Genomic DNA, 114425 nt, shown 5'->3' with positions numbered 1-114425 from the left:
CGGGCGCAGCGTGGTGGTGGCGGTCGGCTCGTCGAGCGGCTCGACCACCCGCCAGCCGGCGGTGCCCTCCAGCACCTCGCGGGCGCCCCGGCCGAGCTCGGCCAGCCGCGCCCGCACCCGTTCCGGCCCGGCGGCCAGGTGCTCCCCGACGGCCAGGACCAGCCCGGCCCGGCCGGCCACGTGCGCCTCACCGGACTCCAGGGCACGCAGCGGCGGGAGGTCGCCCGGCGCGGGCAGCACCGGCGTCAGCTCGGCCGCGACCGCGGGCCGCACGCACAGCAGGCCCACCCCGCGCGGCCCGGCCAGCCACTTGCGCGAGGTGGCGTAGACGACGTCGGCACCCAGGTCGGTGTCGACGTGGCCGAGTGACTGCGCGGCGTCGATGACCAACGGCACCCCGGCCGCCCGGCACAGCGCGGCGACCTCCGCGGCAGGCTGGAGGACGCCGCGGTGGCTGGGGACGTGGGTGAGGTGGACCAGGTGCGGCGGGCCGGTGGCCAGCAGCCGGGCCACGCCGTCGAGATCGGCCCGGCCGAGGTCGTCGACCGGCAGCTGCTCCACCGTCAGCCCCGCGGCGCGCAGCTGGGCGGCGTTGGGCGCGTACTCCCCGGGCAGGCAGGCCACCCGGGTCCCGGCCGGGAGCCGCCATGCGGCGAGGAGGGCGAGCAGCGCGGCCTGCGCGGACTCGACGAAGACCACGTCGGCGGCGGCCATGCCGACCAGGCCGCCGATCACCGAGCGGCCCTGCTGGAGCAGGTCCTCGGCGGTGGCCTCGGCCACGTACCCGCCCAGCTCGGCCTCGTGCCGGGCGTGGTGGGCGACGGCCTCGAGCACGCGGTGGCTCTGCCGGCTGCAGGCGGCGCTGTCCAGGTGCCGGCCCGCCGGGCGGGGCCGGGCCGTGCGCCAGGCGGCGCCGAGGTCCTCGTGGACGAGAGCGGGTCCGGGCGTGGGCACGTCCCCACGCTAGGTGAGACGCCCGACCGTCCCCCCTCCATGGGGTGACGGCACTCAGGTCGTACGCCCGAGACCTCGATGGAGAGGGTGCGAGGTCCGCGTCCGGTGGGCCCGGAGGAGGACCCGTGTTCCGCATCGTGACGTCCTGGCGCGCGCTGGTGGCGGTGCTGGTCGTCGCCGTGGCGGGACTGACCTCGCTGGCGCAGAACCTCGAGCGCCAGCAGGAGGAGCGCGCCCTGCACCAGGCGGTGGTGGACGCCGAGCTCGTCAACCAGCTGCTGGTCGCCGTGGAGCTCCCGGAGGAGGGCGTCGAGGTCGACGAGCTCAGTCCGGAGACGATCGGTCGCATCGACCACGGGGTGGCGCACCTGGTGTCCCAGGGCACCCTCGTGGGGCTGCAGCTGTGGACACCGGACGGCCGGCTCCTCTACTCCGACGTCGCCGACGCCGACCCGTTGACCGACGAGGAGCTCGCCCACCTCGGGGAGGTGCTCGACGGCCGCCCGCAGGTTGAGTTCGAGATCGACGACGGGCGCGCCGTCCCCACCGCGACGGTCCTCACCGAGCCGACGACACGGGACCGCGGGTCCAGCGGGCTGGTCACCGAGGTGCTGCTGCCCGAGGACGGTGTGACCGCCGAGGTGCAGGCCGCGTCACACCGGCTCTACGCCGGCTCCGCGGCGCTGCTCGTGCTGATGGCCGTGCTCGCCGTCACCGCCCGCAGGCGGATCCTGCGTCGCGAGCACGACGCGCTGCACGACCCGCTCACCGGGCTCGGCAACCGGGCGATGCTGGCGCAGGAGGCCCGGACGCTGGAGACGGCACGCCGTGCCCGGTCGACCCCGGGGGATCCCGTCACCGCGCTGCTGCTCATCGACCTCGACGGCTTCAAGGACGTCAACGACACCCTCGGCCACGCGGTCGGTGACCAGCTGCTCGTCCAGGTGGCGGGCGCCCTGCGCGGTGCGGTCCGGTCGGCCGACGTCGTCACCCGGCTGGGCGGCGACGAGTTCGCCCTCCTCCTGCGGGACCTGCCGTCGGTGACCGCAGCAGTGCAGGTGGCCGGCTCCGTCGCGGCGGCGCTCACCCGCCCGTTCGCCGTCGACCGGGTCACCCTCGAGGTGGGCGGCAGCATCGGCGTCGCCGTCGCCCCCGACCACGGCACCGACCTCGCCGCCCTGCTGCGCCGCGCCGACGTCGCGATGTACCAGGCCAAGCGGGACGGCGGCGGCGTCCGGCTCTACGACCCCGCGGACGACCCGCACGACGAGGGCCAGCTGGACCTGCTCTCCCAGCTCCGCACCGCCATCGACACCGGTCAGCTGCGGCTGCACTTCCAGCCCAAGGTGGCGCTGCGGGCCGGGCGCACGGTCGGTTTCGAGGCGCTGGTGCGGTGGGCGCACCCGGAGCGCGGGCTGCTGGCCCCCGCCGCCTTCCTCCCGCTCGCGGCGCGCACCGCCCTGATGCGCCCGCTGACCGACTGGGTGCTGCGGGAGGCCATCGGCCAGTGCGCCGTCTGGCGGGCGCAGGGCTGGGAGGTCGACGTGGCGGTGAACGTCGCCCCGGCCACCCTGCTGGAGGCCGACCTGGCCTCCCGGGTCACCACCATGCTCGCCGAAGGCGGGCTCCCCGGGCACGCGCTGGAGCTGGAGATCACCGAGACCGCGGTGATGGTCGACCCGGAGCGGGCCGCGGAGACGCTCCGCCGGCTGCAGGCGATCGGGATCGGTGTCTCGATCGACGACTTCGGTGCCGGCTACACCTCGCTGTCCTACCTCAGGTCCCTGCCGGTGCGGAGCCTCAAGATCGACCGCGGCTTCGTCACCCACCTGCTGGACGACGAGCGGGACCAGGCGGTCACCCGCTCGGTGGTCCAGCTGGGGCACGACCTCGGGCTCACCGTCGTGGCCGAGGGCGTGGAGACCGCCGGGGTGCGGCAGCGGCTGCTCGAACTCGGCTGCGACGAGGCCCAGGGATACCTGGTGGCCCGACCCATGGAGGCCGCGGCGGTGCTGGACTGGCTGGCGACCTCGGCCGCCGAACGCGGGGCTCAGCTCTCCAGCGTGCCGCGGGCGACCGACACCCCGGAGTGCCCGGGGTCGCCGTCCAGCGGCTCGACGGAGACGTCGACGACCGGGTACTCGCCGAGGTCCAGCCCGTCGGGCAGCGTCAGCGCGACCTCGCCCCCGCCCCGCACGACACCGAGGGACACGAGGCTCTCGACCTCCTCGTCGAGCAGCCAGACCTCGTAGAAGCCGGACCCGGGGTCGGCGGCGCTGAGGTCCACCTCCAGCACGAGGCTGCCGTCGCCCCGCTCCAGGACGCGGGCCTCCCCGGTGGCGCCGCTGCCGGCGAGCGGGTCCAGCGCGGCCGCGGCCACCGCCAGGCCCCCGTCGTCGTCCCCGGTGCCCAGGGCGACCGCGCCGGCGCCGATGCCCACGCCCACGACCAGGGACGCCGCGGCGGCGAGCAGCAGCCGCGAGCGGCGGGTGCGCAGCGGCACGACGGGCGCCGGTGCGGCAGCCGGTGATGGCGGCGGCGGCGCGGCGGCCGGCGGTGGGGAGCCGGCGGCGGGAGCGGCCGAGGCGGCGACCACCTCGGGCCGCGGCGCGGTGGTGACCCCGGTGGCGGCCGCGATCGCCGCCCAGACCTGCGGCGGCGGCGGGACGGCGGCCCGCGGCGCGGCCAGCTCGGGGACGGCGAGCGCGTCGACCCCGCGGCGCAGCCCGGCCAGCTCCTCGCGGCACTCCGGGCAGGCGTCGAGGTGCGCGGAGTCGGACGCGGGCAGCGGCTCGTGCAGCGCCGCCAGCGCCAGCTGCTCAGGCGTGCAGTGCCGCACCGTCCACCTCCAAGCGTGTCCTCAGGCGTTCGAGCGTCCGCCGGATGTGGGATTTCACCGTGCCGAGCGGCAGCCCGGTCCGGTCGGCGATCTGGGTGTGCGTCAGGTCCTCGAAGAAGGCCAGCTCGATGATCCCCCGTTGCGGCTGGCCGAGCTGCTCCAGCTCGCCGAGCAGCAGCACGCGGTCGGCGACCGCGCTGTCGACCTGCGGGCCGGTGGACGCCGGCGCCGAGCGGGCCTCGGTGATCGCGGCCTCGGCGGCCCGGCGCTGGCGGTCCCGGCGGGCCCAGGTGTCGGCGATCTTGTGCCGGCAGACGCCGACCAGCCAGGCCGGCAGCGGCCCCTGCTCGGGGCGGTACCCGGCCCGGCCGGTCCAGGCGGAGACGAAGACCTGCTGGGTGACGTCCTCGGCGTCGGGCCCGGGCCCGAAGGCGCGCACCGCCATGCCGTGGACCTGCCCGGCGTAGCGCTCGTAGGCCCAGGCCAGCGCCTGCTCGTCACCGGCGGCGAACCGGCGGCCGACCTCGGCGTCGTCCGGCTCGGGATCGGTGTCCCGCAGCGGTACGACGTCGGAGCTCACGGAGCCGACCCTAACCCGGTCACCACGGCGTCGGCCTCGGTGCAGGGCCCCGCCGTGAGCCTCGATCGGCCCTCCTGCCGGGCCCCGCCGCGAGCTTGCGAGTGGTGGGGGGCAGGGGGGTCCTTCAAGGGGTGCAGCGAGGTCCTTGATCACGGCAGTGGCTCGGCGACGACGACGACGTTGGACTCGTAGCCGCCGTACTCGGGGAGGAACTCCCCGCCGCAGGTGACCAGCACCAGGCGGGGCGGCCCCTCGCGGGCGAAGAGCCGGTCCAGTGGCAGGGCCTGCTTGTCGATCTGCTCGCGGGACACCACGCGCCAGCGGGTCGCGGTGCCTGCGGCGTCCGTGACCACGACCTCCGCGCCCGCCTCGGCGGCGCGCAGCGGCGCGAGCTCGCCCAGGCCCTGGTCGCGGTCGTCGACGTGGCCGGCGAGCACCGCGGAGCCGTCGTCCCCCGGTACCGGCCCGAACCGGTACCAGCCGACCCGGTCGACGTCGTCCGGGATGGCCATCTGACCGTCGTCCCGCACGCCGACGGGCTCGACGGGCGCCTCGACGCCCAGCGCGGGCACGGCCAGCCGCACCGGCTCCGGCCGCCGGGGGACGACGGTGGGCGCGGCGTCCCGGGTCGTGACCGTGGGTGCGGCGGCGGGCGGGGGCGACGGGGCGGGCTCGGCGAGCACCTGCCCGAGCGGCGCGCCCGCCGCCGCCGGCTCCCGGGTCAGCTGCCAGCCGGCCGGCACGCCGACCGCGACAGCCACACCCAGGACCGCGACGGCGACGGCGGGACGCACGCTCAGGCCCTGGTGCCGGCGAGCCGACGGGCGGCGAGACCCGCGGCGACCAGACCGGCCACCGACAGGGCAGCCACCGGCAGCGGCAGGCCGCCGTCGTCCACGAGGCCGGCCGAGCCGCCGGGGACGCCGGACGGCGTGGAGTGCGACCCGGAGATCGCCTGGACGGCGAGCTCGTAGCCGGCGGCCTCCGACCCCCACGCGTAGACGACGGTCGTCGTCCCCTCGGCCAGGGTCAGGTCGGCCGGGCCGATCGCGACGGTGTCGGTGCCGGCCAGCACGACGTCGGCGCTCACGGTGCCGGCGGGCACGGTGAGCGACTCCTCGTTGGGGTTGGTCAGGCCCGGCACGACCACCTGCCCGCCGGCGCGGACGTCGACGGCCGGTGCGGCGGCGGTGTGCCGGACGGTCACCCGGGCCTGGCCGGCGGGGACGGCGGAGGTGTCGTTGACGAACGGCGTGAGCGCCGGCTCGCCCGCCTCGGTGAGGTGTGCGACGACCGTGGCGTTGGCCCCCGCGGGCACGTCCACGCCGTCGGCGGACAGCAGCGGGGTGCCCGAGCCGTCGGCGGCGTCGGCCGGGAAGACGGCCAGGTCGTAGCTGCCACCTGGCAGCTCCAGCGGGTCGGTGAGGGTGCCCGGCTGGAAGTCGTCGATCAGCCGCTCACCGTTGGCGTACACGTCGACCGGGGTGTCCGGGACGGCGTGCAGCACCGAGACGGTCGCGGTGTGGCCGTCCGCCAGCGCCGGGGAGGCGCTGAGGACGACGAGGGTGCCGGTGGCGCCGGCGGCGAGGGCGAAGGCGGTGCGGGAGCGGGTCATCGGGGCGGGCCTTCCGTCGTTGGTGAGGTGCCTGAACACCCCTCCTTCCGCGGACCCCGCCGTCCCGGATGCAGCGCCTCGCGCCGGACCAGCGGTCCTCCCCCTCCAGCGCTCGTGCTCTGCCCACGGTGGTGGGCAGAGCACGAGCGTCCGCAGGGGTGACCGGGCCCGCGGGGCTCCTAGGCCGGGACCGAGAGCGAGACGCCGAAGTCGCCGTCGGGGTCGGTCCACCAGCAGGTCGTCCGCAGGCCCGCGGCGGCCAGCTCGGCCTCGACCCGCTCGCGGCGGAACTTGGCCGACACCTCGGTCCGCATCTCCTCGCCGGCGGCGAACCGGACGTCGAGGTCGAGGGCGGGCACCCGCACCACCTGGTCGGCCGTGGAGCGCAGCCGCATCTCGATCCACTCCCGCTCGGCGTCCCAGACCGCGACGTGCTCGAACGCGTCGGGGTCGAAGTCCGCGCCGAGCTCCCGGTCGAGCACCCGCAGCACGTTGCGGTTGAACTCCGCGGTCACCCCGGCGGCGTCGTCGTAGGCGCGCACCAGCCGGGCCGGGTCCTTGACCAGGTCGGTGCCCAGCAGGAAGGAGTCGCCGGGCCGCAGGGTGGCGGCCAGCTCGCGCAGGAACGCCGCCCGGTCGTCGGGCTCCAGGTTGCCGATCGTCGAGCCGAGGAAGACCACCAGCCGCCGTCCGGACCGGGGGAGCTCGCCCAGGTGCCGGGTGAAGTCGCCGACGACGGCGTCCACCGCCACGCCCGGGTACTCGGCGGTGATCGCCGCCCCGGCCGCCTGCAGCACGGTCGGGTCGACGTCGCAGGGCACGAACCGGCGCAGCGTGCCGGCGTCGCGCAGCGCGTCCAGCAGCAGGCGGGTCTTCTCCGACGTCCCGCTGCCCAGCTCGACCAGGACGTCGGCACCCGAGGCGGCGGCGACGTCACCGGCGTGGGCGGCCAGCACGGCCCGCTCGGCGCGGGTCGGGTAGTACTCGGGCAGCCGGGTGATCTCGTCGAACAGCTCGCTGCCCCGCTCGTCGTAGAACCACCGCGGCGGCAGCGTCTTCGGCGTCGCGGTCAGGCCGGCGCGGGCGTCGTCGCGCAGCGCGTCCGCGGCGTCCTCGGGGGCGAGGTGGTTGGTGAGCGAGATCGACACGGGGCTCCAGAGTCGTCAGAGGTGGGATCAGGACAGGGAGGTGGTGGTCAGGCCGTCGGGGGTGACCTCGACCAGGGACCGGTCGGGGACGTCGGTCCAGCGCGGGTCGTCGTCCCACGGCTCGCTGGCCAGGGCGGTGCCCTCGGCGGTGACCAGGGCGGACAGCGTGTCGCCCCAGGTGGTGGCCAGCACCCGGGTGCCGTCGGCGGCCAGCAGGTTGAGCCGCGCGCCGGGGTCCGCGGCGGCCACCTCGCGCACCGTCGTCCCCAGGGCGTCGAGGCCGCGGTCGAACACCAGCGCGGCCAGCAGCGCGCTGTCGACGGTGGACTCCGCGTTCCGCGCGGGCGGCAGCGCCGCGCGGTCCACCCGGCCGTTGTGCGACAGCAGCCACCGGCCGTCGGTGAACGGCGCGGCGGCGCTCTCCTCCAGCGGCATGCCGACGGTGGCCGAGCGGACGGCGGCCACCACGCAGCCCGACGACAGCACGGGCGCCACCGAGGCGAACGACGGGTCGCCCCACAGCGGCCGGGCCGACCGCCAGCGGGCCGGCTGCGCCCGGCCGGGCGGGAAGAAACCGACCCCCCAGCCGTCGGCGTTGACCGTGCCGTACCGCTGGCGGCGCGGCGCGTAGGACTGCACCAGCAGCGAGGACGGCAGGTCGAGGACCAGCTCGGCCAGCGTCCGCGGCCGGCCCAGCCAGGCGAGGTGGCGGCACATCAGGCGTCCCAGGCCAGCCGGAAGCCGCTGAAGACCTGCCGGCGGATCGGGTGGTCCCAGTTGCGGAAGCCCGGCCGCAGGATCGACGCGCCGACCGCCCACGAGCCGCCGCGCAGCACCTTGTAGTCGCCGCCGAAGAACGGTGCGGAGTAGTCCGCGTAGAGCATCGGCCGGAAGCCGGGCCACGGGGTGAAGTCGGACGAGGTCCACTCCCACACGTCGCCCATCAGCTGCTCGACGCCGTAGGCCGAGGCCCCCGCCGGGTAGGCGCCCACCGGGGCGGGGCGCAGCGCGTCGCCGCCTAGGTTGGCCAGCGCGGACGTCGGCTCGGCCGGGCCCCACGGGAAGCGGCGGCGCCGGCGCAGGGCCGGGTCCCAGACCGCGGCCTTCTCCCACTCGACCTCGGTGGGCAGCCGCGCGCCGGCCGCCACGGTCCCCGTGCCGCCGGCCCACGCCGCGTACGCCTCGGCCTCGAAGTACGTGACGTGCTGGACCGGCTCGTCGGCCGGGAGCGTCTCCACGACGCCGAACCGGGTGCGGGTGCCGTCGGTGCCCCAGAACTGCGGCCGCGAGAGCCCCGCCTCGACCCGGTGCGCCCAGCCCCGCCCGGACCACCAGCGCCGGTCGTCGTACCCGCCGTCGGCGACGAACGCGGCGTACTCGGCGTTGGTCACCGGCACCCGCCCGATCCGGAAGGTCGGGACGTCGACGGCGTGCGCGGGCCGCTCGTTGTCCAGCGAGAACGGCTCGTCGGCGGCGTCCACGCCCAGGACGAACTCCCCGCCCGGCACGAGCACCGACGTGCCGGCCACCCCGGGTCGCCCGGGCGGCAGCGGCGTCCCGGCGCCGAGCAGCGGCGGGCCGGTGCGCAGGTTGAGCGCCTGCAGCATCGTCTCGTCGTGCTGCTGCTCGTGGCTGACGACCATCGCGAAGTCGAACGGGTCGCCGTCGTCGTCCCGGCCCAGGCGCGCCAGCCGGTCGAGCACCCGGCCGCGCACCTCGCCGCAGAAGCCGCGCGCCTCCACCGGGGGCAGCAGCGGCAGCCGGGCGCGCACCGCGCGCGGCTGGGTGAACGCGTCGTAGAGCGCCTCGACCTCGGCCGGCAGCAGCCCTTCGCGGCGGGCGTCGCCGCGGCGCAGCAGCCACAGGTCCTCCTGCTGGCCGATGTGCGCGAGGTCCCACACCAGCGGGCTGAGCAGGGGGGTGTGCTGGCGCAGCAGCTCGGGCTCGTCGTGGTCGGTCAGCAGCAGCGTGCGCTGGCGGGCGCCCGCCAGGTCGCGGGCGAGCTGTTCGGTCAGGTCGGTCATCGCAGGTCTCCCGTGGCTGAGAGGAGGGCGGTGGTGGCGCCGGCGGTACGGGCGGTGTCGAGCAGGTCGTCGCCCGGGCAGCGGCCCCGGTCGACGAGGTCGGCGAGCGCCTCCACCTCCGCCCGCAGGGCCGGGGGGACGGCGGGGACGGCGGCGGCGAGGCAGGCGCGGGCGGCGGCGTGCAGCGCGGGGTCGGCCAGGCCGTGCCGGGCGGCGCGGTCCCAGGCGCCGGCGACCGGCTCGGTGGCCGCGGCGGCGGAGCCGGCGGCGACCGGGTCGTCGAGCAGCGTGGCGGTCACCGCGGCCAGCGCCGGCCACCACGGCTCGGGTGCGGCGTCGAGGTAGCGGATCTCCAGGTAGCCGCGCGGGCGCACCGGCGGGAACAGCGTGGTCAGGTGGTAGTCCAGGTCGGCGGTCGTGGGGCGCCGGCCGCCGAGCGGGGCGTCACCGGTGACCCAGTCGGCGAACCGGACCCGCTCGCGCACCGGCACCGCACCGCCGCCGTCGCCGTCACGCACCAGCATCACCGGCGCGGTCAGCGCGTACCCGGCCCACTCGCCGGCCGGGTCGGCGCCGCCCAGCAGCGGCCCGCAGCGGGCCTGGTCGAGGTCGCCCCACACCCGCTGCCGCTGCGAGACCCAGCCGGTCGGCCGGCCGCCGGCGAGCGGTGAGCAGGCCGCGACGGCGACCAGCGTCGGCCCGAGCCGGTGGGCCAGTGACACCCGCTCGCTCCAGCGACCGCGCGGCCCGGCGTCCAGGTTGACCTGCAGCGCCGCGGTGCCGGTCATCATCGCCGTCCCGGCCTCGGCGCAGCCGACGGCGGCGAAGTGCTGCTCCATCGCGGCGTAGCGGGGGGCCGGGCAGACCCGGCGCGGGGCGCGCAGCGGGTCGGCGCCCACCGGCGCCACGGCCAGCCGGTCGGCGGCCAGCGCCGCGGCGAGCACGTCGCGGTCGGCCCGCAGCGCCGCCACCGCGGCGGCGGCGTCCGGGCACGGCGGGGCCGACAGCTCCACCTGGCCACCGGGCTCGAGGGTGACGCGGCTGCCGCCGGGCATCACGGGCAGCCCGTCGACCACGGCGGTGACGCGCGCCCAGGGGACCCGGTGCGCCGGCGCGTCCAGGTCGACCAGGTGCGCCTCGAGCTCCAGGCCGACCGCGCCCACCGGGCCGTCACGCAGCGCCGCGCCGGCGACGTGCGCCACGGCGGCATCCAGGTCGAGGACGGCCGTGCGCTCCTCGGTCACCGGGGCCACGAGCCCCACCCCCCTCCAGGTCCGGACCGGTCGACGTCGACCGCGGGTCGGTGCGGGGGCGGCCCGTCGTGCGGCCGTCCTCGGGCCCCATCCTGCACGTGACCACCGACAGACGCACAACCCGGCGGCGTCCCACCGGTGTTCGGGCCAGGATCGGTCCGTGGATGCCGACCGGGACCGGGACACCGAGGGGCGGGCGCGCAACGCCCGCCCGCGCGACGCGCTGGGCCGGCCGCTGCCGCGCGGGGCCGTGGGGGAGGAGCGCGCCCCCGAGGGCCTGGTCCGGGCGCCGGAGACGGCGCTGGCCGAGGCCCAGCGGCTGCTGGACGCCGGCCGTCCCTTCCACGCCCACGAGGTGCTCGAGGACGCGTGGAAGTCCGCGCCGGGGGCCGAGCGGCAGCTGTGGCGGGGGCTGGCGCAGCTCGCCGTCGGGCTGACCCACGTCGCGCGCGGCAACGACCGGGGCGCGGCGAGCCTGCTGGAGCGCGGCGCGGCCAACGTCGGGCCGTACGCCGGCGCCCCGCCGCACGGCGTCGACGTCGCCGGGCTGGTCGCCTGGGCGCGCGGCCTGGCCGCGGCACCGCCCGGGGACCGCGACGCCGCGGCCCTCGTGCCGCGCTTGACCCTCGACCCGGTCGAGGGCCCACGATCGGCGCCGTGACGGGGGACCTGCGGATCGGCGAGCTGGCCCGCGTGAGCGGCCCGGCGGTGAGCGCGCTGCGCTTCTACGACACCGCCGGCCGGCGGGGCGCTCGCCGACCCGGCCGGGCCCTGGCGGGTGCTGGTCGCCGGCGAGGCGGCGGTGCTGGCCGTCGTCCTCGTGCTGGCGACCGTGACGGACCGGTCCGGTCCGACGCCGGCCGTGCTGGTCACGGCGGCGCAGCTGGCCCGCGCCCTGTCGACCCAGCAGCTCGCCACCCGGTCACGGACCCTCCGCGGAGCTCGCCCGGCACCTTCCCGGCCGGGGTGAGCCGGAGCACACTGCCGTCGTGGGTGCTGCGCCGGAGGCGACGGCTCGACCAGCGGCGGCAGCCCGGGCATCGTGTACCCGACACCGACCTGCAGACGACGGCCGTGCGGGCCGGGTGAGGAGGAGCTCGTGAGGAGCTTCGAGGCGGCGGCGCGGATCGACGCGGGCCCGGCGCAGGTGTGGGAGCTGCTGGTCGACGTCGGCAGCTGGCGGGACTGGGACTCCGGCGTCGACCGGGTGGAGGGCCGGGTCGCGCTGGGGGAGCAGCTGACGCTCTACGCCACGATGATCCGCACCCGCCCCTTCCGGGTGACGGTCACCGAGATCCGGCCGCGCGAGGTCATGCGCTGGCGGGGCGGGCTGCCGTTCGGGCTGGCGGTCATCGAGCGCACCTACTCCCTGGACGCCCAGGAGGACGGCGGCACGATGCTCACCGTGCGCGAGGACCACACCGGCCCGCTGGCCGGGCTGCTCGGCCGCTCGACGCCGGACCTCAACCCCTCGTTCCGGCACTTCGTCGAGGGGCTCAAGGCCCGCGCCGAGGGGCGCACCTCCCGCCCCGTCCGCTGAGCGGCCGCTGCTCGGCACACCGCCACCGGGCGGCGGACGGGCGACCACTGTGACCGGAACTACTGCCCCGGGCGCGGCGGTGCGACCATGGGCGGTGCCATGAGCACCGACACCGCACCCATGCCCAGCCGCGACGACACGTCCCTCGGCGAGCCGGCCCCGCCGGTCCGCGGGCCGGTCACCTCGGCGTCGTACTCGATCACCGTCCGGCTCACCGCCGACGGCGACCCGGCCTCCATCGGCCGGATCGCCACCGCGGTCGGCTCGGCCGGTGGAGCGGTGACCGCGATCGACGTCGTCGACTCGCGGTCCGACGGGCTGACCGTCGACGTCACCTGCTCGGCCGCGGACGCTGCGCACTCCGAGGAGATGGTCGACGCGCTGCGCGCCGTCCCCGGGGTGAAGGTGCGCAAGGTCAGCGACCGCACCTTCCTGCTGCACCTGGGCGGCAAGCTCGAGGTCGCCTCCCGGGTCCCGCTGAAGACCCGCGACGACCTGTCGATGGCCTACACCCCCGGTGTCGCGCGGGTCTGCCTGGCGCTGGCCGACAACCCCGACGACGTCCGCCGGCTCACCATCAAGGGCAACACCGTCGCCGTCGTCACCGACGGCTCGGCCGTCCTGGGGCTGGGCGACATCGGCCCGGGCGCCTCGATGCCGGTCATGGAGGGCAAGGCCGTCCTGTTCAAGCGGTTCGCCGACATCGACGCCTGGCCGATCGCCCTCGACACCCAGGACGTCGACGAGATCGTGCGCACCGTCGAGCTGATCGCCCCCGGCTTCGGCGGCATCAACCTCGAGGACATCGCCGCGCCCCGCTGCTTCGAGATCGAGGCCCGGTTGCGGGAGAAGCTCGACATCCCGGTGTTCCACGACGACCAGCACGGGACGGCGATCTGCGTGCTGGCCGCGCTGCGCAACGCGCTGCGCGTGGTGGAGAAGCAGCTCGAGGAGGTGCGCATCGTCGTCGCCGGCGGCGGCGCGGCCGGCACCGCGATCGTGTCGCTGCTGCTGGAGGCAGGGGCCACCGAGGTGCTCGTCTGGGACCGGGAGGGCATCCTCTCGCCCGACGACGAGCGGCTGTCCCCGGCCAAGCTCGACCTGGCCCGGCGCACCAACCCCGGCTGCCGCCGCGGCGACCTGCCCGACGCGCTGGTCGGCGCGGACGTGTTCATCGGCGTGAGCGCGGCCAACGTGCTGCCGGTCGAGGCGCTGGCCGCGATGAACGAGCGGGCGGTGGTCTTCCCGATGGCCAACCCCACCCCGGACGTCGACCCGGTGCGGGCGCGCCAGTACGCCGCCGTCGTCGCCTCGGGCCGCTCGGACCTGCCCAACCAGATCAACAACGTGCTGGCGTTCCCCGGCGTCTTCCGCGGGCTGCTCGACGCGCGCGCCAAGGAGATCCGCCCGGGCATGCTGCTGGCCGCGGCCGAGGCCCTCGCCGCCGTCGTCACCGACGACCAGCTCAACGCCAACTACATCGTCCCGAGCGTCTTCGACCCGGCCGTCACGCCGGCCGTCGCGGCGGCCGTGGCCGAGGAGGCGCGGCAGGAGCCCGGCGCGACCGTCCCGGTCGCCGAGGACGGCGACCTCACCGGCTGAGGCCCGGCTGTCACTCGCCGGCGGGGTCGGACTCCTCGGGTTCGAAGGTGTCGGCCGCATCCAGCCCCATGCCGACCCCGGTGTCGGTCGGCACCGACGGGCCGCCGTCGGTGTCCGGCTCCGGCGCCGACGGCCGGGTCTCGTCCACCGGCTCCCGGCCCTGCGTGCTCTCGGTCATGTCCGATCCTCCCCACGCACCACGCGGAGGCCTCCGGCCCCTGCACGTCGGTACCCAGGCTCGTCGGTACCACTTGATCGGGGACGGCGGGAGCCGTTCGGGCGCGGGACACTGACCGGGTGCCCGAGTTGCCCGAGGTGGAGGCGCTGACCGCCTTCCTGCGCGAGAACGCCGTCGGCCACGTGGTGACCCGCGTCGACCTGGCCGCGGTCCAGGCGATCAAGACGTTCGAGCCGCCGCTGTCGGCGCTGGGCGGACTGGAGCTCACCGGAGTCGCCCGGCACGGCAAGTTCCTCGACCTCGACGTCTCCGGCCTGCACCTGGTCGTCCACCTGGCGCGGGCCGGCTGGCTGCACTGGCGCACCGGGCTGCCGCCCGCCCCGCCGAAACCGGGCAAGGGTCCGCTGGCGCTGCGTGTGCACCTCGATGACGGCCATGGCTCTCGACCCGCCTCCGGCGGGGTGGGCTTCGACCTCACCGAGCAGGGGACCCGCAAGGGCCTGGCCGTGTACGTCGTCCGCTCCCCGGCCGAGGTGCCGGGCATCGGACGGCTCGGCCCCGACGCGATGCAGGTCGACCGGGAGACGTTCGTGGCCCTGCTGGCCGGGCGCAGCGGGCAGCTCAAGGGCGCGCTGACCGACCAGACCCTGCTCGCCGGCATCGGCAACGCCTACTCCGACGAGATCCTGCACGCCGCGCGGCTCTCGCCGTTCAAGATGGCCGACAAGCTCACCGACGACGAGGCGCTGCGCCTGTACGACGCGGTGCGGGTGACCCTCGGCGAGGCGCTGGCGCGCCAGCTCGGGCAGCAGGCGGCGACGATGAAGGGCGAGAAGCGGTCCGGGCTGCAGGTCCACGCCCGCACCGGCCTGCCGTGCCCGGTCTGCGGTGACACCGTGCGCGAGGTGAGCTTCGCCGACACCTCGCTGCAGTACTGCCCGACCTGCCAGACCGGCGGCAAGCCGCTCGCCGACCGGCGGATGTCCAAGTTGCTGCGTTGACCAGACTGGTCCCGTGCTCGTCACCGTCGACCTGTTCAGCGCCCTCATCGATTCCTGGACCGGTGGATCGGCCGCCCTGGCCCGCATCACCGGCGGCCCCGGGGAGCGCCTCTACGACGTCTGGGACGCGGCCAACAAGGCCTCGCAGCGCGACCTGACGACGTGGGTGCCCTTCGCCGAGCACTCCCGCCGGGCGCTGGCCGCCGCCTATGCCGAGCTCGGGGTGGCCCGCGACCCGGACGCGGACGTCGTCGAGCTGCTCGACTCGGTCGGCGACTGGCCGCTGTGGCCCGACGTCGCCGAGGGGCTGCCGGCGCTCGCGGCCCGCGCCCGGGTGGGCGTCCTGTCCAACGTGGACGACGCGGTCTTCGCCCGCACTCGGGTGGCCCCGCTGGTGGACGACGCCGGCCTCCTCAGCTCCGAGCGGCTGCGTGCCTACAAGCCCGCACCGGAGATCTACCTGCGGGCCCGCGAGCGCGCCGGCGGCCGGCTGGTGCACGTGCCCACCTCGGCGCGCGACGTCCGGGGCGCCCTGGCCGCCGGCATCGAGGTGGTGCGGCTGCGCCGTCCCGGCCACCGGCTGGACCCCGCGGGCGGGACCCCGCAGGTCGAGGCCGCGGACCTGTTCGAGGTCGCCCGGCTGCTGGCCTGAGCCGGTCCGGGACACCACCCCGGGAAGGTCGTGCTCTGCCCACCGTGGTGGGCAGAGCACGACCTCCCCGATGGGGGAGTGCCCGCCCTCACAGCGGTGCGCTGATCGGTTGACGGTTCGTGCCCTCGTGACAGCGAGATCGGCGATCTAGCCAGCTGACCGCCCCCCGCCGACCGACTCGTGAACCGCTGTCAGTCGAGGAGGCGGCGGGCGGTCAGCCAGGAGGCGGCCCGGGCGGCCACGGAGCTGCCCGCGCCGCCGTCCCCGCCCTCGGCCGGCGCGCCGGCCGCGGAGCCGACCGCCGACCACCAGTCGGTCAGCGGCGGCGGGGCCAGGGCGTCGACCCGCTCGCCCGGCCGCGGCACCGCCACTGGGACCTCCGAGCGCTCCGCCGCGGCGCACAGCCGCTGGATCGGCTCGGCCCAGCGGTGGAAGGCCAGGTTGAACGTCGCCCAGTGCACCGGCACCATCAGCCCGCCGCCGAGGTCGCCGTGCGCCCGGACGGCCTCCTCCGGCGTCATGTGGATCGCGGCCCACGCGTCGTTGTAGGCGCCGACCGGCAGCAGCGTGAGGTCGAAGGGCCCCAGCAGCGCGCCGATCTGCGCGAACGCCGGGGTGTAGCCGGTGTCGCCGCCGAAGAAGACCCGGTGGCGCGGCCCGGCCACCACCCAGGAGGCCCACAGCGTCGTGTCGCGGGTGAGGAACCGGCCGGAGAAGTGCCGCGCCTCGGTGCAGGTCAGCGTCAGGCCGGCGACGTCCACCGCGCCGTCCCAGTCCAGCTCGACGACCCGCTCCTCCGGCACGCCCCAGCCGCGCAGGTGCGCGCCCAGCCCGAGCGGGACGACGAACGGCGCCGTCTGCGTGCGGACCAGCGCCCGCACCGTGGGCAGGTCGAGGTGGTCGTAGTGGTCGTGCGACACCAGGACGGCGTCGACGTGGGGCAGGTCGGCCAGCGGCAGCGGGACCGGGTGCAGGCGGGTCGGCCCGATCAGCGGGGACGGCGACACCCGTTCGCCCCACACCGGGTCGACCAGCACCCGGCGGCCGTCGACCTCGAGCAGCGCGCTGGAGTGGCCGAACCAGGTGACCGCCAGCTCGGCCGCCTCCGCGGGCAGCTCCGGGCGGTGCAGCGGCACCGGGCGCGCCGGCAGGCCGATGTGGCGCTCCTCGTGCACCTGCCGGAGCAGTCCGCGCTGGGCGCTGGCCGGGGGGCGCGCCGGCGTGCGGACCCGGTTGTGGAAGCGGCCCTCGGAGAAGTGCGGCGAGCCGGCGGCGTACGCCTGGACCTCCCGCTGGCTCGCACCCAGCGCCGTCGGCAGTCCCCAGGCGGCGCGGGCCAGCCAGACGGCGGGTCCGGCGAGGGTGGCGGCGAGGGCGAGCGCGGTGCGGCGGGCGGTGGAGGACGGCACGACCGCCAGCATCCCAGCCGTTCCTGGAGAGCCGCCGTCCCGCGGTGGTTGCCGGGCACCGGGCCGGCGCCGACCATGGCCTCCGTGACCGACGACGTGCGCGAGGACGACGGCGGCGACCCGGCCTGCTGGCTGCGGCGGGTGTGCCCGGCCTGCGGGCGGCTGGCGGACGTCGACCCGCCGGTGCGCTGCGCCGCCTGCGGAGAGCTGCTCCCGGCGGATTGAAGGCGGCCTCCCGGCCGGGGCAGGGGTCCGTCGTCAGGCGGCGGCGCGGGCCCCGCGCGCGGTCCCGGTGAAGTCGCACAGCGCCCGGCGCAGCGCCACGCCCAGGCGGTCGGCGCGCAGGTGCAGCTCGTCCCGGCCGGCCGGCGGCAGCCCCTGCCCGGCCAGGTGCGCGGTCAGCGCGAGGTCCTCGTCGAGCACCCGCTGCGCGAGGGCCACCTCGCGGCCGACGTCGCGGGGCGCGGGCAGCGGGCGCCCGGGCCCGGCGGAGAGCAGCAGCCGCGTGTAGACGCGGGTGGAGTCCGCGTCCTCCGGCTGCAGCAGGAAGTGGACGGTCGTGACCGCGCCGGAGTCCAGGTGCTCCCGGCGCAGCAGCAGCTGGAACGGCGCCCGGTGGACCGCGGTCACCCGCCGGCGCAGCCGCACCGGGCGCTCCCCGGTGGCCACGCCGGGGTCGGTGGGCGCGTCCGAGCCGCTCGCGGACGCCGTACGCCGGCGGGTCGACCTCGAGGCGGTCGGTGCGGCGCAGCGTCCAGGTGCGCCCGAGCAGCCGGACCTGCAGCCAGCCACCGGGCCGCAGCTCGCCGGACAGCGCCACCGGGTGCCACGCCGTCTCCAGGGCGGGTGCAGGTTGCCGAGCACCGGGCCGGCGGGTTGCGGTGGGGCGGGCACCGGTTCGGCAACGGTGGCGTCCCCCGGCCGCGGCGGCGTGGGGACGGCGGTGCGCTCGGGGGCCAGCCAGACCCAGCCGTGCCGCTCCTCGACCGCCCACGGCACGGTCAGGTCCGCCCGCGGGGGCGGCGTCCCGTCCGGGCCCAGGGCCGGGATGGTGACGCACCGACCCTCGCCGTCGTACTGCCAGCCGTGGTACGGGCAGGTCAGCCGCCCGTCGACGACCGTGCCGGCGCTCAGTGGCACCAGCCGGTGCGGGCAGGTGGCCGGGAAGGCGCTGACCTCACCATCGGGGCGCAACCGGACCAGCACGTAGGCGCGCCCACCGGCGCCCACCGGCAGCGGCCTCGACCCCACCTCGGCGGCGCGTGCCACCGGGAACCAGCCCGTCGACGTCCCCACGCACGTGGTCATGACCCATGGCAGCGCCGCCGCGTTCCCGCCCGGTCACGGCCGCCGTACGTTCGGGCGACGCCGCTCCGTCCGGCGGGTGCGACGTCGGTCGTACACAACGAATTCGCATCCTGCGGCACACGATCGGTCGCCTTGTCTCTAGAGTGACCGCGATCACCCAGTCCCAGGTGACGAGCACGACAGGGAGAACGCAACTGTGACACCACCTGAAGAACGCAGGCTCCTGACGCCGGAGGAGTACACCCAGGCGCAGGCCTCACCGGAGTTCGTCGAGTTGAAGCGGCGCTTCCGTCGCTTCGCGTTCCCCATGACCGTGGCCTTCCTGGCCTGGTACCTGCTCTACGTCCTGCTCTCGACGTACGCGCCGGACTTCATGGCCACGCCGGTCTTCGGCAACGTCAACCTCGGCATCCTGCTCGGCCTGGGACAGTTCGTGTCCACGTTCGTCATCACGCACGTCTACGTGGCGCACGCCGACAAGCGCACCGACCCGATCTCCGACGAGATGCGCGAGCGGCTCGAGCACCACGAGTACGCCACCGGCACCCGCGGCGACGGCGGCTCGGTGACCGGGGGTGCCTCGCGTGCTTGACGTGCATGCCGCCGAGAGCGCGACCATCGGCAGCCCGGCGATCAACATCTCGATCTTCGGCATCTTCGTCCTGATCACGCTGGTCATCACCTTCCGGGCCAGCCGCAACAACACCAGCGCCGCGGACTACTACGCCGCCGGCCGCAACATCAGCGGTACCCAGAACGGTCTGGCCATCGCCGGTGACTACCTGTCGGCGGCGTCCTTCCTGGGCATCGCCGGCGCGATCGCCGTCTACGGCTACGACGGGTTCCTCTACTCGATCGGCTTCCTCGTCGCCTGGCTGGTGGCGCTGCTGCTGGTCGCCGAGCTCATGCGCAACACCGCCCGGTTCACGATGGCCGACGTGCTGGCCTTCCGGATGCGGCAGGGCCCGGTGCGCACGGCGGCGGCGATCTCGACCCTGGCGGTCTCGCTGTTCTACCTGCTGGCCCAGATGGCCGGCGCCGGCGGCCTGGTGACCCTGCTGCTCGGCGTCACCGGTGAGGCCGCCCAGGCGCTGGTCGTCGTCCTGGTCGGCGCGCTGATGATCGTCTACGTGCTGGTCGGCGGCATGCGCGGCACCACGTACGTGCAGATCATCAAGGCCACGCTGCTCATCGCCGGCGCGCTGGTGATGACGCTCTGGGTGCTCGCGCTGTACGGCTTCAACCTCTCGGCGCTGTTCGGCGACTCGGTGGCCAACGCCGTGGAGGGCCGCGACGTCCTGGCGCCGGGGGCGCAGTACGGGGCGACCAACATCTCCCAGCTCGACTTCATCTCGCTGGCCCTGGCCCTGGTCCTCGGGACGGCGGGCCTGCCGCACGTGCTGATGCGCTTCTACACCGTGCCGACGGCGAAGGACGCCCGCCGCTCGGTGGTCTGGGCGATCTGGTTGATCGGCATCTTCTACCTGTTCAGCCTGGTGATCGGCTACGGCGCCGGCGCGCTGGTGGGGCCGGAGACCATCCTCGCCGCGCCCGGTGCGGTCAACGCCGCGGCGCCGCTGCTGGCTTTCGAGCTGGGCGGCACGGTGCTGCTGGGCATCATCGCCGGTGTCGCGTTCGCGACGATCCTCGCCGTGGTCGCCGGCCTGACGATCACCGCCTCGGCGTCCTTCGCGCACGACGTGTACGCGTCGGTGATCAAGAAGGGTCAGGTGTCGCCGAACGGGGAGGTGAAGGTCGCCCGCATCACCGCGATCGTCATCGGTGCCATCTCGATCGGGCTGGGCATCCTGGCGCTGCAGGCCGGGCTGAACATCGCCTTCCTGGTGGCGCTGGCGTTCGCGGTGGCCGCCTCGGCGAACCTGCCGACCATCCTCTACACCCTGTTCTGGAGCCGGTTCACCACCCGGGGCGCGCTGTGGTCGATGTACGGCGGTCTGATCGCGTGCATCACGCTGATCATCTTCTCGCCGGTGGTGTCCGGTGCGCCGGTCAACCCGGTCACCGGCGTCAGCCCGTCGCTGATCCAGGACGTCGACTTCTCCTGGTTCCCGTTGAACAACCCCGGCCTGGTGTCGATCCCGCTGTCGTTCTTCCTCGGCTGGCTGGGCACCGTGCTCTCCAAGGAGAAGCCGGACGAGCCCAAGTGGGCCGAGCTGGAGGTCCGGGCGCTCACCGGGATCGGGGCGGAGAAGGCCGTCCAGCACTGAAGAAGGACCCGACTCCTCCCCACCACTCGCTCCGCTCGTGGCGGGTCCCGGGAGCCGGGCCGTTCCAGTCGGTTGCGTTGGCGCGCGTCCCTATGTGGGGGCGCGCGCCTCGCGCGTTCCGGGAGCGTCCCTCGACGATCAGCTGGGCTGGTCGGACCACGTCCTGGCTCAGGGTCGACGGTGAGCCAGGACGCCCGACGGTGAGCTGGGCTGATCGTCGGGGACGGGGAGCCGGGTCAGGCGGCGGCCCGGGCGGGATCGGGTGCGAGGACGGCGTCGGCGGTCGCCACGGCGGCCGGGACGGCGTGGGTGCGGCGGTGGCGGACGGCCCAGCGGGTGACCAGACCAGTGAGGACGACGAGGCCGGCGACCAGGTGATGGCCGGGCGCGGCGACCGCGACGGCGAGGGCCGCGGCGTAGACCACCGTCAGCAGGACGGCGGGGACGGACAGGTGCACGGTGCTCTCCTCCGGCAGGGGCGGCCCGCCGGCCGGTGGCCGGGTCCAGGAGACCCGGCCACCGGCACAGCGACGGCGCAGGACGGGACGGATCAGCGCGTCACTTGAGCAGGTCCTTGGCCTTCTGCAGCAGGCCACCCACCTCGGTCTGCGGGGTCCCGTACAGCCGCGGGTCGCCCGGCGGCAGGATCGGCGCGTCGGCGGTCGCCTCGATCGGGCGGGCGCGGAACTCACCGCGGCCGTCCGGTGCCGGACCCGAGGCCCACCGGCCGGCTGAGGCCTCGGGGCCGTCGGAGGCGTCGATGAAGGTGTAGCCGAGGTCACCGACCTCCTCCTCCAGCGGGAACGCCTCGGGCACCGGGATGCCCTCGAGCCCGTCCTCCTTGAGCTGCTCGATCGCGGCCAGCCACTGCATCTGGTGCATGTGGTCGCGGGTGATGAGGAACCGCAGCATGTCCTTGACCCCGGGGTCGTCGGTCATGTTGTAGAGCCGGGCCACCTGCAGCCGGCCCTGCATCTCGGCGGTCGCGTTGTAGTGGAAGTCGGCCATGAGGTTGCCGCTGGCGGTGACGTACGCGCCGCTCCACGGCACGCCCATGCTGTCCTTGTAGTACGCGCCCCCGCCGTTGACGATCGCGTGCTGCGGGTTGGTCTGCCCGTAGCCGGCGGCGGCCTCGTTGGTGCGGTCGGCGGCGTCGGGCTTGAGCGGCTGGTGGTCGAGCAGCCGGTCGATCATCGTCACGATCATCTCGACGTGGGCCAGCTCCTCGGTGCCGATGGCCAGGAGCATGTCCTTGTACTTGCCGGGCAGCCGGCAGTTCCAGCCCTGCAGCAGGTACTGCGTGGCGACCGTCATCTCGCCCCACTGGCCGCCGAGGATCTCCTGCATCCGCCGGGCGAACGTGGCGTCGGGGCCGTCGGGCTTGGCCTCGTACTGCAGGGCGTGGGTGTGCGTGAACATGCGTGTCTCCCTGGCGTCGTCGCGACCACCGCCGATGCGGTGACACCAGGGATCTGCCCGCGCCGGGTGGCCCGCCCGTGCCGAGCGGTGGCCCCCCGGTGCCAATGTGATCGGTCGGCCCACCGGCCGACACCGCGGCCACTACGGCCGCACCGCCGGTGATCATGGGCTTGTTGCCGGCGACACGCGGCGGCCCGCGGGAGCGGGCGGCGACAACCCCATGATCACGGCGGATGGAGCCCGAGGAGGTCCTCCCTCAGCGGTCGGGGAGCTGCACGGTCAGCGTCAGGGCCACACCGTCCTCGGTCCACACGATCCGCCCGCCCAGCTCGCCGGTCTGCCGTCTCACCGACCACAGGCCGAGCCCCGTGAGGTCCTGCGGCGGGGAGTCGGTGCGCAGGTGCCCGAGCAACCGCTCCGGGCGGACGACGGCCTGGGTCAACGACAGGTCCACCCAGCCCGGCCGACACCGCACCGACAGCAGCACCGCCGCGCCGTCCCCGTGCCGGTGGGCGTTCTCCAGCAGGTTGGTCAGGATCCGCTGCACGCGGGCGTCGGCCACGGCGACGTCCTCGGCGTGCGGGCAGAAGCGCACGGTCAGCTGCGCGGCGGGCAGCCCCGAGGCGGCCACCGACGCCCGGACGACGTCGCCCAGCCGGCGGGTGCCGCGGCCCAGCGGCGCGGCCCCGCCGGTGGCGGCCGCCGTCCGGAGCATGGAGGCCAGGTGCGCGGTCTGCGCGCGGGCCAGCTCCAGCACCTCCCCGGGATCGGCGGCCGGCCCGGCGGGCCGGTCCAGCGCCCCCAGGAGGGCCTCCAGCGAGGCCAGCGGCGAGCGCATGTCGTGGCACAGCGCCCGCACCAGCGCCTCGCTGGGCGGCGGGGCCTGCTCCGGGACGGCGGACGGCGGTTGCCTGCGGCGCCGCAGCAGGCGGCGCAGGACGGCCGGCACCCGGCCCGACTCGACGGACGTCGGGTGGTTGGGAGCGAGGGTCATGGGCACCTCCGAGTTGCGTGCGGTCAACAGCGCCGGCGCAGCGGACCGCCTGGGGAGAGATGGAGTTGACCGACGCCGGAGCTGGGCGCCGTCCTGAGGTCGACGTGGTGCTCGTCGACGACCACCCGCTGTTCAGCCGGGGTCTGGCCCTGCTGCTGCCGGGGGTGAGCGAGGGGCGGGTCCGCGTCGTGGCCACGACCGACGACGCCTCGGCGGCCGCGGCGATGGTGCGCCGGCACCACGCCGACGTCGCCGTCGTGGACCTGCACATGCCGCCGCCGGGCGGCACGCGGGCGATCGCGGCGATCCGCCGGGCCGACCCGACGGTGCGGGTGGTGGCGCTCTCCGGTCAGGCCGAGGAGGACGCCGTCCTGGAGGCGCTGCGCGCGGGGGCCGCCGGCTTCCTGCCCAAGACCGCCGACCCCGAGGCGCTGGTGCGCCCCCTGATGGCGGTGCTCGACGGCTGGTCGGTGATCCCCGAGGCCCTGCTGCGCCGGCTGCTCGAGGAGTCCGCGCCCTCCGGTGGGCAGGGCCTGGCCGAGCGGCTGACCGCCGACGAGCGCCGGCTGTGGCGGCTGGTGGCCGACGGCACGAGCACCGTGGAGATCGCCACCACCCTGCACGTGTCCGAACGGACGGCGAAGCGGTTGGTGGCGGCGCTGCTGCGGAGCCTCGGCGTGGCCACCCGCGTCGAGGCGGCGGCGCTGGCCGGGCGGGTGCACCTGGGTGGCGGCCACGGCAGGCAGGGATGAGTTCCGCACCCGGGCAGGTCCGCATCCCATCACCGCCCTGCTACCCGCGGGGGTGATCGACAGTCGCGGGCCGGGGACCGTCAGCCAGGGGTCAGCGTCCCCGCCCACGTCCCCGACGACGCCGCCGTCGTGAAGCCGGGGACGTCGGCGGCGGCCATGTCCACCGCGGCGTAGCCCCCGCTGCCGGCGCCCACGCAGGCGACGACGGTCGCCAGTCCCGCCCGCCGTTGCAGCACGCTCTGCCGCACCTCCCACCCGACGACGGCACGCCGCTGCAGCACCACCTGCTCGCGCACCACCCAGCCGCTGCGCACGCTGAACGACCGCGGGCCCGCCCCGTGCCCGAGCGCCCGGTACCGGCCGATGCCCATGGGCACGCCCAGCACGGTGAGGACGACCCCGGCGGCCGGCACCCACCACCAGCCGAGGGTCGCCGCCGCCCACACCCCGCCCGCGGTGACCGCCAGCCCCGCGGCCAGCGCCCGGAACAGCCGGCGGCGCAGCGCGGCCGGCGGGTGGCCGGTGAGCGGGCCGGGGTCCTCGACCAGCCGGCCCAGCAGCCGCAGCGCCTCGGTCCGCGGGCCGAGCGGGAGCAGCTGGCCGCGCCGGTTGGCCTGCCCCAGCCCGGTGACCAGGGCGTTGACCCGCGCGGCGCGCACCCAGCGCATGCCCAGGCCCTCGCTCAGCGTGCCGCCCCGGACGCGGTCGACCTCCAGCTCGGTGTGCCGGCGGGTGAGCAGCCCGCGGACGGCGACCAGCGACCCGCCCCGCCGCACCAGCCGGTAGCGCCAGTTCACGACGGCCGCCCCGACCACCGCGGCCAGCGCCAGCAGCGGTACCGCGGCGACCAGCGTGAGGACCAGCAGCCGGGCCGACGGCTCGGGGCCGGCCAGGTCCGGGACGACGGCGTCGGGCAGCTCCTGCACCAGCCGGACGAGCGTGCCGACGGCGGCCACCGGGACGACCAGGTAGCTGCCGACCAGCGGCGCGTAGAGCAGCCAGCGGGGGTCGAACCGGGCGATCTCCTCCTCGGCCGGCTCGGGCTCCGGCCGGCCGTCGTCCCCCGGAGCCGGCGGGCCCGCGGGACGGCGGGCCAGCAGCCGCGCCCGCAGCCGGTCGCCCTCGGCGCGCGGGACGCCGTCGACGACCAGCTCCTCCGCGTCGGTGGCCACCGCGCCGGCGGCGGCGTCGATGCGCACCCGCACCAGCCCGAGCAGCCGGTGCAGCGGTGGGGCCTCGACCTCCACGCCGCGGATCCGGTCGTTCGGCACGGTGCGCACCGATCGCGCCAGCAGCCCCCGGGTCACCACCACCGCGGTCGCCCGGTCGGCGTAACCGAACCGCCACCAGCTCAGCGAGGCCGCGGCCGCCGACAGCACCGTGATGACGACCGCCATCACGACGATCGTGAGCAGACCGTCGTCCAGGCCGACCACGGCGGCGACCGGGATGAGGACCGGCACCAGCTGGCGGGCCTGCCGGAAGGTGGCGGTGTGCACCAGCACCACGCGGGGCGACGTCCGGCGCGGCCGCTCGCCCGGTACGAGCGCGTCGTCCACGCCCACGTCGCCCGCCGGTCCGCTCCGGTGGGGCGCTGCGTGTTCCTCGCTGGGGTGCGCACCCCCCTCTCCGCTCACGTGGCCTCGTCGCGGATCAGCTCGGCCCGCCGCGCCAGGTCGTCGGCCACCCGCTGCGCCACGTCGGCCTCCAGGTGCAGGACCCGGACGGTCCCCTGCGAGGAGGCCGTCAGCACCGCGACCGTCGCCAGGCCGAACAGCTGCTGGAGCACCCCGCGGGTGACGTCGACGGTCTGGATGCGCGAGATGGGGACCAGCGTCCAGGTGCGGGTCAGCCAGCCGGTCAGGGTGTAGACCGCCTCCCCGGTGACCTCCCAGCGGTGCACCCGGTAGCGCACCCACGGCCGGATGCCGATCGCCACGACGGCGTAGAGCAGCGTCACTACCGGCGCCGCCCAGCGCAGCACCGGGACGGGACCCCCGGCGTCGTCCGGCACGAGGAAGACGGCCAGGGTGCCGAGGGCGAACCAGAGCGTGCCGAGCACGCCCTGCGTGGTCCACAGCCCGATCGCCGAGCGGGACAGCGACCAGGCCGGGTCCCGGACCGGTGCGGCGGCGTCGGCGCTCATCGCCTCCATCCTGTCAGCCCGGCGGGCCGCAGCCGCCGTGTCACGATGGATGCGTGATGCCGCAGCAGGTCCCGACCGTGCCCGCCAGCGAGGTGCCCGAGGATGCCGTCGTCCTCGACGTCCGTGAGGACGACGAGTGGGTGGCCGGCCACATCGACGGAGCCACCCACATCCCGATGGGCGAGGTCCCGGCCCGGCTGGACGACCTGCCCGAGGGTGACCCGCTCTACGTCACCTGCCGCGGCGGCGGCCGTTCGGCCCGGGTGGCGGCCTGGCTCAACGCCAACGGCTACGACGCGGTCAACGTGGGAGGCGGCATGGGGGAGTGGCAGGCCGCGGGCCGTCCGATGGTGAGCGAGACCGGTCAGCAGCCCTTCGTGCGCTGACAGCCGGGGGAGCATCGCGAGGAGCGGACCCCGGCGCGGGAGCGCACCGGTGTGGTCGTGCGCTGACAGCCGGGGGAGGATCGCGGCGTCGGGAGTCGTCGCAGACGTCCTCCCGAGGTGAGTGGGCCCCGCCACCATCGCAACAGGGCCTTGCGGCCCTGTTCGGACCGATGTGGCGCAGATCACACAGCTGTTTCCCAGGTTGATCGGGGTCGATGCGCCGAACCCGGCGCTGAGCAGGGCAGATGCCCCTGGCCGTGCCGTGGTGCGTGACCGTCATGACAGAGCCGGCCGTCCTCGCTGTGATGGGCGCCATCGCATCGCGCGCGATTTGTTGACGCGTGGTAGTGGGCCGGTGTCCAGTCGTGATCATGGCGGTCCCGAGGCCGGGGAGCCCCGGTGGAGCGCAGGTAGCTTCGGAATCCGGTACCGCGGGGGGTGTCGAGCAAGGACGTGCTCCCGAGATGTCCGACCCGCCGGTCGGTTGAGGGAGAAGTCCGAATGCTGCGAGCGCTCTGCCGCGCCCAGACCATCCGTTTCGCGGTGGTGGGCCTGGCCATCACCGCGCTGCACCTGCTGGTCTTCCGGCTGGTGCTGCCCTGGACGGCGCCCGAGGCGGCCAACGTCGTCGCCTTCCTGACCGCCACCCAGGTCAACTTCGTCCTCAGCTACTTCTGGACCTGGTCCGCCCGCCGCCCGGTCGGCCGGGAGACCGTCGGCTCGGTGCTGCGCCGCGCGGTCCTGTTCAACGGCTCGGCGACCCTCGGCTTCGGCGTCAACGCCGTCGTGTTCTCGACCGCCCTGCGCCTCGTCGGGCTGGACCCGCTGACGAGTGCGGCCGTGGCCACCGTGGCCAGCGCGGCGACGAGCTTCCTGCTGAGCTCGCGCGTCGTCTTCGCCCGCCGGCCGGTCCTCGACGCCCTCGAGGTGGACGCCGTCGAGGTGCTGGAGGCCCGCCTGGTGACCGCGGCCCCCGCCCCCCGGGTCGCCGCCGAGTGACCGCCCGCCCGAGCCCTGATCCGGAGCACCCCCTGACCAACGTCCCCGCGGAAGGTGGCAACGCCGTGCACGACCGGCAGCCCGACCTCGACATCGTCGTCCCTGCCTACAACGAGGAGGCCCGGCTCGGCCCGACGCTGCGCGCCCTCGCCGCCCACACCGCCACCCTCCCGCTGCGCGTGCAGATCACCGTCGTCGACAACGGGTCGGTCGACCGCTCGGCCGAGGTCGTCGACGAGGTCGCGCAGCAGCGCCCCGGCAACACCGAGCTGCGGCTCATCGGGTGCGCGCGCCAGGGCAAGGGGGCCGCGGTGCGCCGTGGCCTGCTGGCGAGCACGGCGCGCTACCGCGGCTTCTGCGACGCCGACCTGTCCACGCCGCCGCAGGTGCTCACCGACGTCCTCGGGCACCTCGAGCGGGGCGCGCCCGTCGTGATCGGCTCCCGGCGTGCGCCCGGCGCCAGCTACGCCGTGGCCCAGCCGCTGGTCCGCCGGCTGGGCTCCTCCACCTTCCGGATGCTCACCCGGCCGATGGTCGGCGAGGTCGCCGACACCCAGTGCGGGTTCAAGTTCTTCTCCGGGGACGCGGCGCAGCAGATCTTCAGCCGGGTCACCGCGCGCGGCTTCGCCTTCGACGTCGAGGTGCTGGCGGTGGCCAACCGGCTGGGCATGCCGGTCGTCGAGGTGCCGGTCCGGTGGACCGACCAGGCCGGCTCGTCGTTCCACGTGTGGAGCCACGGCAGGCGCGTCGTCTCCGAGGTCGTCGCGGTCCGCGCGGCGCTGGCGAGGATGTCGTGAGCCGGTCGGTGCAGGGCCCCTCCGTCGTCGTCCTCAACTGGCGTGACCGCCGGCACCGCTCGGCGGGCGGCGCCGAGCTGTACTGCCAGCGCGTGGCCCGCGAGCTGGCCGACCGTGGGCGCTCGGTCGTCCTGGTCACCAGCCGTCCGGACGGCACCCCGGCGCGGGAGACCGTCGACGGGTACGCCGTCCGCCGGCTCGGCAGCTGGTGGAGCGTCTACCCCCTCGCCCTGCTGTGGCTGCTGCGGCACCGGTCGTCGGTCGACGCGGTGGTCGACTCGCAGAACGGCATCCCGTTCTTCAGCCCGCTGGTCACCGGCCGGCGCATCCCGGTGGTGCTCCTGGTCCACCACGTGCACCAGGACCTCTTCGCCCGTGCCCTGCGGCCGGCCGCCGCACGGCTCGCGCGCTGGCTCGAGGGGCCGGTGAGCCGCCGGGTCTACCGGCGCCGGACCGTGGTGGTCCTCTCCCCGTCGGCCCGCACCCAGGTGCGCCGCCGGCTGCGCTTCGACGGACCCGTCCACGTGGTGCCCACCGGCGCCGACACCCTCGGCCTGCGCGGCGAGCGCGCCGCCACCCCACGCGTCGTCGTGGTGGGCCGGCTCACGCACCACAAGCGGCTGGACTCGCTCGTCGACGCCATGACCGACGTGCAGGTGCGGGTGCCTGACGCCGAGCTGCACCTCGTCGGCGACGGGCCCGCCCGCCGCGAGCTGGTGGAGCGCGCGCGCACGGCCGGATCGCGGGTCGTGTTCCACGGCCGGCTCCCGGACGCCGAGCGGGACGCGCTGCTCGGCACCGCCTGGCTGACCGTCAGCGCCTCCGACGGCGGGGACTGGGCCGTGTCGCTGGTCGAGGCCAACGCCGCCGGCGTCCCCGCGCTCGCCCGGCGGGTCAGCGGCGTGCGCGACACCGTCCGCCACGGCGTGACCGGCTGGCTGGTCGACGGCGAGCCCGACGGGCTGGCCGACGCGATCGTCCGGGCCCTGCTGACCCTCGACGACCCGGCGGTCGCCGGGACGATCGCCGAGCGGGCGCGGGCCTGGGCCGCACGCTTCACCTGGGCGCGCACGGCGGACGGCGTGCTCCAGGCGATCGACGCCGAGGGCGCGCGCCTGGAGCGGCAGCTTGACGGCCAGCGCGAGCGGCGCACCGGCAACGACCTGGTGGTCGTGCTCAGCGTCCCGCAGGCCGCGCTCCCCGAGGGCTGGGAGTCCTCGCGACGGACCGGGGACGTCTGGGTCTCCGACGGCGAGACCGTCCGGGCGCTGCTGACCGGCGCGGACGAGGGCGACGTCGAGGGCATCCTCGCCCGCCTGGGGATCCGCCGGGACGACCCCTCGATCAGCGTGCTCGTGGCCCGGCACGCGGACCTCCTGGGCGACCGCCACCCGCTCGGCGAGCCGGTGGTGGACCTGGTGGAGGTCGTCGAGCGCGCCGCCGGCGCGCTCGGGGGCCGGCGACCGGACGAGCGCGGAGGACGACGTGCAGCCTGATCACCGGGTCGAGCCGGGCGGGGTCCCCGCCGGTTCCCCTCCCACCGCCACCAGGCGTCGGCGTCGCCGGCGCGGGACCGCCGTCGCCGTCGTCCTCGCCGTGGGCGCCGCCGTCGCGGGCGGGGTCCACCTCTCCGACGACGTCCAGCGGGCCGCGGCGGTCGTGGCCGCCGACGAGCCGATGATCGCGTCGGAGAAGACGGTCCTGGCCGACCTGTGGCAGGTCTACAAGGACACCTACGTCGAGCCGGGCACGAACCGGACGATGGACCTGCAGAACGGGTCGATCACCACGTCCGAGGGCCAGAGCTACACGATGCTCCGGGCCGTCTGGATGGACGACCAGCAGACCTTCGCCGACAGCTGGCAGTGGACCAAGGACAACCTGCAGCGGGACGACTCGCTGCTGGCGTGGCGCTTCGGACAGCGCCCCGACGGCTCCTGGGGGATCCAGGACGAGCTCGGCGGCAGCAACTCCGCCAGCGACGCCGACGTCGACGTCGCGTTCGCGCTGCTGATGGCCTACTCGAGGTGGAAGCAGGACGACTACCTCTACGACGCGCTGCCGCTGATCGACGCGGTGTGGGAGGAGTCGGTCGTCGAGGTCGACGGCGCACCCCTGCTGGTGGCCAACGACCTCGAGCAGCGCAACCGCACCCAGGTGCTGGTCAACCCCTCCTACCTCGCGCCCTACGCCTACCGCGTGTTCGCACGGGTGGACCCCGACCCCGAGCACGACTGGGCCGGCCTGGTGGACAGCTCCTACGCCCTGCTGCAGGAGCTCAACCGGCAGCCGCTGGACGCCGACCGCTCCTCCGGGCTCCCGGCCGACTGGGTGCTGGTCGACCGTCGCACCGGTGAGTTCAGCGCGCCGAGCGGCGACCTGACCACACGGTTCAGCTACGACGCCCTGCGCCTGCCGTGGCGGCTGGCGCTGGACCACGCCTGGTACGGCGAGGAGCGCGCCCGCCAGCTCCTGGAGCGCCAGGTGCCCCTGGCCCAGGCGTACACGGAGCAGGACCGGCTGGTGGCCGCCTACCACCGCGACGGCACGCCCGCCGTGGACTACGAGGCCCCGGCGATGTACGGCGGCGCGATGGGCTACTTCGACACCGTCCGGCCCGACCTGGCCGAGCAGGTCTACACCGACGAGCTGCTGCGGTTCTACGACCCCGACTCGAAGGACCTGACCGAGGAACTCGGCTACTACGACTCCAACTGGGTGTGGTTCGGGATGGCCCTCCACCTCGACGAGCTGCCCAACCTGAACGTCACCGAGGAGCAGGCGCCGTGACTCTCGCCCCGGGTCGCGGTGCGACCTCCCGCCCGGACACGCACGGGTTCCTGCAGTACGAGCCCAACCGCGCGTTCCTGGTGACCAACGTCGTGCTGGCCGTCGTCTACACGCTGGTCATCAGCGTCGCGTTCGAGCACGGCAACTGGTTCCTGTTCGGTGCCCTGCTGGCGACCGAGCTGTTCCACCTGGTCCAGATCGTCGGCTACTGCTGGACGGTCTGGTCCCGGGACACCGCGCGGCCGTTCGACCCCTCCTACGCCCCGCCCGTCGACGTCTTCATCACCGTCTGCGGCGAGCCGGTGGACATCGTGCGGGAGACGACGAAGGCGGCCCTGGCGATGTCCTACCCGGTGCCCTTCACCGTGTACCTGCTCAACGACGGCCTGGTCGCCGGCAAGGACGACTGGCGCGACATCGAGGAGCTCGCCGACGAGCTCGGCGCCCGGTGCCTGACGCGGGTGACCCCGGGTGGGGCCAAGGCGGGCAACATCAACCACGCGCTGTCGCGGACCTCGAGCCCGTTCTTCGTCGTCTTCGACGCCGACCACGTCCCGCACCACGACTTCCTCACCGAGGTCATGGGGTACTTCGTGGACGAGCGGATGGGTTTCGTCCAGACGCCGCAGTTCTACGCCAACCAGGACCAGAACCGGGTCACCCGCGTGGCCTGGGACCAGCAGACGCTGTTCTTCGGGCCGATCATGTCCGGCAAGAGCCGGCTGGATTCCGCGTTCATGTGCGGCACCAACATGGCCGTGCGGCGCAGCGCCATCGCCGAGGCCGGCGGCATGTGCGAGTTCAACATCGCCGAGGACTTCCTCACCTCGCTGTTCATGCACGAGCGCGGCTGGAAGAGCGTCTACGTGCCCACGGTCCTCGCCGAGGGGCTCGCGCCCGACGACTTCCTCAACTACTACAAGCAGCAGTTCCGCTGGACCCGCGGCAGCCTCGAGGTGATCTTCAAGTACAACCCCCTGCTGCGGCGCGGGCTCACCACGGCGCAGAAGCTGCAGTACCTGCTCTCGGCCAGCTACTACCTGTCGGGCTCGGTCATCCTGCTCGACGCGCTGCTGCCGATCGTCTTCCTGCTCACCGGGGAGACCCCGATCGTGACATCGACGATGACGCTGGCGCTGGTCTTCGTGCCCTACATGTGGATCAACCTGTACGTCCTGCAGCGCACGTCCAACTTCACCTACAGCTACCAGGCCATCGCGTTCTCGCTGAGCGCCTGGTGGCTGCAGATCACCGCGATGGCGGCGGTGCTGGCCAACCGGAAGACGTCGTTCGCCGTGACCAGCAAGGCCACCCACGACGGTGCCCGGCCGAACTTCCTGCGGCTGGTCGTGCCGCAGCTGGTCTACGCGGCCGTCGCCGCGGTCGCCCTGGCGGTCGGTGCGGCCCGCGAGGGCGCCAGTGCCTCGCTGATGGCCAACGTCGCCTGGCTGGCCGTCCACCTGGCCATCGCCGTGCCCTTCGTCATCGCGGCCTCGCCGTCCCGCGCGCCCCGGAGTGCCCCGCTGCTCCCCGCGCCGTCCCCCGCACCCCTGTCGCCGATCCGCCGCGACCGGACCACCGCGGAGCCCACCCCCTCGGTCGAGCCGGCGCTGCAGCCGGTCCGCGACTGAGCCGCCGCGAGGAGCGACGTGTCCACCGACCTGCTGTCCCCTGCGCCGCCGGCACCGGCTGAGGGCCCCCGCCACCGCACCCGCCGGGAGCCGCGCCGCGTCGTCCCCCGGAGGAGCGGTGACCCCCTGCTGGTCGCCGCTGTCCACCTGCTGTGCCTGGGCCTGGTCCTGGTGGGTGCCCGGGTGGAGTGGCTGCGCAACTCGATCCGCCTGGACGAGGCGCAGAGCCTGTGGCAGACCAACCACAGCTACGGTGACCTGCTGCGGATCATCGCCGAGGACGTGCACGTCCCGCTCTACCACGTGCTGCTGCGCACCTGGCGGCTCGTGCTCGGCCCGGACATCGGGACGGCGCGGACGCTGTCCCTGCTGTTCCTGCTCGCCGCCGTCCCGGTGTTCTACCTCGTCGCCCGCAAGGTCCTCAGCAGGCCGTGGGCGCTGTTCGCCCTGGTCGTCTTCAGCTGCTCGCCGTTCCTGCAGTGGTACGGCAGCGAGGCCCGCATGTACTCGATGCTGGTCCTGGTCACCCTGGTGAGCCAGTACTTCTTCCTGACGCTGATCACGACCGGCCGGACCGCCGCCTGGACCGGTTACGCCACGACCGCCGTGGTGGGCGTCTACACGCACTACTTCTTCGCGTTCGTGCTGCTGACCCAGGGCCTCTACGTCCTGCTGACGTGGCGCCGGCTGCCCCGTGCGGCCGTCGTCCGGATGGTCGGGGTCGCGGCCGTGGTCGGCGCCGCCTACCTGCCGTGGTTCCTGTGGTTCCGGGCCAACGGGTCGGCCTCGCAGACCCGGCCCAACCTGCCCGAGCCGTCGTCGGTGGACTACTCGAACGTCTACTCGCAGTTCGTCTTCGGCTTCCAGAGCGACACGATCAACACGGTGCTGGTGTCGGCGTGGCCGTTGCTGGTGCTCGCGGCGCTGGCCAGCGTGCGGGCCGGCGTCCGCCTCGGCCGGCAGACGGCCTACCTCGTGGCGGCCGCCTTCGTGCCGGTGCTGCTGGCCTTCGTCGTCAGCCACCTGGTGACGCCGTTCTTCCTGAGCCGGTACATGATCGCCGCCCTCCCGGCGGTGCTGGTCCTGCTGGTGGTCTTCATCAGCGGCCTGAGCAGGCCGGTGGCCCGGGGGCTGGCCGGTGCCCTGCTCGCCGTCACGGTGCTCGGCACGGTCGTGCAGGCCACCAACCCCGACACCCCGGTTACCGAGGACTACCGGACGGCGGCGGAACTGGTCGAGGAGGGTGCCCGCCCGCAGGACGTGGTGGTGCTGAGCTCGCCGTTCACCGTGTACCCCTTCGAGTACTACTACGACGGCGCCGCCCGGATCACGACCCTGCCGGTGTGGGACCGGCAGGGGCCGGCGCCCGCGTACGACCCCGCCCGGCTGCCCGAGGAGGTCGCGTCGATCGCCGAGGGGCACCAGTACGTGTACCTGCTGCTGAGCTACGACCAGGGCTACGAGGACGAGGTCCTCCAGTACTTCGAGCGCAACTTCGAGCAGACGGCCGAGCACTCGCCGTCGCCGGACATGCGGCTGCTCGTGTACCGGGTGGGCTACAGCGAGGCGCTGCCGGCGGGCGAGCTGGAGCCCGCCGCCGGGTGACCGTCAGGCGGCGGCGCGCACCAGCCCGATCGCGTACGCCGGCCAGAAGGCGCCGGCCGCCGGACCGCCGTTGCACGCGCCGTCGGACTCGCCGGGCCGCTTGACGTACAGGAAGGCGTCCACCCGGCTCTGGCCGGTCCGCGCCGTCGGGCGCTCGCCCAGGGCGCGGCCCGACGGGTTGCACCAGTCGCTGCCAGGGCCGTTGCCGTTGCGGCTGGTGTCCACGACGAAGTGCGCGCCGCCGAGCAGCGCGGAGACCCGCTGGCCGTAGGCCACGTTGTCCGCGGTGGTGACGAAGTTGGAGACGTTCAGCGCGAAGCCGTCGGCCTCCGCGGCGCCCACGGCACGCAGCCGGTCGGCCGCCGTGGCCGGGTCCAGCCAGTGCGGGTGCCCGGCGTCCACGTAGGTGTGCGTGCCCGGGTTCTGCTCCAGCGTGGTGACGGCGGACCGCAGCAGCGCCAGCCGCTCGGCAGGGTCGCCGCACAGGTGGGCGAGCGCGTCGGGCTCCAGGACGACGACCGCCGTCCCGCTGCCGATGCCGGCCGCCACCCCCTGGACCCACTGCCGGTAGGCCGCCGAGGAGTCCGCGCCGCCGGCGGAGTGCCCGCCGCAGTCGCGGCCGGGGATGTTGTAGACGACGAGGACGGCCACGGCGCCGGCCGCGTCGGCGTCGGCGACCGCCCGGCGTGCCGCCGCGGTGACGTCGCCGCTCCACCCGCCCAGCCAGGTCGCCGTCGGCGCATTCGCCAGCTCCGCGAGCGCGGCGGTGTCCTCGGCGCTGCGGCCGCCCTGCGCCGCGGCCTGGATCGCGCCGGTGTTCAGGCCGTGGAAGGTCATGCCGGCCAGCGGGTTGTCGCCCGTCGCGACGGGCGCGGCGGGGGTCGAGCTGGGCGCCGTGGTGGTGGGGGTGCCCGCTGCGGCGGTGGTGGAGCCGGTCGCCGGAGCGGTGCCCGCGGGGGTCGGGGCGGAGGCCGTGGTGCTGCTCGCCGGAGGGGCGGCCGTCGTGGGTGCGGGCGGCGCCGGAGTCGACGACGTCGCCGGCGCCTGCCGGACCTTGCGGGCCTGCTCGATGGCCGGGTGCGCGACCGACGACGACGCCTCGGGGGCGATGAGGGACGGGGTGAGCAGTCCGGCGCCGACCAGCGCCGCGACCAGGCCGGACGTCCACAGCAGGCGCCGGCCCCGTCCTGCGCGGTGCCTGCCCCGGATGCCGGGCGACGGGGCGGCCGTCGAGCGGTTCGTGGTTCTGGCCGGAGCAGAAGGCATGTGCACAACGTAGTCGGACGATTCCTTCACGTCACGACTTGGGTGCACTCAGCGTGCTCGTGTCCTTCCTGCGAGTCACGTCATGAGGGTGGGTCCGCCCACGGCTGCGGACGGACCCACCCGGGGCGCTCAGCCCTTCGCGGGGAACTCGGCGAAGCGGGCGCGCAGGTCCTTCTTGGAGAACTTGCCGACGCTGGTCTTGGGCACCTCGTCGATGAACTCCACCGCGTCGGGCAGCCACCACTTGGCCACCTGCGGCTTGAGGTGGTCGAGGATCTCCTCCTCGGTGGCCGTCTCGCCGTCCCTGAGGACGACGCAGGCCAGCGGACGCTCGTCCCACTTGGGGTGCGGGATGCCGACGACGGCGGCCTCCTTGACCTTCGGGTGGCTCATGATCGCGTTCTCGAGGTCGACGGAGCTGATCCACTCGCCCCCGGACTTGATGAGGTCCTTGGTGCGGTCGGCGATCCGGATCGAACCGAAGGCGTCCATGGCCGCGACGTCGCCGGTCCGCATCCAGCCGTCCGGTGTCGTGAGCACCACCCCGGCGTCGGGGTTGTAGTAGTCCTGCGCGCACCACGGGCCGCGGACCTGCAGCTCGCCGGTGGCGGTGTCGTCCCACGGCTGCGGCTCGAGGGTCTCGGCGTCGACGATCCGCGCCTCCACGCCGAGGAACGGGATGCCGGCGCGGGCGCGCTGTGCCGCCTTGCCCTGGTCGTCCAGGTCGTCGAAGCGGGGCGGCAGGATGCCGGAGGAGGCGACCGGGTGGGTCTCGGTCATGCCCCAGGCCTGCAGGATCGGCAGGCCCACCTGCTCGCGGTAGGCCTCGCTCAGCGCCCTGGGCACCGCCGAGCCGCCGCAGCCGATGTCGCGCAGCTTGTGCGGGCGCCCGGCGAGGTGGGGGAGCACGCCCTGCCAGATGGTCGGGACGCCGGCGGTGAAGGTGACCCCCTCGTCGACGATCAGGTTCGCGAGCGCCTCGGGCTGCATCATCGGGCCGGGCATGACCAGCGAGGCGCCGGCGGCCGGCGCGGCCTGCGCGATGCCCCAGGCGTTGGCGTGGAACATCGGCACGACCGGCATCGCGACGTCGCGGATGCCGAGGCCGAAGGCGTTGGGCGCCATCACGCCCATGGTGTGCAGCCACGTCGACCGGTGCGAGTAGACGACGCCCTTGGGGTTGCCCGTCGTCCCGCTCGTGTAGCACATGTAGGCAGCCGAGTTCTCGTCCGTGACGGAGAAGTCGACGGGGGAGGCCTCGGACAGGAGGGCCTCGTAGTCGAGCACCCGCGGGTCGTCGGGGATCTCGGTGTCGCCCCCGTCGTCCATGACCACGACGTGCCGGACGGTCTTCATGGTGTCGACCAGCGGCCACAGCAGCGGCAGCACCGAGCGGTCGACGAAGACGACCTCGTCCTCGGCGTGGTTGGCGATGTAGGTCAGCTGCTCGGGGAACAGCCGGACGTTCAACGTGTGCAGCACCCGGCCGGACGACGGCGCGGCGAAGTACAGCTCCAGGTGCCGCTGGCTGTTCCAGCCGAAGGTGCCGACCCGGCCGTCCGCGCTGATGCCCAGGGCGTCGAGCACCCCGCCCAGCCGGCGGGTGCGCTCGGCCCACTCCGCGTAGGTCACCCGGGTGACCCCGCCGGGCCCCGCTGTGGCGATGGTCCCGTCGCCGTAGTGGTGCTCGACGTGCCGGAAGATCGCGTCGATGGTCAGGGGGTAGTCCTGCATGAGGCCGCGCATGGGCCGAATGGTGCCAGTGACCTGGCACACGTTCCACAGGTGTCCCGCGCTCCGGTCACCCCGGCCGACCTCGTCGTCCGGGCGCAGTCCGCACGCTGCAGCACGAGGACGGCGGTCACGCGGTCAGGCCGGCGGGGAAGGTGCACAGCTCCCTCCCGAGGGTCTGGTCGACGCCTGATCCCCACCGGAGGGATGCGGGTCGCCGGTGGAGGCGGGCGACGCTCGCCTACCAGCGACCGTTGAGCAGACGTCCACAGGTCTCCACCACGAACCGGTCCGCCATGACGATCGCGGCCGCCGTCCCCACCCACTGGTTGTCGAGATCCAGGTTCGCCCGTCCACTGGGGTAGCGCGGGCGGCTCGGGATCTGCAGTGCATGGGTGTCCTCGTTCCCGTACTCGCCCCAGTAGACGTTCCGCGCCACGAGTCCGGCGTGGACCATGCCATTGAACATGCGCGTGGTCAGAACGGCCGGATCCCGAGGCTCACGTCGATCGGAGAACGGCGGGGGTCCGACCAGGTTCGCCTTCTCGAGCAGTTCGGCGAGCTCTCGATGATCGATGCTGGACTGCGGGCTCCGCAACGCCTCCAGCACAAAGGTCCGGCTCCGACTCCCGCAGGGCCGTGGAAAGCCCCACGACGTGTTCCAGGAGAAATCGAGCCTGCGCGGCGGCAGCAGCGCACCTTCCCAGATTGACATTGCGCAGTGCGGCGCGTTGCAGTTCGGCGACAACGAGTAGTCGGGCAGCGATCAGAGCATGAGCTGCCTTCGCCGCCGGAGACGTGTTGCGGACCGCTCCCTCCTGCATCCTGCCGGGACCGAAGTAATCCACGAGGACGTGAGGTGCCATCATCGGGCGATGATCCCCGTTGAGGGGGCTGTCCCACAGAAGTGCGTCCAATCCCCCGATCAACTGGTCTTCGATGTTCACCGTCGGATGAGCCTCGGTGATGTCCACGACCCTGCTTCTCACGAGCGTGTAGGCCGGAGGTCCGCTGTCCGTCGCACGTGCGCGCAGACGCGGCACGACCCGAGCCAGCAGGTCCCAGGCGCGATGCATCGCAGTCACGACGACGGCCACGCCGGTCAACACGTCGTCTGCAGCCTTCGCGGCCTCCCGGTCCTTCGGAGACGTCGCGATGGCCGGAGCCGGGAGGTTGGAGGGCCGGGCGTACATCCGCCAGGACTCCGCTCGCGGGTGGGCGCGGGCGCACAGGTGGTCGTACACCCCCTCGAGTCCGGCGTGCAGGTGTGTCGGAAAGCTCGCGTTCTGGCGGGTCTCGTCCATGAGGCGTTGGACGCGGGTGGTCACGCTCGCTGGACCTGCATGCGGGCGACCTTCCTCGACCGACATCCAGCGGACGACCCGGTCAGTGTGCCGGTCGTCTACCGACTCGGACAGTTGCCGGGCACCGTGCAGGGCGCGTGCCGCCATCTCCAGAGCAGTTCGCGCCGTCGCGGCGGCAGCTGTGAACTGCGATCGCTCGACCTCTTCCAGGGCGACCGCGATCAGTTCGGCGGTGTGCTGGACGTGTGCGAACCAGGACCCCGCGATGAGATCGGCAGTTGCGCCCGGCCATTCGGGACTCCCGGCGGGAGGATGCACCGGAAATCCATGATCTCCTCGTCGGGTGCCGGCCAGGATCAGGTCCACCGTTCGTCGTCCTGGGGCCGTCGACGCGGCCGGTGATCCCATGCGCACGTCCACGAACTGGCTCTCAGCGGTCAGGAGAGATCGGAACGCAACCAGCATCCGGGAGAGGTGCGCGTGCGTCGGAGAGGGGCGGGTCCACATCGGGACGCGTAGTTCCGGGAAGGGGAGCTCGGGGAGTCCGACCCGTTCGCACGCCCTCTCCTCGCAATACGAGTCCGCGAGGTCGGTCCAATCAAGAGGTCGGATCGTCGCCACGATCGAGATGTAGCAGTTCTGCGGGAGGGTGGACGCGGGCCACGCCGGTCGGGTGTCAGCCCGCGAGCACGACCGGCAGCTCGGCCAGGCCGCGGATGACGAACTCCGGACGGCGCCGCGCCGGCGCCCCGAGCTCCAGCCGCGACGTCCGCTCCAGCAGCGCGCCGAAGGTCGCCTGCAGCTCGACCCGCGCGAGCGGCGCCCCGATGCAGAAGTGCACGCCGGCGCCGAAGGCGGTGTGCGGGTTGTCGGTGCGGCCGACGTCCAGGGTGTCGGGTGCGTCGAACGCGGCCGGGTCGCGGTTGGCCGCACCGAGCAGCGCCGCGATCTTCTGCCCCTCCCGCACGGTCACCCCGCCGACCTCCACGTCCGCGGTCGCCGTCCGCTCGAACAGCTGCAGCGGCGAGTCGAAGCGCATGAGCTCCTCGACCGCCGTCGGCAGCAGGCCGGGGTCGGTGCGCAGCCGGCCCAGCTGGTCGGGGTGCTCCAGCAGCGCCAGCAGGCCGTTGCCGCTGACGTTGACCGTCGCCTCGTGGCCGGCGTCGAGCAGCAGGATGCAGGTGGTGACCAGCTCGTCCTCGGTGAGGCGGTCGCCCTCGGCGTCGCGCACCGAGACCAGGTGGGAGAGGAGGTCCTCGCCGGGTGCGCGGCGGCGCTCTGCGGCCAGTCCGCGCAGGTACGTGACGAACTGGTCCGCCGCACGCTCGGCGGCGTCCTCGATCGCCGCCGTCCGGCCGTACTCGTACATCTTCACGATCGCGTTGGACCACGGCCGCAGCAGCGGCCGGTCGGGTGCCGGGACGCCGAGCAGCTCGGCGATGACGGCGACCGGCAGCTCCTCGGCCATCCCGGAGAGGACGGCGACGGGCTCGGTGCCGCCCGAGCGCTCGACCAGGCCGTCGACCAGCTCGCCGGCCAGCTGCCGCACCCACGGCCGCAGCCGCTCCACGTGACCGCGCGCGAAGGCCGCGCTGACCAGCCGGCGCAGCCGGGTGTGGTCCGGCGGCTCCATCTCCAGGAGCGCGTTGCGGTGGATCAGGTTGAAGCTGCCGAACCGCTCCGCGGGCTCCCGGTCCCGCCAGATCCGGCCGAGCCGCCGGTCGCGCAGCACGGCGTTGCTCTCGGCGTGGGTGAACGCCAGCCACAGCCCCATGCCCTCGTGCCACTGCACCGGCGCCTGCGCCCGGGCCCGCGCGAAGGCCGGGTAGGGGTCGGCGACGACGGCGGGGTCGGCGAGGTCCAGCGGCACCGGCGTCACGCCGGGTGAGCGTAGAGAAGGGACCTCCCTGCCCCCCACGGCTCGCAGGCTCGCCGCGGGACCCTGCGAGGGGGCCACTTACGCTCGTGCCCATGGCCCGCTCCGCGACCCGCAAGCGTCCCGCCGCCCCCGCCGCAGACGCCGGCGTCAACCCCAAGGCGCCGTGCCCGTGCGGCTCGGGGCGCCGGTACAAGCACTGCCACGGCTCGGGCTACGCCCCACCGGTGACCCGGCCCTTCGAGGGGCTGCCCGGCGAGGCGCACTGGGTGGCGCTGCGCGAGCTGGTCCCGGCAGCGACCGCGCCCCTGCGGACGACGGACGGCCGCGGCGTCACCCTGGCCAGCGTGCTCCCCGGCGGCGCCCCGGCCCTGGTCCGCGCCAACGGCGAGATCCTGCTCGGCGTCCAGCTGCAGGCCTCTTCCGACGACGTCAGCCGTGACCTGGGGACGGCGCTGGCCGCGGCGCTCGAGGCCCCGGCCGGCGCGCCGGTCGACCCGGGCCCGGTCGGGGGCGCCGGCTCGGCGGGGCCGCGGCTGCAGGACCTGGTCGACCTCCAGGCGCCGCTCGAGGTGACCGTGCACGAGGACTTCGGCTTCTGGCTGGAGGGCGTCGACGCCGGCGCCGCGGCGCGGGCCGGGCTGGAGCAGGCCAACCAGGCGATCCTGCCCACCGAACTGCTCCCCGGCCTCGGCGCGGCCTACTGGGTGCGGCCCAGCGGCGAGCGCGCGCACCTGCGCTGGGTGCGCCCCGAGCCGGAGGAGCGGCTGCTCGACGCACTGGCCCGGCTGCGCGCCTCGGGCGAGATCCTGCTCGGCGAGGGCACCCGCTACGCCGGCGCCTTCCGCGCGCACGGGCTCCTCGTGCCGGTGTGGGACCTCCCCGCCGACGCCCCGGCCGCCGACTGGACCGGCGCCGCCGCGGAGTTCCAGGGCCGGCTGGAGCGGACGCTGGAGGTGACCGACCCGCTGACTCCCGACGAGCGCCGCGCGCGGGCCGGGCTGCTCTCCCGCCAGATCACCCTGCGCTGAGAGAGCCCCGTCCTCCCCACCCCTCGGAGAGGGACCTCGGGCGGGCCGCGGTGAGCTCCTGGACGGGGTCGGCGGAGCCCGCGTCGGCGACGCACCGTCACTGCCTGCTCACCTCCGGCTGAGGCGACCACCCGATGCGGCGCACTCCCAGGTGCTCGTTACGAGACCGTGACGCCGAGGTGGCGAACAGGGGTTGACGGCAATGGGTTGTTAGCGCTCACACTCTTCCTGCTCGCCACGGGCGGGCCTGCGCCGGGTCGAGCGCGCAGCAGTCACGAGGAGGAGATCACGTGAGCAAGAGGCTCGGCTTCGCCGCCCTCAGCGCCGGCATGGCGCTGACCCTGGCGGCCTGCGGCGGCGAGGGCGCCGGTGGCAGTGGTGGTGCGGGTGGCGGAGGCGCCGAGGCGGAGGACCTGACCATCGGCGTCTCGATGCCGACCCAGACCTCCGAGCGGTGGATCGCCGACGGGAACAACGTGCAGGAGCAGCTGGAGGCCGAGGGCTACACGGTCGACCTGCAGTACGCGAACGACGACATCCCCACCCAGTCGCAGCAGATCGACCAGATGATCACCGAGGGTGCCGACATCCTCGTCGTCGCGGCGATCGACGGCACCGCCCTCTCCGGTCAGCTGGAGAACGCGGCGGCCAACAACATCCCGGTCGTCGCCTACGACCGCCTCATCCGCGACAGCGAGAACGTCGACTTCTACGTCACGTTCGACAACTTCCAGGTCGGCGTCGCGCAGGGCAACGCCCTGCTGCAGGGCCTGGGCCTGCAGAACGAGGACGGCTCCCCGGGCACCGCGACGGGTCCGTTCAACGTCGAGCTGTTCGCCGGTTCGCTGGACGACAACAACGCCTTCTTCTTCTGGGACGGCGCGATGTCGGTGCTGCAGCCCCTGATCGACGACGGCACGCTGGTCGTCAAGTCCGGCCAGACCAGCATCGAGCAGGCCGCGATCCTGCGCTGGCAGCAGGAGACCGCCCAGCGGCGGATGGAGGACCTGCTGACCTCCGCCTACAACGACGGCTCGCGGGTCGACGGCGTCCTCTCGCCCTACGACGGCATCTCGCGCGGCATCATCACCGCCCTGCAGAACGCCGGCTACGGCCCGACGCTGGACGCCCAGCCGCAGCCGATGTCGGTCGTCACCGGTCAGGACGCCGAGATCGCCTCGGTCAAGCTGATCCAGGACGGGGTCCAGAGCTCCACGATCTTCAAGGACACCCGTCTGCTGGCCGAGCAGGCCGTCGCCGCGGCGTCGGCGTTCGCCGAGGGCAACGAGCCGGAGGCCAACGACACCGAGACGTACGACAACGGCGTCAAGGTCGTCCCGTCCTACCTGCTCCCGGTCGAGACGGTCTTCGCGGACGACATCCAGTCCGTGCTGATCGACTCCGGCTACTGGACGGCCGAAGAGGTCGCCGCCGGCCAGTCCGACTGACCGGCACCCCCTGACCCGGCCGGGCCCGGCAGCACCGCTGTCGGGCCCGGCCGGTACCACCCGGGACCTCCCCGTTCCGGGCACCTGGCCGACCCGACCGGGTGAGCGCACACTCTCTCCACCATCCGCGGCGCCCTGCGAGCAGTGACAGGGCCCCGACGACAGGACGACGAGGTCCCATGGACGACCACATCCTGGAGATGCGCGGCATCACCAAGACCTTCCCCGGCGTCAAGGCCCTGGAGGACGTCAACCTCGCGGTCGGCCGTGGCGAGATCCACGCGATCTGCGGCGAGAACGGCGCCGGGAAGTCGACGCTGATGAAGGTCCTCTCCGGCGTCTACCCGACCGGGACCTACGAGGGCGAGATCGTCTTCGACGGCCAGCCGGTCCGCTTCCACGGCATCCGCGACAGCGAGCACGTGGGCATCGTGATCATCCACCAGGAGCTCGCGCTGGTCCCGTACCTGTCGATCGCGGAGAACATCTTCCTCGGCAGCGAGCGGCGCGGGCGCTTCGGGTTGATCGACTGGAACAAGGCCAACGCCGAGGCCGGGGAGCTGCTGCGCTCGGTCGGGCTCGACGAGAACCCGGTCACCCCGGTGGGTCAGCTGGGCGTCGGCAAGCAGCAGCTCGTCGAGATCGCCAAGGCGCTGTCGAAGGACGTGCGGCTGCTCATCCTCGACGAGCCGACCGCGGCGCTCAACGACACCGACTCGGCGCACCTGCTCGACCTGCTCCGCCGGCTCCGCGACCGCGGGATCACCTGCATCATGATCTCGCACAAGCTCAACGAGATCACCGCGGTCTCGGACAACGTCACGGTCATCCGGGACGGCAAGACCGTCGAGACGCTGAGCCTGCACGCCGGCGAGGTCACCCAGGAGCGGATCATCCGCGGGATGGTCGGCCGCGACCTGGAGAGCTACTACCCCGAGCGCGAGTCGCACCCCGGCGAGGAGGTGCTGCGCGTCGAGGACTGGACCGTCTGGCACCCCACCCAGGACCGCAAGGTCGTCGAGGGCGCGAGCTTCCACGTGCGCGCCGGCGAGGTCGTCGGGATCGCCGGCCTCATGGGCGCCGGGCGCACGGAGCTCGCGATGAGCATCTTCGGGCGCGCCTACGGCCGGAACATCACCGGCCGGGTCTTCGTGCACGGCAAGGAGGTCCGTCCCCGCAACGTCGCCGAGGCGATCGACGCGGGGATCGCCTACGCCACCGAGGACCGCAAGCACTACGGCCTCAACCTCATCGAGGACATCCGGCGCAACGTCTCCGCCGCCGCGCTGAACAAGCTCGCCAGCAAGGGCTTCGTCAACGGCAACGAGGAGATCAAGGTGGCCGAGGGCTACCGGAAGAGCATGAACGTCAAGGCCCCGAGCGTCGCCTCGGTCGTCGGCAAGCTCTCCGGCGGCAACCAGCAGAAGGTCGTGCTGTCCAAGTGGCTGTACACCGACCCCGAGGTGCTCATCCTCGACGAGCCCACCCGCGGCATCGACGTGGGTGCGAAGTACGAGATCTACACGATCATCAACCGGCTGGTCGCGGCCGGTAAGGCGGTGCTGGTCATCTCCTCCGAGCTGCCCGAGCTGCTCGGCATCTGCGACCGCATCTACACCCTGTCCGCGGGCCGGATCACCGGAGAGCTGCCCGTCGGCAAGGCGACCCAGGAGAACCTCATGGAGCTGATGACCAAGGAGAAGGAGCTCGTGGCATGACCAGGACCGTGCCCCCCTCGTCGGAGCCGGAGGCCCAGACCTCCACGGCGCCCAAGGACGTCGCCCCCGCCGTCGCCCTGCACACCGGGACCAGCGACGTCCGCGCGCTGCTGACCAGCAACCTGCGCCAGAGCGGCATCTACATCGCCTTCGTGGCGATCATCGCGCTGTTCACCGTGCTCACCGACGGGACGCTGCTCTCCCCGGGCAACGTCACCAACATCGTCCTGCAGTACAGCTACATCCTGATCCTGGCCATCGGCATGGTCATCGTGATCATCGCCGGGCACATCGACCTCTCCGTCGGGTCGGTGGTGGCGCTCACCGGCGCGGTCTCCGCGGTGCTGGTCATCCGGCAGGGCATGCCGTGGTGGGTCGGCGTGCTCGCGGCCCTGGCGACGGGGCTCGCGATCGGCGCTTGGCAGGGCTTCTGGGTCGCCTACGTCGGCATCCCGGCGTTCATCGTGACCCTCGCCGGCATGCTGCTGTTCCGCGGGCTGACGCTGCAGGTGCTGGACAACATCTCGCTCTCGCCGTTCCCGCCGGGGTACGGCCGGATCGCCAGCGGCTTCCTCAACGGGCTGATCGGCGGCAACGGCTACGACGCGTTCACCCTGCTCATCGGGGGCATCGCGGTGGCCGGGTACGCGGTCAGCCAGTACCGCAGCCGGATCGCCCGCATCAAGTACGAGCAGCCGGTCGAGTCCTTCCCGCTGTTCGTCGCCAAGATCGTGCTCGTCGGCGCCGTCGTCATGTACTTCGCGTGGCAGCTGGCGCACGCCCGCGGCCTGCCGATCGTGCTGATCGTCCTGGCCGTGCTGATCATCGCCTACAGCGTCATCACCACCCGGACCGTCTTCGGGCGCCAGGTGTACGCGATCGGCGGCAACCTGGCGGCGGCCACGCTGTCGGGTGTCAAGGTCCGGGCGGTCAACTTCTGGATCTTCGTCAACATGGGCTTCCTGGCCGCGATCGCCGGCGTCGTCTTCTCGTCGCGGTCCAACGGCGCCCAGCCCAGCGCGGGCAACATGTTCGAGCTCGACGCGATCGCCGCGGCGTTCATCGGCGGCGCGGCCGTGACCGGCGGCGTCGGCACGGTGGTCGGCGCCATGGTCGGTGGCCTGATCATGGCCGTCATGAGCAACGGCATGCAGCTCATGGGCGTCGACCAGTCCATCCAGTCGGTGGTCAAGGGCCTGGTGCTGCTGCTGGCCGTGGCCTTCGACGTCTACAACAAGCGGCGCGCAGGCGCGTCCCGCTGACGCCCGGGGCGGCCCCGCGGCGCACCCGCGGGGCCGCCCGGCAGGGCACCACCGACCGAGACGGCCGCAGGCCGGCTCCTCGACGGGGAGGGGTGACGGTGCAGCCCGAGGGGGCGAGCCGAGCGCTGGTCATGTCGGACGTCGCGGCTCGCGCCGGCGTCTCGCACCAGACGGTGTCCCGGGTGGTCAACGGACACCCGAACGTCGCACCGCACACGCGTGAGCGGGTGGAGCGGGCGATCCGCGAGCTGGGCTACCGGCCCAACACCGCGGCGCGGGCCCTGGTCACCGGCTCGACCCGGACCATCGGGTTCGTCGCCGTGAACATCAACCAGTACGGCCCCGCGCAGACGCTCGTCGGCCTGGAGCGGGCGGCACGGGCGGCGGGGTACTCGCTCAGCGTCACCGTGCTCGACGAGGCGACCGCGGATGCGATGCACGACGCGGTCGACCGGTTCCTCGCCCAGTCGGTGGACGCCGTCCTGGCGCTGGCCACCTACGACGACGCGGCCGAGGCGCTGCACCTGGTGCACACCCCGCTGCCCCTGGTCACCGTGCAGAGCGGCGGCGCGGTCGAGGAGCCGGCAGTCGGCGTCGACCAGGTCGCCGGCGCCCGCCTGGCGACCCGTCACCTGCTCGACCTCGGCCACCGCACCGTCCACCACGTCACCGGCCCGGCCGACTCCCAGGAGGCGCGCGACCGCATCACGGGCTGGCGGGCCGAGCTCGCCGCGGCCGGCGCCGACGTCCCGGTGACCGTCTACGGCGACTGGACGCCGTCCTCGGGGTACGAGGCCGGCCGGCTCCTGGCCGCGCGGCGGCGGGCCGGCGAGGACGTCACCGCGGTCTTCCTCGCCAACGACCAGATGGCCCTCGGCCTGCTCGCGGCGCTGCACGAGGAGGGCCTGGAGGTCCCGCGGGACGTCAGCGTGGTCGGCTTCGACGACCTGCCCGAGGCGCCGTACCTGACCCCGCCGCTGACCACGGTCCGCCAGGACTTCGCCGAGCTGGGGCACCGGGCCGTCGAGCTCGTGCTCGCCCGGCTCGCCGGGCGCGAGCTGCACCTGGAGCCGGTCCCCCCCACACTGCTGGTCCGGGCGAGCACCGGCCCGGCTCCGGTCCTGGCAGCGCCCGCCGGGGTGTGACGACTGTCCCTGTTAGCGCTAACATCCCCGCGGCGACGTGGCCGTCCGGCCGTCGACGCAGCCACCGGGCGCAGGAGGAACCGATGACGGACACCGCAGGAACGGGCGACACCCCCGTCGTCGAGGTGCACTCCGGGACGCTGCCGGGCCGGGCCGACGCCGTCCGCGACGGGCGAGGTGCGGGGACCGGCGGTGCCGCGCTCGCCGGGACCCCGTGCAGGCCCACCGCTGCGTGGCGGGAGGGTCGCCAGCGATGACGACGGACGCCGGCGAGGCGATCACCGCAGGTCGCACGGCCCTGGGGATCGAGCTGGGATCGACCCGGATCAAGGCAGTGCTCGTCGGCCCGGACCACGCCCCGCTCGCGGTCGGCAGCTACGACTGGGAGAACCAGTTCGTCGACCGGCGCTGGACGTACTCGCTGGAGGCCGTCTGGGCAGGGGTGCAGCAGAGCGTCGCGGCCCTGGCGGAGGACGTCCGGCGACGCCACGGGGTCGAGCTGGCAGGAGTCGGTGCGCTCGGCGTGTCGGCGATGATGCACGGCTACCTGGCGTTCGACGGCGACGGTGAGCTGCTCACGCCGTTCCGCACCTGGCGCAACACGAACACGGGCCGATCGGCGGAACGGCTCAGCGCGGAGTTCGGCGTCAACATCCCGCACCGGTGGAGCGTCGCGCACCTCTACCAGGCGATCCTGGACCGCGAGGACCACGTCGGTCGGCTCGACCACCTGACGACCCTGGCCGGCTACGTGCACTGGCAGCTCACCGGCGAGAAGGTCCTCGGCATCGGCGACGCCAGCGGCATGTTCCCGATCGACACCTCCACCGACGACAGAGCCACCGCCGGTTGGTCCGCTCCGATGCTGGCCCGGTTCGACCAGCTCGCGGCCGAGGCGGGGGCCGAACTGACCCTCGCCGACCTGCTGCCCGGGATCGCCTCCGCCGGCCAGCCGGCCGGCGAGCTCACCGAGGCGGGCGCGAAGCTGCTCGACCCGACCGGGCGGCTGCGTCCCGGCATCCCGCTCTGCCCACCCGAGGGTGACGCGGGCACGGGGATGGTCGCCACCAACTCGGTCGCCCCGCGCACCGGCAACGTCTCCGCCGGGACGAGCATCTTCGCCATGGTCGTGCTCGAGCACGACCTCGCCGGGGTGCACCGTGAACTGGACCTGGTCACCACGCCGGCCGGCGACCCGGTGGCCATGGTGCACTGCAACAACGGGGCCAGTGAGCTGGACGCCTGGGCCGGGCTGTTCACCGAGTTCGCCCGGGCGCTGGGTTCGGAGGCGGACCCGTCGGCGGTCTTCGAGGTCCTGTTCTCCGCCGCGCTCGACGGCGCCAGTGACGGCGGCGGGATGGTGGCCTACAACTACCTCTCCGGGGAGCCGATCACCGACTTCGAGGAGGGGCGGCCGTTGTTCGTGCGGTCCCCCGACAGCAGGTTCGACCTCGGCACCTTCATGCGGGCGCACCTGTTCTCGTCCCTGGCCACGCTGCGGATCGGCATGGACGTCCTGCAGAGGACCGAGGGCGTGCGGCTCGACCGGATGTTCGCGCACGGCGGCCTGTTCCGGACCAAGGGCGTGGCGCAACGCTTCCTGGCCGCCGCGATCGACACCCCGGTGTCCGTCGGGGACGTCGCTGCCGAGGGTGGCGCCTGGGGGATCGCCGTCCTGGCTGCGTTCGCCACCCGGCGCTCGCCGGGACAGGGCCTGGCCGACTACCTGGACACGGCGGTCTTCACCGGCGCCACCCTGCAGACCGCTCAGCCCGAGCCGGCCGACGTCGCCGGCTTCGACGCGTTCATGCAGCGGTACGTCGCCGGGCTCCCCGTCGAGCGGGCCGCCGTGGACCACGTGGGGATCGGCCACCGGCGGGCCGAGCCGCAGACCGCCGGGACCGAGACGACCTCCGCCGCACCGACCGAGGAGCAGCCGGCATGACCGCCACCGAACCCCGCACCGAGCGGGGCACCCACCGGGCGCAGCGCGAGCACGTCGCCGCGCTGCACGCCGAACTGACCCGCAACGGGCTGGTCACCTGGACCTCCGGCAACGTGTCGGAGCGGGTGCCCGGCGAGGACCTGTTCGTCATCAAGGGCAGCGGCGTCCTCTACGACGAGCTGACCTGGGAGGGCATCACCGTCTGCGACCTCGACGGGAACGCCGTCGACGGGGTGAAGCGGCCCTCCAGCGACACCGACGCGCACGCCTACGTCTACCGGCACATGCCCGCGGTCGACGGCCAGGTGCACACGCACAGCCCCTACGCCACCGCCTGGGCCGCCCGCGCGGAGCCGATCCCGTGCGTGCTCACCGCCATGGCCGACGAGTTCGGCGGCCCGATCCCCATCGGCCCGTTCGCCCTCATCGGCGACGACTCGATCGGCCGGGGCATCGTGGCCACGCTGCGGGACTCGCGCTCGCCGGCGGTGCTCATGCAGAACCACGGCGTCTTCACCATCGGCCCGTCGGCGAAGGCGGCGGTCAAGGCCGCGGTCATGACCGAGGACGTCGCTCGCACGGTGCACCTGTCCCGCCAGCTCGGCGAGCCCCTGCCCATCGCGCAGTCGGACGTCGACTCGCTCTACGCCCGCTACCAGAACGTCTACGGACAGTGAGGAGAGGTCCCGCCGTGGTCGCTGACCCGTTCGACGGGCACGAGGTCTGGTTCCTGACCGGCAGCCAGGGGCTCTACGGCGAGGAGACGCTCCAGCAGGTCGCGTCGCAGTCGCAGCAGGTCGCGGCCGCCCTGGACGACTCCGCCGAGGTCCCGGTGCGGGTGGTGTGGAAGCCGGTGCTCACCGACGCCGCCGCCATCCGGCGGGCCATGGGCGAGGCCAACGAGGACCCGGCCTGCGTCGGCGTCGTCACCTGGATGCACACCTTCTCGCCCGCCAAGATGTGGATCTCCGGGCTCGACGCGCTGCGCAAGCCGCTGCTGCACCTGCACACCCAGGCCGACGCCGCCCTGCCGTGGGCGACGATCGACATGGACTTCATGAACCTCAACCAGGCCGCGCACGGCGACCGGGAGTACGGGTTCGTCCTCACCCGGCTGCGCATGCCGCGGACGACGGTGGCCGGTCACGTGTCCAACCCGCGGGTGCGCTCGCGGGTCGGCTCGTGGGCGCGCGCGGCGGTCGCGGTCGATGCGGCCCGGTCGCTGCGGCTCGCCCGCTTCGGCGACAACATGCGCAACGTCGCGGTGACCGAGGGCGACAAGGTCGAGGCCGAGATCCGCTTCGGCATGTCGGTGAACACCTGGGGCGTCAACGACCTGGTCGCCGTGGTGGACGCCGTGGAGGACAAGGCCGTCGACGCCCTCGTCGAGGAGTACGGCGACCTCTACGACTGGGCCGACGACTGCCGGCCGGGCGGGGAGCGGCACGAGGCGGTGCGCTACCAGGCCCGCGTCGAGGCGGCGCTGCGCAGCTTCCTGGAGGACGGCGGGTTCACCGCGTTCACCACGAACTTCGAGGACCTCGGCGGGCTGCGCCAGCTGCCGGGTCTCGCCGTCCAGCGGCTGATGGCCGACGGCTACGGCTTCGGCGGCGAGGGGGACTGGAAGACCGCCGCGCTGCTGCGCACCCTCAAGGTCGCCGCGGCCGGCCTGCCCGGCGGCACCTCCTTCATGGAGGACTACACCTACGACCTCACCGGGACGCCGAGGATCCTCGGGGCGCACATGCTCGAGGTCTGCCCGACCATCGCGGGCGACCGGCCGCGCGTCGAGGTGCACCCGCTGTCGATCGGCGGCCGCGAGGACCCGGCGCGGCTGGTGTTCACCGCGGCCCCGGGCGAGGGCGTCGTCGTCGGCTGGTGCGACCTGGGCGACCGGTTCCGCTGGGTGGCCGACGAGGTGGACGTCGTGGAGCCCGACGAGCCGCTGCCGAACCTGCCGGTGGCCCGCGCGGTGTGGCGGCCCCGGCCGGACTTCGAGACGGCGACCGAGGGCTGGCTGTCCGCCGGCGGGCCGCACCACACGGTGCTGTCCACGGCGATCGGTGCCGACGAGCTGACCGACCTGGCCGAGGTCTTCGCGACCGAGCTGGTGCTCATCGACGCCGACACGACCCGCCGGTCGCTGGCCAAGGAGCTGCGCTGGGGCGCGGCCTACCACCGCCTGGCCCAGGGCCTCTAGCCGCCTTTGTCGCGATATTGGCAGGTTCACCGCCAATATCGCGACAAAGGCGGTCAGAGGGGGTCGCGGCGGACGGGGCAGGACATGCACCTCGGCCCGCCGCGGCCGCTGCCGAGCTCCGAGCCCGCGATCCGGACCACCTCGATGCCGGCGGCCTCCAGCGCGGCGTTGGTGACGGTGTTGCGCTCGTAGGCCACCGCCAGCCGCGGGGCCAGCGCGAGGGTGTTGTTGCCGTCGTCCCACTGCTCGCGCTCGGCGGTGACCGGGTCCAGGCCGGTGTCGATCACCCGCAGTCGGTCGATGCCCATCGCGGCGGCCGCGGCCTCGACGAACGGCGCGGGGCCGCGGACGACCAGGTCGGTGGTGTCGTCGGCCATCCCCCCGGCCCCACCCACCCCGGCGGTCACCGTCCAGGCCACCAGCGTGTCCGCGACCGCGGGGTACATCACCATCGCGTCGACGTCGACCATCGTGGCGACGGTGTCCAGGTGCATGGTCGCCCGCCGCTGGGCGATGGGGACGACGAGCACCGTGTGCGCCAGCCCGCGGGCGAACACCCGCCGGGCCAGTCGCTCCGCCCCGCCGGGCGTCGTCCGCTCGCCGACGCCGACCGCCACCACCCCGGGCCCGAGCAGCAGCACGTCGCCGCCCTCCAGGTGCTCCAGCGAGGCGTCGTAGAGCTGCTCGCCCCCGGCGAAGCGCGGGTGGTGGGCGTAGACCGCCGCGGTGATGGTGCTCTCCCGGTGCCGCGCGGGCATCGCCAGCGACGTGACCGCCACCTGGTCGCCCACCCACACCGACGAGTCGCGGGTGAACAGCAGGTTCGGCAGCGGGGGGACGACGAAGTCGCCGCGGCCCATCAGCTCGTAGGACAGGCCGCGGGCGCCGGGCAGCTCGTCGTGCGCCACCCCGGCGATCAGGGCGCGGGCGAGGTCCTCGGGGGAGAGGCCGGCCAGGTGGGCCGCGGCGGTGCGCGTGAGCGTGGCGCCCAGCCGGGGGTCCTCGACGGCGGCGGCCACCAGCTCGTCGCGGGCCGCGGGGACGGCGAGGACCTCGGCCAGCAGCCGGTCCAGGTACAGCACCTCCACGCCGCGGGCGGTCAGCTCGGCGGCGAACGCGTCGTGCTCCTCCTGCGCGCGCCGGACCCACGGCACGCCGTCGAAGAGCAGCTGGTCGTTGTTGCGCGGGGTCAGCCGGCGCAGCTCGGCGCCCGGCCGGTGCAGCAGCACCGTCCGCAGCGGCCCGACCTCGCTGGTGGCCCCGGCGGCGGTGGACCCGGCGGCAGGTGCGGTCATCCTGCGAGGCTGGCACAGCAGGCGTCCCGGGCGCCGTACGGGCGCTGGGTAGGGTGCCCCGGCCGGGGGACGACGGCGTCCCCGCCACCCCTGTGGAGGACCCGCCCGTGGACCTGTTCGACCTGACCGGGAAGGTCGCCGTGGTCACCGGCGGCACCCGCGGCATCGGCCTGATGATGGCCCGCGGGCTGCTGCAGGCCGGGGCGTCGGTCTACGTCAGCTCCCGCAAGCCCGAGGCCGGCGAGGCCGCCGTCGCCGAGCTGTCGCCGTTCGGGCGGGTGGCGTCGATCCCCGCCGACGTCTCCACCGAGGCCGGGTGCGTGCGCCTGGCCGCGGAGGTCGGCCGCCGCGAGCAGCGGCTGCACGTGCTGGTCAACAACGCCGGCGCGACCTGGGGCGAGCCGTTCCCGACCTTCCCCGCGTCGGCGTGGGACAAGGTGCTCGACCTCAACCTCAAGGCGCCGTTCTTCCTCACCCGCGCCTTCCTGCCGCTGCTGGAGGCCGCGGGCACCGACGACGACCCGGCCCGCGTGGTCAACGTCGGCAGCATCGACGGGCTGCACGCGCCGTCCCTGCCGACCTACTCCTACTCGGCGAGCAAGGCCGGCGTGCACCACCTCACCCGGGTGCTGGCCAAGGAGCTCGGGCCGAAGCGGATCACCGTCAACGCCGTCGCCCCGGGGCCCTTCGAGTCGAAGATGATGGCCGCCACGCTCGCCGCCCACGGCGACGAGATCGCCGCGTCGTCCCCGCTGGGCCGCATCGGCCGTCCCGACGACATGGCCGGCGTCGCCGTGTACCTGGCCGGCCGCGCGGGCGCCTACGTCACCGGCGCGGTCATCCCGGTGGACGGCGGCCGCGCGACCACGCTGTGACGCGGCTGCGCTTCGACGGCTGGATCCTCGGGGTCGGCACCGCCTCGGGCACCCGCGCCGTCGTCGGGCACTGGCCGCGCTCGCCGCTCGGCCCGCTGTCCGACGTCATGGTGCAGCGGCCCGACGGGCACCGGGTGCTGCTGGCGCCCACCCGGGAGGCGGCCGACTTCATCGCGGCGACCTACGCGTTCGACGAGGTCCGGCTGGTGCCGGTGACGGTGCGCCGGCCGGATCCCGCGACGTGGGAGGTGGACGCCGGCCCGCTGCGGCTGCGCGCGCGGACCGGCCGGCGGTCGCGGCTGGGGTGGCTGCTGCGCGGCGTCCCCCCGCCGCTGGCCCGCGCGCCCGCGTGGGTGGGCCTGCTCGACCGGCCGGCGCGGCTGCTGACCGGCCTGCGCACCACCGGGTCGGCGGGCAACGGGCGCACCGAGTGGTACGGCGTGCAGGACCTGCACGCGGTGACGGCGGTCGACGCGACGTGGGACGGCGGCCCGCTGGGCGCGCTGGCCGACGTGCGCCCGCCGGTGACCTTCGGGTTCGGGTCGGTGCCGCCGCGGCCGCGGCTGGCCCGGGTCACGACGACGGTGCAGGTGCCCTGAGCTCCGTCCGCGGCGCCGGGACGGCGATCCGGGCCAGGTGCGACTCGGCCAGGGCCACCTGGTGCGGGGAGCCGACCTCCGCGCCCTCCCGCGCGGCGGCGCGCCACCAGCGGGCCGCGCCGGCCAGGTCGCCGCTGCGCTCGGCGAGCCGGCCGAGCAGCTCGTCGTAGGCGCCGAGGGTGAGCGACGGCGTCCCGAGCACCGCCTGCCGGCCGGCGTAGGGGAGCAGCGACTCGACGGCGGCCGCCCGGGCCGGCTCGTCTCCCAGCCACAGCGAGGACTCCGCCTGCAGGTAGAGCGCGACGTCGCTGGCCCAGTCGCGCACCTGGGTGCGCCCCCAGCGCGCCCGCAGCCGGCGCGCCTCGGCCAGGTCGCCGGACTCCGCGGCCGCGAGCACCGCCATCTCCTGCAGCAGCGGGGCGCCCTCGTCGCCGGTCTCGACCAGCAGGGGCAGCGCGTCGCCCTCGCGGTGGTCGGCGCGCCGCAGGGTGAACTGGTGCGCCGCGTAGGCGTGCCGCGCGTGCGGGGAGACCCGCCGGAACCGCTCGTAGGCCTCGGTGGTCAGCTCCTCGGCGCGGGCGGCGTCGCCGCGCAGCCAGGCCAGCCCGCCGGCCTGCCACAGCACGTGGGGGCGCACCTCCGGCCCGCTCAGCGACACGGCCAGCCGCCGGGCCTGGGCGTGGTCGGCCTCGAACCCGGCCAGGTCGCCCAGGTGCAGCCGGATCGCCGCCCGGTGCAGGTGGGCGACGAACTCGGTGCGCCGGGGGAGCCCGCGCCCCGCGAGCTCCAGCGTCTCGTCGGCCGCCGCCAGCCGCACCTCCGCCGCACCCGGCCGACCCCACACCGCCAGGCTGAGGTTGTTCAGCGTGCGGCCGAGCAGTTCCGGGTCCCCGGTCCGCCGGGCCAGCTCGACCGCCCGCCGGGCCGCGCGCACGCCGCGGTCGTCCGGCCCGAAGGCGAGCTCCACCCCGAGGGTGCCCAGCAGCCGGGCGGTCGTCGCGACGTCGTCGTCCGGACGGCGCGCGACGAGGTCCTCCAGCAGCGCCACCATGTCGTCGTCCACCACGCCGTGCGGCCGCCAGTTCCACAGCGTGACGCTGCCCCACACGGCCGCCGCCTCGGCCAGGCACTCGCGGTCGTCGAGCTGCCGCGCGACGGTGATCGCCTCGGCGACCACCGTGCGGGCCTCCATCAGCTGCCCGCTGCGCAGCAGGTCGCTGCCCAGGGCGGTGAGCAGGTCGTGCCGGGTGCGGGCGGCGTCCGGCCCGGTGCGGTCCACCAGGTCCAGCGCCCGGCGGGTGTGCGCCGCGGCCTCGCCGTGCGCCAGGCGCGCGCGGGCGGCCCGGGCGGCGGCCGTCGAGTACAGCCGCGCCGGGCCGGGCCCGGTGACCGGCAGCGCCGCGACGAAGTGGTGGGCCAGCCGCTCGACCAGCTCGTCGTCGGTGGTGCCGGGCAGCCGGCGCTCCAGCGCCTCGCCCAGCCGGGCGTGCAGCCGGGCCCGCTGCAGCGCGGACAGGTCGCCGGCCAGCACCTCCTGCACCAGCGCGTGGGCGAACCGCCAGTGCCACGGCGTCCCGCCCTCGACGACCAGCCCGGCGGCGACGGCGGCGTCCAGGGCGGCCAGCGCCTCCTCGGCCGGGGTGCCGGCGGTCTCCAGCAGGTCCAGCGACACCTCCCGGCCGGCGACGGCGGCCAGCTCCAGCACCGCCCGGTTGCCCGCGGGCAGCCGGCCCAGCCGGGTGCGCAGCACCTCGCCGATCGACGGCGGCACCGGCTCGCGGTCCAGGTGCCGGTCGTGCGCGACGACCATCCAGCGGGCCAGCTCGACGACGAAGAAGGGGTTGCCGGCCGTGCGGTCGTGCACCACCGCGGCCAGCGACCGGTCGCCCAGCGGGCCGAGCTGGCCGGCCATGAGCGCGGCGACGTCGTCGGGTCCCAGGCCTTCCAGCCGCAGCCGGCTGGCGGCCGGCTCGCGGTTGAGCCGGGCCAGGCAGTCGACGACGGCCTCGGGCAGCTGCTCGCCCACCGTGCGCACGGTGAGGACGACGAGCAGCGGCACCCGCGGCAGGTGCCGGGCCAGCAGGGCCAGCAGCTGCACCGAGGTGGTGTCGGCGCCCTGCAGGTCGTCGAGGACCACGAGCACCGGGCGGGCCGCGGTGGCGGCCGCGGCCAGCCGGGCGCGCAGGTCCTGGAACAGCCGGAAGCGCGCGGCGTCGGCGTCCCCCGTGGCCTCCTCGGCCGGCAGCACGAGCTGCTGCTGGCCCAGCTGCTCGAGCACCTGCGCCCACGGCCACAGGGCCGGTGCGCCGGCGTCGTCGGCGCACCGGCTCCAGGCCACCGACCAGCCGGCCGCCCGGGCGGCCTCGGCGGCGGCCTCGGCCAGCCGGGTCTTGCCGATCCCGGCCTCCCCGCCGAGCACGAGGACCCCCGGGCGGCCCGCGGCCGCCTGCTCGGCGACCGCCCGCACGTGGGCGAGCTCGGCCTGCCGGCCGACCAGGGTCTCCGCGCCGGGCGCAGCGGACGGCAGCACGACCGGCGTCGGGACGACGGACAGCACCGGGCGCGGCACGCGGTCGGTGAGCCGGGGGTCGTGCCGGAGCACCGCCCGCTCCAGGTCGCGCAGCTCCGGGCCGGGGTCGATGCCGAGCTCCTCGCGCAGCAGCTCGGTGCAGCGGCGCAGCGCGTCGAGGGCGTCGGCCTGCCGGTCGGCGGCGTACAGGGCGGTGACCAGCCGGGCCCACAGCCGCTCGCGCAGCGGGTGCTCGGCGACCAGGTGCTGCAGGTCGGCGGCGGCGGCGTCGGCGCGGCCGGCGGCCAGCAGGGCGTCGCAGCGGCGCTCGCGGGCGCGCACGTGCAGCTCGCTCAGCCGCAGCCGGTCGGTGGCCGCACTCGGCAGGTCGCCGAGCTCGGCCAGCGGCTCGCCGCGCCAGAGCCCCAGCGCCCGGTCGAGCAGGGCCACGCCACGCGCCGGGTCGCCGGCGGCCACCGCCCGGTCACCCTCCTCGGCCAGCTGCGCGAAGCGCAGGCTGTCCAGCTCCTCCGGGCCGGCCTGCAGCAGGTAGCCCGGCGGCCGGGTGAGCAGCACGGCCGGGGCCGCGCGCGGGCCGCGGCCGGGCTCCAGCACCCGCCGCAGGTGCGAGACGTGCGCCTGCAGCGTGCCGGTGACCGACGGCGGGGGCTCCTCGCCCCACAGGGCCGAGACGATCCGGTCGACGGCGACCACCCGACCGGGCTGGGCCAGCAGCAGCGTCAGCAGCGCCCGCGGCTTCGCGCCACCGACGTCCACGGGGCGGCCGTCGTCCCCCTCGACCTCGAGCGGTCCGAGGACCCGGAAGCGCACGGCTCCGGATCCTGGCAGCCCCGGGTCCGCCGCGGGGGGTCCTTGGTCCCGGCAGCCGGCAAGTCGGGCCCCGAGCCGGCCGCAAGTGCGCCGCAAGTGGCGGCCGACAGGGTCGGCGTCGTCCCGGTCCCGCCCCTCCGTCCCTGCGAGGAACCCCCCGCCATGAGCCCCACCGAGCTCGCCACCGGCACCGTCGTCCCCACCCCGCGCACCCCTGCCGACACGGCCGTCGCGATCGTGCCCGCCGCCGACGTCGACGACCTGCGCGGCCGCGTGCACGGCCCCGTCTACGCCGCCGGCGACGAGGGGCTGGCCGCCGAGGTCGCCACCTTCAACCTCGCCGTGCGGCACACCCCCGCCGTCGCGGTCGGCGCGACCTGCGCCGCGGACGTCGCCGCCGCCGTCACCTGGGCGGTCGCCCACGGCCTGCCGGTCGCCGTCCAGGCCACCGGGCACGGTCCGGTCCGGAACGCGGCCGGGTCGGTGCTGGTCTCCACCCGCCGCATGCAGGGCGTCACCGTCGACCCGGTCCGCCGCACCGCCCGCGTCGAGGCCGGCGTCAGGTGGGACAAGGTGCTGGCCGCGGCCGCGGAGCACGGGCTGACCGGCCTGTGCGGGTCGTCGTCCGGCGTCGGGGTGGTCGGCTACACCCTCGGCGGCGGGATGGGGTCGCTCGGCCGGAGGTACGGCTTCGCGGCCGACTCCGTCGTCTCCGTCGACATCGTCACCGCGGACGGCGCACTGCGGACCGTCTGCGCCGACAGCGAGCCCGAGCTGTTCTGGGGCGTGCGCGGCGGCAAGGGCAACTTCGGCATCGTCACCTCGCTGGAGATCGGGTTGTTCCCGGTCCGCTCGGTGGTCGGGGGCGGCGTCTTCTTCGCCGCCGAGGACGCCGCCGCCGTCCTGCACGCCTTCCGGGAGTGGGCGCCCACCATGCCGGAGGAGGTCGGGACGTCGATCGCCGTCCTGCGGCTGCCGCCGATGGAGGAGCTGCCCGAGCCGCTGCGCGGGCAGACCGTCGTCCACCTGCGCTACGTGTACTCCGGCGGCGACCCGGCCGAGGGGGAGCGGCTGGTCGCGCCGATGGAGGCGGCCGGGCGGATCGTGCTCGGCTCCATCGGGCCGCTGCTGCCCACCGAGATGGACGCCGTGCACATGGACCCGCACGACCCGATGCCCGTGTGGGAGAAGGGCATGCTGCTGGCGGAGCTGACCGAGGAGACCGTCGAGGCGTTCCTCGCCGCGGCCGGCCCGCAGGTGCACGTGCCGCTGGTCATGGCCGAGATCCGGATGCTCGGCGGCGCGCTGGCCCGCGAGCCGCGCGTGCCCAACGCGGTGGCCGGCCGGGGAGCCGCGTGGTCGGTGTTCGTCCTCGGGGCGATGGTGCCCGAGCTCGCCGAGGTGCTGCCGGTGGTCGGCCGCGGGGTGCTGGCGGCGCTGCAGCCGTGGGCCGCGCCCGGGGGCCTGGTCAACTTCCTCGGCGACGTCGCCGGGCCGGACGAGGTGGCCGCGGCCTACCCGCCCGCGGTGCGCGAGCGGCTGCTGGCGCTCAAGGCCGCCGTCGACCCCGCCGGCGTCTTCTCCTCCGGCCACGCCCTGACCCCGCGTAGCTGAGGGCCCGGGTCGCCCCGGGCCGCGAGATCGGCGGTCCCGTGGCCATCGGCCCTCGATGGCCGCGAGACCGCCGATCTCGTCGGAGGTGGTGGTGGGGGGTGAGGGCGCCGCCCGGAGGGGCAGCGCGTGGCGTCCGTCACTAGGCTCCCCGCTGCGGCCGAGCGCGGGGCCCACCCGCCCGCCGCGAGGGGGTGCGACGTGGCACTGGAGCCCGGGGTGCTGGCCGAGCTGGAGTCGATCGTCGGGCGGGAGCACGTCCGGCACCGCGAGGGGGAGGTCGCCCCGTACGCCCGGGACGCGACGCCGTTGTTCTCCTCCCCGCCGGACGCGGTGGTCTTCCCGGCGCGCACGGAGGAGGTCGCCGCCGTCCTGCGGTTGGCCACCGCCCACCGCGTCCCGGTCGTCCCTCGCGGCGCGGGCTCGAACCTGTGCGCGGCGACCGTGCCGCTGCAGGGCGGGATCCTGCTGGTGCTCACCCGCATGGACCGCGTGCTCGAGATCAGCACCGAGGAGTTGCTGGTCCGCGCCGAGCCCGGCGCCACCACGGCCACCGTCGCCGATGCCGCCGCCGCCGCGGGGTTGCTGTTCGCGCCCGACCCGGGCAGCCGCACCGTCTCGACCGTGGGGGGCAACGTCGCCACCTGCGCCGGCGGACTGCGCGGCCTCAAGTACGGGGTCACCCGCAACTACGTGCTCGGTCTCGAGGTGGTGCTACCCACCGGCGAGGTCATCCGCACCGGCGGCCGGCTGTGGAAGGACGTCGCCGGCTACGACCTGACCCGCCTGCTCACCGGCTCGGAGGGCACCCTCGGCGTCATCACCGAGGTGACCCTGGCGCTGCTGCCGATGCCGGCCACGGCCAGCACCGGGGTGGCCTACTTCTCCTCCCTGGCCGACGCCGGCCGCGCGGTGACGCAGGTCCTCGGCCACGGCGTGGTGCCGGCGACGCTGGAGTTCCTCGACCGCACCTGCATCGGCGCGGTCGAGGACTACGCCCGCCTGGGGCTGCGCACCGACGCCGGGGCACTGCTGCTCTTCGGGGACGACGGGGAGCCCGACGTCGTCGAGCGCAACCTGACCCGCATGGGCGAGTTGTGCGCCGACGAGGGCGCGCTCGAGGTCACCGTGGCCAAGGAGATCGCCCAGTCCGAGGCGCTGCTGGCCGCCCGCCGCTGCGCGCTGCCGGCACTGTCCCGGCTGGACACGCTGACCGTGCTGGAGGACGTCACCGTCCCCCGCCCGCGGCTGGCCGAGATGGTCGACCGGATCGAGGCCGTCGCCGCCCGGCACGACCTGCTGATCGGCACCTTCGGCCACGCCGGCGACGGCAACCTGCACCCCACGGCCGTGGTCGACGTCCGTGACCCGGCGGCCGCCGACCGCACCCACGCCGCCTTCGCCGAGGTCTTCGCCGCCGCCCTGGAGCTCGACGGCACCATCACCGGGGAGCACGGCGTGGGTGCCGCCAAGCTGCCCTACCTGCGCGACCGACTGGGAGACGACCAGATGGCCCTGCTCCGGCGGATCAAGACCGCCTTCGACCCGGCCGGCATCCTCAACCCCGGGAAGACGGGCTCGTGAGCTCGGAGGTGTCGGGCGCCACCGACGCCCCGGGGGCCGCCGGGGCGGCAGCTCGCGGGATCTTCCCGCCGGAGCTGCTCGACCGCTGCATCTCCTGCGGGTTCTGCCTGCCGGCCTGCCCGACCTACGCGTTGAGCAAGGACGAGAAGTCCTCGCCGCGCGGCCGGATCACCCTGATGCGCGCGCTGGAGACCGGCGTCCTGGACGACGACGACCCGACCCTCCAGGAGGAGTCGTCGTTCTGCCTCGGGTGCCGGGCGTGCGAGCCGGTCTGCCCGGCCGGGGTGCAGTACGGCGAGCTGCTCGAGCACTGGCGGTCCCACCAGTGGCAGGGACGGCGCCGGCCGCCGCTGGCGCGGGTGCTCACCACTGTCGTCGTTCGCAACTGGCTGGTACGCCGGCTCGGCACCTTCAGCCGTCACGCGCGCACGGCGACCGCGGCACCGCAGGGCCCGCACCTGATGCTGGGCTGCTTCGAGCGCGCGCTCTTCCCCGGGGTGAGCCGGGCCGCACGGCGGCTGCGCCCGGAGTTGGACGCGCCGGGTGACCAGGGCTGCTGCGGTGCCCTGCACGCGCACAACGGCGACCTGGAGCTGGGCCGCACGATGGCCCGGCGGCTCGGCGGGCAGCTGCCCGGCACGATCGTCACCACCGCGGGCGGCTGCGCGGCGCACCTGGCCGGCATGCTGGGCCGGGACCGGGTCAAGGAGTTCTCCGAGTACCTCGCCGGTGACACTGGGACGGCCCTCGGCGAGCTGCGCGTCGACGGACGGCGGGCGCGGGTCGCGCTGCAGGACTCCTGCCACCTGCGCAACGGGATGGACGTCTGGCGGGAGCCGCGGGAACTGATCGCGGCCGTCGCCGACTACGTCGAGCTGCCCGGCGCGGCCCAGTGCTGCGGCTCGGCCGGGACGTACTCGCTGCTCCGGCCGCGGGACAGCCGCCGCGTGCTGGCCCCGAAGCTCGACCAGATCGAGGCGGCCGGCGTCGACTACGTCGTCGCGGTGAACCCCGGCTGCCAGCGGCAGCTGGTCACCGGTCTGCGGCGCCGCCGCTCCCGGGTGCGTGTGCTCCACCTGACCGAGCTGCTGGCCGCTGCGCAGGACGGCGGGCTGCCCCGCCGCCGGCTGCGGCTCGGAGCGCGGCCGGGCCGCCGCGCCGAGGTCCCCGCCGACGAGCCCGCCGGGCCGGCCGCCCACCTCAACGACCGGCCCATGCCCGACGACCCGGGTGCGGCCGGTGCCGGCCGCCCCGACGCGCTGGACGGGTCTGCCGGCCCCGACGAGGTGCACCGCGGCTGACCCCGCCGGCCGGTCAGGCGGGCAGTGGCTGCCTCCGGTGCGCGCCGAGGGCGGCGAGCCCCCGGCGCACGCCGACCGCGACCGCGCCCAGGGCCAGGAAGCCGTCCTCGTCGGCCGGCCGGGCGGTGCGCAGCAGCCCGACGAGCCGCTCCAGCGCCGCCTCCGCGGCGGCGATCCGCTCGTCGCGGCGGTCCGGCGTCGTCCCGTCGGTGCTGTGGTGCGGCGTGCGGACGACGCCGGCCAGCCCGCTCAGCGCGTCGGCGAGCACCCAGCCGGTGCCGGGCTCGACCCGGTCGACACCGCGCCGGTGGGGCTGGAACTCGACGACCAGCGAGGTGAGGTCGTCGACGAGGACGGCGACGCGGTCGAGTGCCCGGGACTCCGCCCGGATGCCGCGGGCCCGGCCCTGCCAGCGCCGGGCCCGCGGGTTGGCCCGGCGGGCCCGCTCGACGGCGGCCTCGGCGGCGCGCATCCGGTCCAGCGCCCGGTCCAGCCCGCGGGAGCGGCCGGCCCATTCCGCGGGTTCGGGCACCCGGCCCTCGCGCAGGGTCCCGGCGATCTCGTCGAGGTGCGTGGCGAGCAGCGAGCGGGCGGCGGCGATCTGCTCGACGGCGCGGGTGAGCTGCATCGGCGGGAACAGCACCGTGGTGACCAGCACGCCGATCGCGGCCCCGAGCAGGGTCAGCCCCGCGTAGCGCAGCACGTAGGTCTCGGGGTCGTCGAGGCCGACGGTGATCATGAGGACGGCGGCGAAGCTGACCCAGCTGGCCTGCTCGCGCCACAGCCGCCACTGCTCGACGGCGATCGCCACGGCGACGATCAGCGCGATGGTGAGGGCGTTCGGCACCGCCCGGGTGAGCTCGTAGAGGGCCACGGCGAGCGCGAAGCCGGTGAGGATGGCGAGCACGCTGCGCCAGGCGGCGCTGGCCGAGTCGGCGATCGTCGGGTGCACCGCGATGACCGCTCCCAGCGGGGCGTAGTACGCGTAGTCGCTCAGCAGCGGCGGCAGCAGGAGGGCCACCTGCCAGGCCAGCCCGGCCGCCACCGCCGCCCGCACGCCGCGCTGCACGGCCGGACGGTGCAGCCGCACCCACAGGGCTCCCACGCCGGCCAGGATGACCGGTGCTGCAGCCTCCCGTTGCGCCGGGTTCCGACGCCGCTGCGTTCCGTGAGTGGCGAGCCCTCGTGCCGTGGGGTGGGGTCGCTCCGGACGTGCCGCATGTCCAGTGAGTGAGATACGTGTTCCACTCTGTGGACACCGAGGTGGAGGGTGGGCAGGTGGACACCTACACGCACGGGCACGCCGACCCCGTCCTGCAGTCCCACCGCTGGCGCACCGCGGAGAACTCCGCGGCGTACCTGCTGCCGTCGCTCCGACCCGGCCTCGACGTGCTCGACGTCGGTTGCGGCCCCGGCACCATCACCGTCGACCTGGCCGAGCGCGTCAGCCCTGGCCTGGTCGTGGCGGTCGACGTCTCGCCGGACCCCCTCGACGAGGCGCGGGACCTGGCCGAGCGGCGGGGTGTGCCGGTGGAGTTCGCGGTCGGCGACGTCTACGCGCTCGATGCGGTCGACGAGTCGTTCGACGTCGTCCACGCCCACCAGGTCCTGCAGCACCTCACCGATCCGGTCGCCGCACTGCGTGAGATGGCCCGGGTGTGCCGGCCGGGCGGGGTGGTGGCCGTCCGTGACGTCGACTACGCGACGTTCACCTGGTTCCCCGCCGACGCGGGCCTCGACCGTTGGCTGGACCTGTACCACCGGGTCGCGCAGCACAACGGCGCCGAGCCCGACGCCGGGCGCCGGCTGCTGGCGTGGGCCCACGCCGCCGGCCTGCACGACGTCACCGCGACGACCGGCTCCTGGTGCTACGCCGCACCGGCCGAGCGGGAGTGGTGGGGGAACTCGTGGGCCGGCCGCGCGACGGCGTCGTCCTTCGCCGAGCAGGCGCGGTCGTACGGGCTGGCCACGCCGGCCGAGCTGGAGGAGGTCGCCGCCGCCTGGCGCCGCTGGGCGGCCTCGGACGACGGCTGGCTCGGCATGCTGCACGGGGAACTGCTCATCCGGGTGTGAAGGGCTCAACGGTGTGCGCGGATGCGCAGCTCAGGCGAGCCGAACTGCGCATCCGCGCACACTGATGGCGGGTGGGCCGCGACCGGTCAGCCGTCCTGGCGGGCGGCGTTGGCCTGGACGGCGCTGCTCACGTACCGCGCGAGGCCGGGCGCGACCCGCTCGTAGTGCGCGGTGAACCGCTCGTCCTCCACGTACATCCGGCCGAGCGCCGCGTGCATCTCAGGTGGGCAGTCGTAGTAGTTCCGGCTGATCTGCTGCCGGTGCTCCTCCGCGAGGTCCATCGCCCGCTCCGAGTCGGCCGGGACGCCGTCCCGCAGCGCCTCGGCGAAGCGCCGCTCGACGTCCTCGCCCTCGGCCTTGACCCGCAGCCAGTCCTCCTTCGTGTAGCCGCGGGTCCGCCGCTGTGACTCCTGCCAGGCCTCGGTGTCGCCCCAGCGCTCCTCGGCCTCCGCCTCGTACTGCGCCGGGTCGTGCTCGCCGAAGACCTCGAACCGCTCCTCGGGGGTCAGCGAGATCCCCATGTCCATCGCCTCCATCTCCTTCTCGACGGCCGCGACCATCGCCCGCGTCCGCTCCACCCGGTCGAGCAGCAGCCGGTGTTGCCGGCGCAGGTGCTCCGCCGGGTCGGCGGCGGGGTCGTCGAGCAGGGTCGCGACCTCCTCGAGGGGGAAGCCGAGCTCGCGGTAGACCAGCACGCGGTGCAGCCGGTCCAGGTCCGCCGGCGCGTACTGCCGGTACCCGGCCGAGGTGCGGCCGGACGGCGACAGCAGCCCGATCCGGTCGTAGTGGTGCAGCGTCCGCACGGTCACACCCGCCAGCGCCGCGACCTCACCCACGTTCATCGGCGTCCTCCTCCTGACACCGGCCAGTGCACGGCCTGACGTCGCGTCAGGGTCAAGCCGACGGGTGGCTGCGGTCACCCGATGGCGTTGCCCGGCGCGCCGGCCCGAGGCGGCACGTCACAGCATCGCAATGCGGCTCGGGTCGCCACCGGCCCGGGCCTGTGGCAGCGTCGTCCGACGGCGGAGACGACACCGTGCCGCAACCCGGGGCGGGACGCCTCCCCGCGCCGCGGGGGATGCGGGCGCAGCGCCGGGTTGCAGGGAGCGCACCGCCCTCCGGGAACGGGCCCGGGCAACGGACGACGAGACCCCGCCGCGCGGTGGGGCACGAGGAGGTGCTGCCGCATGTGGGACTACGTGATCGAGCGCCGCGGGCTGATCGCCTTCCAGGCCTTCCAGCACGTGAGCCTGGTGGTCCAGTGCGTGCTGCTCGGGTCGGTGATCGCCGTCGCCCTGGCCGTGCTGGTCTACCGCAGCCCGGCCGCCACGGCGCTGGCCAACGGCGTCTCGGCGGTGGGCCTGACCATCCCGGCGTTCGCGCTGCTGGGGATCCTGCTCGCCCCGTTCGGCTTCGGGATCACCCCGGCGGTCATCGCGGTCACCTTCTACGCGGCGCTGCCGGTGCTGCGCAACGCCGTCGTCGGGCTGGCCGGGGTCGACCGCTCCCTGGTCGAGTCCGCCCGCGGCATCGGCATGAGCCGGCCGGCGGTCCTGCTGCGCGTGGAGCTGCCGCTGGCCTGGCCCGTGGTCCTCGCCGGCATCCGCGTCTCCACGCAGATGGTCATGGGGATCGCGGCCATCGCCGCCTACGTGCTCGGGCCGGGGCTCGGCGGCCTGATCTTCTCCGGTCTCTCCCGGCTGGGTGGCGCCAACGCCCTGAACTCCACGCTGGTGGGGACGATCACGATCGTCCTGCTGGCCCTCGTCCTCGACCTGCTGCTCGTGCTGGCCGGTCGCCTCACCACCCCCAGGGGGATCCGTGTCTGACACCACGCTCGAGCCGACCGCCGCGGCGTCCGCCGGCCGACGCGTCAGCGGGGTGCCGATCCGCCTGGCCGGGGTCACCAAGCGCTACCCCGGCCAGGACCGCCCGGCCGTGGACGACGTCGACCTGGAGATCCCGGCCGGCGAGACGGTCATGTTCGTCGGGCCGTCGGGCTGCGGGAAGACCACGCTGCTGAAGATGATCAACCGGCTGATCGAGCCCACCGGCGGGCGGATCCACCTGGGCGACGAGGACGTCACCGACCAGGACCCCGACCGGCTGCGCCGCCGGATCGGCTACGTCATCCAGGCCGGCGGGCTGTTCCCGCACATGACCGTCGGGACCAACATCGGGCTGGTCCCGCGGATGCTCGGCTGGGACAAGCAGCGCACCGCCACCCGCACGGAGGAGCTGCTCGACCTGGTCGGCCTGGACCCGGCCGTCTACCGCGACCGCTACCCGCGCGAGCTCTCCGGCGGCCAGCAGCAGCGCGTGGGCGTGGCCCGCGCCCTGGCCGCCGACCCGCCGGTGCTCCTCATGGACGAGCCCTTCGGCGCCGTCGACCCGGTCACCCGCCAACGCCTGCAGGACGAGCTGCTGCGCATCCAGGAGGAGCTGGGCAAGACCATCGTGTTCGTCACCCACGACTTCGACGAGGCGGTGAAGCTCGGCGACCGGATCGTCGTCTTCGACGTGGGGGCACGCGTGGTCCAGTACGACACCCCCGAGGCGATCCTCGCCAGCCCGGCCGAGGAGTACGTCGCGGACTTCGTCGGCGCCGGCGCCACGCTCAAGCAGCTCACGCTGACCCGGGTGGCCGACGTGGAGCTGCAGCAGGTGACGACGGCGACCGTCGGCGGCGACGCCGGCCAGGCCGTGGCCGCGGCGCGCGCCGCGGGGCACGACTTCGTCGTCGTCCTCGACGAGCGCGGCCGGCCGGTCAGCTGGCCGACGCTGGCCGAGCTCAGCCGGCGGACGACCGTGCCCGCCACCGTGGACGAGCGGCTCCCGGTGGTCGGGCTGCGCTCCACGCTCAACGACGCGCTGGACACCATGCTCGCCGCCAGCCAGGGCGGGGTGGTCGTGACCGGCCGGCGGGACGCCCTGGCCGGGGTGCTGAAGGTGGAGAGCGTGATGGCGGCGATCCAGCGCTCCCGGGCGGAGGCGGCCGGGTGACCGCCGCTACCGAGACCTCGCCGCTGGACGCCCCGGAGTCGGCGACCCGGCGGGCTGACGAGGCGACCGCCGGTTCCGGGCGCGGCGCCTGGCGCGCCCTCGCCGTCCAGCCGCTGCTGGTCGCCGCCGGCGTGCTGGCCTTCGTGCTGTGGCGGCTCAACGCCTCGCTGAACGAGACCGAGGCCCGTCAGCTGGGCTGGACGGCGCTGTGGCGGAGCATCCGTGAGCACCTCCTGCTGACGGTCACCGCCGCGGCGATCGTGCTGCTGATCGCGGTGCCCCTGGGGATCGCCCTCACGCGCCGGCCGCTGCGCCGGTTCAGCCCGCTGATCACCGGGGTCGCCAACACCGGCCAGGCGGCGCCGGCGATCGGCCTGTTCGTCCTGCTGGCCACCTGGCTGGGGTTCGGCTTCGGGACGACGGTGGTCGCGCTGGTCGTCTACGCGGCGCTGCCCGTGCTGCGCAACACGATCGTCGGGATCCGGGGCGTCGACGACCGGCTGGTCGAGGCCGGCCGGGGGATGGGCATGAGCGCGGGCGCCGTCCTGTTCCGGGTGGAGCTGCCGCTCGCCGTGCCCGTGATGCTGGCCGGGGTGCGCACCGCGCTGGTGCTGCTCGTCGGCACCGCGACGCTGGCCACCTTCATCGACGGCGGTGGCCTGGGCGTCCTGATCAACACCGGCATCACGCTGTCACTGGACTCGCTGCTGGTCAGCGGAGCGGTGCTCGTGGCGCTGCTGGCACTGGCCGTCGACTGGCTGGGCCGCGTCGTCGAGCACGTCGCCCGGCCGAAGGGACTCTGAATGCGCACCCGCCGTCCGGCCGCCGCCGCGCTGCTCGCGGTCACCACCCTGCTCACCGGCTGCGGCCTGGAGAGCGCCAACACCTTCACGCCGCAGGCCCAGCCGGCGCAGATCGAGCCGATCCCCGGCGCGGACGGCGCCGAGGTCGTGGTGGGCACCAAGAACTTCACCGAGGCGCTGATCCTGGGCAAGATCGCGGTGATCGCCCTGCAGGCCGCCGGGTTCGACGTCACCGACCGCAGCGGCATCCCGGGCGCGGCCCCGGCGCGGGCGGCGATGCTCGACGGCGAGGTCGAGGTCCAGTGGGAGTACACCGGGACCGGGTGGCTGAACTACCTGGGGATGCCCACGGGGATCCCCGACCGGCAGGAGCAGTACGAGGCGGTGCGGGACGCCGACCTGGCCAACGGCCTGACCTGGCTGCCGCCCGCGCCGGCGAACAACACCTACGCCTTCGCCGTCCGCAGCGAGGCGGTGCCGGAGCTGGGCGGCATCGACTCGCTCTCCGACATCGCCGCGCTGCCGGTGGAGGAGCGCACCTTCTGCGTCGAGTCGGAGTTCGCCACCCGCAGCGACGGGTTCGAGCCGATGCTCGAGGCGTACGGCATCCCGCTCGGCGACCCGCAGGGCGTGCCGCGCGACAACGTCAACATCCTCGACACCGGCGCGGTCTACACCGCCACCGACAACGGGCTGTGCAACTTCGGCGAGGTCTTCACCACCGACGGCCGCATCCCGGCGCTGGACCTCACCGTGCTCGAGGACGACCGGGCCTTCTTCCCGGCCTACAACGTCGCCCCGGTCGTGCTGACCGAGACCCTCGAGCAGCAGCCGGGGATCGCCGAGGTGTTCGCGCAGATCACCCCGCTGCTCACCGACGACGTGCTGCAGCAGCTCAACGCCCGGGTCGACGTCGACGGCGAGGACCCCGCCGACGTGGCCCTGGACTGGCTGGTGTCCGAGGGGCTGGTCGCCCGCGCCTGATCCCGGCCCGCATGCAGGGGCCCGCGCCGAGCTGGCGAGGCGTGGGGGGCAGGCAGGTCCTCCTGCTGCCCAAGCGCAGCGCCGCGCAGTGGGCGGCCCTCCGCGAGCGCATCGAGGCCGCCGCGCGGCGGGCGGCCGGGCCCGCCACCCCGAGCGGTGCCGCACCCGGGGATGGGTGAGGATCGCAGGCATGGCCGCTGACGTCTCGCCCGACGACCCGTTCCCCCGCCAGCGCGTCCGGGTCGACCGCCGGGCCGACGGCAACCTGCAGATGGCCTACGTCGAGGCCGGGGAGGGGGACCCGATCGTCTTCCTGCACGGCAACCCCACGTCGTCCTACCTGTGGCGCAACGTCATCCCGCACGTGCAGCACCTCGGCCGCTGCCTGGCGCCGGACCTGATGGGCATGGGGGAGTCGGACAAGCTGCCCGACGCCGGCCGCGGCAGCTACTCGTTCGCCGCCCACGCGGGCTTCCTCGAGCGGTTCCTCCAAGAGGTCGGCGCCACCGAGCGGGTCACCTTCGTGCTGCACGACTGGGGCTCGGCGCTGGGCTTCGACTGGGCGCACCGGCACCCCGGCGCGGTCCGCGGCATCGCCTTCACCGAGGCGCTGGTCGTCCCGCTGACCTGGGCCGACTGGCCGGCCGACGCGCGGCGGATCTTCCGCACGATGCGCGGTCCGGACGGCGAGGCCGCGGTGCTGCAGAAGAACGTCTTCGTCGAGCGCATCCTGCCGGCGTCGGTGGCCCGCGGCCTGAGCCCGGAGGCGCACGACCGCTACCGCGAGCCCTTCGCCGACCCGGCGCACCGCTGGCCCACGCTGGAGTGGCCGCGGCAGCTGCCGATCGAGAACGTGCCGCCGAAGGTCCGCGACGTCGTCGCGCGGTACGGCCAGTGGCTGCGCACCAGCGACGTCCCCAAGCTGTTCATCGACGCCGACCCGGGCTCGATCCTCGTCGGCCGGCCGCGGGCGTTCGTGCGCAAGTGGACGGCGCTGACGGAGGTGACCGTGCCCGGTGGCCACTTCGTGCCGGAGGACTCCCCGCACGAGATCGGCCGGGCGCTGGCCGACTGGATCCCGACGCTGCGCTGACGCGGGCGGCTGCGCACCGCCGGTCCTCTCGGTGCTCTGCGGGTCCTGTCGCGCCCGCAGACCACGAGAACACCCGGCAGTGCGGTCCTCAGCGGGTCTTGCGGCCGGCCTTCAGCGCGGCGGCGGTCTTCTCGATCCGCGCGGCCCGCGTCTCGGGCTTCTTGGCCTCCTCGACCCAGCGCACCCACTCCTTGCGGTGCGACGGCGCGAGGCCCGCGAAGAAGGCCGTGGCGCCGTCGTCGAGGGCGGCAGCGAGGTCGTCGGGCAGCGGGGTCTCGCGCGGCGCGGTGTCCAGCTCCACCCGGACGTCGACCTGCTGGCCGGCCTGCACGCCGGCGGCCTCGCGGTGCTCGGCGGCCAGCGGGATCCAGGACGCCCCGCCCATCGGCGCCACCGTCGTCCGGTAGGTGTGCGCACCGACGGTCACGGTCACCGGCGGCCGCTTCCCCCCGCCCAGGGCGTCGACGACCTCGTCGGGCACCTGCAGCCCGGTGGCCGTCTTGCCGCCCAGCTCCACCGTCGTCCGGAATTCCACGGGCCGGAGGTTACGGCTAGTCCAGCGCGCGACGGCGGAAGCCGACCAGGCTGGTCACGCCGAAGACGGCGAGGAAGCCGGCCAGCGCCACCGCGCACAGCCACAGCGGCAGGTGTGGCACGCCCGGTGCCATCTCCGCCCGCAGCGCCTCGCTGACGTAGGTGAGCGGGTTGAGCGCGCAGACGACCTGGAACCAGCGCAGCGTGTCCAGCGACTGCCACGGGAACTGCGTCGAGCCGGTGAACAGCAGCGGCGTGAGGACGACGGCGAACACGACGTTGATCCGGTTGGGCTTCACGAACGTGCCCAGCGTCATGCCCATCACCGCGCCGACCAGGGAGCCGAGCACCAGGAAGGCGGTGAGCACCGGCAGGTCGCCCCACTCCACCGGCAGCGCGCCGAGCACCCACCAGCTGATCGGGAACATCACCGCCGCGGCGACCAGCGCCCGCAGCACCGAGAACACCACCTTCTCGACGGCGACCAGGGCGGTGGGCAGCGGCGCGAGCAGCCGGTCCTCGATCTCCTTGGTGAAGGAGAAGTCGATGACCAGCGGGAAGGCGGTGTTCTGCAGCGCGGTGAGGAACGCGGTCAGCGCGATGACGCCGGGGAGCAGCACGTCGGAGTACTCGTCGGTGGCGAAGCCCAGCTCCACGAGCACCTTGCCGAAGACGAACAGCAGGAACACCGGCTGCAGCACGACCTGCAGCAGGAAGGGCACCAGCTCCCGGCCGGTGACGAAGACGTCGCGCCACAGCAGCGCGCGGAACGCCCGGCCCACGTCCGGCCGGCCCGGCGTGGGGACGGCGGCAGGCACCCTCAGGCCGGGCCCGGCGGTCTCCGTGCTCATCGCAGCTCCCGTCCGGTCAGGCCGAGGAAGACGTCCTCGAGGCTGGGCTCGCCGATGCGCACCCCGGTCAGCCGCGCCCGCCGCGCGCCGAGGGCCTCCGACACCGGGCCGACCGAGGCCGCGGCGTCCCCGGACAGGTACAGCCGGGCGCGCAGCCCGGCGCCGTCGGCGACCTGCTCGACCCGTTCGGCCAGGGCTTCCAGGGCAGCCAGCACCGCTTCGTCGGTGTCGTCGGGGGCGCGCGCCACGTCGACGTCCAGCGTGGCGCTGCCCGGCAGGGCGCGGGTGAGCGCGGCAGGGGTGTCCAGGGCCAGCAGCCGGCCGTGGTCCATGATCCCGACCCGGTCGCTGAGCGCCGCGGCCTCGTCCATGTCGTGCGTGGTGAGCACGACGGTCACCCCGCCGTCGCGCAGCTCCCGCACGCGGTCCCACACGAACAGCCGGGCCTGCGGGTCCAGCCCGGTGCTCGGCTCGTCGAGGAAGACCACCTGCGGGGCGTGCATGAGCGCGCGGGCGATGAGCAGCCGCTGGGCCATGCCGCCGGAGTAGTCGTCGACCTTGTCCCCGCCGCGCCCGGCCAGCCCCAGCTGCTCGAGCAGGGCGTCGGCCCGCCGGTTGCGCTCGGCCCGCCCGATCCCGTGGTAGGCGGCGTGGAAGACCAGGTTCTGCCGGGCCGTCAGCGCCCGGTCCAGGTTGGATCGCTGCGGCACCACCGAGAGCCGGCTGCGGGCGGTGACCGGGTCGGCGGCGACGTCCACGCCGGCCACGCTCGCCGTGCCCGAGGTGGGCAGCACCCGCGTGGTGAGGACGCCGATCGTCGTCGTCTTGCCCGCGCCGTTGGGGCCGAGCAGGCCGAAGACCTCCCCACGGTGCACCGTGAAGCTGATCCCGTCGACGGCGTTCACCGGCCGGCCGGGGTAGCGCTTGACGAGGTCGGCCACCTGCACGGCGACGTCCGCCGGTCGCTCCGCTCCGCCCGTGTCCATCAGCGACCATGCTGCCACCACGGCCGGCGGAGGCGGCGCGACCGGGCCGGTCACGCGGACAGGGCAGCGGCCGTCTGCACCGTGGGGACGACGCCGGGGGTGCCGGGGTGGGACCGGTTGCTGAACTCCCGCATCTCCGATCGCCAGCGCCGCATCGCCGCGCGGTGCGGGTCGGTGCGGACGAACGCGTGCACGGCGGCGTCGTCGTCCCACCACGACACGGTGGTGAAGTGGCGGGCCAGGGGCTGGGCCCGCAGGTACAGGGAGCGGGCGCCCGGGGCGCCCATCGCCTGCGCGCGGATGGCCAGCGAGTCGCGGAAGAACGCCGGGACGTCGCGGAACCGGCGCAGGTGCAGGTGGGTGACGACGACGACGCCCGGACCGTCGGCGACGGGGGCGGCGGTCCACGGCAGGTCGGGGATGACGGGCACGGCGGCCTCCTCAGCTCCCCGTGTGGAGCGAGGTTGGGCCTCCTCGCCACGGCCGGGAAGTGCCGTTGTGCCCCTTGGCCCCCTGCAGGGGCCCGCCGTGAGCTTGCGAGCGGTGGGGGGCAGGGGGTCCTCTTTCAGCCGGTCAGCGTGCGCACCGTCTCGACCGCGGCCACCACGGCGAAGACCAGGAAGAGCGCCGCGGCCACCCGGCGGATGAGCGCCACCGGCAGCCGGTCGGCGAGCCTGCGACCGAGGAACACGGCCAGCGCCGAGACGGTGAGCAGCGCGGCCCACGCGCCGGCGAAGACCGAGACCGGGTCGTCCAGGCGCGCGGCCAGCCCGGCGGTGGCCAGCTGGGACAGGTCACCCCACTCGGCGGCGAACAGCACGCCGAAGGAGATGGCGGCGACGCGGAGGAAGGACCGGCCCTCCTTGCCCTCGGCGACGTCGTCGGCGTCCTCCGGCCCCTCCGTCGCGCTGCGCCACAGCAGCACGGCGCCGACCAGGAACAGGACGGCGACCACGCCGCTGACCAGCGCCTCCGGGAGCAGCGAGAGCAGGCTGCCGGCGGTCACCGCGATGGCGACCTGCAGGCCGAAGGCCGCCCCGACGCCGACGAACACCGGCAGCGGCGGGAACCGGGTGGCGAGCACGAGACTGGCGAACAGCGTCTTGTCCGGCAGCTCCACCGGCAGGACGAGCACGAAGGCGGTCGCCACGACGGTCAGGGACAGCACTGGTGGTTCTCTCTTCCGCTCGACCGCCGGGCAGGGGAACCGGTCCCCACCCCGGCCGGGGAGCCTAATCGAGGGCCCCGGGAATCCCGGTGCGGGCGGGGACGCACCGCGCTACGGTCCGCGCCATGCCGTTCCGTTGACGCCCGGCCGTGGCACCCCCGCCGCCCGCCGCCCGGTCGCTCGCCCGCCTGGCGGTGGGCTGGACCGCGCTGTCCGAGCTGGTGCCGCTGTACCCGCTCTACGCGCTGCTGTTCCTCGACACCGGCCTGTCCGCCGCCGACGTCTCGCTGCTGTTCGCGTCCTGGTCGGTCGCCGCGCTGCTGACCGAGGTCCCGGCCGGCGCGCTTGCCGACCGGTGGTCCCGCCGGGGTGCGCTCGTCCTGGGCGGCGTCCTCCAGGCGGCCGCCTTCGTGGTGTGGACGGTCGCGCCGCAGTTCTGGGGCTTCCTGGCCGGGTTCGTGGTCTGGGGGGTGGCCGGCGCGCTGGTCTCCGGCACCGTCGAGGCGCTGGTCTACGACGGGCTGGCCGATGTCGGCGCCGAGGACTCCTTCGCCCGGGTCAACGGCGCGATGACCTCGGCCGAGCTGCTCGTGCAGGTCCCGACGGCGGCCGCGGCCAGCGCGCTGTACGCCCTCGGCGGCTACCCGCTGGTGGGCTGGGCCAGTGCCGCGGTCTGCCTCGCGTGGGCGGCGCTGGCGCTGCGGTTCCCGGAGCCGGCGCGCGAGCCGGACGGCGGGTCGCTGCTGGCCACGCTGCGCGCCGGGGTGGGCGAGGCCGTCCGCGTGCCCGTCGTCCGGCTCACCGTGCTGGCGGTCGCGCTGGTCGGCGGGCTGGACGCGGTGGAGGAGTACTTCCCCGTGCTCGCCGGCGACCGCGGGGTGCCGACGGTCGCCGTCCCGGCCGCGGTGCTGGGCATCGTGCTGGCCGGGGCGCTCGGCGCGGCGCTCGGCGGCCGGGTCGAGCGGCTGCCCGACCGGGCGCTGCCCGCCCTGCTGCTCCTCGCCGGCGTCCTGCTGGCCGTGGTCGCCGTGCTGCCCGGGCCCGCGGCGCTGGCCGTGGTCGCCGTCTCCTACGGGCTGTACCTCGCGGTGCTCGTGGTGGCCGAGGCGCGGCTGCAGGAGCGGATCGACAGCACCCGCCGGGCGACGGTCACCTCCGTCGCCGGCCTCGGCATCGAGGTGGGCGGCCTGCTGGTCTTCGCGGCGTGGGCGGTCGGCGGCGTGCTCGCGGTGGCGGTGCTCGTGCTGGCCGTCGTCCCGGTGGTGGCGGCTGGGCTGCGCCGGCCGGTCAGCTGACCGGCGCGGGCAGCTGCACCGACAGCCGGGGGAGCAGCGCGTGCACCAGCGGCCCGATCGACAGCGCGTACAGCACGGTGGCGACGCCGAGGGTGCCGCCGAGCAGCCAGCCCAGGGCCACGACGGCGACCTCGATGGACGTGCGGACCAGCCGGACCGAGCGCCCGGTGCGGCGCACCAGCCCGGTCATCAGCCCGTCGCGCGGCCCCGGGCCCAGGTGCACCCCGATGTAGGCGGCGGTCGCGACTGCGTTGAGCAGGATGCCGGCGGGGACGAGGGCGACGCGGACGGCGAGGGACGACGGCTCGGGCAGCACGGCGAGGACGGCGTCCAGCACCAGGCCGATGACGACGACGTTGCTGACGGTGCCGAGCCCCGGCCGCTCGCGCAGCGGAGCCCAGGCCAGCAGCACCAGCGCGCCGACGGCGATGGTCACCACCCCGAGGGACCAGCCGAGCTGGCGGGCCAGGCCCTGGTGCAGCACGTCCCACGGCATGACCCCGAGGCCCGAGCGGACGAGCAGGGCCATCGACAGCCCGTAGAGCGCCAGGCCCGCGTAGAGCTGGACGAGGCGGCGGGGGAGTCGGCGGTGGTGCACGGGCTCCAGTCTGCGGCAGGATCGGCCTGGGATCCGCAGGCCAATCCGCAGGAGGTGGCATGGAGTCGACGTCGGCCCGGGCGCTGGCCGCGCTCGTCGGGGACCTCGGCACCGACCGGCCGCCGCGCTACGCGGCGCTGGCCGGGCGGATCCGCCGCCTGGTCGCCGACGGCCGGGTGCCGCTGGGCACGCGGCTGCCCGCGGAACGCGAGCTGGCGACCGCGCTGGCGCTCAGCCGGGCCACGGTCACCGCCGCCTACACGCGGCTGCGCGAGGACGGCTGGGCCACCGCGCGGCAGGGGGCGGGCACGTTCGCGGCCCTGCCCGCCGGCCCGCACCGGGGGGCGTGGGTGCCCGGGCCGGCGGACGACGGCGCGATCGACCTGGCCCACGCCGCGCCGGCCGCGCCCGCCACGGTGCCGGCCGCCCTGGCCTCGGCGCTGGAGGAGCTGCCCCGCCACCTGGCCTCGCACGGCTACCACCCCGCCGGCCTGCCCGACCTGCGCGCCCGCGTGGCCGAGCGCTACACCGCCCGGGGCCTGCCGACGACGCCCGAGCAGGTGCTGGTCACCAACGGCGCGCTGCACGGCGTGTCGATCGCCTTCGCCGGCCTGCTGGGTCGCGGCCGGCGGGTGCTGGTGGAGCAGCCGAGCTACCCCAACGCCCTGCAGGCGGCCCGGGCCCTGGGCGCCCGCGTCGTCCCGACCGCGCTCGACCCGGAGCGGCCCGGCGCCTGGCTGGACGCCGCCGAGCAGACCCTCGACGCCGTCCGGCCCGCGGCGGCGTACCTGATGCCGGACTTCCAGAACCCGACCGGCGTCCTCCTCGACGCGGCCGGGCGCGAGCGGCTGGCCCGGGCCCTGCGGCGCAGCGGCGTCCCGGCCGTGGTGGACGAGACGTTCGCCGAGCTGGGGCTGGACGCGACGGCGCCGCCCCCGCTGGCCGCGTACGGCGCCGGGCACCTCTCGGTCGGCACGCTGAGCAAGGTGGCGTGGGGCGGCCTGCGGGTGGGGTGGGTGCGGGCCGAGGCCGACGTCGTCCGCCGGCTGACCGCGGTCGCCGTCCGGACGTCGATGTCCGGTCCGGTCGTCGAGCAGCTGGCCGCCTGTGCGCTGCTCGACGGGCTGGACGCCGCGCTGCCGGCCCTGCGGGAGCAGTTGCGCGGGCGGCGCGCCGTCCTGGCCGCGGAGCTGCGCACCCGGCTGCCGTCCTGGCGGGTGCCGGAGCCGGCCGGCGGGCTGGTGCTGTGGTGCGGGCTGCCCTCGCCGCGCTCGCGCGCGGTCGTGGCCGCGGCCGAGCGGCTGGGTCTCCGGCTGGCGGCCGGGCCGCTGTTCGGCACCGGGCACGCCCTCGACGACCGGCTCCGGTTGCCCTACACCCAGCCACCGGACGTGCTGCGCCGCGCGGTGGCCCTGCTCGCCCGCGCCGATGCCGAGGCCACCGGCGCCCGGCCGCCCGTCGGCGAGTCGCGCGAGGTGGCGGTGGTCTGACCTCGGGGCTCTCGCGCTGCAGTCCCCGCTTCGGCGCCGGTGCAACGGCGGAACAGCAGGAGGAACAGCGCAAGAGTCGCCGGATGGGGGCGCCTACCTGCGCGTCCTCCGGGCGATGCGGGCGGCGAAGACGCCGGCGGCGTGGCCGTTGTCGATGTTGCTCACCACGACGCCGGGCGCGGCCGAGTTCAGCATCGCCAGCAGCGCACCGAACCCGCCGAACGCGCCGGTCTGCCCGGTGGAGGTGGGGACGGCGACGATCGGTACGTCGGTGAGCGCGCCCAGCAGGCCGGCCAGCGAGGCGTCCAACCCGGCGACGACGACCAGGCAGTCGACGTCCTCGGGCAGCACCCCGGCGGGCAGCCCCGCGCGGAAGCGGCGGCCGCCGACGTCGTCCACCCGCACCACCGCGGTGCCGGTGACCCGCGCGGCGAAGGCGGCCTCGGCGGCCACCGAGAGGTCGCCGCCGACCCCGCAGAGGACGGCGACCCGGCCGGCGGGCTCGGGCAGCGGGCCGACCGCCGCCGACATCGCCGCGGCGTCGACCGTCGTGTACGCGTCGTGCTCGCTCGCCAGCGCGACCAGCGTCTCGGCGGGGGCCCGGACGACGACCGCGGGCCGGTCCGGGAACTCCTGGCGGGCCGCGCGGACCAGGGCCAGCACCTGCTCGGTGCTGCGGCCGGTGCCCCAGATGGCGTCGGGCTCGGCCGGTGCCGGGTGCGCCGGCGGGACGGGTGGGCCCTCGGGCAGGGCGGTGGCCGGCGCCAGCGACGGCTCGGCGGTGCTGCCCAGGCCCAGCGGCGGGTCGGCGGGCTCGACGAGGAGGGGGGCGAAACCGCCGGTCGGGCCGGCCGCGTCGTCCAGCGGGGAAGGCTGCACGGCGGGCACGCTAGAGGCCACCGCCACCTCGCCGGGGGAGCCGGCGGGTGTCGTGTCGTCCCGGGGGGACCCGTCCGTCACACCCGCCCCAGGCTGCTCCGGCGGCGCCCCGAGCAGCGCGTCGACGGGGCTCTCGGCGGCGCGCGTCTGGGTCACCGCGGACAGCCGGACGACGCGGTCGCGGCCGCTGCGCTTGGCGTCGTACAGCACGCCGTCGGCGGCGGCGAAGAGCGTGCGCCGGTCGTCCCCGCGGGTGGCCGAGGCGATGCCGACGCTCAGCGTCACCGGGGTGGACAGGCCGAGCGCCGTCCAGTCGGTCGCGGCCATCGCGCTCCGGCAGCGCTCCAGCGCCCGTTCCGCCTGCTCGGCGGTGGTGTCGGGCAGCAGGACGACGAACTCGTCCCCGGCCCACCGGCACACCTCGTCGGTGTCGCGGCAGCCGGCCACCAGGATCTCGGCGACCCGGCGCAGCACGTCGTCGCCGCCCGCGTGGCCGATCGCGTCGTTGACCTCCTTGAACCGGTCGACGTCGACGACCGCCAGGGCCGGTGCTGCTCCGCTGCCCAGCAGCCCGTCGAGGGTCGCCTCGGCGTAGCGGCGGTTGGGCAGGTGGGTGAGCGGGTCCTCGTAGGCCTGCCGGCGCAGCTGCCCGGCGGCCCGCTCGGTCTCCAGCAGGCTCTTGCGGCGGCCGAACAGCTCCACCCAGCGGGTGCGCCGCTCGTCGACCCGGTCCAGCTCGTCGGCGAGGTAGGCCTGCAGGTAGGGCAGCGCCCGGCCGGCGTCGTCCAGCTCGGCGTGCAGCGTGCACAGCTCGCGCAGCGCGGCCCGGCGCAGCCGCGGCAGGCCGTGCTCGGTCGCCGTCGCCAGGGCCTGGGCCAGCTGCTCGTCGGCGCCCCCGCCGTCGCCCTGCCGGCGCAGCGCGCGGCCCAGCGCGAGCAGCGCCGCGGCCTGCAGCGCCTCGTCGCCGCCGGTGGTGGCCCGGACGGCGGCCCGCAGCGGCCCGATGGCGGCCGCGTGCTCGCCGAGGCCGACCAGCGCCCAGCCGTGCACGACCTGCGCGGCCACGACCGCGGCGTCCGACTCCGGCGGCAGCAGGGTCAGCGCCTGCTCGGCCAGGGCGCGGGCCTCGGCGAAGTGCGCCGCGGCCGCGTCCGGGACGCCGTCGTCGAGCAGCGCCTCCCCGAGCTCGGCGCACAGCTCGCCCAGGCAGGTCGCCGCGCGGGCGACCAGCACGTCGGGGTCGCCGTCCTCCGGGCGCAGTGCCCCGGGGGTGGCGGCCGCGGCCACCGCGGTCTCGTGCGCGCGGCGCTGGTAGTCCAGGGCCAGCGGCATCAGCTCGAGGTCGGCGAGCACCCCGGCGAGGGTGCTCAGCGTCCCGGCCAGGAGCGCCGAGGGCAGCAGCGCCGGGTCCAGCAGGCTGGCCGCCTCGACCGCCTCGTCCATGGCCGCGTCGATGCGGCGGGCGAGCAGCTCGATGCGGGCGTGCCGGGCGAGGCCGGCGGCGCGCTGCAGCTCGTCGTCGGTCGCGTCGAAGGCGGCCTTGGCCGAGCGCACCAGCGCGATGGCCAGCGCGGCGTGGGACGCCGACTCGGCGCGGGGGTCGCCGTCCGCGGCGGGCGGGCCGTCGATCAGCTCCGCGACGCCGGCGTGCAGGTCCAGCGCCGGGGCCGTGCCCGGCCCGGTCGCGGACTCCACGGGGTCGCCGACCAGGGTGAAGCCGGCCTGGCGCAGCCGGCGCACCAGCAGCTCGGCGCGCAGCGTGTCGGCCCAGGCCCGGCCGAGGTCGGCGGGCCGGTCGGCGGCGCCGTCGCGCGCGGCGGGGGCGGCGTAGGGCGAGTCGGTGCCGGCGACGGCCAGCAGCTCCTCGGCGTCGTCCAGCCGGCCGGTGGACAGCGCGGCGGTCACCCGCTGGTGCAGGGCTCCCGGAGGCACGAGCGCACTGTGCCCGCCGCTGTCAACGGAGTCGAGCACCGGGAGCGGGGCACGCCGGGTGCCGGCGGCACTCCCGTCCGTCCCGTCCCAGCCGCCCCACCGGGGCTGTGCCGTCACGGCGTGTCCTCGCCGACGCTCCGGGAGCCGTGGGCGCGGACCCGGTTGCGCCCGCCGCGCTTGGCCGAGAACAGGTGCAGGTCGGCGGTGTCGAACAGCGAGCGCCAGCCCAGCGGCTCGTCGGTCGACGCCGGCGCCGTCGCCACACCGATGCTGACCGTCACGGGCTCGGGCATCTGCAGGTCGCCCCAGTCGGCGTCGGCCACGGCGGCGCGCAGCCGGTCGACGGCGGCCAGCGCCTGGCTCGCGGTCGCCGTCGGGAGCACGACGAGGAACTCGTCGCCGGCCCACCGGTAGACCTCGTCGTCGGTGCGGCTGTGCTCGCGGAGCAGGTCGGCGACCCGGCGCAGCACCTCGTCGCCGTGCGAGTGCGAGGTGTCGTCGTTGACCGACTTGAACCGGTCGATGTCGACGACGGCCAGCGACACCGGCTCCACGCCCACCCGCATGCCGCCCAGCCGCCGCTCGGCGCTGCGCCGGTTGCCCAGGCCGGTCAGCGGGTCCTCGAGCGCCACCCGGCGGAAGTGCGCGGTCTGCCGCTGGGCCTCGCGCAGCCGGCTGCGCTGCACGAACATCTCCGCCCACAGCTCGCGGCCGCGGGCGTGCGCCTGGCCGGTCTCGGCGCGGTAGGCCTCCAGCCAGTGCAGCGCCTCGGCCGGGCGGCCCATCGCGGCGGTGCCCTGGCCCAGCTCCAGCAGGCACTGGCGGTAGCGCCGGCGGTCACCGGCGGCCGCGAAGGCCCCGGCGGCGTCGACCAGCAGGTCGGTGGCCTCGGCGTCGTGGCCGCCGCCGGACTGCGTGCGGGCCAGCCGGGTGAGCAGCCGGGCCAGCACCAGGTCGGCGTACCCGCGCAGCCACGTCCCGCCGTCCCGGTGCACACGCCGGTGCGCGCGGCGCATCGGGCCGAGGGCGTCCTCGACCCCGTCGCGGTCGGCCGTCGCCCACGCCTGGACGACGTCGAGCAGGTCCTGCTCGGCGTCGCGGGCCTCCCAGTCCAGTCCGCGGGCGGCCTCGGCGCAGTCGACGGCGGTGCCCGCCAGCTCGCGGGCCCGCTCTCCACGGCCGCGCCGGTGCATCGTCTGGGCCAGTTCCGCGTGCTGCTGCGCGCACAACTGCAGCAGCCGCCACCGGTCGGCGGCGCCGGGCAGCTCCTCGGCGACCCGGCGGCCCTGCAGCGCCTGGGCGACGGCGAGCTCCTCCAGGTCCAGGGCGGACAGGGCGAGGGACAGCCACAGGTGGGCCTGGTGCAGCGGGCGGGCCGGCCCGTCCGCGGCCGCGCTCTCGGCCAGCAGGCTGGCGTCGATGGCCAGCACCATCGCCGCGTCGACGCGGTCGGCGGCCACCTCGACCGCGGCCAGGTAGGCCAGGGTGAGCGCGGTCTGCGCGCAGGGCAGGCAGCGGCCCAGCGCGTCGCGGGCCGCGGCGCCGGCCGCCGCCACGGCCTCGCGGTCGCCGTCGACCAGCGCCCGGCGGGCAGCCAGGGCGTGCCGCCAGGCGACCCAGCGCGGGTCGGTGGCGGCGTCCAGCGCCGCGGCGGCGCGGTCGTGCTCGGCGGCGAAGGCCGCGGGGTCACCGCGGTCGCTCGCGGACAGCAGACGCCAGAGCGCGTCGTCGAGGTCACCCTCGGTGAGGCGCTCGGGGCCGGGGCTCACGCATCCCCCCATCGACGGTGTCCGGCCGCTGCACGGCCGCGGGACCTGGGACCGGCGGAGCAGCCCCCCGGGTGCGGCACCCGCCGGCCCCCGACCGCTCTACCCTCGCCGGGTGACTGGGACGCCTCCGACGCGGTACGCCTATCTGGGACCCGAGGGTACCTTCGCCGAAGCGGCCCTGATCAGCGCCGTCGGCCCGGGCGAGGGTTCCCGCCACCCCGCCGCGGGGGTGCCGGCCGCGCTGGCCGCCGTCCGCTCCGGTGACGCCGATGCCGCCCTCGTCCCGCTGGAGAACTCCGTCGAGGGCTCGGTCCCGGCCACCATGGACGGCCTGGCCGACGGCGCTCCGCTGCTGGTCACCCGCGAGGTGTTCCTGACGGTCTCCTTCGTGCTCGCCGGCCGCCCGGGGACGACGCTGTCCGGCGTCCGCTCGGTGGCCAGCCACCCGCACGCCCTGGCGCAGACCGCCGCGACGCTCGCCGAGCTGCTGCCCGGGATCGTCCCGCTGCCGGCCACGTCCACCGCCGAGGCCGCGCGGCAGGTGGCGGCCGGCGAGCACGACGCCGCCGTCTGCGCGCCGATCGCCGCCGAGCGGTACGGGCTGACCGCGCTCGCCGAGGACGTCGCCGACCGCCCCGGCGCGGTGACCCGCTTCGTGCTGGTCACCGCGCCCGGCCCGCTGCCCGCGCGCACCGGCAACGACAAGACCTCGCTGGTCGCCGTCGTCGGGGACCGCACCGGCGCCCTGCTCGACCTGCTCCGCGAGTTCGCCGTCCGGGAGATCAGCCTGACCCGCATCGAGTCGCGGCCGACCCGCGAGCGGCTGGGCGTCTACTCGTTCTCCCTCGACTGCGAGGGGCACGTCGCCGACGCCCGGGTGGGGGAGGCGCTCGCCGCGCTGCACCGGGTCTGCGACGAGCTGCGCTTCCTCGGCTCCTACCCGCGCGCCGACGGCCGGGAGAACACGCCGGTGACCCCGGTGTCGACCGACGCGGCGTTCGGCGAGGCGGCCGGCTGGCTGGAGCGGGTGCGCGCCGGCGCGGTGTGAGCGCGGACGCTCCGGCCGACTGAGCAGTCGGTGTCGCCCGACCCGGCGCGTCCCGTCGTGTCGTCGACCGCAACTGCTCACTCGGCCGGGGACCCCGGGGTCGGCTACACCGGTTCCAGCTCGCGCTCCGGCTCCGGGTCGGCGGGCCGGCGGGCGAGCCGGCCGGGCCACCAGGTGCGGTCGCCCAGCAGCGCCACCGCCGAGGGCACCACCAGCGAGCGGACGACGAAGGTGTCGAGCAGGACGCCGAAGCCGACCAGGAACGCCAGCTGGACCAGGAACAGCAGCGGCAGCACCGACAGGGCGCCGAACGTCGCGGCGAGGACGAGCCCGGCGCTCGTGATCACCCCGCCGGTGACGGCCAGCGCCCGCAGCACGCCGTCCCGCGTGCCGTGCCGCGCCGACTCCTCGCGGGCCCGGGTCATGAGGAAGATGTTGTAGTCGATCCCCAGCGCGACGAGGAACACGAAGGCGATCAGCAGGATGGTCGGGTCGCTGCCGGGGAAGCCGAAGACGCCGTCGAAGAGCAGCGCGGCCACCCCGACCGTCGCCGCGACGCTGAGCACGACGGTGGCCATGAGCAGCAGCGGCGCGACCAGCGCGCGCAGCAGCAGCGCCAGGACGACGGTGATGACCGCCAGCACCGTCGGCACGATCACCCGCAGGTCGCGGGCCGCGGTCTCCTGGGCGTCCAGGTTGCTGGCGGTGTCGCCGCCGACCAGCGCGGCGGGGTCGGCGGCGTCCAGCTCGGCGCGCAGCCCCTGCACGACCTCGATCGCCTCGGTGCTGTCGGCCGGGACGTCGAGCACCACGTCGAGCCGCACCAGCCCGTCGACGACGACCGGCTGCCCACCGGGGGGCCCGCCGGTGAAGGGCGCGACGGTCGCCACGCCGTCGGACCCCGCGGCCGCGTCGGCCACCGCCGGCCAGGTCTCCGCGGGTGTGACGACGACGGTGGGGCTGCCCGTGCCGGCGTCGAAGTGCCGGGCCAGCGCCTCCTGCCCCGCGACGCCGTCGGACTCGCCCTGGATGGCGTCGGAGAAGGTGATCCCCGAGGCGTCGTAGCTGGGCGCGAAGACCGCGGCGGCGACCAGCGCGAGCGTGCTCAGCGCGAGCACCCGACGGGGCCGTCGTCCCACGGCGCCGGCGACCCGCTGCCAGCCGCGGCCCGCCGGCGGCTCGACACCATAGCGCGGGCGGAACGGCCAGAAGGCGGCGCGGCCGAGCAGCACCAGGGCGGCCGGCAGGAAGGTCAGCGCGGCGACGACCGAGAGCGTGACGCTGACCGCCGAGATCGGCCCGAGGCCGCGGTTGGAGGCCAGGTCGGAGAGCAGCAGGCACAGCACGCCGAGGACGACGGTGGCGCCGGAGGCCACGATCGGCTCCCACGACCGGCGCAGCGCGGTGGCCATCGCGGCGTACTTCGACTGCTCGCGGCGCAGCTCCTCGCGGAAGCGGGCCACCAGCAGCAGGCCGTAGTCGGTGGCCGCGCCGACGACCAGGATCGAGGCGATGCCCTGGCTCTGGCCGTTGACGGTGATCACCCCGTTGTCGGCCAGCAGGTAGGCGACCGCGTTGCCGGCGGTGAGCGCCAGCCCGGCGGTGCCGATCACCAGGAAGGGCAGGATCGGGCTGCGGTAGACGACCAGCAGGATCAGCAGGACGACGCCGAAGGCGGCGAGCAGCAGCAGCCCGTCGATGCCGGCGAAGCCGTTGGCGAAGTCGGCGAAGATCCCGCCGGGGCCGGTGACGAAGGACTCCGTGCCCGTCACGGCGATGGCCTCGCGCAGGTCGCCCACCACCGTGACGATCTCGTCGCCGAGCTCCGGGTCCAGCGGCAGGACGACCTGCACCGCCTCGCCGTCCTGCGACGGGATCGGCGGCGAGGGCGGTGCGGCGAGCGCGCCGGCGTCCTCGGCGACCCGCGCGGCCTCCGCGGCGCGCTCGGCGATCGCGGCGGTGGCCTGCGCGTCGAGGGGCCCGTCGCCCTCCCACAGCAGGACGGCGGGGATCGCCTGCACCGGCGAGAACTGCGCGGACAGCTCGGCCACGCGGGTGGACTCGGCGCTGTCGGGGAGGAAGGCGGCGGTGTCGTTCTCCTGCAGCCCGGTCAGCTGCCCGCCGAGGGCAGACAGGGGGCCTGAGCTCCCGAGCCAGACGAGCAGGACGAGGCCGGGGAGGAGCCAGCGCCAGCGTGCCATGATGACATCCCTCGACAATCGGGAATCTCGACGTTCGAGAGACTATGGTGACACGTCGCCCACGGCAACAAGGAGGTGCAGGTGGACGCCGACGAGCGCCAAGAGCTCCTGCTGCTGCTGCGCCGGCTGACCGTGGAGCTCGACGCGGTCGGCCAGCGGTTCGCCGGGCTGCACGGGCTCGGGCGCACCGACGTCCGGGCGATGGTGGCGATCATGGACGCCGCCCGGCGCGGCGACGCCGTCACCGCCGGGGCGCTCGGCCGGGCGGTCGACCTCAGCTCGGCCTCGGTGACCGCGCTGGTCGACCGGCTGGAGCGGGCCGGCCACGTGCGCCGGGTGCGCGACGCCGACGACCGGCGGCGGGTCGCGCTGGAGATGTCGGAGAGCGCGATGGCCGCCGGCGCGGAGTTCTTCGGGGGGCTCAACCGCGACCTGCTGGCCGCGACGGCGGGCTACTCCGACGAGGAGCTGGCCGTCGTCCGCCGGTTCCTCACGGACATGACCGACGTGATCGTCCGCCACGCCCGCGCCGGGGATCCGGCTCAGAGGTAGAGGCCGGTGGACTCCTCGATCCGCTCGGCGGCGACGGCGTGCACGTCGCGCTCGCGCAGGATGACCAGCTCCTCGCCGTGCACCTCGACCTCGTGCTGGTCCTCGGGGGAGAAGAGCACCTGGTCGCCGACCTTCACCTGCCGGACGCTCGAGCCCACGCCGCGGGCCTCGCCCCACACCAGCCGCTTGGCCACCTGGGCGGTGGCCGGGATCAGGATGCCGCCGGTGGACCGCCGCTCGCCGTCCTCCCGGCGCAGCGCCACCAGGATGCGGTCGTGCAGCATCTTGATCGGCAGCCCGCTGCCCTTGCCCTCAGCCACGCTCGAGCACGGTACGCGGCGGTGGGGAGCGGGTCCTCCCTCATCCCCAGCCGAGCTCGTGCAGCCGCTCCTCGCCGATGCCGAAGTGGTGCGCGATCTCGTGGACGACGGTGATGGTGACCTCCTCGACGACCTCCTCGGCGGTCGAGCAGATGTCGCAGATCGCCTCGCGGTAGACCATGATCCGGTCGGGCAGCGCGCCGCCGTACTCCCAGCCCCGCTCGGTCAGCGCGTACCCCTCGTAGAGCCCGAGCAGGTCCGGCTCGTCCTCGTTGCGGTCGGCCACCAGGACGACGACGTTGTCGACCAGCGCCATCAGCTCCGCCGGGACCTGGTCGAGGGCGTCGGCGACCAGGCCCTCGAAGACGGGGAGGGGGAGCGGTCTCACCAGGACGTCGGCAGCGGACGGCCCTCCTCGTAGCCGGCCGCGCTCTGCACCCCCAGCACCGCGCGCTCGTGCAGCTCGTCGACGGTGCGCGCGCCGGCGTAGGTGCACGACGAGCGGACGCCGGCGACGATCTGGTCGACCAGGTCCTCGACGCCGGGACGTGCGGGGTCCAGGTACATCCGCGAGGAGGAGATGCCCTCCTCGAACAGCCCGGCGCGGGCCCGGTCGAAGCCGCTCTGGGTCGACGTCCGGGCCTTGACCGCCCGGGCCGAGGCCATGCCGAAGGACTCCTTGTACAGCCGGCCCGAGCCGTCGTCGTGGATGTCCCCGGCGCTCTCGTAGGTGCCGGCGAACCAGGAGCCGACCATCACGCTGGCCGCGCCGGCGGCCAGCGCCAGGGCGATGTCGCGCGGGTGGCGGACGCCGCCGTCGGCCCAGACGTGCTTGCCGAGCGAGCGAGCCGCCGCGGCGCACTCCTCGACCGCGGAGAACTGCGGCCGGCCGACGCCGGTCATCATCCGCGTGGTGCACATGGCGCCGGGGCCCACGCCGACCTTGACGACGTCCGCCCCGGCCTCGACCAGGTCGCGGGTGCCCTGGGCGGTGACCACGTTGCCGGCCACGACCGGCACCGTCCCGGCGACGGAGCGGGCCGCGCGCACCGCCTCGACCGCCTTCTCCTGGTGCCCGTGCGCGGTGTCCACGACGAGCACGTCGACGCCCGCGGCCAGCAGGGCACCGGCCTTGCCCGCGACGTCGCCGTTGATCCCGACGGCCGCGGAGGTCAGCAGGAGGCCGTTCGCGTCCACCGCGGGCTGGTAGAGCGCCGAGCGCAGCGCGCCCTTGCGGGTGATGACGCCGACCAGCCGGTCGCCCTCGACCACCGGCGCCGCGCTGACCCGCTCCCCGGAGAGCACGTCGAAGATCTTCGGCAGGTCGGTGCCGGCCGGGACGGTGAGCGGGTCCTCGGTCATGACCTGGGAGAGCTGGGTGAACCGGTCCACGCCCTGGCACTGGCCGTCGGTGACCACACCCACCGGGACGCCGTCCTCGACGACGACCACGATGCCGTGCGCGCGCTTGGTCAGCAGCGACAGCGCGTCGGCGACGGTCGAGGTGGGGGAGAGGGTGATCGGGGTGTCGTACACCGGGTGCCGGGCCTTGACCCAGGACACCACCTCGGAGACGACGTCGACCGGGATGTCCTGCGGGAGCACCGCCAGCCCGCCGCGGCGGGCCACGGTCTCGGCCATCCGCCGTCCGGAGATCGCCGTCATGTTGGCCACGACGATCGGGATGGTCGTGCCCACCCGGTCCGGCGTGGTCAGGTCGACCTCGAGCCGGGAGCCCACCGTGGAGTGGTTGGGCACCATGAAGACGTCGGCGTAGGTCAGGTCGGTCGCCGGCCGGGTGTCACCCAGGAAACGCATGACGACCATTGTCCCGCATGCGGCGACCGGCGAGATCGGCGATCTCGCCGGGTCAGCGGACGGCGACGGGCGGCACCGCGACCGGCTCGGCCTCGGTGAAGCCGGTGCGGGGCATCGCCGTCCAGACCGGCTTCCGGCGCAGGAGGGCGGCGACCAGCCCGCGCAGCCGGAACCAGGCGTGCAGCTGGCGGTAGCCCACGTTCTCCAGCAGCCCGGCCAGCAGCAGGACGCCGACCTCCCGCCCGCGCGCGTAGCGGTGGTAGGAGAACTCCTCGACCGCGATCGCGGCGGTCGACAGCAGCGTGCCCAGGCCGAGGGCCAGCCCGAACATGACCAGCGCGGTCGAGGCGTCCAGCACCCCGAGGAACGCGGCGAGCACGACGGAGACCAGGCCCACGACCTCCACGACCGGCCCGAGCAGCTCGAAGAGCAGGAAGAACGGCAGCGCCAGGACGCCGACGGGGCCGAAGCGCGGGTTGCCGATCATCCGGCGGTGCTTCCACAGCAGCTGGGCCAGGCCGTGCGACCAGCGGCGGCGCTGCCGGCCGAGGACGGTCAGCGTCTCGGGCACCTCGGTCCAGCAGACCGGCTCGGGCACGAACACCACGCGGTGCGGACGGCCGTGTCGCCGCAGGTGCTCCTGGAGGGTCACCACGAGCTCGGCGTCCTCGGCCAGCGAGAGCGCGTCCAGGCCACCGACCTCGACCACCAGGTCGCGCCGGAACAGCCCGAACGCCCCGGAGATGATCAGCAGTGCGTTGGCGTCGGCCCAGCCGGTGCGGCCGAGCAGGAACGAGCGCAGGTACTCCACGACCTGGAAGCGGACCACCCAGCGGGGCGACAGCCGCGGCTCCAGGACGCTGCCGCGGGCCACGCGGGCGCCGTTGGCCGCCCGGATGACGCCGCCGCTGGCGACCACGTTCCCGGGGTCCTCGACGAACGGGCGGGCCACCTGGACCAGGGCCTCGGGCTCCAGCAGCGAGTCGGCGTCGACCATGCAGACCAGCGGGTGCCGGGCGATGTTGAGGCCCGCGTTCAGCGCGTCGGAGCGGCGCCCGACGCTGGTCTTGCGGACGACGGTCAGCGGGTCGCCGTTGCCGGCGCGGTGCACCGACAGGACCTCGCCGTCCACCGGCAACGCGGCGGTCGGCCGCGGGGTCACCCGGACCAGCCCGAAGCGCTCGGCGACCTTGTCGAACGTGCGGTCGGTCGACCCGTCGTCCACCAGCACCACCTCGAACACCGGGTAGCGCTGGGCCAGCACGGCGGCGAGCGTGTCGAGGATGCCCGCCTCCTCGTCGTGCGCCGGGATGAGCACCGAGACGCCCGGCGTGAGCGGGCTGGCGAAGATCTCCTCGTGGCCCTCCGAGCCGTCCCACCGGCGGCTGGCCGAGACGCGGCGGGCACCGGCCAGCACCAGGGCGAGCATGACCAGGTCGAGCAGCAGCGTGTAGCCGAGCACGACCCAGCTCATGGTGAGCAGCAGGTCCAGGGCCAGCTCGCGCATCAGACGCCGACCAGCCGGCCGGGCTGCGGCACGGCCTCGAGGGTGAGCGCGGCGGCGGCGCCCAGCGGGCCGCCCCGTGCGGCGGCGTCGGTGAGGACCGCGGTGCCCTCCGCGCCCAGCTCGCCCAGGGCGTCGCCGCAGGCCGCGGCCACCTCGCGGGCGGGGCAGGTGAGGCCGGCGAGCAGCACCGGCGCGGCGGCCGGGTCGCCGATGCGCCCGAGTGCCTCCGCGGCGGCCCGCCGCAGCCCGGACAGCGCGGCGTCGACCAGCACCTCGGTGAGCGGGCCGGTGGCGGCGGGGTCGCCGATCCGGCCCAGCGCGGTGGCCGCGGCGCGGCGGACGTCCTCGGGCTGGCGGGGGTCGGTGAGCAGCTCGGCGAGCGCGGCGGTGGCGGCGACGTCGCCGTGCAGGCCGACGACGTCGGCCGACAGGGCGCGCGCGGCCGGCGACCCGGTGACGAGCGTGGCGCGCAGCGCCGGCAGGACGGCGGTGCCCAGGTCCAGCACGGCCATGCCGACGACGCCGGCGGGCAGCGGGCGCGCGGTGGTGAGGGAGGCCAGCAGGCCGTGGACGGCGGCGGGGTCGCCGACCCGGCCGAGGGCGCGGGCCGCGGCGCAGCGCACCTCGCGCGAGCGGTCGGACAGCAGCGCGGTCAGCCGGGCCAGGTGGTCGCGGCCGGCGGTGCTGCCGAGCAGCGTGGCCGCCCGCCCGCGCCGCCAGGCGGCGCGGGCGTCGAGGTCGGCGACCGCGCGGGCGACGACGCCGCGGCGGGTGAGCGCGGTCTGGATCGCCTCGCGGTCGGCGCCGCGCAGCTGGGGGAGCAGGTGCAGCAGGACCTCGTCGAGGTCGGCGGGGGCGGCCACGACCGCGTCGCCGTCGCCGTCGTCGAGCAGGTCGTGGACGAGGGCCATGAGGTCGGCCCGGCGCTCCTCGGCGTCGGACAGCCGGCGGGCCCGGAGGGTGTGCACCGCCGCGACCGCGACCAGCAGCACCACCACGAGGGTGCCGAGCACGGCCGTCGCGGCCGCCGCCGGCGCGGCGAGGGAGTTCACGCCGGGACGGCGGGGAGGGCCGCGGTGACCCGGCTGACCAGCTCGCGCGTGCTGAAGGGCTTGGTGACGAAGTCGGTGGCCCCGGCGGCGAACCCGCGCTCGAGGTCGGGCTCCTGGGACTTGGCGGTGAGCATCAGCACCGGCGTCCGGGCGAGGGCCGGGTCGGCGTCGGCGCGCAGCGCCCGGCAGACCTCCAGCCCGTCCATGCGCGGCATCAGCCAGTCGAGCACGACGAGGTCCGGGCGCAGCCGGTGGACGGCGGCCAGCCCGGTCTCGCCGTCGGTCTCGACGGTGACCTCCAGGCCCATCCGCCGCAGGCGGAAGGCGACGAGGTCGGCGACGACGGGGTCGTCGTCGACCACGAGGACGTGCGGCATGGTGCTTCTCCCATCCGATGGGTGGACAGGACCGCTATCGGCAGGGTGCCGGTGTGACTGAAGTGGTACGAGTGGCCGGTCGTCCGTCACCCGATCGGGCTCAAGGTGTCGGCCGGGGCGGCCGACACCCGGTGTGTGCTAGCCCGTCGCGCCCGTCGCGCCCGCCGTCCCGCCGCCGAGCCGCGCCCCCTCCGGGTGCTGCTGCGGCGCCCCCTGCTCGTGGCGCTGTCCGGGCTGACCGTCGTCGCGATGACCATGCTGGGTCTCGCGGTGCTCGTCGTGCCCGTGCTGGGCAACCGGCTCGAGACCTACGACGGGATGCTGCGCTCCCTGCAGGACGGTCACATCGCGATGCTCAACCAGTCGACCGGGCTGCGCGGGTACCTCATCACCCGCGAGGAGCGGTTCCTGCAGCCCTACGAGGCCGGCGTCGCCGACCAACGGGCCGTCGACGCCGAGATCGCCCGCTGGACCGACGTCGACGCCGAGCTCGCCGGCCGGTTGACCGACCTGCAGACGGCGCAGCGGCGCTGGACCCAGGAGTGGGTGCGGCCCATGCTCGCCGAGCAGCCGGAGGTCGGGGACACCACCGCGCTGGCCGAGCTGCTGCGCGAGGACAAGGCGCTGTTCGACCCGTACCGCGTGATGGAGGCCCAGGCGCGTGCCGTGGTCGAGGACCGGCGCGCCGAGGCGACGGCGCAGCAGCAGCGGGCCCTCTACAGCGGTGCGCTGGTCGGCGTGGCCACGGCCGTGGGCGTCGGCCTGGTCCTCCGGCGGGCCTACCGCCGGCTCGACGAGCAGGTCGTGCCGCCCACCCAGGAGGTGCGCGACGCCCTCGCCGCGCTGGCCGCCGGGGACCTGACCCGCCGCGCCGGGGAGTCCGGCTCGGCCGAGCTGCGCCGGATCGCCGCGGACGTCAACGCCCTCGGCGACGCGCTGCAGGACCGCGACGAGCTGGTCGCCGCCCGCGAGCGGGACCTGGTGGCGGCCCGGGACCAGGCCGAGCGCGCCGGGCAGGCCAAGACCGCGTTCCTCGCGACGATGAGCCACGAGATCCGGACGCCGCTCAACGCCGTCCTCGGGCTGACCGACCTGCTGCTCACCACACAGCTGACCGAGGAGCAGCGGGCCCACCTGGAGACCGTCTCCGGCAGCGGCGACAGCCTGCTGTCCCTCATCAACGACGTCCTCGACTTCTCCAAGATCGAGGCCGGCGAGCTGGACCTGGAGGCCGCGCCCCTCGACCTGGTGGGCGTCGTCTACGACGTGGCCCAGATGCTGGCCCCGCAGGCCGCCCGCACCGGGCTGGACCTGCTGGTCGACGTCGTCGGCGACGGACCGTGGCAGGTCCTCGGCGACGGCAGCCGGTTCCGCCAGGTGGTGACCAACCTCGTCGGCAACGCCGTCAAGTTCACCCGCGAGGGCCACGTGGTGCTCCGCCTGACCGGGACGGTCGCCGACGGGCGGCTGCGCTGCCGGCTGTCGGTGGCCGACACCGGCATCGGCATCGACCCGGACGACCACCACCGGCTCTTCCGCTCCTTCAGCCAGGTCGACGCCTCGGTCACCCGCTCCTACGGCGGCACGGGACTGGGCCTGGCGATCAGCCAGCGGATCGTGCGGGCCATGGGCGGGGACATCGAGGTGGAGAGCCAGCCCGGGGTGGGGTCGACCTTCACCGTGGCCGTCGACCTGCCCCTGGCCCCGGCGTCCTCGACCGGCCCGACCGCCGACGGCCTGGCCGGCCTGCGGGTGCTGGTGGTCGACGACAACCCGACCAACCTGCGGATCCTCGAGCACCAGCTGTCCCGCCACGGCGCGGAGTGCGTCCTCGCCGGCAGCGGCACGGCCGCCCTGCAGGTGCTCGGCGCGGGGACCCACCTGGACGTCGCCGTCCTCGACCTCAACATGCCCGGCATGGACGGCGACGTCCTCGCCGCCGCGCTGCGGGCGCGCCCGGCCACGGCGGACCTGCCCCTGGTCCTGCTCAGCAGCTCCACCACGCTGCCCCCGGAGCGCTACGCCGACTTCGACGCCCGCCTGAACAAGCCGGTCCGGCCCGAGCGGCTGGCGCGCACGGTGCGCTCGGTGGTCCCCACCGGGAGCGCGGCCGACGCCACCGGGCCGGCGACCCCGGCGCAGCCGGCTCCGGACGGCCGGCCGCTGCGGGTGCTCGTCGCCGAGGACAACGCGGTGAACGCGCAGCTCATGGCGCTCTACCTGCGCCGGCTGGGACACGAGTGCACCCACGTCGGGGACGGCGATCAGGCGGTGGCCGCCGTCCTGCACGGGACCTACGACGTCGTGCTGATGGACGCGCAGATGCCGGTGCTCGGCGGGATCGACGCGACCGCCGCCATCCGGCTGCTCCCCCTGGCGCGGCAGCCGCGCGTCTACGCGGTGACGGCGAGCGTGCTGGCCGCGGACCGCACCGCCTTCCTGGAGGCCGGGGCCGACGGGTTCCTCACCAAGCCGATCCGGATGGGCACGCTGCGGGACGCCCTCGACGAGGTGGCCCCGGCCCCGGCGGGTGCGGCCGCGGCCGGACCCGAGCCGGCGGCCGTCCTCGACCCGGACACGGTCGAGGACCTCCGGGACCTCGGCGACGAGGCCTTCGCGCACCTCTACACCCGCTACCTCGCCACCCTCGACGACGCGGTCGCGGCCATCGTCGCCGCCGCCGACCTGCCCTCCTGGTCGGTGGACGACGAGGGGTCGGTGCCCCGGCTCGCGCACGGCCTCAAGGGCAGCAGCGCGGCGCTCGGTGCCACCGGGCTCGCCGAGGTCTGCCACAGCCTGGAGACCGTGGACCCGGCCGGTCTAGTCCTCGCCGACACGCTGGCCGTGCTGGAGCGGGAGCGCGCCCGCGTGCGGGCCGCCGTCACGACCCTGCTCGCCGCCGGTGGGCCGGGGGACCGGGACGGCGCCGGCGAGCCACCTACGATCGAGCCGTGATCGACCTGCGCCTGGTGCGCGAGCACCCCGACGTCGTCAAGGCCAGCCAGCGAGCCCGGGGGGCCGACGAGTCCCGGGTCGACGAGCTGCTCGCCGCCGACGCCGCCCGCCGCGAGGCGGTCAAGCGCGCCGACGACCTGCGCGCCGAGCAGAAGGCGGCCTCTCAGGCGGTCAAGAAGGCCACCCCCGAGGAGCGGCCCGCCGTCCTCGAGCGGGCCCGGACGCTCGCTGCCGAGGTCAAGGAGGCCCAGGAGGCGCAGCGGGCGGCCGACGCGGCGCTGCGCGAGGCCCACCTGCGCATCCCGAACGTGGTGCACGACGGCGTCCCGCCCGGCGGTGAGGACGACGCGGTGACGCTGCGCACCGTCGGCGAGGTGCCCACCCTCGACTTCCCGGTGCGCGACCACCTGGAGATCGGCGAGGCCCTCGGCGCCATCGACATGGAGCGCGGGGCCAAGGTCTCCGGCGCCCGCTTCTACTTCCTCACCGGCCCGGGCGCGCTGCTGGAGTTCGCGCTGGTCCAGCTGGCGGTCGGCCAGGCGGTCGCCGCCGGCTTCACCCCCGTCGTGGCCCCCGCGCTGGTCAAGCCCGCCGCCATGGAGGGCACCGGCTTCCTCGGCGAGCACGACGAGGAGGTGTACCGCATCGAGCGCGACGACCTCTACCTGGTCGGCACCTCCGAGGTCGCGCTGGCCGGGATGCGCAGCGACGAGGTCCTCGACCTGTCGGACGGGCCGCTGCGCTACGCGGGCTGGTCCTCCTGCTTCCGCCGCGAGGCCGGCTCCTACGGCAAGGACACCCGCGGCATCATCCGCGTGCACTGGTTCGACAAGGTCGAGATGTTCACCTTCTGCCGGCCCGAGGACGCCGCCGGGGAGCACCTGCGGCTGCTGGCCTGGGAGGAGCAGTTCCTGCAGGCCCTCGAGCTGCCCTACCGGGTGGTCGACATCGCCGCCGGCGACCTGGGCACCAGCGCCGCCCGCAAGTACGACATCGAGGCCTGGTTCCCCTCGCAGGGCACCTACCGGGAGCTGACGTCGACGTCGGACTGCACCACCTTCCAGGCGCGCCGGCTCAACACCCGCTACCGCGACGCGGACGGGCGGAACCAGACGGCGGCCACGCTCAACGGCACGCTCTGCGCCGTCGCCCGCACCATCGCCTGCCTGCTGGAGGTGCACCAGCGCGCCGACGGCTCGGTGTACGTGCCCGAGGCGCTGCGCCCCTGGCTGGGCGGGGTCGAGGCACTCACCCCCGGCATGACGCTCGCGGCGCCGGTACCGGTCGCATGAGCGACCTCGCACCCCGCGCCGTGCTCTCCGGGCACGTGCCCTCCCCGGACGCCGACCGGGTCGTGGAGCTCGGCGACCTGGACGACTGGCGCCCCAAGCTGGTCGCCAGCGACCTCGACGGCACGCTGCTCACCTCCGACGGGGAGGTCAGTCCGCGCACCCGGGCGGCGCTGACCGCCTGCTGGGACGCCGGCATCCCGGTCGTCGGCGTCACCGGCCGCGGCCCGCGCCTGCTCGACAGCGTGCGCACCGCCATGGACGGCCGCGGCATCGCCGTCCTCGCGCAGGGCGGCTTCGTCGTCGACCTGGAGCGCGACGAGGTGCTGCGCACCGTCGGCCTGCCGCGCGCGCAGGCGACCGCGGTGATCGAGCGGATCGAGGAGGTCGCCGGCGAGCTCATCGTGGCAGTGGAGGACGCCGCGGAGCAGGGTGAGGTGCACTCGCCGCTGCGGGTGCAGCACGGCTTCGACTGGCCCTACCCCGAGCCCGCGCACCTGCTGCCGCGCCACCAGGTGCTGCCCACGGGGGCGGTGCTGAAGGTCTTCCTGCGCTCGTCGACCGTCGGGCAGGACGAGCTGCTCGCCCGCGCCCTCCGGGTGACCGACCCGGCCGACGCCGAGGTCACCCACGCGGGGCTCGGCTTCATCGAGGTGCTGCCCCCGGGCATCACCAAGGCCACCGGCCTCGCGATCGCCCTGGAGCGCTACGGCGTCGGCTTCGGCGACGTGCTGGTCTTCGGCGACATGCCCAACGACCTGCCGATGATCGAGGCGGTGCGGGACGCCGGCGGCCGGGCGGTCGCGGTGGCCAACGCGCACCCCGCCGTCCGCTCGGCCGCACCCCTGGTCACCAGCGGGCACGACGCCGACGGCGTCGCGCGCTACCTGGAGGCCCTGCTCGACGGGAGGCGGCCGGTGTCCGAGGTGCAGGGTGTCTGACTGGCGACCGCGGCTCATCGCCAGCGACATGGACGGCACGCTGCTGCGCGGCGACGACACCGTCAGCGACGCGACGGTGGCCGAGCTGGAGCGCTGGCGCGCCGACGGCGTCCCGGTCGTGCTGGCGACCGGCCGGCCGCCGCGCTGGATGGTCCGGATCCGCGAGGTGCTGCGGTACGGGACGGCGGTCTGCTGCAACGGCGCGGTCCTGCTGGACCTGGCCGGCTTCGAGGTCCTCGACGAGGACGCGCTGGAGCCCGACGTGCTGCAGCAGGTCACCGCCGAGCTGCGCCGGCACCAGCCCGACACCTGGTTCGCCGTCGAGTACGGCCTGGAGTTCCGCCACGAGCCGGTGTACCAGCCGCGGTGGGACGTCGACGCGCCCGGCGTGGCGGTGGCGACGCTGGAGGAGATGGTGGCCGCGCCGGTCGCCAAGCTGCTGGCCCGCCACGAGGACCTCGGGCGCGACGAGTTCGTCGCGCTGGTGGAGCGGGTCGTCGACGGCCGCGCGACGGTCACCAACTCCTCGACCGACGCGCTGGCCGAGATCTCCGCGCTCGGCGTCACCAAGGCCTCGGGGCTGGCCAAGGTCGCCGCGCAGCACGGCGTGGGCCCGGAGGACGTCGTCGTCTTCGGCGACATGCCCAACGACATCGCCGCCTTCGACTGGGTGCGCGAGGCCGGTGGCCGGGCGGTGGCCATGGCCCACGCCCACCCCGACCTGCTGGCCGCGGCCACCGACGTCACCGGCACCAACGAGGACGACGGCGTCGCGGCGTTCCTGTCCGCGCTCTGACTCCCCCGTGATCAGGTGAGCTGGTCGTTCCGGGTCCTGGCTCACCACTGGTCGTGAGTCAGGACCTGCAACCGTCATCTCAGCTGATCACCGGCGGGGGAGGGCACGGCAGCGGCGGCCGATCCGGACCGCGACGACTCCGTCACTCCGCCCGGAGCCTCTCCGCGCGCAGGGCCACCCCGGCCGCCCGCGGGTCGCCCGCCGGCAGGAGGGCGAGGAGGCGGTCGTGGGCATCGAGGTCGTCCTCGCCCAGGGGGTGCGCCACGAAGGCGTGCAGCAGCTCGACGTCGCGGGCGCCCAGCACCGCCGAACGCAGTCCGGCGGCCAGCTCCTCACGCAGCTGCCGGATCTCGGTCGCGTCCGAGCGCGGCAGCAGCGGGCCGGCGCACGCCCGCAGGGCGGCGGCCACCTGTCCGGCCCGCAGCGCCCGGCGCGCCCACCCGAAGTCGCTGTCCACCGCGCCCACCAGCCGGTAGGGCCGGGTCCGCAGGACGTCGGGGCCGACGAGGGCGCGCAGCCGGCGGACCTGCACGCGCACGGTCGTCTGGTTGCCGTCGTCCCCGTACAGCAGGTAGGCCAGCTGCTCCGCGGTGAGCCCCTCGGGGTGCAGGACGAGCGCGGTGAGGATCTCCGCCGCCCGCAGCGGCAGGGGCACGAGGCGCCCGTCGACCACCGCGCTCGGTGCGCCGTTGCCGGTGGACCGGAGCGAGACGGCCGCGCTGCGCGACGGGCCCGCGGTCCGGGACGTGTGCCGGGGCGTCCGCAGGAGGTAGCCCTCGGCGAGGGGCTCGACCAGCACCTCCCGGCCGTCCGGCAGCCGGACCTGCTCGGCCGCGCCGTCCAGGTCGACCCGGTCGGGCCACCCGGGCTCGGCGGTGAGCACCCGGCCGGTCGGGGTGACGAGCGCACCGGAGGCCGTCCCCAGGCGGCTGAGGTGCGGGGTGTTCCGCAGCAGGAACCGCTGGTCGGCCACGGCCATCCGGGCCCGCAGCTCGGCCTCGGCCAGGTGGGCGGTGGTGGTGACCAGTTGCGCCAGGAACGGGTGCATCGTCCGCAGCGGGCCGCTCACGTCGACCGCGCCGAGGACCGCTCCGGTGTCCGGGTCGCGCACCGGGGCGGCCACGCAGGTCCACGTGTGGTACGTCCGCACCAGGTGCTCGGCGGAGTGGATCTGCACCGGCGCGCCGACCGCGAGCGCGGTGCCCATCGCGTTGGTCCCGATGGCGGCCTCGCTCCAGTCCGTGCCCGGGAACAGGCCGACCCGGTCGGCCGGACCGAGCAGCTCCACGGCCCCCTCGCGCCAGAGGACGTGGCCCGACGCGTCGGTGACGAGCACGAGGTGCACCGCCCCCTCGACGATGCCCGCCAGGCTGCTCCGCAGCAGGGGCATGACCGCGCTCAGCGGGTGGGCGGACCGCACGTCGCGCAGCTCGTCGGGTGCGTGCACCACCGGCGGCGTCCGGCGTTCGGGGTCGACGTGGGCCGCGAGGCTGCGTTGCCAGGACGCGGAGACGACCGGCCGGGGCGCCCGGCGGGTCGGGCTCGCGCCGAGCACGGCGTCGAAGGTCTCGGCGAGCTGCCTGGCGTGGGCCGCGGCGTCGCTGCCGGCGACGTGGGGGCCGGCGCAGGGACGCCGGTCCCCGGCAGGACGGGACATGTGACCCCCGAGCAGCGTCGCTGGGCAGGCGGGAAGGCGCGCCGGGGATCATCACCCATGCCGGTCGGACCAGCAAGCGTGCCCAGAGGCCGCGGGACGGCGCCCGTCGGCGGGGGCGGCGGGCCCCTCAGCCCTCCAGCGCGGCGGCGGCAGCCGTGGCGACGGTGACGTCCTGCTCCACGGACCCCGCGCTGACCCCGACGGCCCCCACGAGGTCGCCGTCCCGGAACAGCGGCACCCCACCGCCGAAGGCGACCATGCCCCCCGCGGTCTGCTCGAGCCCGTAGAGCTCGGCCCCGGGCTGCACGAGCGGGGTGAGGTCGGCGGTGGGCAGGGCCATGAGGACGGACGTGACCGCCTTGCGGGTGGAGATGTCGATGCTGGCCTTGATGGCGCCGTCCATCCGCCCGAAGGCCACCAGGTGCCCGCCGTCGTCGACGACGGCGATGTTCATCGGCTGGCCGATCTGCTCGGCGGAGGCGATCCCGGCGTCCAGGATCCGGCGGGCCTGGTCGTGCGTCAGCGAGGCACTCATGGGGGGAGCCAACCGCAACGGCCCGAGACCGGGCACCTCCCCGGTCGGGCAGGTGTCGCCCCTACGACCGGAGAGGGTGCGGCGGGAGCCGGTCCGAGGCAACGTCGGTGCAACGTGGCGCGTGCCACAGTGGCGCGTCGATGCGATGTCCCGATCCGCTGACCGACCGAGGAGCGAGCCCGCGATGAGCGCTTCCCCGCCTCCCGAGCTGACCACTGCCGACTACCCCCTGTCGATCAACCGGCCGGAGCTGCTGCACACGCCCAGCGGCAAGCCGATCACCGCCCTGACCATGGACGCCGTGGTCTCCGGCGAGCTGTCGGCCGAGGACCTGCGGATCGCCCCCGAGACCCTGCAGCTGCAGGCACAGCTCGCCGACGCGAGCAACCGGCCGCAGCTGGCCGCCAACTTCCGCCGGGCCGCCGAGATGACCGCCATCCCCGACGACGAGGTCCTCGCCATGTACAACGCGCTGCGCCCCCGCGCGTCGACCGCGGCGCAGCTCGCCGAGCTGGCCGCCCGGCTGGAGGGGACGTACGGGGCGCCGGTCTGCGCGGCGCTCGTCCGGGAGGCCGCCGAGGTCTACGCGCGCCGCGACCTGCTCGCCCGTCCCGTCGCCGACTCCGACCAGTGAGAGAGGGCTCCCGCACATGACCACTGCGCCCCGGCCGACCACTGCCGCCCCCAGGCAGTCGCTGCGGACCGAGATCCTCGAGGCCCGCCCGGTCAACCTCGACGGGTTCGTCGAGGAGTGGCCCGAGAAGGGCCTCGTCGCCATGGAGAGCGAGTTCGACCCGGCGCCCAGCGTGCGGGTCGAGGGTGGCCAGATCGTGGAACTCGACGGCAGGTCACGCGACGACTTCGACTTCATGGACACCTTCATCGCCAACCACGCGATCGACGTCGAGTCGGCCGAGCGCTGCACGGCGATGCCCTCCGCGCAGATCGCGCGGATGCTCATCGACCCCGGCGTCTCGCGCGACGAGGTGCTCGCCGTGAGCCGGGGGCTGACCCCCGCCAAGGTCCTCGACGTCGTCAAGCTGATGAACGTCGTGGAGATCATGCAGGGGATGCAGAAGATGCGGGCCCGGCGGACCCCCGCGAACCAGGGGCACTCCACCAGTGCCCGGGACAACCCCATCCAGGTCGCCGCCGACGCCGCCGAGGGAGCCCTGCGGGGGTTCGCCGAGCTGGAGACGACGCTGGGGGTCCTGCGGTACGCCCCGATGGTCGCCATCGCGTTGCAGGTGGGCGCCCAGGTCGGTCGGGGCGGCGTGCTCACCCAGTGCGCGCTGGAGGAGGCCACCGAGCTCGAGCTCGGGATGCGCGGTATCACCGCCTACGCGGAGACCATCTCGATCTACGGCACCGAGTCGGTGTTCATCGACGGGGACGACACGCCGTGGTCCAAGTCGTTCCTGGCCGCGGCCTACGCCTCGCGCGGGATCAAGATGCGCTTCACCTCGGGCACCGGGTCGGAGGTGCAGATGGGCAATGCCGAGGGCAAGTCGATGCTGTACCTGGAGATCCGTTGCATCCTGATGGCCAAGGGGGCCGGGGTGCAGGGGCTGCAGAACGGCTCGATCAGCTGCATCGGCGTGCCCGGGGCGGTGCCCGGCGGCCTGCGGGCGGTGGCCGCGGAGAACCTGGTGGCCAGCATGGTCGACCTGGAGTGCGCGTCGGGGAACGACCAGTCCTTCTCGCACTCGGCGATGCGCCGCACGGCGCGGGCGATGCCGCAGATGCTCCCGGGCACCGACTTCGTGTGCTCGGGGTACTCGTCGGTCCCGAACGCCGACAACATGTTCGCCGGGTCGAACTTCGACACCGAGGACTTCGACGACTGGAACACCATCCAGCGGGACTTCCAGGTCGACGGGGGGCTGCGGCACGTCCGCGAGGACGAGATCCTGGCCGCCCGCAACAAGGCGGCCCGCGCGCTGCAGGCGGTCTTCGCCCACCTCGAGCTCCCGCCGATCACCGAGGACGAGATCGAGGCGGCCACCTACGCCAACTCCTCGAACGACTACCCGCTCCGGGACGTGCTCGCCGACCTCAAGGGCGCGCAGTCCGTGATGGACCGGGGGATCACCGGCCTGGACCTGGTCAAGGGCCTGGAGTCGGCCGGCTTCCACGACGTCGCGGAGAACCTGCTCACCGTCCTGCGCCAGCGGGTGTCGGGGGACCTGCTGCAGACCTCCGCCGTCCTGACCGGGGACTTCACCCCGCTGTCGGCGATCAACGACCCCAACGACTACGCCGGCCCGGGCACCGGGTACCGGCTCCAGGGCGAGCGCTGGGAGCAGCTCAAGAAGCTCCGCCACGTCACGTCGTCGACCAACCCCGAGACCGAGGTGGGCTGAACGATGACCACTCCGACGGCGACCGCGCCGGACCGCACGGTCAGCCTCCGGGAGGTGGGTCCCGCGCGGCGCGGCACCCGCCCCGACGAGGTCGTCATCGCGCTGTCGCCCGCCTTCGCCGGGCACTTCAGCAAGACGATCGTCGACGTCCCGCACGCCGAGGTGCTGCGCCAGCTGCTGGCCGGCATCGAGGAGCAGGGCGTGACGGCCCGGCTGGTGCGGGTGATCGACACCGCGGACCTGGCGGCCATCTCGCACACCGCGGCGAGGCTGTCCGGGTCGGGGATCTCGGTGGGCGTGCTCTCCCGCGGCACGACGATGATCCACCAGAAGGACCTGCCGCGGCTGAGCAACCTGGAGCTCTTCCCGCAGTCCCCCCTGCTCGACGCCCCGGTGTTCCGGATGATCGGCTCGAACGCCGCGCAGTACGCCAAGGGGGAGCACCCCCAACCGGTGCCGACCCGCAACGACCAGATGGCCCGCCCCCGCTGGCAGGCGAAGGCGGCGCTGCTGCACCTCAAGGAGTTCGACTGCATCGAGGCGGGCCGCGATCCGGTGGAGGTCGAGGCCGTCTTCAGCCGGGGCACCACCGGCTGAGGTGGGCGCACGCGAGGGTGGCCCGCTCGGGGAGCGGCTGGTCGTCGGCGTCGACATCGGCAACTCGACGACCGAGGCGTGCCTGGCCGTCGTCGCACCCGACGGCTCGATCACCTACCTGGGCACCGACCTGACCCGGACGACCGGTGTGAAGGGCACCCCGGACAACACCGAGGGCGCCCTGAAGGCGATCCGCGGTACCCTGACCCGGGCCGGCCGGAGCGCCGGCGAGGTCGGCACCGTGCTGCTGAACGAGGCGACGCCGGTGATCAGCGGCCTGGCGATGGAGACGATCACCGAGACGATCATCACCGAGTCGACGATGATCGGGCACAACCCCACCACCCCGGGTGGGGAGGGTCTCGGCGTCGGCACCACGCGGTCGATCGCCGAGCTGGGCGAACGGCAGCCCGGCGAGCCGGTGGTGTGCGTCGTGCCGCACGGGTGGGACTTCGACGACGTCGCGGCGACGCTGAACGCCGCCGTCGCCGCTGGGGTGGACGTCGTCGCGGCGATCCTGGCCGGGGACGACGCCGTCCTGGTCACCAACCGGCTCACCCGGCCGATCCCGGTGGTGGACGAGGTCTCCGCCGTGGAGAAGGTCCCGCTGGGCATGCTGGCCGCCGTCGAGGTGGCCCCACCGGGACGGACCATCCGGACGCTGTCCAACTCCTACGGCCTGGCCACCGTCTTCGGCCTGGACCCCGCCCAGACCCGGCAGGTGTCCCCGGTGGCCCGGGCGCTGACCGGCAACCGCTCGGCGGTGGTCGTGCGCACGCCGACGGGGGACGTCACCGACCGGCGCATCCCGGTCGGCGAGCTGGTGCTGCACGGCGCGGGCAAGACCCTGCGGGTGGACGTCGACGCCGGCGCGGAGGCGATCATGGAGGTCGTCGGCCGGGCGCAACCCCTCGACGACGCGCGCGGGGAGCCCGGGACCCACGTCGGCGGCATGCTCGCCCAGGTCCGCGACACGATGGCCGACGTCATGGACATCGCCGGCCAGCCGGACGTGCCGGTGTCCGAGATCGCCATCCGTGACGTGCTCGCGGTCGACACGTTCGTCCCGGCCGAGGTGCGCGGCGGGCTGGCCGGGGAGGTGGCCCTGGAGAACGCCGTCGCGCTCGCGGCGATGGTGCGGACCAGCCGCAGCCGGATGCAGCTGGTCGCCGACCTGGTGTCCGAGGGGCTGGGCACCGCGGCGGAGATCGGCGGGGTCGAGGGCGAGATGGCGGTGGGCGGTGCGCTCACGACGCCCGGCGTCGACCGGCCGGTCGCCGTCCTCGACCTGGGCGGCGGCTCGACCGACGCCGCCCTGCTCACCCGGGAGGGCGAGTGCACGGCCGTGCACGTCGCCGGGGCCGGTGAGCTGGTCACCAAGCTCATCGACTCCGAGCTGGCGCTGGGCGACCGGGACGTGGCCGAGGGCGTCAAGTGGTTCCCGCTGGGCAAGGTGGAGAGCTTCTTCCACCTGCGTCACGAGGACGGCACGGTGGAGTTCGTCGACCAGCCGCTGCCGCCGCACGTCTTCGCCCGGGTGGTGGTGCTGACCGCGGACGGTCCCGCTCCGGTCCCCACCCGGCACGGCCTGGACCACGTCCGGCGGGTGCGCCGTGAGGCCAAACGGCGGGTCTTCGTGGTCAACGCACTGCGGGCACTGCGCCAGGTGGCGCCGGGGGGCAACCTGCGGGCGCTGGAGTTCGTCGTCCTGCTCGGCGGCTCGGCGCTGGACTTCGAGATCCCGGACATGATCGCCGACGCCCTCGCCCCGTACGGGATCGTCTGCGGCACGGGCAACGTGCTCGGCACCGAGGGGCCTCGCAACGCGGTCGCCTCGGGTCTGGTCCGCGCCCACACCGCCCGGCTGGCGGAGGAGGCCCGGTGCCCGACCGGGTGACCGAACCGGGCCCGCGGCCCGCCGTGCTGGTGTACCGGCACCCCGGGGCCCCGACGCCGGTGCTGCGTCAGGTCTGCGCCGGCGTCGAGGAGGAGGGCGTGCCCACCGACGTCGTGGACGTCCCCGGCCCGGACGACGCCCCGCCCCCGAGTGCTGTGGCCCTGGCCCACGCGGCCGCCGGGGAGTCCCGGCTGGGTGTGGGCATCGGGCTGGACTCCTCCGGAGCCGCCGCCGTCCACCACGGCACGCTGCCCGAGGGGACGCCGGTGGACACGACGCCGGCCCGGGCGTTCCCCTCGGACTGGCGACGGGTGGGCCGGACAGCGGCCCGGGTCGTCAAGCACCTGCCGCTCGGCTGACCCGCCGGTGCCGTGATCATCGGCGGGTGGCTGCCCGACACGCCGTCGGCAGCAGCCCCTCGCCGATGATCACCGGGAGATCTACAGGTACTGGCCGCCGCCGGGGTGCGGGTGCGGGCCCGGCGCCGGCTGCGAGCCGCCCGGCAGCGCGCGGCGGCGCATCTCCTCGAGCTGGGCCCGGGCGGCCATCTGCTGGGCGAACAGCGCGGTCTGGATGCCGTGGAAGACCCCCTCCAGCCAGCCGACCAGCTGAGCCTGGGCGATGCGCAGCTCGGCGTCCGACGGGGTCTCGCCCTCGGTGAAGGGCAGCGTGATCCGCTCGAGCTCCTCGCGCAGCTCGGGGGCCAGGCCCTGCTCGAGCTCGCGGATGGAGGCGGCGTGCACGTCGCGCAGCCGGTTGCGGCTGGCCTCGTCGAGAGGCGCGGCCCGGACCTCCTCGAGCAGCTGCTTGATCATCGTGCCGATCCGCATGACCTTCGCCGGCTGCTCGACCATGTCGCCGATCGCGCCGCCGCCGTCGCCGTCCACCGTCGTCACGGCACCCTCGGGCACCGGCATCGTGCCGACGGGCCGGCCGTCGGGGCCGACGACGACGACCTGCTGAGGACGTCCACTGCCGTTGTCAGGTGCGGTCATGCCCCCATCCTCCCCGCCGCGGCGACGGCGTGCCGGGGTGGTACCGGGCCGGCCGGGACCGCGCGTCGCGACGGCTAGTGTCGAGGCCCATGGGACCGGGCGAGGGGCGGCTGGACGTCGCCCGCGTCCGGGGCCTGTTCCCGGGTCTCTCCGACGGTCTGGTGCACGCCGACGGGCAGACCGGCGCGCTGCTGCCGGAGACCGTGGTGCTGGCCGTGGCGCAGGCGATGCGGGTGCCGGTGGCCGAGCGCGGCGGGGTCTTCCCGGCGTCCGCGCGTGCCGAGGGGCTGGTCGCCAGCGCCCGCACCGCGGTCGCCGACCTGGTGGGCGGGGTCTCCACCGGCGTCGTCCTCGGGCCGGACCCCTCCCGGCTGACCTGGACGCTGGCCCGGTCGATCGCCCGCACCTGGCGCCCGGGTGACGAGGTGGTGGTCAGCCGGCTCGACCACGACGCCAACGTCCGGCCGTGGGTGCAGCTGGCCGACCGCGCCGGCGCGGTCGTGCGCTGGGCCGAGGTGGACATCGAGACCGGCGAGCTGCCCGACTGGCAGTACGACGAGCTGCTCGGCCCGCGCACCCGGCTGGTCGCGGTCACGGCGGCCAGCTCGGCGATCGGCACCCGCCCGGACGTGGCGGCGATCGCCCGGCGCGCGCACGCCACCGGCGCGCTGGTCTTCGTCGACGGCACGCACGCCGCCGCCCACGACCTGCTCGACCTGCAGGCGCTGGGGGCGGACTTCCTCGCGGTCGCCGCCGACATGTGGTGCGGTCCGCACGTGGGCGCCGTGGTGGCCGACCCGGCGCTGCTGGGGGAGCTGGAGCCGGAGAAGCTCGCGCCGGTGCCCGACCGGGTGCCCGACCGGTTCGAGAGCGGCGGGCACGCCTTCGAGCTGCTGGCCGGGGTCGCCGCGGCCGTGGAGCACCTGGCCTCGCTGGACGACGTCGCGCCCGGCACCCGGCGGGACCGGCTGCGCACCTCGATGGCGGCGGTCCGGGCATACGAGCGCGGGCTGTTCGACTGGCTGGACCAGGCGCTCCGCGCGATGCGCCACGTGCAGGTCATCGGCTCGGCGGCGCACACCACGCCCACGCTCTCCTTCACCGTCGCCGGCATGCGCCCGCGGCAGGTGGCCCACGAGCTGTCCCGGCGCGGCATCTGCGCCTGGGACGGCGACCTGTACGCCCGCGAGCTGTTCGACGCGCTCGGGGTCAACGACGAGGGCGGCGCCGTGCAGCTGGGGCTGATGCACTACAACACGGCCGAGGAGGTCGGCTACGTGATCGACGCGGTGGCGGCCCTCCGTCCCCGCTGAACAGCCCGCGCCGACCGCCTCACGGCTCGTTGACGAGCAGCACCTTCCCGACGTGCTCGCTGGCGTCGACCACCCGGTGCGCCTCGGCGACCCGCGACATCGGCAGCCGCCGGTCGACGATCGGCCGGACGACGCCGCGCTCGACGTCGGGCCACACGTCGTGCCGCACCGCCGCGACGATCTCGGCCTTGCCGCCGGGCCCGGTCGCCGGCCGGGCGCGCAGCGTCGTGGCGTGCACCGAGGCACGCTTGCGCATCAGCTTCCCGAGGTCCAGCTCCGCCTTGGTGCCGCCCTGCATCCCGATGCACACCAGCCGCCCGCCGGTGGCGAGCACGTCGACGTTGCGGGCCAGGTACTTCGCGCCCATGTTGTCCAGGACGACGTCCACGCCGGCGCCGTCGGTCTCCGCCCGCACCCGCTCGACGAAGTCCTCGTCGCGGTAGTTGATGCCGACCTCGGCGCCGAGCTCCCGGCAGACGTCCAGCTTCGCCCGGGTGCCCGCCGTGGTGAGCACCCGCGCGCCGGCCCGGGCGGCCAGCTGGATGGCCATCGTGCCGATCCCGCTGGACCCGCCGTGCACGAGGAACGTGTCGCCCCGCCGCAGCCCGGCGAGCATGAACACGTTCGACCAGACGGTGCAGACGACCTCCGGCAGCGCCGCCGCCGTGGCCAGCTCCACGCCCGCCGGGCGGGGGAGGAGCTGGCCGGCCGGGACGGCGACCCGCTCGGCGTACCCGCCGCCGGACAGCAGCGCGCACACCTCGTCGCCGACCGACCAGCCGGTGACCCCCTCGCCGACCTCGCTGACCACCCCGCTGCACTCCAGGCCGAGGACCTCGCTGGCGCCGGGCGGCGGCGGGTAGTTGCCGGCCCGCTGCAGCAGGTCGGCCCGGTTGACCGCGGTGGCGACGACGTCGACGAGCACCTCGCCGGGCCGCAGGACCGGGTCGGGCACCTCGCCCCAGCCGAGCACCTCGGGGCCACCGGGTCCGCTCGTCGTCACCGCACGCATGCCCCGACCTTAGGAGGACCCCGCCTGCCCCGGTGAGGCCGTCCTCGAGGGCCCCTGTCGCGCGTCCGGAGCGAGGCCGCGCCGCGTCCCGGACACCGCGAGGCTGCGCTGGTGGTCGCCTCGGTCCTCGACGAGGTCGGCCAGCACGGCGGCCACGGCCCGCCGGGAGACCCGCATGCCGGCAGCGTCCCCGGTGGCCGACACGACGGCCTCCCCGGTCCCGTCGGTCAGGGTCACCGGCTGCACCAGCGACCAGTCCAGCCCGCTGGCGCGGACGGCGTCCTCCTGCCGCTCGTGGTCGTCGATCTGCGGGCGCAGCAGCAGGGCGAACACCACACGACTGGACAGCGGCAGCCTGTCCCGCGTCGCCCCGACGCCGTAGGACGACTGCACGACCAGCCGCCGCACCCCGTGCTCCCGCATGGCCGCGACGACCGCGGCCGTACCCCGGGAGCGCACGTCCAGCGGGGTACCGGCGCTGCCGAGCAGCCGCACCCGCAGCGGGTGCTCGCTGATGCCCAGCGCGACCACGACGGCGTCCTGCCCGCGGACGGCGCGGTCGACGTCCTCCCGCACGGTGGCGTCGCCGTCCACCGCCCGCACCCCGCTCCGGCCCCCGAACACCGCGCCCGCCCGGCGGGCGAAGGCGGTGACCTCGTGCCCACGGCCGGCCAGCGTCTCCACCACCGCCCGGCCCGATCCCCCGGTTGCCCCCACGACCAGCACCTTCACGTCCCTGCTCCTCTGCTGACTGCCGACCCCGGTGGCCGGCACCTCCGATGCTGGTCAGCGGGGGGCGTCCGGCCCATGACCGCGCGTCCGCCGTCCGTGCCCGTTCGTCCGCCGGGCCTGGACGCCCGGTGCCCGTGTGGACAGGGTGGGTGCGTGACCAGGAACGCGGGACCCGACCGGCCGTGGACGCCGGTGGACCCGATCGGCGGGGTGCTCGCCGACCTGCGGATCCGGGGCACCTTCTACTGCCGCGCGGATCTCGCCGCCCCGTGGGGGCTGGAGATGCCCGCCCTCGACGGCTGCATGAGCTTCCACGTCGTCACCGAGGGCAGCTGCCTGCTGGAGGTGGACGGCGCGCGCTGCGTGCTCGGCCCCGGTGACCTGGCGCTCGTGCCGCACGGTCGCGGGCACCTGTTGCGCAGCGACCCGGACGCCCGGATCGCCGGCCGGGCCGACCGGCTGCCCCAGCAGTACCTCGGGGAGCACTACTCGGTGCTGCGGATCGACGGCGGAGGGCCGCGTGCGGGGCTGGTCTGCGGCGTCGTCCAGCCCGGCCGGCCCGGGGCGGCGCACCTGCTGGAGCTGCTGCCCCCGGTCCTGCGCGTGGCCGGGCGGGACGGCGTCCACGGCGGCTGGCTGCCCGTGCTGCTCGGGGTGATCGCCGACGAGGCGCGGCACGACCGGCCGGGCTCGGAGGCGGTGGTCACCCGGCTCGCCGACGTCGTCGTCATCCAGGCCGTGCGGTCGTGGCTGGACACGGCGGCCACCGGGCCGGGCTGGCTGCGTGCGCTGCGGGACCCGCAGGTCGGGCGTGCGGTGGCGCGCGTGCACCGGGAGCCGGGGACGGCGTGGACGCTGGAGCGGCTGGCGAGGGAGGCACGGATGTCCCGCTCGTCGTTCGCGGCCCGGTTCACCGAGCTCGCCGGCGAGCCGGCCATGCACTACGTGGCGCGCTGGCGGATGCACCTGGCCACGGTGGCGCTCGGGGACGGCGCGCGGGTCGGCGAGCTGGCCCGACACCTCGGCTACGAGTCCGAGGCCGCCTTCTCCCGGGCGTACAAGCGGGTGGTCGGCGTCCCGCCGGTCACGGCGACTCGCGGGGACCCCGACCGCACGCAGGCGCCGACCGCAGCGGGTGCGGCCGGCGCCTGGTGAGGTGCTGGAACGGCCACCCTTCAGGGTCCCGCGCCGAGCTGGCGAGGCGTGGGGGGAAGGGTGGTCCTTTCTCAGCCCGCCGCGCGCAGGTCCTTGCGCAGGATCTTGCCGGCCGCGGACTTCGGCACCGCCTCGATGAACGCGACGAAGCGGATCTTCTTGTGCGGGGCCACCTTGCCGGCCATGTACTCCATGACGGCGTCCGCGGTGAGCGTCGAACCGGGGGTCCGGACGACGAAGGCCTTCGGCAGCTCCTCACCGCTCTCCTCGTCCCGGACGCCGATGACCGCGGCGTCGGCGATCTCCGGGTGGCCGATCAGCACGGCCTCGAGCTCGGCCGGGGCCACCTGGTAGCCCTTGTACTTGATCAGCTCCTTGACGCGGTCGACGACGGTGTAGCAGCCCTCGTCGTCGACGACCGCGACGTCGCCGGTGTGCAGCCAGCCGTCGGCGTCCAGCGTCTCGGCGGTCGCCTGCGGGTTGTTCAGGTAGCCCTTCATCACGTTCGGCCCGCGGACCCACAGCTCACCGCGCTGGCCGGGCACCGCGTCCTCGCCGGTGGCGGGGTCGACCAGCCGGCACTCGGAGTTCGGGACGGCGAAGCCGACCGAGCCCTTGGGCACCTCGCCGGTGAAGCCCGGCGGCTCGGCGCCGGCGTCCGGGGTGGTGTGCGAGACCGGGGACAGCTCGGTCATGCCGTAGCCCTGGGCCACCGAGACGCCGGTGTCGGCGCCCTTGCGCAGTCGCGTCTGGACCGCCTGGGCCAGCTGCTCGTCGAGCGGCGCGGCGCCGGAGAGGATCGAGGTCAGCGAGGACAGGTCGTACTGGTCGACCAGCGGGTGCTTGGCCAGCGCCAGCAGGATGGGCGGCGCCACGAAGGCCCGGGTGATCTTGTGGTCCTGGATGGTGCGCACGAAGTCCTCGAGGTCGAAGCGCGGCAGCGTCACGACGGCGCCGCCCCAGGCCAGGCCCTGGTTCATCAGCACGGTCAGGCCGTAGATGTGGAAGAACGGCAGGACGGCGATGATCCGCTCGTCCTCGCCCAGCCGGATCAGCGGGCGGCACTGCGCGACGTTGGCCACCAGGTTGCGGTGGGTCAGCATGACGCCCTTGGGCAGCCCGGTGGTGCCGCTGGAGTAGGGCAGGGTGACCAGGTCCTCGGCCGGGTCGAAGGTGACCTGGGCCGACGGCGCGTCGGTGCTCAGCAGGTCCACCAGGGAGGCGTGGCCCTCGGCGCCGTCCATGACGACGACCTCGTCGACCGGGGACTGCGCCACCGCGGCCATCGCCCGGTCGAGGAACGGCGAGACGGTGATCAGCACCTTCGCGCCGGAGTCGCGCAGCTGGAAGGCGATCTCGTCGGGCGTGTAGAGCGAGTTGATCGGCGACATCACGCAGCCGGCGGCGGCGATGCCGTGGAAGACCACCGGGTACCAGGGCGTGTTCGGGCAGAACATCGCGACGACGTCGCCCTTGCGCAGGCCGCGGGCGTGCAGCGCGGCCGCCACCCGGTCGACGTAGGCGGCCAGCTGGCCGTGGGTGATGACGTCGCCCTTGAGACCGTCGACGAGCGCGGGGGCGTCCGGCCGCTCACGTCCGGCGGCGAGGACGAACTCGGGGACGGAGACGTCGGGGACCTCGACGTCGGGGAAGCGGCTGGCCAGGGCCACGGGGAGAGCTCCTTCGCACATCGGTGTGGCGCCAGTCTCACATCCCCGGTGGCCCCGACCACAGTCGGTCCTTCCTCAGCGCGGCCAGAGCACCGACTGCGTGCAGCGGAACAGCGCCAGCGTCTTGCCCGAGCCCGCGGCCGTGACGACGGCGTCCCACACCTGCGTCGTCCGGCCGGCGTGCGCGTTGGTGGCCACGGTGGTGATGCGTCCCTCGCGGACGGTGCCCAGGTGGTTGCTCTTCAGCTCGATGGTGGTGAAGCCCGACGAGCCCTCGGGGAGCAACGCCCGGGTGGCGAACCCGCAGGCGGTGTCGGCCAGCCCCACCACGGTCGCGGCGTGCAGGTAGCCGTTGGGCGCCAGCAGCTCGGGGCGGACGTCGAGCGCGGCCTCCAGCCGGCCGGGCTCGTGCGCCGTGACGGTCAGCCCCAGCAGGCCGGGGAGGGTGCCCGGGAGCAGGGCGTTGAGCTCGTCGGCGGTGTGGAACCCGGTGGCGGCCATGCCGGGCAACCTAGCCCGGCCCCGTCCGGAGGCTCGCCGCGAGCGTGCGAGCGGTGAGAGGGACGGGGTCCTCTTTCAGGCCAGGCCGCGGGTGGTGCGCGCCGGCGGTCGGTCGCCGCGGATCGAGGCCACCATGTCCAGCGTCTGCCGGGTCGCGGCGACGTCGTGGGCACGGAAGACCGTCGCCCCCAGCCAGGCGCTCACCGCGGTCGCCGCCAGGGTGCCGGTCAGCCGCTGCTCCAGGGGGACGTCGAGGGTCTCGCCGACGAAGTCCTTGTTCGACAGCGCCACCAGCACCGGCCAGCCGCTGGCGACCAGCTCGTCGAGCCGCCGGGTCGCTTCCAGCGAGTGCCGGGTGTTCTTCCCGAAGTCGTGCCCCGGGTCGACGAGCACCCGCTCGCGGTCCACGCCCGCCGCCACCGCGGCCTCCGCGAGCCCCGTCGTCCGGGCCACCACGTCGGCCACGACGTCGTCGTAGGCCACCCGGTGCGGGCGGGTGCGCGGCGGCAGGCCACCGGCGTGCGTGCACACGATCCCGGCGCCGGCCTCGGCGGCGACCTCCGCGAGCGCCGGCTCGACCCCGCCCCACGCGTCGTTGACGACGTCGGCGCCGGCGGCCAGCGCCTCGCGCGCGACCTCGGCCCGCCAGGTGTCGATCGAGATCGGCAGCGTCGGGTGGGCCGCGCGGATGGCGGCGACCAGGTCGACGGTGCGGTGGACCTCCTCGGCGGGCGAAACCTCCTCACCCGGGGCGGCCTTCACCCCGCCGACGTCCACCATGTCCGCGCCCTCGGCCACGACCCGGTCCACCCGCTCGACGGCGGCGGTGAGCTCGAAGGTCGCGCCGCGGTCGTAGAAGGAGTCCGGCGTGCGGTTGACGATCGCCATGACCACCAGCCGGCCGGGCGGCACGTCCAGGGACCCCAGTCGCAGCACGCCGCCCTCTCCCGTCCGACCTCCGTGTGGTGGAGTCAGCCAACCAGACCGCAGCACGGAAGGAGAGGCTCATGGCGCAGACCACGGTGGAGGGCATCGAAGGCGTGCTGGCCAAGGTCGGCCAGCACCTGGGGCACAGCGACTGGCTGGAGATCACCCAGGAGCAGGTGGACCAGTTCGCCGAGGCCACTCACGACCACCAGTGGATCCACGTCGACCCCGAGCGCGCGAAGACGGAGAGCCCCTTCGGCGGCCCGATCGCGCACGGCTACCTGACGCTGTCGCTGGTCTCGGCGCTGTCCGCGCAGATCATCGAGGCCAAGGGCTTCCGGATGGGCGTCAACTACGGCGCCGACAAGATCCGCTTCATGTCGCCGGTACCGGTCGGCGCCCGCATCCGCGCGTCGGCGACCCTCGACGACGCCAAGCAGTTCGAGGGCGGCGTCCAGATGAACCTGGGCATCACGATGGAGATCGAGGACCAGCCGAAGCCGGCGATGGTCGCCTCCATCCTCTTCCGCCGCTACGTCTGAGGACGCCGTCCCCCGCGACGATCAGCTGACCTGATCACCGCCGGTCCTGGCTCACCACCGGTGGTGAGCCAGGACCAGGAACCGTGATCTCAGCTGATCACCGGGTGCCCCGTCCCGGGTCCCGCCGCGAGCCTGCGAGGTGGGGGCGAGGGGGTCCTCCCTCAGTCGACCAGGGCCTGGTTGACCAGCGCGCGGAGGTGGTTGCGGATCGGCAGCGTGCTCGAGGGCAGCAGCTGCGTGTAGAAGCCGACGGTCACGTCCTCGACGGGGTCGACGTAGAACGCCGTGGACGCCGCCCCGCCCCAGCTGTAGTCGCCGGCGTTGGACAGCACGCCGTAGCGCACCGGGTCGATGACCATCGAGAACCCGAGCCCGAAGCCCACCCCGCGCAGCGGCGTCTCGGCGAACAGCGGCCGGCCGAAGGTCTCCAGGTCCTGGTTGCCCGGCAGGTGGTTGCGCGTCATCAGCGCGATCGTGCGCGGGCCGAGCAGCCGGCCGCCGTCATAGGAGCCGCCGCGGCGCAGCAGCTCGACGAAGCGCAGGTAGTCCGCGGCGGTGGAGACCAGCCCGCCGCCGCCGGAGAGGAACGCCGGCGTGCGGAGTGCCGTGCCGCCCAACCCGTCCAGCGGCGCAAAGCCGGTCGCCGCGCCACCGGGCTTCCCCGGGACGGCGCCGTAGAGCCGGGCCAGCGACTCGGGGTCGTCGCCGTCCCGCAGCCCGAACGACGTGTCGGTCATGCCCAGCGGCGCGAAGACGCGCTGCTCGAAGAACTCGTCGAGCGGCTGGCCGGAGACCACCTCGACCAGCCGGCCGAGGACGTCGGTGGACACGCCGTAGTTCCACTCCGAGCCGGGCTGGAACACCAGCGGGATCGCGGCCCACTGCCGGCAGACCTCGGCGGAGTCCGCGCCGGCGGGGGTGGCCCACTCGTGACCGGCGGCCCGGTACATCGCGTCGACCGGGTGGGCGTGGTGGAAGCCGTAGGTCAGCCCGGAGGTGTGGGTGAGCAGGTGCCGCACCCGGATGGGCTCGACCTGGGGCTGGGTGACCGGCTTCTGCGCGGATCCGGCCACGTAGACGCGGGTCTCGGTGAACTCCGGCAGCCACTTCGCGATCGGGTCGGAGAGCTCGAAGGCGCCCTCCTCGTACAGCATCATCGCCGCCACCGAGGTGATCGGCTTGGTCATCGAGTAGATGCGCCAGCGGGTGTCCCGCTCGACGGGCCGGCCCGCCTCGACGTCGCGGTACCCGGCCGAGCCCACGTGCACCAGGCGTCCGTGCCGGGCGACGGTCACCAGGAACCCGGGCAACTGGCCGTCGTCCACCCATCGGGCCAGCCGCCGGTCCAGCCGGGCCAGCCGGCCGGCGTCGAAGCCGACCTCGGCCGGGTCGGTGTCCACCTCGAGTACCCGCACGCGTCCTCCGTCCCTCGCACCGCCCACCGACGGACGGCGACTGCCCGGGCATCCTCACCCACGCGGTCGTGGGCCAGGTCACAAGGGCAGTCGCCGTCCCGGCGCCGGACGCCGATCAGACGGGGACGTCGCCTGGACGCTCCCGATCAGACCGGGACGTTGCTCGCGGCCTTCTTCAGGTTCGAGCCCGCGGTGACCTTCACCGTGTTGGCGGCGGGGATGTCGATCGACTCGCCGGTCTGCGGGTTGCGGCCGGTGCGCGCGGACCGCTGGGTGCGCTCGACGGTCAGCAGGCCGGAGACGGCGACCTTCTCGCCGCGGGTGATGGCGTCGACGAGCTCGTCCTGGAGCCCGGCGAGCACCGAGTCCACGGTCGAGGCGGGCACGTCGGCCCGCTTGGCGATGGCGGAGACGAGTTCGGCCTTGTTCACGGGGGTCCTTCCGTGTCGGTGACAGAGCGTGTCGGACCCCGCCGGGTGGCGAGGTCGGACCGGGGGCACGGTGCCATGCCGCCCTGACAACCCGCCACCGCGGGGGTCGAACTGCTCCCTCACGTCCCACCGGTCCCGCGGGGGCGACTCGCTCCCGCGCCGCGCCGCCGGCCCTCCTGCGCGATCCCGTCGCGGCCCCGCCGGCCTCCCTGCAGGGTCCCGCAGGCCCCGTCCGGAGGCTCGTCCCGAGCCTGCCAGGGGTGAGGGGGATGGGGTCCTCCGACGAGCGGCAGGGGGCGGCAGGGTGCCCCGTCTAGCGTGGGGGGATGCCTGCCATCCCCGGGACCGACCTCACCGTCAGCGACCTCTGCCTGGGCGGCAACGTGTTCGGCTGGACCGCCGACGAGCCGACGTCCTTCGCGTTGCTGGACCGGTTCACCGACGCGACGGTCAGCACGCAGTCGCCGTTCGTCGACACCGCGGAGTCCTACGGCCGGGGTGCCTCGGAGGAGATCCTCGGCAACTGGATGGCCGAGCGCGGGCAGCGCGACCGCATGGTGGTGGCGACCAAGGCCTCGCGGCTGGACAAGGAGCACCCGCTGTCGGCGGCGGAGATCCGGACGGCGGTCGAGGGCTCGCTGCGCCGGTTGCAGACCGACCGGATCGACCTCTACTACGCCCACTACGACGACGGGTCGACGCCGCTGGAGGAGACGCTGCGCGCCTTCGACGAGCTCGTGCAGGCGGGCAAGGTCCGCCACGTCGCGGCGTCGAACTACTCCCCGGAGCGGCTGACCGAGGCGCTGGCGACGTCCGAGCGGCTCGGGCTGGCCCGCTACGTGGCCCTGCAGCCCCACTACAACCTCATGGAGCGGCCCGCCTACGAGGACGGGTTGCGCGGCGTCGCAGCCACGCACGACCTGGGTGTGCTGCCCTACTTCGCGCTGGCCAAGGGCTTCCTCACCGGCAAGTACCGGCCCGGGGAGCA

General features: G+C 75.1%; 106 protein-coding genes and 1 pseudogene (2 of these 107 running past the window's edge). 56 read left to right on the top strand and 51 right to left on the bottom strand.

The window, feature by feature from the left end:
• Positions 1-954, bottom strand: partial view of an ergothioneine biosynthesis PLP-dependent enzyme EgtE gene (gene egtE, locus BLR12_RS04910; protein WP_091374104.1) — the 5' portion only. It extends 177 nt beyond the left edge of the window; 954 of the gene's 1131 nt are visible here — the first part of the coding sequence; it begins with the start codon at positions 952-954; its stop codon lies beyond the left edge, outside the window.
• 695 nt (positions 955-1649) lie between these two features.
• Between egtE and BLR12_RS25030 the strand changes: the two are divergent.
• Positions 1650-2936: pseudogene (locus BLR12_RS25030) on the top strand (putative bifunctional diguanylate cyclase/phosphodiesterase); the annotation flags it as partial.
• A 68-nt stretch (positions 2937-3004) separates the two neighbouring features.
• Here BLR12_RS25030 and BLR12_RS25025 read toward each other — a convergent pair.
• The 8 genes from BLR12_RS25025 to egtA all read right to left on the bottom strand — a co-directional run bounded on the left by BLR12_RS25025 (position 3005) and on the right by egtA (position 10413).
• The gene (locus BLR12_RS25025; protein WP_091374102.1) at positions 3005-3793 is read right to left on the bottom strand and encodes an anti-sigma factor; all 789 of its coding nucleotides are present in this window, start codon (positions 3791-3793) and stop codon (positions 3005-3007) included.
• Positions 3774-4373 (bottom strand): RNA polymerase sigma factor, encoded by a 600-nt coding sequence (locus BLR12_RS04895; RefSeq protein WP_176832348.1) that lies wholly within the window; start codon positions 4371-4373, stop codon positions 3774-3776. The genes BLR12_RS25025 and BLR12_RS04895 overlap by 20 nt, the downstream gene beginning before the upstream one ends.
• 149 nt (positions 4374-4522) lie before the next feature.
• Positions 4523-5167 (bottom strand): class F sortase, encoded by a 645-nt coding sequence (locus BLR12_RS04890; RefSeq protein ID WP_091374101.1) that lies wholly within the window; start codon positions 5165-5167, stop codon positions 4523-4525.
• 2 nt (positions 5168-5169) lie between these two features.
• Complete coding sequence (locus BLR12_RS04885; RefSeq protein WP_091374100.1) at positions 5170-5988, bottom strand: DUF4397 domain-containing protein; 819 nt, start codon at positions 5986-5988, stop codon at positions 5170-5172.
• A gap of 179 nt (positions 5989-6167) precedes the next feature.
• Positions 6168-7136 carry an L-histidine N(alpha)-methyltransferase gene (egtD, locus tag BLR12_RS04880; protein ID WP_091374098.1) on the bottom strand — a complete coding sequence of 323 codons (969 nt, stop codon included), beginning with the start codon at positions 7134-7136 and terminating at the stop codon, positions 6168-6170.
• A gap of 27 nt (positions 7137-7163) precedes the next feature.
• Positions 7164-7853 (bottom strand): ergothioneine biosynthesis protein EgtC, encoded by a 690-nt coding sequence (gene egtC / locus BLR12_RS04875; RefSeq protein WP_091374095.1) that lies wholly within the window; start codon positions 7851-7853, stop codon positions 7164-7166.
• On the bottom strand, positions 7853-9160 hold the full coding sequence (egtB, locus tag BLR12_RS04870; RefSeq protein WP_091374093.1) for an ergothioneine biosynthesis protein EgtB: 1308 nt from the start codon (positions 9158-9160) through the stop codon (positions 7853-7855). Before egtB ends, egtC begins: the two co-directional genes overlap by 1 nt.
• Positions 9157-10413, bottom strand: a complete 1257-nt coding sequence (gene egtA, locus BLR12_RS04865; protein WP_091374431.1) for an ergothioneine biosynthesis glutamate--cysteine ligase EgtA — start codon at positions 10411-10413, stop codon at positions 9157-9159. Before egtA ends, egtB begins: the two co-directional genes overlap by 4 nt.
• Before the next feature lie 160 nt (positions 10414-10573).
• Here egtA and BLR12_RS04860 point away from each other — a divergent pair, with 160 nt between their 5' ends.
• From BLR12_RS04860 to BLR12_RS04845, 5 genes are all read left to right on the top strand, one after another.
• Positions 10574-11074 (top strand): DUF309 domain-containing protein, encoded by a 501-nt coding sequence (locus BLR12_RS04860; RefSeq protein ID WP_091374091.1) that lies wholly within the window; start codon positions 10574-10576, stop codon positions 11072-11074.
• A 117-nt stretch (positions 11075-11191) separates the two neighbouring features.
• Positions 11192-11383 carry a hypothetical protein gene (locus BLR12_RS04855; RefSeq protein ID WP_091374079.1) on the top strand — a complete coding sequence of 64 codons (192 nt, stop codon included), beginning with the start codon at positions 11192-11194 and terminating at the stop codon, positions 11381-11383.
• Entirely contained in the window at positions 11380-11502 is a 123-nt protein-coding gene (locus tag BLR12_RS25020) for a hypothetical protein (RefSeq protein WP_255363289.1), read from the top strand. The genes BLR12_RS04855 and BLR12_RS25020 overlap by 4 nt, the downstream gene beginning before the upstream one ends.
• Before the next feature lie 10 nt (positions 11503-11512).
• A complete protein-coding gene (locus tag BLR12_RS04850) occupies positions 11513-11953 on the top strand; it encodes an SRPBCC domain-containing protein (RefSeq protein WP_176832347.1) in 441 nt (146 codons plus the stop codon).
• A gap of 99 nt (positions 11954-12052) precedes the next feature.
• Positions 12053-13555 (top strand): NAD-dependent malic enzyme, encoded by a 1503-nt coding sequence (locus BLR12_RS04845; protein WP_091374429.1) that lies wholly within the window; start codon positions 12053-12055, stop codon positions 13553-13555.
• Positions 13556-13565: 10 nt separating this feature from the next.
• Here the strand turns inward: BLR12_RS04845 and BLR12_RS24300 are convergent, their stop codons facing one another.
• Positions 13566-13733: a hypothetical protein gene (locus BLR12_RS24300; RefSeq protein WP_176832346.1), complete on the bottom strand. Its 168-nt coding sequence runs from the start codon at positions 13731-13733 to the stop codon at positions 13566-13568.
• 119 nt (positions 13734-13852) lie between these two features.
• On the opposite strand from BLR12_RS24300, the gene BLR12_RS04840 reads away from it, so the two are divergent.
• Positions 13853-14734 (top strand): DNA-formamidopyrimidine glycosylase family protein, encoded by an 882-nt coding sequence (locus BLR12_RS04840; RefSeq protein WP_091374074.1) that lies wholly within the window; start codon positions 13853-13855, stop codon positions 14732-14734.
• Positions 14735-14747: 13 nt separating this feature from the next.
• Positions 14748-15386: an HAD family hydrolase gene (locus BLR12_RS04835; protein WP_091374069.1), complete on the top strand. Its 639-nt coding sequence runs from the start codon at positions 14748-14750 to the stop codon at positions 15384-15386.
• Between the two features lie 191 nt (positions 15387-15577).
• Here the strand turns inward: BLR12_RS04835 and BLR12_RS04830 are convergent, their stop codons facing one another.
• Positions 15578-16795 (bottom strand): MBL fold metallo-hydrolase, encoded by a 1218-nt coding sequence (locus BLR12_RS04830; RefSeq protein WP_255363288.1) that lies wholly within the window; start codon positions 16793-16795, stop codon positions 15578-15580.
• 84 nt (positions 16796-16879) lie between these two features.
• On the opposite strand from BLR12_RS04830, the gene BLR12_RS24295 reads away from it, so the two are divergent.
• Positions 16880-17020 (top strand): hypothetical protein, encoded by a 141-nt coding sequence (locus BLR12_RS24295; protein ID WP_176832281.1) that lies wholly within the window; start codon positions 16880-16882, stop codon positions 17018-17020.
• 33 nt (positions 17021-17053) lie between these two features.
• On the opposite strand, the gene BLR12_RS04825 is transcribed toward BLR12_RS24295, so the two are convergent.
• A complete protein-coding gene (locus BLR12_RS04825) occupies positions 17054-18091 on the bottom strand; it encodes a Rieske 2Fe-2S domain-containing protein (protein WP_255363287.1) in 1038 nt (345 codons plus the stop codon).
• A gap of 208 nt (positions 18092-18299) precedes the next feature.
• On the opposite strand from BLR12_RS04825, the gene BLR12_RS04820 reads away from it, so the two are divergent.
• Both BLR12_RS04820 and BLR12_RS04815 read left to right on the top strand, forming a co-directional pair.
• Positions 18300-18695, top strand: a complete 396-nt coding sequence (locus tag BLR12_RS04820; protein WP_091374067.1) for a DUF485 domain-containing protein — start codon at positions 18300-18302, stop codon at positions 18693-18695.
• Positions 18688-20331 carry a solute symporter family protein gene (locus tag BLR12_RS04815; protein ID WP_091374065.1) on the top strand — a complete coding sequence of 548 codons (1644 nt, stop codon included), beginning with the start codon at positions 18688-18690 and terminating at the stop codon, positions 20329-20331. Before BLR12_RS04820 ends, BLR12_RS04815 begins: the two co-directional genes overlap by 8 nt.
• A gap of 236 nt (positions 20332-20567) precedes the next feature.
• Here the strand turns inward: BLR12_RS04815 and BLR12_RS04810 are convergent, their stop codons facing one another.
• The 3 genes from BLR12_RS04810 to BLR12_RS04800 form a co-directional block, all read right to left on the bottom strand.
• Complete coding sequence (locus BLR12_RS04810) at positions 20568-20789, bottom strand: hypothetical protein (protein ID WP_091374063.1); 222 nt, start codon at positions 20787-20789, stop codon at positions 20568-20570.
• A gap of 100 nt (positions 20790-20889) precedes the next feature.
• A complete protein-coding gene (locus BLR12_RS04805; RefSeq protein ID WP_091374062.1) occupies positions 20890-21750 on the bottom strand; it encodes a manganese catalase in 861 nt (286 codons plus the stop codon).
• A 256-nt stretch (positions 21751-22006) separates the two neighbouring features.
• The gene (locus BLR12_RS04800) at positions 22007-22744 is read right to left on the bottom strand and encodes a sensor histidine kinase (RefSeq protein WP_091374059.1); all 738 of its coding nucleotides are present in this window, start codon (positions 22742-22744) and stop codon (positions 22007-22009) included.
• A 59-nt stretch (positions 22745-22803) separates the two neighbouring features.
• Between BLR12_RS04800 and BLR12_RS04795 the strand changes: the two genes are divergently transcribed.
• On the top strand, positions 22804-23496 hold the full coding sequence (locus tag BLR12_RS04795; RefSeq protein ID WP_091374056.1) for a response regulator: 693 nt from the start codon (positions 22804-22806) through the stop codon (positions 23494-23496).
• Positions 23497-23576: 80 nt separating this feature from the next.
• Here BLR12_RS04795 and BLR12_RS04790 read toward each other — a convergent pair whose 3' ends face one another.
• Together BLR12_RS04790 and BLR12_RS04785 are read right to left on the bottom strand one after the other, a co-directional pair.
• Positions 23577-25055, bottom strand: a complete 1479-nt coding sequence (locus BLR12_RS04790) for a PH domain-containing protein (protein WP_091374427.1) — start codon at positions 25053-25055, stop codon at positions 23577-23579.
• A gap of 74 nt (positions 25056-25129) precedes the next feature.
• A complete protein-coding gene (locus BLR12_RS04785) occupies positions 25130-25642 on the bottom strand; it encodes a PH domain-containing protein (RefSeq protein ID WP_176832345.1) in 513 nt (170 codons plus the stop codon).
• Positions 25643-25698: 56 nt separating this feature from the next.
• Here BLR12_RS04785 and BLR12_RS04780 point away from each other — a divergent pair, with 56 nt between their 5' ends.
• The 7 genes from BLR12_RS04780 to BLR12_RS04750 all read left to right on the top strand — a co-directional run bounded on the left by BLR12_RS04780 (position 25699) and on the right by BLR12_RS04750 (position 33850).
• Entirely contained in the window at positions 25699-26028 is a 330-nt protein-coding gene (locus BLR12_RS04780) for a rhodanese-like domain-containing protein (RefSeq protein ID WP_091374423.1), read from the top strand.
• Between the two features lie 501 nt (positions 26029-26529).
• Complete coding sequence (locus BLR12_RS04775) at positions 26530-27027, top strand: GtrA family protein (RefSeq protein WP_091374050.1); 498 nt, start codon at positions 26530-26532, stop codon at positions 27025-27027.
• A gap of 65 nt (positions 27028-27092) precedes the next feature.
• Positions 27093-27824 (top strand): dolichyl-phosphate beta-glucosyltransferase, encoded by a 732-nt coding sequence (locus BLR12_RS04770; RefSeq protein ID WP_091374421.1) that lies wholly within the window; start codon positions 27093-27095, stop codon positions 27822-27824.
• Positions 27821-29320: a glycosyltransferase family 4 protein gene (locus tag BLR12_RS04765; RefSeq protein WP_176832344.1), complete on the top strand. Its 1500-nt coding sequence runs from the start codon at positions 27821-27823 to the stop codon at positions 29318-29320. Before BLR12_RS04770 ends, BLR12_RS04765 begins: the two co-directional genes overlap by 4 nt.
• A 100-nt stretch (positions 29321-29420) precedes the next feature.
• Complete coding sequence (locus BLR12_RS04760) at positions 29421-30614, top strand: glycosyl hydrolase family 8 (protein WP_176832343.1); 1194 nt, start codon at positions 29421-29423, stop codon at positions 30612-30614.
• Positions 30611-32245, top strand: coding sequence for a glycosyltransferase (locus BLR12_RS04755; RefSeq protein ID WP_176832342.1), 1635 nt, complete (start codon positions 30611-30613; stop codon positions 32243-32245). The genes BLR12_RS04760 and BLR12_RS04755 overlap by 4 nt, the downstream gene beginning before the upstream one ends.
• Before the next feature lie 18 nt (positions 32246-32263).
• Positions 32264-33850: a glycosyltransferase family 39 protein gene (locus BLR12_RS04750; RefSeq protein ID WP_091374038.1), complete on the top strand. Its 1587-nt coding sequence runs from the start codon at positions 32264-32266 to the stop codon at positions 33848-33850.
• Between the two features lie 3 nt (positions 33851-33853).
• On the opposite strand, the gene BLR12_RS04745 is transcribed toward BLR12_RS04750, so the two are convergent.
• The 5 genes from BLR12_RS04745 to BLR12_RS04725 all read right to left on the bottom strand — a co-directional run bounded on the left by BLR12_RS04745 (position 33854) and on the right by BLR12_RS04725 (position 40030).
• Positions 33854-35116, bottom strand: coding sequence for a glycoside hydrolase family 6 protein (locus tag BLR12_RS04745; protein ID WP_218120537.1), 1263 nt, complete (start codon positions 35114-35116; stop codon positions 33854-33856).
• A 129-nt stretch (positions 35117-35245) separates the two neighbouring features.
• Complete coding sequence (locus tag BLR12_RS04735) at positions 35246-36862, bottom strand: long-chain fatty acid--CoA ligase (RefSeq protein ID WP_091374029.1); 1617 nt, start codon at positions 36860-36862, stop codon at positions 35246-35248.
• Positions 36863-37088: 226 nt separating this feature from the next.
• On the bottom strand, positions 37089-37304 hold the full coding sequence (locus BLR12_RS23910) for a hypothetical protein (protein WP_143018699.1): 216 nt from the start codon (positions 37302-37304) through the stop codon (positions 37089-37091).
• 43 nt (positions 37305-37347) lie between these two features.
• Positions 37348-38517: a hypothetical protein gene (locus tag BLR12_RS23905; RefSeq protein ID WP_143018698.1), complete on the bottom strand. Its 1170-nt coding sequence runs from the start codon at positions 38515-38517 to the stop codon at positions 37348-37350.
• 310 nt (positions 38518-38827) lie between these two features.
• Positions 38828-40030 (bottom strand): cytochrome P450, encoded by a 1203-nt coding sequence (locus BLR12_RS04725; RefSeq protein WP_091374024.1) that lies wholly within the window; start codon positions 40028-40030, stop codon positions 38828-38830.
• Positions 40031-40122: 92 nt separating this feature from the next.
• Between BLR12_RS04725 and BLR12_RS04720 the strand changes: the two genes are divergently transcribed.
• From BLR12_RS04720 to araA, 8 genes are all read left to right on the top strand, one after another.
• Positions 40123-41058 (top strand): DUF5926 family protein, encoded by a 936-nt coding sequence (locus BLR12_RS04720; RefSeq protein WP_091374021.1) that lies wholly within the window; start codon positions 40123-40125, stop codon positions 41056-41058.
• 290 nt (positions 41059-41348) lie between these two features.
• A complete protein-coding gene (chvE, locus tag BLR12_RS04715) occupies positions 41349-42506 on the top strand; it encodes a multiple monosaccharide ABC transporter substrate-binding protein (RefSeq protein WP_218120536.1) in 1158 nt (385 codons plus the stop codon).
• Positions 42507-42685: 179 nt separating this feature from the next.
• Positions 42686-44224: a multiple monosaccharide ABC transporter ATP-binding protein gene (gene mmsA, locus BLR12_RS04710; RefSeq protein WP_091374019.1), complete on the top strand. Its 1539-nt coding sequence runs from the start codon at positions 42686-42688 to the stop codon at positions 44222-44224.
• Positions 44221-45486, top strand: coding sequence for a multiple monosaccharide ABC transporter permease (gene mmsB / locus BLR12_RS04705; protein WP_091374016.1), 1266 nt, complete (start codon positions 44221-44223; stop codon positions 45484-45486). Before mmsA ends, mmsB begins: the two co-directional genes overlap by 4 nt.
• Before the next feature lie 92 nt (positions 45487-45578).
• Positions 45579-46631, top strand: a complete 1053-nt coding sequence (locus BLR12_RS04700) for a LacI family DNA-binding transcriptional regulator (protein ID WP_255363286.1) — start codon at positions 45579-45581, stop codon at positions 46629-46631.
• Positions 46632-46884: 253 nt separating this feature from the next.
• Positions 46885-48576, top strand: coding sequence for a xylulokinase (locus BLR12_RS04695; RefSeq protein ID WP_255363285.1), 1692 nt, complete (start codon positions 46885-46887; stop codon positions 48574-48576).
• On the top strand, positions 48573-49253 hold the full coding sequence (locus tag BLR12_RS04690; protein ID WP_091374013.1) for an L-ribulose-5-phosphate 4-epimerase: 681 nt from the start codon (positions 48573-48575) through the stop codon (positions 49251-49253). The genes BLR12_RS04695 and BLR12_RS04690 overlap by 4 nt, the downstream gene beginning before the upstream one ends.
• A gap of 14 nt (positions 49254-49267) precedes the next feature.
• Positions 49268-50776 carry an L-arabinose isomerase gene (gene araA / locus BLR12_RS04685; protein ID WP_091374010.1) on the top strand — a complete coding sequence of 503 codons (1509 nt, stop codon included), beginning with the start codon at positions 49268-49270 and terminating at the stop codon, positions 50774-50776.
• A 53-nt stretch (positions 50777-50829) separates the two neighbouring features.
• On the opposite strand, the gene BLR12_RS04680 is transcribed toward araA, so the two are convergent.
• Entirely contained in the window at positions 50830-52071 is a 1242-nt protein-coding gene (locus BLR12_RS04680) for an arginine deiminase (protein ID WP_091374007.1), read from the bottom strand.
• Positions 52072-52178: 107 nt separating this feature from the next.
• Here BLR12_RS04680 and BLR12_RS04675 point away from each other — a divergent pair, with 107 nt between their 5' ends.
• A complete protein-coding gene (locus BLR12_RS04675; RefSeq protein ID WP_091374005.1) occupies positions 52179-52946 on the top strand; it encodes an SDR family oxidoreductase in 768 nt (255 codons plus the stop codon).
• A complete protein-coding gene (locus tag BLR12_RS04670) occupies positions 52943-53545 on the top strand; it encodes a hypothetical protein (protein ID WP_091374002.1) in 603 nt (200 codons plus the stop codon). Before BLR12_RS04675 ends, BLR12_RS04670 begins: the two co-directional genes overlap by 4 nt.
• Here BLR12_RS04670 and BLR12_RS04665 read toward each other — a convergent pair.
• The gene (locus BLR12_RS04665) at positions 53520-56885 is read right to left on the bottom strand and encodes an AfsR/SARP family transcriptional regulator (RefSeq protein ID WP_176832341.1); all 3366 of its coding nucleotides are present in this window, start codon (positions 56883-56885) and stop codon (positions 53520-53522) included. The genes BLR12_RS04670 and BLR12_RS04665 overlap by 26 nt on opposite strands.
• 162 nt (positions 56886-57047) lie before the next feature.
• Here BLR12_RS04665 and BLR12_RS04660 point away from each other — a divergent pair, with 162 nt between their 5' ends.
• The 3 genes from BLR12_RS04660 to BLR12_RS04650 all read left to right on the top strand — a co-directional run bounded on the left by BLR12_RS04660 (position 57048) and on the right by BLR12_RS04650 (position 61381).
• Positions 57048-58499 carry an FAD-binding oxidoreductase gene (locus tag BLR12_RS04660; RefSeq protein WP_091374412.1) on the top strand — a complete coding sequence of 484 codons (1452 nt, stop codon included), beginning with the start codon at positions 57048-57050 and terminating at the stop codon, positions 58497-58499.
• Positions 58500-58697: 198 nt separating this feature from the next.
• On the top strand, positions 58698-60080 hold the full coding sequence (locus BLR12_RS04655; RefSeq protein WP_091373996.1) for an FAD-binding oxidoreductase: 1383 nt from the start codon (positions 58698-58700) through the stop codon (positions 60078-60080).
• On the top strand, positions 60077-61381 hold the full coding sequence (locus BLR12_RS04650) for a (Fe-S)-binding protein (protein ID WP_091373992.1): 1305 nt from the start codon (positions 60077-60079) through the stop codon (positions 61379-61381). The genes BLR12_RS04655 and BLR12_RS04650 overlap by 4 nt, the downstream gene beginning before the upstream one ends.
• Before the next feature lie 13 nt (positions 61382-61394).
• Here BLR12_RS04650 and BLR12_RS04645 read toward each other — a convergent pair whose 3' ends face one another.
• Entirely contained in the window at positions 61395-62486 is a 1092-nt protein-coding gene (locus tag BLR12_RS04645) for an FUSC family protein (protein WP_091373989.1), read from the bottom strand.
• A 134-nt stretch (positions 62487-62620) separates the two neighbouring features.
• Here BLR12_RS04645 and BLR12_RS04640 point away from each other — a divergent pair, with 134 nt between their 5' ends.
• Positions 62621-63454, top strand: coding sequence for a methyltransferase domain-containing protein (locus BLR12_RS04640; protein ID WP_255363284.1), 834 nt, complete (start codon positions 62621-62623; stop codon positions 63452-63454).
• A gap of 86 nt (positions 63455-63540) precedes the next feature.
• On the opposite strand, the gene BLR12_RS04635 is transcribed toward BLR12_RS04640, so the two are convergent.
• Positions 63541-64296 (bottom strand): MerR family transcriptional regulator, encoded by a 756-nt coding sequence (locus BLR12_RS04635; protein WP_091373986.1) that lies wholly within the window; start codon positions 64294-64296, stop codon positions 63541-63543.
• A gap of 345 nt (positions 64297-64641) precedes the next feature.
• Between BLR12_RS04635 and BLR12_RS04630 the strand changes: the two genes are divergently transcribed.
• Genes BLR12_RS04630 through BLR12_RS04610 form a run of 6 tightly spaced genes read left to right on the top strand, consistent with a single transcriptional unit; the run spans position 64642 to position 69337 of the window.
• Positions 64642-65283: an ABC transporter permease gene (locus BLR12_RS04630; protein ID WP_091373983.1), complete on the top strand. Its 642-nt coding sequence runs from the start codon at positions 64642-64644 to the stop codon at positions 65281-65283.
• Positions 65276-66457, top strand: a complete 1182-nt coding sequence (locus BLR12_RS04625; protein WP_091373980.1) for an ATP-binding cassette domain-containing protein — start codon at positions 65276-65278, stop codon at positions 66455-66457. The genes BLR12_RS04630 and BLR12_RS04625 overlap by 8 nt, the downstream gene beginning before the upstream one ends.
• Positions 66454-67260: an ABC transporter permease gene (locus tag BLR12_RS04620; RefSeq protein ID WP_091373977.1), complete on the top strand. Its 807-nt coding sequence runs from the start codon at positions 66454-66456 to the stop codon at positions 67258-67260. Before BLR12_RS04625 ends, BLR12_RS04620 begins: the two co-directional genes overlap by 4 nt.
• Positions 67261-68244: a glycine betaine ABC transporter substrate-binding protein gene (locus BLR12_RS04615; protein ID WP_091373973.1), complete on the top strand. Its 984-nt coding sequence runs from the start codon at positions 67261-67263 to the stop codon at positions 68242-68244.
• 41 nt (positions 68245-68285) lie between these two features.
• On the top strand, positions 68286-68423 hold the full coding sequence (locus BLR12_RS24290) for a hypothetical protein (protein WP_176832340.1): 138 nt from the start codon (positions 68286-68288) through the stop codon (positions 68421-68423).
• An 11-nt stretch (positions 68424-68434) separates the two neighbouring features.
• Positions 68435-69337: a haloalkane dehalogenase gene (locus tag BLR12_RS04610; RefSeq protein ID WP_091373971.1), complete on the top strand. Its 903-nt coding sequence runs from the start codon at positions 68435-68437 to the stop codon at positions 69335-69337.
• An 88-nt stretch (positions 69338-69425) separates the two neighbouring features.
• Here the strand turns inward: BLR12_RS04610 and BLR12_RS04605 are convergent, their stop codons facing one another.
• The 5 genes from BLR12_RS04605 to BLR12_RS04585 form a co-directional block, all read right to left on the bottom strand.
• The gene (locus BLR12_RS04605; RefSeq protein ID WP_091373968.1) at positions 69426-69872 is read right to left on the bottom strand and encodes a YdeI/OmpD-associated family protein; all 447 of its coding nucleotides are present in this window, start codon (positions 69870-69872) and stop codon (positions 69426-69428) included.
• Positions 69873-69888: 16 nt separating this feature from the next.
• Positions 69889-70722, bottom strand: a complete 834-nt coding sequence (locus BLR12_RS04600; RefSeq protein ID WP_176832339.1) for an ABC transporter permease — start codon at positions 70720-70722, stop codon at positions 69889-69891.
• Complete coding sequence (locus tag BLR12_RS04595; protein WP_091374404.1) at positions 70719-71708, bottom strand: ABC transporter ATP-binding protein; 990 nt, start codon at positions 71706-71708, stop codon at positions 70719-70721. Before BLR12_RS04595 ends, BLR12_RS04600 begins: the two co-directional genes overlap by 4 nt.
• Positions 71709-71758: 50 nt before the next feature.
• Positions 71759-72139: an antibiotic biosynthesis monooxygenase gene (locus tag BLR12_RS04590; protein ID WP_091373965.1), complete on the bottom strand. Its 381-nt coding sequence runs from the start codon at positions 72137-72139 to the stop codon at positions 71759-71761.
• Positions 72140-72273: 134 nt separating this feature from the next.
• Positions 72274-72876, bottom strand: coding sequence for a TMEM165/GDT1 family protein (locus BLR12_RS04585; protein WP_255363283.1), 603 nt, complete (start codon positions 72874-72876; stop codon positions 72274-72276).
• A 149-nt stretch (positions 72877-73025) separates the two neighbouring features.
• Here BLR12_RS04585 and BLR12_RS04580 point away from each other — a divergent pair, with 149 nt between their 5' ends.
• On the top strand, positions 73026-74171 hold the full coding sequence (locus BLR12_RS04580; protein WP_255363282.1) for an MFS transporter: 1146 nt from the start codon (positions 73026-73028) through the stop codon (positions 74169-74171).
• Here BLR12_RS04580 and BLR12_RS04575 read toward each other — a convergent pair.
• Positions 74164-74769: a membrane protein YczE gene (locus BLR12_RS04575; protein WP_255363281.1), complete on the bottom strand. Its 606-nt coding sequence runs from the start codon at positions 74767-74769 to the stop codon at positions 74164-74166. The two genes, BLR12_RS04580 and BLR12_RS04575, sit on opposite strands and share 8 nt — an antisense overlap.
• Before the next feature lie 59 nt (positions 74770-74828).
• Here BLR12_RS04575 and BLR12_RS04570 point away from each other — a divergent pair, with 59 nt between their 5' ends.
• A complete protein-coding gene (locus BLR12_RS04570) occupies positions 74829-76259 on the top strand; it encodes a MocR-like transcription factor YczR (protein WP_091373960.1) in 1431 nt (476 codons plus the stop codon).
• 93 nt (positions 76260-76352) lie between these two features.
• Here BLR12_RS04570 and BLR12_RS04565 read toward each other — a convergent pair whose 3' ends face one another.
• Positions 76353-79070: a diguanylate cyclase domain-containing protein gene (locus BLR12_RS04565; protein WP_255363280.1), complete on the bottom strand. Its 2718-nt coding sequence runs from the start codon at positions 79068-79070 to the stop codon at positions 76353-76355.
• Between the two features lie 113 nt (positions 79071-79183).
• A complete protein-coding gene (locus BLR12_RS04560; RefSeq protein ID WP_091373954.1) occupies positions 79184-80839 on the bottom strand; it encodes a GGDEF domain-containing protein in 1656 nt (551 codons plus the stop codon).
• Positions 80840-80951: 112 nt separating this feature from the next.
• Between BLR12_RS04560 and pheA the strand changes: the two genes are divergently transcribed.
• Positions 80952-81887, top strand: a complete 936-nt coding sequence (gene pheA, locus BLR12_RS04555) for a prephenate dehydratase (RefSeq protein ID WP_091373951.1) — start codon at positions 80952-80954, stop codon at positions 81885-81887.
• A gap of 104 nt (positions 81888-81991) precedes the next feature.
• Here the strand turns inward: pheA and BLR12_RS04550 are convergent, their stop codons facing one another.
• Entirely contained in the window at positions 81992-84088 is a 2097-nt protein-coding gene (locus tag BLR12_RS04550; protein WP_091373949.1) for an MMPL family transporter, read from the bottom strand.
• 81 nt (positions 84089-84169) lie between these two features.
• On the opposite strand from BLR12_RS04550, the gene BLR12_RS04545 reads away from it, so the two are divergent.
• Entirely contained in the window at positions 84170-84640 is a 471-nt protein-coding gene (locus tag BLR12_RS04545; protein ID WP_091373946.1) for a MarR family transcriptional regulator, read from the top strand.
• On the opposite strand, the gene BLR12_RS04540 is transcribed toward BLR12_RS04545, so the two are convergent.
• The 6 genes from BLR12_RS04540 to BLR12_RS04515 are packed head-to-tail and all read right to left on the bottom strand — an operon-like array spanning position 84631 to position 89714.
• Positions 84631-84960, bottom strand: coding sequence for a GroES family chaperonin (locus BLR12_RS04540; RefSeq protein WP_255363279.1), 330 nt, complete (start codon positions 84958-84960; stop codon positions 84631-84633). The two genes, BLR12_RS04545 and BLR12_RS04540, sit on opposite strands and share 10 nt — an antisense overlap.
• A 40-nt stretch (positions 84961-85000) precedes the next feature.
• The gene (locus BLR12_RS04535) at positions 85001-85348 is read right to left on the bottom strand and encodes a metallopeptidase family protein (protein WP_091373944.1); all 348 of its coding nucleotides are present in this window, start codon (positions 85346-85348) and stop codon (positions 85001-85003) included.
• A complete protein-coding gene (locus tag BLR12_RS04530; RefSeq protein WP_091374394.1) occupies positions 85345-86778 on the bottom strand; it encodes a GuaB1 family IMP dehydrogenase-related protein in 1434 nt (477 codons plus the stop codon). Before BLR12_RS04530 ends, BLR12_RS04535 begins: the two co-directional genes overlap by 4 nt.
• Before the next feature lie 52 nt (positions 86779-86830).
• The gene (locus BLR12_RS04525) at positions 86831-88285 is read right to left on the bottom strand and encodes a glycosyltransferase family 2 protein (RefSeq protein WP_091373940.1); all 1455 of its coding nucleotides are present in this window, start codon (positions 88283-88285) and stop codon (positions 86831-86833) included.
• Positions 88285-89337: a HEAT repeat domain-containing protein gene (locus BLR12_RS04520; protein WP_091373937.1), complete on the bottom strand. Its 1053-nt coding sequence runs from the start codon at positions 89335-89337 to the stop codon at positions 88285-88287. The genes BLR12_RS04525 and BLR12_RS04520 overlap by 1 nt, the downstream gene beginning before the upstream one ends.
• Entirely contained in the window at positions 89334-89714 is a 381-nt protein-coding gene (locus tag BLR12_RS04515) for a response regulator transcription factor (RefSeq protein WP_091373934.1), read from the bottom strand. Before BLR12_RS04515 ends, BLR12_RS04520 begins: the two co-directional genes overlap by 4 nt.
• Before the next feature lie 195 nt (positions 89715-89909).
• On the opposite strand from BLR12_RS04515, the gene BLR12_RS04510 reads away from it, so the two are divergent.
• From BLR12_RS04510 to BLR12_RS04495, 4 genes are read left to right on the top strand one after another with little or no spacing between them, the layout of a single operon-like run.
• A complete protein-coding gene (locus tag BLR12_RS04510) occupies positions 89910-92669 on the top strand; it encodes a hybrid sensor histidine kinase/response regulator (RefSeq protein ID WP_091373931.1) in 2760 nt (919 codons plus the stop codon).
• Positions 92666-93961 (top strand): serine--tRNA ligase, encoded by a 1296-nt coding sequence (gene serS / locus BLR12_RS04505; RefSeq protein ID WP_091373926.1) that lies wholly within the window; start codon positions 92666-92668, stop codon positions 93959-93961. Before BLR12_RS04510 ends, serS begins: the two co-directional genes overlap by 4 nt.
• A complete protein-coding gene (locus BLR12_RS04500; protein ID WP_091373922.1) occupies positions 93958-94899 on the top strand; it encodes an HAD family hydrolase in 942 nt (313 codons plus the stop codon). The genes serS and BLR12_RS04500 overlap by 4 nt, the downstream gene beginning before the upstream one ends.
• Positions 94892-95695, top strand: coding sequence for a Cof-type HAD-IIB family hydrolase (locus tag BLR12_RS04495; RefSeq protein WP_091373919.1), 804 nt, complete (start codon positions 94892-94894; stop codon positions 95693-95695). Before BLR12_RS04500 ends, BLR12_RS04495 begins: the two co-directional genes overlap by 8 nt.
• Before the next feature lie 142 nt (positions 95696-95837).
• Here the strand turns inward: BLR12_RS04495 and BLR12_RS04490 are convergent, their stop codons facing one another.
• Together BLR12_RS04490 and BLR12_RS04485 are read right to left on the bottom strand one after the other, a co-directional pair.
• Entirely contained in the window at positions 95838-97352 is a 1515-nt protein-coding gene (locus BLR12_RS04490; protein ID WP_091373916.1) for a GAF domain-containing protein, read from the bottom strand.
• Between the two features lie 127 nt (positions 97353-97479).
• A complete protein-coding gene (locus tag BLR12_RS04485) occupies positions 97480-97887 on the bottom strand; it encodes a GlcG/HbpS family heme-binding protein (RefSeq protein ID WP_091373912.1) in 408 nt (135 codons plus the stop codon).
• A gap of 184 nt (positions 97888-98071) precedes the next feature.
• On the opposite strand from BLR12_RS04485, the gene BLR12_RS04480 reads away from it, so the two are divergent.
• Genes BLR12_RS04480 through BLR12_RS04460 form a run of 5 tightly spaced genes read left to right on the top strand, consistent with a single transcriptional unit; the run spans position 98072 to position 103103 of the window.
• A complete protein-coding gene (locus BLR12_RS04480; RefSeq protein ID WP_091373909.1) occupies positions 98072-98521 on the top strand; it encodes a diol dehydratase small subunit in 450 nt (149 codons plus the stop codon).
• Positions 98522-98537: 16 nt separating this feature from the next.
• The gene (locus tag BLR12_RS04475) at positions 98538-100250 is read left to right on the top strand and encodes a propanediol/glycerol family dehydratase large subunit (RefSeq protein ID WP_091373905.1); all 1713 of its coding nucleotides are present in this window, start codon (positions 98538-98540) and stop codon (positions 100248-100250) included.
• A gap of 3 nt (positions 100251-100253) precedes the next feature.
• Positions 100254-100847: a propanediol/glycerol family dehydratase medium subunit gene (locus BLR12_RS04470; RefSeq protein WP_091373902.1), complete on the top strand. Its 594-nt coding sequence runs from the start codon at positions 100254-100256 to the stop codon at positions 100845-100847.
• Between the two features lies 1 nt (position 100848).
• Positions 100849-102744 carry a diol dehydratase reactivase subunit alpha gene (locus BLR12_RS04465; protein WP_091373900.1) on the top strand — a complete coding sequence of 632 codons (1896 nt, stop codon included), beginning with the start codon at positions 100849-100851 and terminating at the stop codon, positions 102742-102744.
• Entirely contained in the window at positions 102729-103103 is a 375-nt protein-coding gene (locus BLR12_RS04460; RefSeq protein ID WP_091373897.1) for a glycerol dehydratase reactivase beta/small subunit family protein, read from the top strand. Before BLR12_RS04465 ends, BLR12_RS04460 begins: the two co-directional genes overlap by 16 nt.
• Before the next feature lie 81 nt (positions 103104-103184).
• Here the strand turns inward: BLR12_RS04460 and BLR12_RS04455 are convergent, their stop codons facing one another.
• Positions 103185-103739, bottom strand: coding sequence for a bacterial proteasome activator family protein (locus BLR12_RS04455; RefSeq protein ID WP_091373895.1), 555 nt, complete (start codon positions 103737-103739; stop codon positions 103185-103187).
• 89 nt (positions 103740-103828) lie between these two features.
• Here BLR12_RS04455 and BLR12_RS04450 point away from each other — a divergent pair, with 89 nt between their 5' ends.
• Entirely contained in the window at positions 103829-105052 is a 1224-nt protein-coding gene (locus tag BLR12_RS04450; protein WP_091373893.1) for a cysteine desulfurase-like protein, read from the top strand.
• Positions 105053-105071: 19 nt separating this feature from the next.
• Here BLR12_RS04450 and BLR12_RS04445 read toward each other — a convergent pair whose 3' ends face one another.
• Complete coding sequence (locus BLR12_RS04445; RefSeq protein ID WP_091373890.1) at positions 105072-106064, bottom strand: NAD(P)H-quinone oxidoreductase; 993 nt, start codon at positions 106062-106064, stop codon at positions 105072-105074.
• A 9-nt stretch (positions 106065-106073) separates the two neighbouring features.
• On the bottom strand, positions 106074-106796 hold the full coding sequence (locus BLR12_RS04440) for an NAD(P)-dependent oxidoreductase (RefSeq protein ID WP_091373887.1): 723 nt from the start codon (positions 106794-106796) through the stop codon (positions 106074-106076).
• 153 nt (positions 106797-106949) lie between these two features.
• On the opposite strand from BLR12_RS04440, the gene BLR12_RS04435 reads away from it, so the two are divergent.
• A complete protein-coding gene (locus BLR12_RS04435; RefSeq protein WP_255363278.1) occupies positions 106950-107951 on the top strand; it encodes an AraC family transcriptional regulator in 1002 nt (333 codons plus the stop codon).
• A gap of 71 nt (positions 107952-108022) precedes the next feature.
• On the opposite strand, the gene BLR12_RS04430 is transcribed toward BLR12_RS04435, so the two are convergent.
• The 3 genes from BLR12_RS04430 to folP form a co-directional block, all read right to left on the bottom strand.
• On the bottom strand, positions 108023-109621 hold the full coding sequence (locus tag BLR12_RS04430; protein WP_091373880.1) for a 4-coumarate--CoA ligase family protein: 1599 nt from the start codon (positions 109619-109621) through the stop codon (positions 108023-108025).
• 75 nt (positions 109622-109696) lie between these two features.
• A complete protein-coding gene (locus BLR12_RS04425; protein ID WP_091373877.1) occupies positions 109697-110122 on the bottom strand; it encodes a PaaI family thioesterase in 426 nt (141 codons plus the stop codon).
• Positions 110123-110197: 75 nt separating this feature from the next.
• Positions 110198-111058, bottom strand: coding sequence for a dihydropteroate synthase (gene folP, locus BLR12_RS04420; protein WP_091373874.1), 861 nt, complete (start codon positions 111056-111058; stop codon positions 110198-110200).
• A gap of 71 nt (positions 111059-111129) precedes the next feature.
• Between folP and BLR12_RS04415 the strand changes: the two genes are divergently transcribed.
• On the top strand, positions 111130-111591 hold the full coding sequence (locus tag BLR12_RS04415; protein WP_091373870.1) for a MaoC family dehydratase: 462 nt from the start codon (positions 111130-111132) through the stop codon (positions 111589-111591).
• A gap of 161 nt (positions 111592-111752) precedes the next feature.
• Here the strand turns inward: BLR12_RS04415 and BLR12_RS04410 are convergent, their stop codons facing one another.
• Together BLR12_RS04410 and BLR12_RS04405 are read right to left on the bottom strand one after the other, a co-directional pair.
• Positions 111753-113006, bottom strand: a complete 1254-nt coding sequence (locus BLR12_RS04410; RefSeq protein WP_091373865.1) for a serine hydrolase domain-containing protein — start codon at positions 113004-113006, stop codon at positions 111753-111755.
• A gap of 146 nt (positions 113007-113152) precedes the next feature.
• Positions 113153-113437: an HU family DNA-binding protein gene (locus tag BLR12_RS04405; RefSeq protein ID WP_089336247.1), complete on the bottom strand. Its 285-nt coding sequence runs from the start codon at positions 113435-113437 to the stop codon at positions 113153-113155.
• A 326-nt stretch (positions 113438-113763) separates the two neighbouring features.
• Here BLR12_RS04405 and BLR12_RS04400 point away from each other — a divergent pair, with 326 nt between their 5' ends.
• On the top strand, positions 113764-114425 hold the 5' portion of the coding sequence (locus BLR12_RS04400; protein ID WP_091373864.1) for an aldo/keto reductase. It continues 262 nt past the right edge of the window; 662 of the gene's 924 nt are visible here — the first part of the coding sequence; the start codon lies at positions 113764-113766; the stop codon falls past the right edge of the window.

Source organism: Geodermatophilus sp. DSM 45219, from assembly GCF_900104025.1.
Classification (GTDB): Bacteria; Actinomycetota; Actinomycetes; order Mycobacteriales; family Geodermatophilaceae; genus Geodermatophilus.
This window is presented reverse-complemented; position numbering and strand designations above follow the sequence as displayed.

What these genes read in the sequence shown, in the direction of transcription:
- BLR12_RS04885 (WP_091374100.1), bottom strand. Translation starts at nt 5,988, where the DNA reads ATGACCCGCTCCCGCACCGCCTTCGCCCTCGCCGCCGGCGCCACCGGC.
- egtC (WP_091374095.1), bottom strand. Translation starts at nt 7,853, where the DNA reads ATGTGCCGCCACCTCGCCTGGCTGGGCCGGCCGCGGACGCTGGCCGAG.
- egtB (WP_091374093.1), bottom strand. Translation starts at nt 9,160, where the DNA reads ATGACCGACCTGACCGAACAGCTCGCCCGCGACCTGGCGGGCGCCCGC.
- BLR12_RS04845 (WP_091374429.1), top strand. Translation starts at nt 12,053, where the DNA reads ATGAGCACCGACACCGCACCCATGCCCAGCCGCGACGACACGTCCCTC.
- BLR12_RS24300 (WP_176832346.1), bottom strand. Translation starts at nt 13,733, where the DNA reads ATGACCGAGAGCACGCAGGGCCGGGAGCCGGTGGACGAGACCCGGCCG.
- BLR12_RS04805 (WP_091374062.1), bottom strand. Translation starts at nt 21,750, where the DNA reads ATGTTCACGCACACCCACGCCCTGCAGTACGAGGCCAAGCCCGACGGC.
- BLR12_RS04800 (WP_091374059.1), bottom strand. Translation starts at nt 22,744, where the DNA reads ATGACCCTCGCTCCCAACCACCCGACGTCCGTCGAGTCGGGCCGGGTG.
- BLR12_RS04795 (WP_091374056.1), top strand. Translation starts at nt 22,804, where the DNA reads ATGGAGTTGACCGACGCCGGAGCTGGGCGCCGTCCTGAGGTCGACGTG.
- BLR12_RS04785 (WP_176832345.1), bottom strand. Translation starts at nt 25,642, where the DNA reads ATGAGCGCCGACGCCGCCGCACCGGTCCGGGACCCGGCCTGGTCGCTG.
- BLR12_RS04780 (WP_091374423.1), top strand. Translation starts at nt 25,699, where the DNA reads ATGCCGCAGCAGGTCCCGACCGTGCCCGCCAGCGAGGTGCCCGAGGAT.
- BLR12_RS04775 (WP_091374050.1), top strand. Translation starts at nt 26,530, where the DNA reads ATGCTGCGAGCGCTCTGCCGCGCCCAGACCATCCGTTTCGCGGTGGTG.
- BLR12_RS04745 (WP_218120537.1), bottom strand. Translation starts at nt 35,116, where the DNA reads ATGCCTTCTGCTCCGGCCAGAACCACGAACCGCTCGACGGCCGCCCCG.
- BLR12_RS04735 (WP_091374029.1), bottom strand. Translation starts at nt 36,862, where the DNA reads ATGCGCGGCCTCATGCAGGACTACCCCCTGACCATCGACGCGATCTTC.
- BLR12_RS23910 (WP_143018699.1), bottom strand. Translation starts at nt 37,304, where the DNA reads ATGGTCCACGCCGGACTCGTGGCGCGGAACGTCTACTGGGGCGAGTAC.
- BLR12_RS04720 (WP_091374021.1), top strand. Translation starts at nt 40,123, where the DNA reads ATGGCCCGCTCCGCGACCCGCAAGCGTCCCGCCGCCCCCGCCGCAGAC.
- mmsA (WP_091374019.1), top strand. Translation starts at nt 42,686, where the DNA reads ATGGACGACCACATCCTGGAGATGCGCGGCATCACCAAGACCTTCCCC.
- mmsB (WP_091374016.1), top strand. Translation starts at nt 44,221, where the DNA reads ATGACCAGGACCGTGCCCCCCTCGTCGGAGCCGGAGGCCCAGACCTCC.
- BLR12_RS04695 (WP_255363285.1), top strand. Translation starts at nt 46,885, where the DNA reads ATGACGACGGACGCCGGCGAGGCGATCACCGCAGGTCGCACGGCCCTG.
- BLR12_RS04690 (WP_091374013.1), top strand. Translation starts at nt 48,573, where the DNA reads ATGACCGCCACCGAACCCCGCACCGAGCGGGGCACCCACCGGGCGCAG.
- BLR12_RS04680 (WP_091374007.1), bottom strand. Translation starts at nt 52,071, where the DNA reads ATGACCGCACCTGCCGCCGGGTCCACCGCCGCCGGGGCCACCAGCGAG.
- BLR12_RS04660 (WP_091374412.1), top strand. Translation starts at nt 57,048, where the DNA reads ATGAGCCCCACCGAGCTCGCCACCGGCACCGTCGTCCCCACCCCGCGC.
- BLR12_RS04635 (WP_091373986.1), bottom strand. Translation starts at nt 64,296, where the DNA reads ATGAACGTGGGTGAGGTCGCGGCGCTGGCGGGTGTGACCGTGCGGACG.
- BLR12_RS04630 (WP_091373983.1), top strand. Translation starts at nt 64,642, where the DNA reads ATGTGGGACTACGTGATCGAGCGCCGCGGGCTGATCGCCTTCCAGGCC.
- BLR12_RS04615 (WP_091373973.1), top strand. Translation starts at nt 67,261, where the DNA reads ATGCGCACCCGCCGTCCGGCCGCCGCCGCGCTGCTCGCGGTCACCACC.
- BLR12_RS04610 (WP_091373971.1), top strand. Translation starts at nt 68,435, where the DNA reads ATGGCCGCTGACGTCTCGCCCGACGACCCGTTCCCCCGCCAGCGCGTC.
- BLR12_RS04600 (WP_176832339.1), bottom strand. Translation starts at nt 70,722, where the DNA reads ATGAGCACGGAGACCGCCGGGCCCGGCCTGAGGGTGCCTGCCGCCGTC.
- BLR12_RS04595 (WP_091374404.1), bottom strand. Translation starts at nt 71,708, where the DNA reads ATGGACACGGGCGGAGCGGAGCGACCGGCGGACGTCGCCGTGCAGGTG.
- BLR12_RS04570 (WP_091373960.1), top strand. Translation starts at nt 74,829, where the DNA reads ATGGAGTCGACGTCGGCCCGGGCGCTGGCCGCGCTCGTCGGGGACCTC.
- BLR12_RS04550 (WP_091373949.1), bottom strand. Translation starts at nt 84,088, where the DNA reads ATGGCACGCTGGCGCTGGCTCCTCCCCGGCCTCGTCCTGCTCGTCTGG.
- BLR12_RS04530 (WP_091374394.1), bottom strand. Translation starts at nt 86,778, where the DNA reads ATGCGTTTCCTGGGTGACACCCGGCCGGCGACCGACCTGACCTACGCC.
- BLR12_RS04525 (WP_091373940.1), bottom strand. Translation starts at nt 88,285, where the DNA reads ATGCGCGAGCTGGCCCTGGACCTGCTGCTCACCATGAGCTGGGTCGTG.
- BLR12_RS04515 (WP_091373934.1), bottom strand. Translation starts at nt 89,714, where the DNA reads ATGCCGCACGTCCTCGTGGTCGACGACGACCCCGTCGTCGCCGACCTC.
- BLR12_RS04500 (WP_091373922.1), top strand. Translation starts at nt 93,958, where the DNA reads ATGAGCGACCTCGCACCCCGCGCCGTGCTCTCCGGGCACGTGCCCTCC.
- BLR12_RS04490 (WP_091373916.1), bottom strand. Translation starts at nt 97,352, where the DNA reads ATGTCCCGTCCTGCCGGGGACCGGCGTCCCTGCGCCGGCCCCCACGTC.
- BLR12_RS04485 (WP_091373912.1), bottom strand. Translation starts at nt 97,887, where the DNA reads ATGAGTGCCTCGCTGACGCACGACCAGGCCCGCCGGATCCTGGACGCC.
- BLR12_RS04480 (WP_091373909.1), top strand. Translation starts at nt 98,072, where the DNA reads ATGAGCGCTTCCCCGCCTCCCGAGCTGACCACTGCCGACTACCCCCTG.
- BLR12_RS04475 (WP_091373905.1), top strand. Translation starts at nt 98,538, where the DNA reads ATGACCACTGCGCCCCGGCCGACCACTGCCGCCCCCAGGCAGTCGCTG.
- BLR12_RS04470 (WP_091373902.1), top strand. Translation starts at nt 100,254, where the DNA reads ATGACCACTCCGACGGCGACCGCGCCGGACCGCACGGTCAGCCTCCGG.
- BLR12_RS04455 (WP_091373895.1), bottom strand. Translation starts at nt 103,739, where the DNA reads ATGACCGCACCTGACAACGGCAGTGGACGTCCTCAGCAGGTCGTCGTC.
- BLR12_RS04450 (WP_091373893.1), top strand. Translation starts at nt 103,829, where the DNA reads ATGGGACCGGGCGAGGGGCGGCTGGACGTCGCCCGCGTCCGGGGCCTG.
- BLR12_RS04445 (WP_091373890.1), bottom strand. Translation starts at nt 106,064, where the DNA reads ATGCGTGCGGTGACGACGAGCGGACCCGGTGGCCCCGAGGTGCTCGGC.
- BLR12_RS04425 (WP_091373877.1), bottom strand. Translation starts at nt 110,122, where the DNA reads ATGGCCGCCACCGGGTTCCACACCGCCGACGAGCTCAACGCCCTGCTC.
- BLR12_RS04415 (WP_091373870.1), top strand. Translation starts at nt 111,130, where the DNA reads ATGGCGCAGACCACGGTGGAGGGCATCGAAGGCGTGCTGGCCAAGGTC.